We start from the raw sequence: 104,906 nt of genomic DNA, 5'->3' as shown, positions 1-104,906 counted from the left end.
CTGGCCTAGGTGCGGCAAAACTGCGAGGCGCACAAAATCGCTAACCGCCGCGCGCCGATAGTCGCTGCGCTCGGCGTAGAACAGGTCCTGACCGTCCTCGGACACCATGCCGATCGAGATCAGCTCGCAGTCGAAGAGGTCGGTGAACTCTGTGTCGAGGAAGATCAGCATGGGTTCGTACTCAGAACAAGCGCCATCTGACCACCCACCCAGCTACCCAGTTTGACTGCGTACAAATGCAGGTGCGTGTCGCCGAGCACGAAGACCATCGACCATTGCGCCTCGGGCGGCGTCCGGCGTGGGTCGTTGTCGTCTCGAAACGCCGCGCGAACGCCATGCCGCGGCAGAACTTGTTCCACAAAACCGGCGAGCAGGGCCGAGTCGAACCGCGGCGCTCGGATGGTCACCGAGCGGGCGTCGTCGTCGATCACCGCCTGCACAGGCAAGTTGGCGAGACAAGAGCCCATGTGTTTCATGTAGCTGTCAATAATCCGCATCAGATCCTCCAAAGCGGCTGTTGCGTTGCTCGTCGAGCTCCCCGGGCCGAATTACTGTCCCGTCCAGTGCAGTAATGCCGCGCAAGCCCACGCCCACAGGTCGATAGGGCACAGATTGGGGCATCAGTGAGGAGTAGGGCAGTGAGTCGTGCTGGTGGCCATGCACATGCAGGGCGACGCCCAGGCTTGCCGCTAATTCGTCGAGCGCGGGCCATCCGTGTGGGTGCCATCCTGGTGCCTCATGGGTGACCAGTACGTCGGCGGATGCGACCGCCAGCGTCTCTAGTTCGTCCGGGAAGATCGTTGAGCGCTGGCGCAGCGGCAATCCGCCACGCCAGCGGTTGCCTTTGCCGCAGCGCGCCAGATATTCGCTGGCTGACGGCCATGTGGGATCGAGCGGTGGTGCCCAAACGCCGCCCCGAAAGACGCCGCCCAGACCCGCGATACGTACGCCTGCGACGGTCGCAACCCGGCCGTGCAAATTGCGATCGGCGAGTTCACTCCCAAACAAATTGTCGTAGCTCGCTTCGCTGTCGGTGTCATGGTTTCCGTGGATCCACCACACTTCCGTGAGATCCAGGATCGACGCGAGTTCGCGTTCGAGCGGTTGTGACGCCTCGATGTCGCCGAGCAGGACGATGGCATTCGGCTGGCGCAGCTGGACAGCTCGCACGATGTGGGTGAACTGGCCATGAGGGTCGCCGCAGAACCAGATTGCTGGACTCATTGCACGCTCTGCAACGCTTGACCCATGAGTCCGCAAAGGACGCGCCAGCAGCGCTCGCGTTCGCTCGCTGGCGCGCCTTCGTCCGCCAAAACAGCACAGCCCGGAAGTCGCGCAAACGCTTGCACGTCCTCAATCCACCGAGGGTCGATGCCACGATCCCGCGCGCGATCCGCCTCGTCGGCCGTGGTCACGAGGACAAGTCCTGCACGCACGGCGTCGGTGCATTCCGTCAAAAAGCTCGCCATCACGGCACCTTCCGAAACTCGCTGGGTTGCATTCTTTGGACGGCTTGCCGGAGCGCAGGTGGCGTGTCGTCGGGCAGCCAGCGCGATGCGACTTTGCGTAGCGCGGGAGGCTCGCAGGCGCGCGGGTGGGTTTGGATATGTTCGGCAATGTCAGCGCCTTCGGCTTCTCCGAGCGCTTGGCGCTGCGCGAGGGCCAGAATGTCGACTCGCAGTTGTGTGAGGGCGTCCAGCACGCCGTCAAGGACCCTACCGAATTGGGCGGGCGAGGGCGTGATTCGCTCATCGGTGGAGAGCTTGCGCCAGATCGCCGGGGCATGTTCGAGCAGGAATGCGATGGCAAACAGGGGTTTCAGGCCCTCCACGGGGCCACCCAAGGCATCGCTTAGCCTTACCAGGGCCTCAGCCGGTGTTTGGGCGGGTACGTCGCAGCGGAAAATGCGTTCGTTGATCGATGCACGGAATTTGCGCTCCAGCGCGGCCGTGCTCAGACCGCCGCACGCTTCCGGCGTCGGCAACGCACAGAGCTTGCGCTCAAGATCCTCCCAGCGCTTTGTGTTTCTCGCCTCCGCGCGCCTGATCGCGCGGTCGCTCAGTGCCATTGGCATGTTTTCGGTCTCCGGCTGAGGTGCTCGATGACGGCACGCTCGAGGGCTCTCCTCGCCTGGCGAGGCGGCAGTTCGCTGAGCTGGCGGGCGAGCGCGGGTGCGATATGCGGCGGAAGCCATCCGTCAAGCTGCCGTTCGGCAAGCAGGCGTGCGTATGCCGACTGGATGATGATGGCCCCTTCGGCGCGCGTTGGCTTGCGAACCTCGAACACCTGGGCGCGCGAGAGGATCGGATGCGGGATCGTGTCGAGGTGGTTGGCGGTGGCGACCCAATTGACTGCGGACAGATCAAGCTCGATCCACGGCGCGGATTGATCTGACCATTGGCGGGCGGTACGCGGTTCCCACAGGTGGAGCAGAGGCGCCAGCGGATCGTCCGTGCGGCTGTCGGTTCGGGCCTTGTCGAGTTCGTCGAGGGCGACCAGCGGATTGGCCACCGGGTTGGCAGCTACAAACTCGAATAGTCGGCCAGGTGCCGAGTTCGACCAGTGGGTCGATGAACCGGCCAAGTCCGAACTGTGTTGCGCGCAGGCCATGTCGATCACGAGTGGCGTTGGGAGCGCCAACACGTGCGCGAGACTCAATGCGAAGTCTGTCTTCCCGACGCCGGGAGGACCGACCAGGATCAGACGCTGCCCAGTGATGGGCCGCCCGATCGCGCCATTCAAAATCGCCTCGCGCTGCAGGTGGTCAATGGCTGCCGCGAAGTTCGGGTGAGACTGGCGCAGGCAGTCCAGTTCAGCGGTGGCATCGCCCCCGCAGGGGCCGCCCAGTTCGCGCATGATCCCCGCTTGCTCGATGGTCTTCTGAATCGCGCGCGTCCGTTCGGCCTCTTCGAGACGGTGCTGGGTGTGGTCAGCACGCGAATTGGCGATCTGCCGCACCAGTTGGAACATGGGTTTCGCAGACAACACGCGCGCCGGCTCGTCCTGCTCGCGGGTGCTATCTTGGACTTCGGTTTCCGCGCGGCGCTCCCAGAGCCAGCGACGCACTTCGTGGATGTCGGCCATCTCACGAGTCCTCCTGAGCGCGCTCGCGCATCAAGGCTCGCCAGCCTTCGGCGAGCGCCATGGCGTCAATGAGCGCGTGGTGACGCATGTTTGCATGGGCGCGCCACACGCGGTCCTGGGCGTCGGAAAAGGCTGACTGTGACGCCAGCGGTCCGGCATCGACGACGGCTGCGATTGACGGGTGACGCTGACCCAACAGATCGTCGAGCAGCGTCAGATCACCGACGAAATCAATCACAAGCATCACGTGCCCCAGCGAGGAGAGCCAGTCATTGAGGGCGCTCGCGACGACCTCCGCCGGTCCTTCCACTGTTGGCGGAATGAGCCCTAGCAGCGGCAGCACGTCGGCGCGTACGAAGTCGGAGCAAGCGGCGATCGGGACTCCGGTCAACTCAGCGTAGAACTTGTCGCCAGCCTCGGTCACTAGCCCAATGCTCAGCAATTGCGGGGAGGTAAGAGACGTGAATTCGGTGTCGATGAATACGAGCACGGGCTTCTCCTGAGTAGGTGCCCGTAAAGGCTATGCACCGATCTCACGAGTCGCCAGCGGTATTTGCTGATTGCGGGAATTGCGATCCACAGAATCTGTGGACAGGGCTGGGGCTGGCGCGGCCTTGGTCGCTCCGAAGAAGGTCTATTGCGTAGCGCCAAAGATTCGTGCCCCCTGAAGCTCGTCGAGGAGCGTGCTCACTCTGGGCGATGCCCCTTATCAAGTGCGTTCGAGGTTTTGAACAAGACCTATCGGTACGACGACACCAGGCATATCTAGGTCGCTGGAATTGATTGCGGAAAATCTTGTTTGACCCTGTTTGGACCGTGCCTGCAGACTTCGATGGTAGCGCTACCATCTGATGGGCCGTCGTAGGGAGTTTATGGCTGTCACGTGATGGAGGAGCGGAAATCAAGCCAAATCGGAGAGCTGTATGGATACGGAATACAAAGGGGTCATCGCGAGACAAATGGATTGGCAGGGTCTTCGCTCCGCCAACGGATGTGGGCACGGCGTGGATCAAGGGGGCTTGAGGGTAAGGCCGATGGCCTTGTGCGTTGCGCTCGCGCTGGCTACGCCCGGCGCCGTGATCGCTGCTGAGCCGCAGGCGACTGACAAGGATGGCGAGAGCCTGCCAACAATCACGGTGACCGCGACGCGTCGCCCTGAAGCCTTGCAGAAGGTGCCGGTTGCAGTGACCGTCCTCGACGGCCAGAAGTTGGCGGAAGAGAACCGCAACAACATCGCCGCGATCGCGCAGGAGGTGCCGAGCGTCAACTTCCGGACCAACGGTTCGTCGAAGGATACGTCGGTGTTCGTGCGCGGGGTTGGCACGATTTCGACCTCGCCGGGCGTGGAGCCGACGGTCTCGACCGTTCTCGACGGCGTGGTGCTCGCGCGCCCCGGTCAGGCGACGCTGGATCTGCTGGACGTCGAACGCGTGGAAATTCTGCGCGGCCCGCAGGGAACCTTGTTTGGCAAGAACGCTTCAGCCGGCGTGGTGAATATCGTCACCCGTGCGCCGGGCGCGGAACGCGAGGCCTTTGTCGAGGGAGCGTGGTACAGCGGAGGAAACGAGAAGCGCCTGCGCGCTGGCGTCTCGGGCGGTGTCAATGAACAACTGCGCGGTTCGTTCAACGCATCGTGGGCGGATTACGACGGCAACGTCACCAACGTTGCCAATGGCAAGACCCGAAACGGTTATGACCGCACTGGCCTGCGTGCAAGGGTGGACTACGATGCCACGCCCGATCTGAAGTTGAGCCTGATCGGGGACTATTCGAAGGGCACCGATACCACCGTGCAGGGCGTGATCACCAGCCTGCAGACGACCGCGTATCCGTCGGGTGCATTGAGCGCGCCGAACACAAAGTTTGGCGCTGCGCTGCTGCCCGTTGTGCCGAAGTCCGACAATCGCGAGGTCAACAACAACGTCGATACCCGCGCCGAAGAGCGCAACTACGGGCTCTCGGCACAGATCGACTGGAAGCTGGCGGGACACACGCTGACGTCCATCACTGCATGGCGTGGGTGGGAGAACACTCAGTACCAGGATCTGGATCGCCTGTCGGCGCCCGCCGCCGGCTTGCCGCAGCAGGATGACAAGGGTGTGCTGGATTTCAACCAGTACTCGCAGGAGTTCCGCATCACATCGCCGCGTGGCCAGTTCCTCGAATATGTGGGCGGCTTGTTCTTCCTGCGTGCCGAGTCGGACGAGACCTACCGTCGCGATGTCACTGCGATCGCGCCAGCACCGTCCGGCTACGGCGAGGCGAAGTACAGCACCCGGTCCGATAGCGCGTCGGCCTACGGTGAGGCCACCTTCAACTTCACTGAAGCGCTGCGCGGTATCGCAGGCCTGCGCTGGACGCATGACAGTCTGAGCTATGAGCACGAGCGGGTGCGCAATCCGGCCGGTGCAGCGCTCGCAGGCGTTGGCGCCAGCCAGGGGCTGACGGTGGGCGAGACCAGCGCATCGGCGTTCAGCGGCCGAATCGGCCCGCAGTTCGATATCGCCAAGGGTGTCACGAGCTACGCGACGTATTCGCGCGGCTACAAGGGGCCGGCGTTCAACGTCTTCTTCAACTTCGTCAATCCGCGCGACACGCTGGCGCTCAAGCCGGAGACATCGGATTCGTTCGAGCTGGGTTTGAAGACGACTTCTTTCGATAACCGACTGCGCATCAACGCGGCGGCGTTCTACACGAAGTACGACAACTTCCAGGCCAACTTCGCCGACGTCCTCAACGGCACGATCGTGACACGCCTGATCAACGCCGGTGAGGTCTCGACCAAGGGCCTTGAAGTCGACTTCTCCGCGCGCCCGCTGACGCAGCTGACGATCAGCGGGGCAGTGGCGCGCATCAACGCCCGGATCGACAACTTCAATTGCCCGGTGGGCGCTCCGACCAGTTGCGATGTGAATGGCAAACCGTTGCCGTTCTCGCCGGACTGGAAGGCGAACATCCAGGGCACGTGGCGCGAGCCGCTCAAGTCGGGCCGCTTCGTCGACATCAGCAGCGACTACAGCTGGCAGTCGGAGACCCAGTACAGCATTTCCCAGTTCGCCGACACGATCCAGCCGTCCTATGGCATCTGGAATGCGAGTGTTGCGCTGGTCGATGCGGCGAACGGCTGGCGTGCAGCCCTGCTGGTGAAGAACATCGCCAACCAGAGCTATGCGACCAACCTGTCGCACGACGCCGGGGTGCTTAACCGCTGGGTGCCGCGTGATGACCAGCGCTACTTCGGCGTCCAGTTCCGCAAGGACTTCTTCTGATCGTTTGACGCCGGCCGGCGGTGCCTGAATGGCGCTGCCGGCCATTGCTGATCCATTCACATGCTTATGCAGCGTCTTACGCATAAGCACGGCAACAAAGTTTGGTTGGGGCAGATAGAGCGCCTGCCTAGAATCGCCGTGATCCCACATTCCAACGGGCCGCGCAATGCGTGGCTGAACGCGACCATGAGCCTTCGCAAACAGATATCCATGACGCTGCTCGTACTGAGCACGACCCTGCCGGCGGCCTGGGGTGCCGATGTGCAGTTACGGATCTTCGCCGGGGGCGCCAACCAGCGGCCCGATTTGATCCGTTCCCTGCTCGACGACTTCGAGCGCAAGAATCCCGGCATCAAGGTGCAGGTCGAAACCGGTGGCGCCACGTCGGAACTGCAGCGCCAGTATCTCGGTACGGTGCTCGGTGCGCGCGACAGCAGCATCGATGCCTTCGTGCTGGATGTGGTCAACCCGGCGCAGTTCGCCGCAGCGGGCTGGCTTGAACCGCTCGACGCGCACCTCGGTGCGGACAAAGCCAACACGCTGTCGCGCTATCTGCCGGCATACGCCAGCGCCAATTCAATTGGCGGCAAGGTGGTAGCGCTACCATACACGGCCGACGCGCTGTTTCTGTATTACCGCAAGGATCTCCTCGACAAGTACAAGCTGCCGGTGCCCAAGACCTGGGCGGAACTGACCGAAACCGCGCGCAAGGTGCAGCAGGGCGAGAAGTCCGCCAACCTGCAAGGCCTCAGCTTTCAGGGGGCGCCAATCGAAGGCGCGGTGTGCACTTTCCTGCTCCCGTACTGGAGCGAGGGCAAGGAACTCACTGATCGTGAGGGCCGCCTCACGCTCGATCAGGCTGCCGCAGTGCGTGGGCTGAAGGGCTGGTTGAACCAGGTCGATCAGGGTGTGACACGCCGCAACGTGGCCGAGATCAAGACCGGCGATACCGTCAATGAATTCAAGGCAGGGCAGGCGCTGTTCGCGCTGAACTGGGGCTTCGCCTGGGACCGCCTCCAGAGCGATGCGGACTCCGCGGTGAAGGGCAAGGTGGGCGTCGCGGTGCTGCCTTCAGTGGCCGGTGGGAAATCGGTCAGCTGCATCGGCGGCTGGCAGTGGGGCGTCTCGGCGTTCTCTCGCCACAAGGCCGAAACCGTGAAGCTGGTGCGCTACCTGACCGACAAGCAGGTGTCGCGCACGCTGGCGGTGGAGGGCGGCATCCTGCCGGTGTTCCCCGAGATCTACAAAGATCCCGAGGTGCTGCGCAAGGCGCCCTGGTTCAGTTTTGCCGGCGAGGTGGTGGAAACCGCCAGGGCCCGCCCGGTGCATGCACGCTACAGCGAAGTGTCGGATGCGCTGCGCACTGGCACCAGCGCGGCACTGGCGCGTTCCGTGACACCGGAACAGGCGGTGGCCGACATCGCAGGCCGCCTGCGGCGCATCTTCCGGTGAGGCTGTGGCTTTGAGTGGCGAACTGGTGGTGAAGCGCCCCGGCAGCGCAGGCGCGGTGCGCGCCCTTGCGGCGCAGGGGCGGGCCTGGCGCGCGCGTCTGGCAAACCCGAGCGAGCAGGCGCTCGCCTGGCTCCTCCTGGCGCCGGCCGCATTGCTGCTTCTGCTCATCGTAGCCTATCCGGTCGGCCGACTGGTGTGGAGCAGCCTGCATGACCTTAGGCTCTCCGCGCTTGATGTCGCGGTGCCCCCCTTCGTCGGCCTGCGCAATTTCGCCGATCTCGGCTCTGACCCGGCCTTCCTCGATGCGCTGTGGAACACCGCCAAGATGGTGCTCGTCACCGTGCCGGGGGCGCTGGTCGCCGGGCTGATTCTCGCGCTGCTGGCCAACATTGAATCGGGCTGGCGCTGGCTGGTACGCCTCGCGCTGCTGCTGCCCTGGGCGCTGCCGCTGTCCTTCACCGGGCTGATTGGCGCGTGGTTCTTCGACTATCAGCATGGCTTGATCAACGACCTGCTGCAGCGCTTTGGCGGTACGCCACGGCTCTGGCTCACAGACGCCTGGCTGGCGCAGGTCGCCGTGTGGGTGGTGATGATCTGGAAGTCGTCGTCCTTCATCGGACTGATCCTGCTCGCCGGCCTGCAGATGATTCCGCAGGAGCTGCACGACGCTGCGGCCCTGGACGGCGCCAACCGCCTGCAACGCTTCCGCCACATCACGCTGCCGCTGCTCGCGCCGTCGATCATGGTCGCACTGATCTTCCGCACGATCACCGCGCTGCAAACCTTCGACGTGCCCTACAGCATGACCCACGGCGGCCCCGGTTCGGCGACGCTGACCCTGGCGATGTACATCCACACGACGACCGTCGAGTACCTCGATGTCGGCTACGGCGCGGCGCTCGCACTGAGCCTGGCCGGGCTCTCGATGCTCACCACTTTCGTGTACTTGCGTTTCGTGCTGAGGGAGTCGGCATGAACGCTATCGCCCGCATTTCCTTTCCCACGCTGCGGCTGCTGGCAGTGGCGGTGGTCGCGGTCAACGGCATTTTTCCGGCGCTGTGGATGCTGCTCACTTCGCTCAAATCCGAAGTCGAGCTGGTGTCGGTGCCGATCACCTGGCTGCCGCGCGATGCGAGCCTCGCCAACTACCTGCGCGCCTTCACCGAACAACCGCTGCCCACCTTTCTGCTCAACAGCCTGGTGGTCAGCCTGCTCGCCACCGCAAGCACGCTGCTGGTGTCGTCGCTCGCGGCCTATGCACTGGCACGGCTGCGGCTGCGTGGCCGCACGCTGGTCCTGGGCGTGTTGCTGGGCGCGTCGATGTTTCCGCTGGTCACGCTGATGGTGCCGCTGTTCGAGACCATGCGTTCGCTGGGTCTGCTCAACAGTTATGCCGCGCTGATCCTGCCCTACACGGTGATGAACCTGCCGGTGTGCACGCTGGTACTGGTGAGTTTCTTCCAGAGCATTCCCGCGGACATCGAGAACGCCGCGATGCTCGATGGCTGTTCGCGCATCGGCGCGCTGTGGCATGTGGTGCTGCCGCTGTCGGCGCCTGGCGTGTTCACCGCCGGCATCCTCGCCTTCGTCAATGCCTGGGACGAGTTCCTCATGGCGCTCGCCTTCAACGCCACGCCGGCCATGCGCACGTTGCCGGTCGGCATCACGCTCTATCAGGGCGAATACAGCTTTCCCTGGCCAGTCATTTCGGCAGCGCTGGTCGTTGCCATCGTGCCCGTCGCCCTGTTGATCATCGTATTCCAGGGGCGGGTGGTCAGCGGGCTTTCCGCAGGAGGAATGAAGGGATGAATCATCGAGTGGGGGCAGGCGTGTACGACCTGCTGGACGATCCGCAGCAGCCGCGCGAACACTTGCGCCACCTCAGCACTGCTGTGGATGGCGGCTTCTCGGCTGCGGGCGAGAATCGGTTTCTCGCCGATGGCGAGGTGCCGATCGCGCTGACCGCACATCGGCTTGCGAACGCGGGCACCGTGTTCCGCTTGCGCTTTGGCACGGCAACCCGGCCCGACTACGGTCTCTTGCCGGGCCTGACCGCCGTCGAGCCGCTCCCGCTGGCCACGACCGGCGACGCATGGACGCTTGCGGCCGGCGATGTCAGCCTGACGCTGCATCGTGCTCCCTTGCGGATCACCGTCGCCCGTCGCGGCGAAGCGCTGCTCAGCTCGATTTTCGACGTGCTGCTCGACGAGCACCTGCTTGGCTGGGCGCGGCTGCCCGCGCTCGCTGCCGGCAAGGACCGCTGGCTGGCCTCGTTCGAACTCGGTGCCGACGAGCCGGTGTATGGCCTGGGCGAGAAGTTCGGCGCCCTCAACCGACGCGGCCAGTTGATCGTCGGCCGCAATGAAGATGCCCTGGGTGTTAACGCGGAGCAGTCCTACAAGAACGTGCCCTTTGCATGGAGCCCGCGCGGCTGGGGGCTGCTGGTGCATACGCCGGCGCCGGTGACGCATGGCGTGGGCTACGCGCCCTGGAGCCACCGCGGCTATGTGGTCGATGTGCCGGACGAAACGCTGGACCTGTTCTTCTTCGTCGCCGACACGCCGGCCGAGATCCTGCGCGATTACGCCGCGCTGACCGGTGCAGCCGCCAGCGTGCCGCTGTGGAGCCTCGGCACCTGGGTCAGCCGTGCCTACTACCGCACGCCGGAAGAGGCGCTGGATGTCGCACGCGAGTGGCGCCGGCGCGAGCTGCCCGGCGATGTGCTCACGCTCGATGGTCGCGCCTGCTGGGAAGTCGCCAAGCGCTTTTCCTTCCAGTGGGACGAAACCCGCTTCCCCGACCCGGCCGCCGCACTGGGTGCCCTGAAAGCCGAAGGTTTCCGGCTGTGCGTCTGGGAATACCCGCTGCTCTCGGTGCAGGGCCCGCTGTTCAACGATTTCGCTGCGCGCGGCTGGCTGCTGAAGGATCAGTCCGGCAAGGCCTATGAGTACCACTGGCCGGGCACCGAACTGGTCGGGCCGCTCGCCGCGCGCCGCGGCAAGTCGCCCTTCGGCCCGGTACTCACGCCGCTGCCGACCTCCGGGATCCTGGACTTCACGCAGCCCGAGGCCTACGCCTGGTGGCGCGACGCCCACAAGGCGCTGTTCGACATCGGGGTCGATACCCTGAAAGTGGACTTCGGCGAGCAGGTGCCGGACGACGCGGTGGCCAGCAATGGCGACAGCGGCCAGCGTTTGCACAACGTGTATGCGCTGCTCTACCAGCGCTGCGTGTTCGAAGCGAGCGAGAAGTTCCGCCCGGGCGATGCGGTGCTCTGGGGCCGGCCCGGCTTCATCGGCAGCCAGCGCTACCCGGTGCAGTGGGGCGGCGACCCGCAAAGCGATTGGGGCGGGCTGGCGGGCAGCGTGCGCGGCATGCTGAGCTACGGCCTCTCCGGCGTGCCCTACTACTCGAGCGACATTGGTGGCTTCTACGGGGCGCAGCCCACCGCTGAGCTGTACCTGCGCTGGGTCGCGCAAGGGGTGTTTTCGTCCCATTGCCGCTTCCATGGCATCGGTCCACGCGAGCCCTGGTACCTCGGCGAAGAAGTCAGCGCGCTGACGCGCCAGTGGCTGCAATTCCGCTACCGCCTGATTCCCTACATCGCTGGTGCGGTGGAGGAATCCATTGCCACCGGTTTGCCGGTGGCCCGCGCAATGGCGCTGGCCTTCCCTGACGACACGGTGGCGCGCCACTTCGACCTGCAATACCTGTTCGGCCCGGCTTTACTGGTGCGCCCGCTGGTCGAGGCCGGGGGCCGTGCCGAAGTGTGGTTGCCCAAGGGGAGCCGCTGGTTCGATCTGTGGAGCGACGCGGAGTACGAGGGCGGCCAGTTGATCGAGGTCGAAGCGGGCCTGGACCGCATCCCCGCTTTCGGCCGCGAAGGCCATGTGCTGCCGCTCGGCCCGGCCTTGCAACGCACCGACGAGATCGACCGCGCGCAGCCGCTCGATGAACTGTGGCTGTTCGGTAAGCCTGCTGTTGCGCCGCGGGTGTTGGGCGATGGGGTATCGCTGGCCGCGCCGGGCGTGCTGCAGTTGCGCAGCGATGCGCGACTGACGCTGCGCGGCTGGGGTACGCGCTGGCAGCAGATCGGCACGCGGGTGCGGGCAGTCGGGGAGGCCGGCGCATGAGCGCGTTTGCCCGTTACCCCAGCCTGGAAGGCCGCCGGGTGCTGATCACCGGCGGCGCGACCGGTATCGGTGCTGCGTTGGTGGAAGCCTTCGCCGGGCAGGGCGCGCAGGTCGGATTCCTCGACATCGATGCGGATGCCGGCGCAGCCCTGCAGGCCCGCTTGCCCGGAACCCGCTTCGCTGCCGCCGATGTGCGGGACATTCCCGCGCTGCAGTCAGCGATTGATCTGCTTGCGGAGCAACTGGGCGGCGTCGAGGTCCTCATCAACAACGCGGCGAACGACGCCCGCCACGCCTTCGACGAAGTCACGCCCGAGCTGTGGGACAACGCGCTGGCGGTGAATCTGCGCCACCACTTCTTCGCCGCGCAGCGCGTCGCACCGCTGCTGCGTGCGGCGGGAGGCGGCTCGATCATCAACCTTGGCTCGGTGTCGTGGATGCGCGGGCGGCCGGGCTTTGCCGGTTACTCGACCTCGAAGGCCGCGATCAACGGGCTCACTCGCACGCTGGCGCGCGAGCTGGGCGCCGACGGCATTCGCGTCAATGCGCTGGTGCCCGGCGCGATCCGCACCGAGCGGCAGGCGCGGCTGTGGCGCACGCCGGACGAGGACGCGAAATTCCTCGAACTGCAGGCGCTCAAGCTGCACCTGCAACCGGAGCACGTCGCGCGCATGGCGCTCTTCCTCGCGGCCGACGACAGCAACGGCTGCAGCGGCCAGAACTTCATCGTGGATGCCGGGCTCGTGTGAGCCGGGCGGCCGATCCATTTCAAAGCAGGGGAATCCAATGATTCATTTCGTGTTGCATGACGCCACCGATTCGGTGGCGGTGGTCGTGGTGGAAGGCGTTCAAGCCGGCCAGACGCTCAACGGCTGGGTGATGGACGAAGACCGCTTCGTTGAAGTTGTCGCCGAGCAGGACATCCCGATCGGCCACAAGGTCGCACTGCGCGACCACGCCGTCGGCGAACTGGCGATCAAGTACGGCATCTCGATCGGCAAGGTCGTTGCACCGATCCGCAAGGGCCAGCACGCCCACGTTCACAACATCAAGACCACCCGCTGGTAAGCCCGGAGCCGACCCGTCATGAGCATTGTTTCCAAAGACACCACCTTCCTCGGCTACCGTCGTGAAAACGGCCGTGTGGGCGTGCGCAACCACGTCATCGTGCTGCCGGTCGACGACCTTTCGAATGCTGCGGCCGAAGCGGTTGCACACAACATCAAGGGCGTGCTCGCGCTGCCGCACCCCTACGGCCGGCTGCAGTTCGGCGCCGACCTGGATCTGCACTTCCGCACCCTGATTGGCACCGGCGCCAACCCCAATGTGGCGGCGGTGATCGTGATCGGCATCGAAGAGGGCTGGGCCAAGAAGGTGGCCGACGGCATTGCCGAGACCGGCAAGCCCGTCAGCTATTTCGGTATCGAGCTGCATGGCGACCACGACACGATCGCGCGTGCCTCGCGCGTGGCGAAGGACTACCTGCAGTGGGCATCCGAGCTGCAACGCGAGCCCGCCAACATCACCGAGCTGTGGGTTTCCACCAAGTGCGGCGAGTCCGACACCACTTCGGGCTGCGGCGCCAACCCCACGGTCGGCAACGCCTTCGACAAGCTGCATGCGCTGGGCGCCACGCTGCTCTTTGGCGAGACCACCGAGCTGACCGGTGGTGAGCATGTGGTCGCCGCGCGTTGCAAGAACGACGAAGTGCGCGAGCGCTTCCAGTTCTTCTTCGACCGCTACCAGGCGCTGGTCGAACGCCACAAGACCAGCGACCTCTCCGAGTCACAGCCGACCAAGGGCAACATCGCCGGCGGCCTGACGACGATCGAGGAAAAGGCGCTGGGCAACATCCAGAAGATCGGCAAGCGCTGCACGGTGGATGGCGCGCTCGACAAGGCCGAGGTGCCGACCGGGCCGGGCCTGTGGTTCATGGATTCCTCGTCCGCTGCAGCCGAGATGGTCACGCTCTGCGCTGCCGCAGGCTATGCGGTGCACTTCTTCCCGACCGGGCAGGGCAACGTCATCGGCAACCCGATCCTTCCGGTGATCAAGATCTGCGCGAACCCGCGCACCGTGCGGACGATGAGCGAGCACATCGACGTCGACACCACCGGCCTGCTGCAGCGGGAAATCTCGCTCGACGAAGCCGGCGACAAGCTGCTGGAAAACCTGCTGCGCACCGCCAACGGCCGCCTTACCGCCGCCGAGGCGTTGGGCCACCGCGAGTTCGTGCTGACCCGTCTGTACGAGAGCGCGTGACATGACCCAGCGCATCCTGATCACCGAGTTCATGGACGAGGCCGCGGTTGCGCAACTCGCACGCGACTTCGAGGTGCACTACGACCCCACGCTGGTGGACCGGCCCGCCGAGTTGCTGGAACGTGCAGCCGGCGTTGCCGCGCTGATCGTGCGCAACCGCACCCAGGTGCGCGGTGAGTTGCTGGCCGCGCTCGGCGCCGCGAAAGTCATCGGCCGCCTGGGCGTGGGTTTGGACAACATCGACGTCGCGGCCGCGGAAGGGCGAGGACTCCGCGTGATCCCCGCGACCGGTGCCAACGCCCTGGCGGTGGCGGAGTACGTGATCGCCACCGCATTCCTGCTGCGCCGTGGTGCCTTCCTTTCAAGCACTGCGGTGGCGGCTGGCCAATGGCCGCGTGCGGCCTTGTCCGACGGCGGCGAACTCGGTGGCAGGACGCTGGGGCTCATCGGTTTCGGTTCGATCGGCCAACTCTCTGCCAGGCTTGCGCGTGGGCTCGGCCTCAAGGTGATCGCGCACGACCCGGCCATCTCCGACAGCGCCGAGCTGTGGGCACAGGCCGGCGTTGCGCCGCGCGCGCTGGACGCGCTGCTTGGTGAGGCCGACATCGTCAGCCTGCATCTGCCCTTGCTGCCGAGCACCCGAAACCTGATCGATGCCGCGCGCCTCGCGCAGTTCAATCCCGGCGCGATCCTGATCAACACCGCGCGTGGCGGCGTGGTCGACGAAGCTGCGCTGGCCGAAGCGCTGAAGGCAGGACGGCTCGGTGGCGCCGCCCTCGACGTGTTCGGCGAAGAACCGCTGCCAGCGGGTTCGCCGCTTGCAGATGCGCCGAACCTGATCCTCACGCCGCATATCGCCGGGGTGACCCGAGAGTCGAACACCCGCGTCAGCGCGCTGATTGCCGACGCGGTTGCGGCAGCGTTGCAGGAGGCTTCGAATGTCGCGGCTTGACGCACTGACGCTCGAATCGCTCGTTACCCGCGCGCTTGTGCGTGCAGGCGCCAGCGATGAGGCGGCGCGGGTGACCGCCACGTCGCTCGTTGCGGCCGAAGCGCAGGGGCTCGCGGGCCATGGTCTTTCGCGCGTGGCGCAATACGCGACCCACCTGCGCAACGGTCGCGTCTTTGGCGATGCGCAGCCGCGCATCGTTGCGTCGCGTGGCGGCGCCTTCCTTGTCGATGCGGGAGAGGGGCTCGCTTTTCCGGCCTGCGCGTTTGCGGTGAGCGAGGCCATTGCGCGCCTGCCTGAACAAGGCGTGGTGTTCGCCGGCGTGACCAATAGCCACCACTTTGGCGCGGCGGCCGGGCACCTCGAAGCGGCTGCTGCAGCGGGCTATGTCGGGCTTGCATTCAGCAATTCGCCGGCCGCCATTCCGGCCTGGGGTGGCAAACGCGCGCTTTACGGCACCAACCCGATCGCCGCGGTCTTTCCGCGTCGCGATGGGCCGCCTTTGGTGATCGATCTGAGTCTGTCAGAAGTCGCACGCGGCAAGCTCATGGTCGCCGCCAAGGAAGGGCGAGAGATTCCGCTCGGATGGGCCTACGACAGCGAGGGCCAGCCCACGACCGACCCGAAGAAGGGCCTTGCCGGCGCCATGGCACCGGCCGGTGGCGTGAAAGGTGCAGCCTTGGCTTTGGTCGTGGAGCTGCTGGTCACCGTGCTCACCGGGGCGGCGTTCGGCTTCGAGGCCGATTCGTTCTTCGTGGACGAAGGCAACCGCCCCCGCATCGGCCAGGCCTTCCTGCTGGTCGACCCGGGCGCGCTGGCGGGTAGCGACAGCTACTTCGCACGTATTGAAACCCTGATCTCCGCGATTCTCGCCGACGAAGGTGTGCGGCTGCCCGGTACGCGGCGTCAGCAGCTTGCCGCCGCGACCAGCGAGTCGGGTATCGAAGTCGCTGACGCGCAGCTTGCGCAACTTCGTCAGCTCGCCGGAGAGGCGTGATGGGTGCGCCACTCGCGCTTTCGCGCCCCGATCTGCTGCGGGAAGCGGCTCTGGTCGGTGGTCTCTGGCTGGACGCCACCGGTACGCGCGTCGACGTCGCCAATCCGGCGCAGGGCGGCCTGGTAGGGCGCGTACCACGCACCGGCGTGGCCGAGGCCCGCACTGCAATCGACGCTGCGGTTCAAGCCCAACCCGCCTGGGCGGCGCGCACCGCGAAGGAACGCGCGGCGGTGCTACGGCGCTGGCACGACCTGATCCTGCAACACCGCGAAGACCTCGCGCAGATCCTGACGGCCGAGCAGGGCAAACCGCTCGCCGAAGCGCGCGCTGAAGTAACCTTCGGCGCGAGTTTCCTCGAATGGTTTGCGGAGGAGGGGCGGCGCGCCTACGGCGAGACGATCCCCAGCCCTTCCGCCGATCGGCACCTGCTGACGATTCGACGCCCGGTGGGCGTGTGCGCGGCGATCACGCCGTGGAACTTCCCGAACGCGATGTTGGCACGCAAGGTGGCGCCGGCGCTGGCGGTCGGGTGCGCGATGGTGGTGAAACCCGCTGAACAGACGCCCTTTTCCGCGCTCGCGCTGGCGGTGTTGGCGATCGAGGCCGGTGTGCCGGCGGGCGTGCTCAGCGTGCTGACCAGCGACCGCAGCGGGGCCGCGGAAGTCGGTACCGAAGTCGCGACACACCCGGCGGTGCGCCTGCTGTCCTTCACCGGGTCGACCGCGGTCGGCAAGTTGCTCGCGCGCCAGAGTGCCGACACCGTGAAGAAGCTGGCACTGGAGCTGGGCGGCAACGCGCCCTTCATCGTCTTCGACGATGCGGATCTCGACGTGGCGCTGGATGCGCTGATGCTGGCCAAGTTCCGCAACGCGGGCCAGACCTGCGTCAGTGCCAACCGCATCCTGCTGCAGGCGGGTATTCACGACGCCTTCGTCGAGCGCCTCGCGGCCCGCATCGAAGCGCTGTGTGTCGGCGACGGGCGTGAGCCCGGCACCGACATCGGTCCGCTGATCGACGCCCGTGCCGTGCAGAAGGTCGGTGTGCACGTGGCCGATGCGCTGAACCAGGGGGCGACGCGGCGGGTGGGCCGCGATACGCACCCGCGCGGCGGCAATTTCTACAGCCCGACCTTGCTGACCGGCGTCACGCCGGCGATGCGGGTGTTCCGTGAAGAAACCTTCGGGCCGGTTGCGGCCGTGGGCCGCTTCGACACTGAGGCCGAGGCGGTTGCGCTGGCGAATTCAGGCGAGGCGGGGCTGGCGGGCTACTTCTTCACGCGCGACCTGAGCCGCACACTGCGCCTGGGCAACGCGCTTGACTACGGCATGCTTGGCATCAATACCGCGGCGATTTCGACGCCGGAAGCGCCGTTTGGCGGCGTCAAGGAGTCCGGCCTCGGGCGTGAAGGTGGCCATCAGGGCCTGGATGAATACCTCGAAAGCCGTTACCTCTGCATTGCGTAGAGCGGGGCACGTGCATCGCGCACTGCATCAGGCGACCTCAGGCCGCAGGGGCTTCGAGCTCCAGACCCACTTTCGGGTAAGCAGGCACGCCGAGTAGGTGCCCTTGAGCGTAACGTCCGCCGGCTTGCTGGATCGCCTCCAGTTGAGCCGGCGTCTCCACTCGCTGGAAGATCGGCCAGACGCCTTCGGAACGCGTTTCGCGTACCAGCGCGGACAAAGTTTCCGGCGATTCAACGCGGCGGGAATCTAGCTTCAGATAGTCGGGGCGCATGTGAGCCAGAATCTCGCTCGCTTGCTTGGCACTGGTAACGGAGATGGAGACCGCGAATCCGTTCAGCCGGTAGTTCGCCATGACATGGCACAGCAGGTCGACGGAGTCGGCGACGCGTTCCGGCGTCTCGATGATTAACGAACGCGGCGGAATACCGAGCGAATCGAGCACGCGACGGAACGCGCGCCCGTGGTCGTCGGCGACGGCGGAGAGCAGCCGATCATGCACATTCACGATCAATGGCCGGGTCCGTTCCGGGCCCGAGAAGTGATTGAGCACATGCACGGTGCGGCACAACCGATCGAGCTCGATCAGGCTTGTGTCCGATGCGGCTTGTGCGAAAACGCCCCATGGTGACAAGCCACGTTCTTCGCCGTGGCGAGATGAAATCAGGCCTTCCATCGCGAAAACGCTATGAGTCTGAAGATTCACGACAGGCTGGAAGACGCTCGTCAGCTCGCAGCGCTGGTAACACCCGAGAACCGGCCCGCCCGGCAATCGACGAAGGCGGGAATCGGGTCCGACGCTGCTGGCACTGAGTTCAGCAATGTAATTTTCGAGCTTCGCAGTCACGGGGCACCTGTATGCGCGGGGGCGCCTGAGCATCTCTGGCGCGTTCAACGGGTGCCGAATTTAGCCCGCCGTGAACCCGATCCCAACCAAGATTTCGGACTAAGCAATGTAGGGTTGCGTGGATGAGCTATTGATGCGCCGAAGGAATCGCTCTTAACTGGGCCAGCGCGCTGCGTGCGGCGCCCATCAGAAAGCCCATGTCCGAGGACACCGCGACGAAGTCGTAGCCGTAGGCGATCGCACGCTGAGCCAGTTCGACGGTAGGCGCCACGGTGCCGCAGGGGATTCCGATCGCGCGGCTGCGGCGGGCGATGCCTTGCAAGGCTTCTTGTACCTCGCCCGCGGCGATCTTGCCGATGTGGCCGAGGCTCGCCGCGAGGTCGCCTGGGCCGGCGAACAGCGCGTTGATGCCTTCGACTGCGGCGATGGCTTCGAGCTGGTCGATGGCGGCCTGGGTCTCGATCTGCGCGATCAGGGTGCGTTGTGTGTTGGCGTTCGCGAAGTAGTCGGCGTCCGTGGTGTAGCGGCTGGCGCGATGCATTGCGGCGACGCCGCGCTCGCCCTGCGGTGGGTAGAGGCTCGCATTTGCTGCAATGCGCGCCTCGTCGGCCGATTGAACGAAAGGCAGCATCAGGTTCTGGGCGCCGATATCCAGCGCGCGCTTGATCAGCAGCGGGTTGCTTTCGGCGAGACGTACGATGGCTTGCGCCGGCGTGGCGGCTATCGCGCGCAGGTGATCGATTGCCTGTGCGGGCTCCACCGGCACGTGTTCGAGATCTACGACCAGAAAGTCGAAGCCAGCCCAGCCCAGCGCTTCGGCAGTGTTGGGCGTGGCCGACATTAACCAGCTACCCCAGGCGGGTTCCTTGCGGGCGGCGAGCCAGTCGGTGAATGAGGTTTGCGTCGTCATGCGGGTCGCTCAGAAGATGTCCGGTTCGGGCGTATCGCCGGGCGCTGCCAGAAAGTCGAAGTCGCAGCCGGTATCAGCCTGGCCGACATGCTGCTGGTAGAGCGCGGTGTAACCGCGGGTGTAGCGCGGGGCAGGCGCTTGCCATGCCGCGCGGCGGCGGGCGAGTTCGGCGTCGCTGACCAGCAGTTCAATCCGGCGCGCCGGCACGTCGAGTTCGATCTCGTCGCCCGTCTGTACCAGCGCCAACGGCCCGCCGATGGCGGATTCCGGCGCCACATGCAGCACGCAGGTGCCGTAATGGGTGCCGCTCATGCGGGCGTCGGAGATGCGCACCATGTCGCGCACGCCGCGCGCCAGCAACTTCTTCGGAATCGGCAGGCCACCCCATTCCGGCATGCCGGGCGCGCCCACCGGGCCTGCGTTGCGCAGCACCAGCACGGTGTGTTCATCGACATTCAGATCGGGGTCGTTGATGCGCGCATTCATTTCGGCGCAAGAGTCGAATACGAGAGCGCGGCCTCGGTGCCGCAAGAGTTGCGGACTCGCCGCCGAGGGTTTGATTACCGCGCCGCTAGGGGCGAGGTTGCCACGCAGCACGGCAAGCGCCGGTTGCGCGGTGAGCGGGGCGTCCAGGGTGCGGATCACTGCGTGCTCGTCGACCGGATCGAGTTCGTCGAGCGCCGTCTGCCAGTCGCTTCCCGCCACCGTGCGGGTACTGCGGTCGAAATGTTCACCGAGTTTGCGGATCACCGAGGGCAACCCGCCGGCATAGTAGAAGTCTTCCATCAGGTACTCGCCGGCCGGGAAGAGGTTGGCGAGTACCGGTACGCGACCTGCGGCGGCGTCGAGCGCATCGAGGTCAAGCGCAACCCCGGCGCGGCGCGCCAGCGCGATCAGGTGGATGGCAGCATTCGTCGAGCCGCCCAGCGCCATGAAGACCGATGTGGCATTGGCGAAGGCGCGTTCGGTGGCGATGTGCGAGGGGCGCAGGTCTTCCCACACCATCGCAACGATGCGGCTGCCGCAATCGGCTGCCATGCGCACATGGGCCGAATCGGCGGCGGGGATCGACGATGCACCGGGCAGCGTGAACCCCAGGGCATCGGCGAGCGAGGTCATCGTCGAGGCGGTGCCCATGGTGTTGCAGGTGCCGACCGAGCGGGTCATGCGTGACTCAAGCCGTATCCATTCGCGCGGCGCCACTTCGCCGGCAGAGTATTCGTCCCAGAACTTGCGGGTGTGGGTGCCGACACCGACGCGCTCGCCCTTGTAGCGGTCGTTCAGGGTCGGGCCCGCTGGGCAGAAGATCACCGGCAGGTCCACCGACAGGGCGCCCATCAGCAGGCCGGGTGTGGTTTTGTCGCAACCGCCCAGCAGCACTGCACCATCGACCGGGTGCGAACGCAGCAGTTCTTCCACCTCCATCGCGAGGAAGTTGCGATACAGCATGGTGGTCGGCTTGACGAAGATCTCGCCCAGCGAGAGCGCGGGCAGTTCGACCGGATAACCGCCTGCTGCGATGATGGCGCGCGCAACGGTGGCCGCACGCTCGGGAAGATGTGAGTGGCAGGTGGACAGATCGCTCCAGGTGTTGATGATCGCGATCAGCGGCTTGCCGAGAAAGTCTTCCCGTCGGGCGCCGATCTGCTGCATCCGTTGGCGGTGTGCGAAGCCACGCATGCTGTCGCTGGCGAACCAGCGCGCGCTGCGTAGATCGGACGGCGATAGGGTTTTTTCGGCGCTCACGCGATGGATTCCTGGAGTCAGAAGGAGGAGGTACAGCGGATCGGCAGGCTGCGATCTAACTACGATTTGCCTGCGATGGTAGCGCTACCAAATGCGATCGGGATGGTAGGATTCAGGCTGCTTGCCTGTCAAACATGCAAATCGAAAACCCATATACGCAAATGCTCGGATAGAGGCTGCGCATGTCACGAAAGTCCACCGACAGCAGTACGGAAGCAGCGAATGCCGATACCTCCACCAAGCGCCGGCGCCGCGGCAGCGGACGGGCGACGCTGGGTGATGTGGCGCGGCTGGCAAACGCCGCGCCGATCACCGTATCGCGCTATGTCGCGAACAAGGAGAGTGTTTCGCGCGAACTCGGCGAACGCATCGAGGCCGCCATCGTCAAGCTCGACTATGTGCCCAACCGCATCGCACAAGGTCTCGCCAGCGCGAGTTCGCCGATCGTGGCCGCGATCGTGCCGAGCATCATGCATTCGATCTTCGCCACGACGCTGGATGTGCTCTCGAAGCGTTTGCAGGCGCACGGTTACCAGCTGCTGCTCGGCAACACTTCGTATTCCCGCGAGCAGGAAGAGGCGCTGATCCGCACCTTCCTGCACTGGTCCCCGGCTGCCTTGGTGGTTGTCGGCCATTCGCGCAGCGCGGCGGCCCAGGCATTGCTTGAACGCTGCCCTGTGCCGGTGGTGGAAACCTGGGATCTCGATCCGTCTGCGCCACTCATGCAGGTGGGTTTCTCGCAAATCGATGCCGCGCGCGACATGGCTTTGCATTTGCGCAATCGTGGCTATCGGCGGATTGCCTATGTGAATAACGGGCTCGCGGACGATGTGCGCTCCCGTGTGCGCGAACGCGGTTGCCGCGAGGCGCTCGACGCCCACGGGCAGGAAACTATTGTCACGATCGCGACCGGAGAATCTCCGTTGCAGGCCGGGCGCGATGCCCTGGTTCATCTGCTGCGTATGTCGCCGAGGCCGGATGCCATCTTCTTCGCCAACGACAACCTCGCGGCCGGTGCGCTCCTCGAGGCGCAGCGCCGAGGCTTGCGCGTGCCCGAAGACGTCGCGATTGCCGGATTCGGCGACTTTCCGATCGCTGCGATGCTGACCCCGTCACTGACGACAATTGCCCCTCCGGTGGACGTGATTGGCGAGGCCACCGCCAATTTGCTGTTGGCCCGCTTTGGACATATCCATCCTGGCGAAATGCCGGGGAGCGTCATTGACGTTGGCTACCAGTTGCTGGCGCGCGAGAGCACATGAAGATCGAATGCCTTGTCGATGCGCGCGCCGGTGTGGGCGAGTGCCCACTTTGGTCGCCACGGGACAACTGCCTTTGGTGGATAGATAGCCCGGGCCGTCGCATACATCGCTATGACCCCGCCACCGCTCGGAACGACAGTTTCGCGCTGCCGGATGAACCCGGTTGCATCGCGCTCGCCGGGCACCGACTGCTTGTCGCAATGCGCCATGGGGTTGCCTTGTTTGATCCGCTCAGTGGCGATTTGGAGCCTGTAGCCGGCATCGACTACGACCCGGCAACGACGCGATTCAACGACGGGCGTTGCGATCGAAAGGGGCGTTTCTGGGTGGGCTCGATGTTTGAGCCGCGCACCGCTCCCGATGCTTGGCTGTACCGGCTGGATCGTGGTGCCGTCTTGCGTGTCGTTTCGGGCATTACTGTTGCCAACGGACTCGCATTTGCGCCCGATGGCCGCACGCTCTACCGGTCGGACTCGCCTGCGCGCACTGTTTTCCGCCATGCCTATGATCCAGAGACAGGCGAGTTGGGGCCCGCAGAGATCTTTCAGCGGTTTGGACCCGATGAGGGGCGCCCGGATGGCGCCGCGGTTGACCGCGATGGCTGCTACTGGATCGCCCTCTACGATGGCGGTGCAATCATGCAGATCGCGCCGGACGGCAAGCGCTTGAGAACCATCCCCGTGCCTGTCCGTTGTCCGACGATGGTCGCTTTTGGCGGGCCAGCGCTGGATCGACTCTACGTCACCAGCGCCAGCGCGGGCCGCAGCGAAGCGGAACTTTCGGCGCATCCGCTCTCGGGCGGACTGTTTTCGTTCGATCCGGGGACGAACGGTTTGGCTGAGGTCGATTGCCGCCTTGATTAGCCGCGGCGTGCGTGGCGGCTCAGCGGCCTCAATACCCGATGCGGGAGCGGCGCGTCGGTCGCTGATTGCCTGCGATGGCTGATGCGGGCGCAACTCGAGTACGTTGGAGCGTTCCCGTTTCAGTTCATGGCGATCGAATCATGCCCGGCAGGCCCCCCCGGCGTGCTGGGCATGCCGGGCCAACGAAGCGCAGAAATCAGAAGCTGAATCGCACCCGCCCGTAGTAGTACGCGCCATTCATGCCAATCGGCGAGAGCACGTCGTAGGGAAGGTTGCCGAAGTAGCTGATGTCGTCGATCGAACGGCTCGGGTAGGCATCCGTCAGGTTGGTGCCGCCCAGGGCGAGCGCGAGGCCGCCGGCGAACTTGTACTCGACCTCGGCATCCACCTGGTACTGCGCGTCGTAGGTTTGAGTTGGTGTGTAGCCGTCGCCAAAGTCGAACACGCGTGTGGTGGTGCCGTGGCGTGTCAGGCGGGCGAGCAGGGCCCAGTGCGAGTCGGTCCAGGTGGTCGTATAGACCTCGCGGCGATGCGGTGCCGCGCTGGTAAGGGTGTTCTTCTCCTCGGTGCCGATCAGTACGTTGCCCACGCCCAACGCCGCGAGTTTCGCCGGTGTATCGGCGATGCGCGTGAGTTCGGTTTTCGAGTAGGAGGCCGCAACGTTGAAATTGAACTGCCCGCCAACCAGGGGCGTTTTCCAGCTTGCAACCAGATCGGCGCCGCGTGTGCGGGTATCTACCGCGTTGGTAAAGAAGTTCACGCCGTCCAGGCCTGTTACGCCGAAGGTCGCAAGCAGGTAGTCGTTGACCGCGTCGCCCGAGATGCGCTCCGACAAGGTGATGCGGTCCTTTACCTTGATCTGATAGAAGTCGAGCGACAGGTCGAAGCCTTTGGCTGGCTGGGCGGTAAAGCCGAAGCTGACGTTCTGCGATTTCTCTGCCTTCAGGTCCTCGGCGCCAAGTGCTTGGGCAATCGGGTTGCTGACCGGCAGCGTGCGTACCTGCGACAGCGCGCCGCCGTCACCGCGATCAGTCACCGTGAAGCTGAAGCCGGACTGCGCGAGCGAAGGTGCGCGGAAGTTATTCGAAAGCGAGCCGCGCAACGCATAACCCGGCAGCACCTCGTAACGCGCGCTGAGCTTTCCGGTGATTGCGTCGCCAAAGTCGCTGTAGTGGTCGTAACGCGCGGCGACGTTGACGAAGAGCTTGCGCGTCAACTCGCCCGAAAGGTCGGCATACACGCCGAGGATGTTGCGCGATGTGCTCACCGCGTCGCCGTTCTGTAATCCCGGCCCGGCCTGCGCGCCGCCAGGCGCGTCGACAATCGGGCCGACCGCGTAGGAGGCGGCATCGCCGGCCTGGGTTTCGAAGGACTCCCGGCGCGCCTCGGCACCCAGCGCAAGGGTAGCGGGGGCACTGAAGCCGGGCAGGGCGACTTCACGGGTGGCGTCGAAGTTCGCGCTCAACTGGTTGAACTGGAAGTCACCAAGGTGGAAACGTGTCGGGCTGTCAGTACCGAGCGATGCGTTGAGCGAATTGCGCACGCCGTATTCAAAGGCGTTCTGCCCCCAGTTCAGGCTCGCGTCGAAGTCCCAGTCAGCGGCCAGCTTGCCGCGCGCGCCGGCTACCAGCGATAGATCCTGGTTGATACCGGTCGTTTGCGGGCGGTAGCCGCTCGGGTAGATCGAAGGAACGTTTGCGCTGCTGTCCGGGTAGCGGAAGAAGGCCGCGCCGGATGAGTCGGCGTGCGTGTAGGTGCCGAAGGCATAGCCGGTCAGATCACCCGCGAAGGGCAACTCCGAGTTGAACCACAGATTGGTCCGTTCGCTCTCGCCGTCGCCGGGTGCGTAGTTGCGCTGGCCCTGCAGCGCGAGGTTGGGTGGTGTCTGGTTCTCGAAAAACGGAATCTGGTCAGCGCCGGCGCGGTTGGTTGCGCCGCGTTTGGCATACTCGATCCCCGCGCGCGCGAAACCGCCGTTGTTACCCACGCGAAGGCCGTACTTGGCCTGCAATTGCTGCGTGCGGCCGTCGGTGAGGGTTTCCTGAGTCGGCTCGAAGTCGGTGTGGTGTGCGCCGTAAGAAGCTTCGACTTCGCCGCCGGTAGACGCGTTGTCGAGGATGACGTTGATGACGCCAGCGATCGCGTCGGAGCCGTACTGCGCGCCCGCGCCATCGCGCAGCACTTCAACGCGGCGCACCGCGTTGATCGGTATCGAATTGAAGTCAACCGGGTTGGTGCCCTTGCCGATCTTCGATTCGAGGTTAACGACGGCGGTTGTGTGACGGCGCTTTCCGTTGACCAACACCAGCACCTGATCCGGGCTCATGCCGCGCAATTGTGCCGCGCGCACATGGTCGGCACCGCCGGAGTTCGACTGGTGCGGGAAGTTGAACGAGGGCAGCAGTGCGGATAGCGCATCGCCCAGATCACCGCCTGCGGGCGCAGCGCGCCGCAAGTCTTCCTGCGTCAGCACATCCACCGGTACCGGTGTCGTCAATTCGGTCCGAGAACGCGAACGGGAGCCGGTGACGACGATCGAATCGATGGTGGCCGTGGCCTCGTCGCTGGCGGCGAGTGTCGCGTCAGTGGCGCCAAGGGCGAGGGCGGCGGTTCCTGCGGATAGCAGGCGGGCGATGCGGTGCTGAGTCATTGTGGTCGTTGCCAAACGATGCGTTTGCGCAGAGTGGTCGGAAGCCCCGACCATATCGTTCGAGCGAAAAACCAGAAATACGCTTTACTGCTATGCAAATGAAGGATTGGCGTTTGAGCATTGCAGCCGCTTCGGCCATGCTTCGCCCCGCCCATACCCCTCCTTGCTTTGCCGACGAAGAAGCTGATGACCGCCACGCCCGCCTCAACGCCATCCGGTTCCACCACTGTTGCAGTGCCGCTACGTCGACTCGGGGTTCGACATGCCATGTCGGTGTGCGTCGGCATGGTGATCGGCGCCGGCATCTTCAAGACCTCGCCTAACGTTGCAGCCAGCCTGGCCACCGATAGCCATCTCTACATCGCCTGGGCGGTGGGCGGAGTACTGTCGCTGATAGGTGCGCTGTGCTTTGCAGAAATGGCGGCGGCCTTCCCTGATGCTGGGGGCGACTACCACTTCCTGCGGCGCGCCTACGGCCAGCGACTTGGCTTCCTGTTCGCGTGGTCGCGTTTCTCGGTGATCCACACCGGTTCGATGGCCTTGCTGGCCTTCGTGTTCGGCGATTACCTCGCGCAACTCGTCGCGCTGGGGCCTTACGGTAGCGCCTTGTTTGCGGCCCTTGTGATCGCGCTGCTCACCGGGTTGAACCTCAGGGGCGTGCAGATTGGTATCGGCACGCAAGTCGGGCTGATGTTGTTGGTCCTGTTCGGACTGTGTTGCGTAGGGCTTGCTGGCGCATGGTTGTCGCTTGGCAATTTGCCGGCGCACGGGCCAGCACAGCATGTCGTCAAAGGGACGACCGACCTCGGCGTGGCGATGGTGTTCGTCTTTCTCGCTTACGGAGGCTGGAGCGACGCGGCCACGCTATCCGCCGAGATGCGCGACGAGCGGCGCGGCATCGTGTGGGCGCTGCTCGGCGGCCTGCTGGTCGTCGCCGCTCTCTACCTCTTGGCCAACTGGGCGTTCGTGCGCGGGCTCGGCATGGATGGCCTGGCGAAGAGCGCGGCACCCGCGGCCGACCTGATGCGCCACGCGTTCGGGCGTTGGGGCGAGGTGCTGATCGTGGGCGTTGTCGCGATTACGTCGATCTCGGTGATGAATGCGATCCTGATCGCCGGGGCGCGCACAACCTATGCGGCAGCGCGTGACATGCCCGGCCTGGAAGTGCTCGGTGCCTGGGACGAAAGCCGCGGCGGCCCGCGACGTGCCATCCTCGCGATGGGGGTGGTGGCGCTCGGGCTGGTGCTGTTCGGCACGCTCACGCGTGGCGGCTTCGAGACGATGGTGGACTACCTCTCGCCGGTATATTGGTTCTTCCTGCTGCTCAGTGGCGGCGCGGTGGTGGTGCTGCGCTGGCGTCACCCGGATGTGGAGCGCCCGTTTCGCGTGCCGCTGTTTCCGCTGTTGCCGATCATGTTCTGTGCCACCAGCGCCTACCTTCTGTATTCCAGCCTTGTCTATACGAAGGTGGGGGCGCTGGTGGGTGTTGCGGTGCTGGCGATCGGTGCTTTGTTGATTGCCGGCCTGTTTGCGCGCGCGGGCCGCATTGGGCCGGACTCTGCGGTGCGCACCTGAAGCCTGCGCGCACCGCGAACAGGGCCTACCAGGCAGCGATGGCGTTGCCCTTGAAGGTGGTCTTGATGAACTGCTTCACTTCGTCGGAGTGGTAGGCCTTCACCAGTTTGCCGACCCAGGGTTTTGTCTTGTCTTCGTCGCGTACCGCGATCAGGTTGGCGTAGGGGCCGTTCGCGCCTTCCAGCGCAATGGCGTCGCGGTTTGGTACCAGGCCGGCGGTTTCGGCGTAGTTGCCGTTGACCGCCGCCGCGTCGAGATCCTCAAGAGAGCGGGGCAGCTGTGCTGCGTCCAGTTCAACGATCTTGAGCTTCTTAGGGTTCTCGGCAATGTCCAGCGGTGTCGCCTTCAGGCCGGCTTCCAGTTTGAGTTTGAGCACGCCCTGCGCCTCAAGCAGCTTGAGCACGCGGCCGCCGTTGGTGGGGTCGTTCGGGATACCGACTCGCGCGCCTTCCTTCAGATCCTTGAGTGACTTCACCTTGCGCGAGTAGATCCCGATCGGGTAGGTCACGGTGTAGCCGACTGGCGCGAACTTGTAGCCGCGATCCTTGATCTGTTGTTGCAGGTAGGGCAGATGCTGGTAGCTGTTGGCGTCCAGATCGCCAGCGGCGAGTGCCGCGTTGGGCTGCACATAGTCGGTGAACTCGACGATCTGAATCTTCAGGCCATCGCGTTCGGCGACCTTCTTCACCACCTCGAAGATTTGCGCGTGGGGCCCCGCTGTGACGCCGATCTTCAGGGGTTTCTCGTCTGCCTGGGCACCGAAGGCCAGGGGGGTGAGTACGAGACTGGCGAGCAGCGATTGGATCAGCTTGCGACGATTCATCGGATTCTCCACGAGGTTGAAAACGGGGTCAGCGACTGCTGCTGGCCGGTGCAGCGCGGTGCGAAATCCTCAGCACCAGCCGGTCACCGGCGGTCTGCACGATCTGGACGAAGGCGATCAGCACCAGCACGACGAGCGCCATCACTTCTGGCAGGAAGCGTTGATAGCCATAGCGGATGCCAAGATCGCCGAGTCCGCCACCGCCCACCGCGCCGGCCATCGCCGAGTAGCCGACCAGACTGACGAAGGTGACGGTGAGCGCGGCAACGATGCCGGGCAGGGCCTCGGGCAGCAGCACCTTGCGTACGATCTGCCAGCGGTTCGCGCCCATCGCCTGAGCTGCCTCGACGAGGCCGGTATCGACTTCACGCAATGCGGTTTCGACCAGGCGTGCGATGAACGGAATCGCGGCAATCGTCAGCGGCACCACGGCGGCTGCGGTGCCGATCGAGCTACCAGTGAGCAGGCGGGTGAAGGGAATCACGGCGACCAGCAGGATGATGAAGGGCGTTGAACGTACCGCGTTGACGATCAGCCCCAGCAGACGGTTGAACGCCGGGCGCGGCAGGATGCCGTGCGCCTCTGTAACGTGCAGCGCGATGCCCAGCGGTACGCCGAACAGCGCGCCGACGCTGCCGGCGACGCCGACCATCAGCAGGGTTTCGAGGAAAGACGTGACCAGCAGGGAAATCAACTCATAGGACATGGTTGAGCTCCTCAATGCGTACATCGTGCCCACGCAGCAAATCCAGCGTGCCGCGGATCGCCTCTTCGCTGGCTCGCGCGAGCAGGGTCAGCGACGCGAAGGCCTGGCCCTGAATTTCGTCGATCTGGCCATGCAGGATGTTGAAGTCGACGCCGAAGCGTTTCACCGCGTCGGATAGCAGCGGGCGGTCGACATCGTCGCCGGCGAAGGAGAGCCGAAGCAGTCGTTCCGGCGCGGCGCCGTCCGTGCGGCTGGCGATGCGGCGGCGCACGCGGTCCAGCACGGTTGGCGGCAGCTCATGCGCGATCACGTCGCCGATCAGCGTGCGCGTGAGGTCGGTTTGCGGGGAGCGGAACACATCCAGCACTCGCCCCGTTTCGATGATCCGACCAGCGTCCATGACCGCCACGCGATCGCAGATCTGTTTCACGACTTGCATCTCGTGCGTGATCAGCACAATGGTGAGGCCCAACTCGCGGTTGATGCGCTTGAGCAGATCGAGGATCGCGCGGGTGGTTTCCGGATCGAGCGCGGACGTGGCCTCGTCCGACAGCAGCACCTTGGGGTTGTTGGCCAGCGCTCGTGCGATACCGACACGCTGCTTCTGCCCGCCGCTGAGCTGATGCGGATAACGCTCCGCCTCATCGGCGAGGCCCACCAGTGCGAGCAGATTGTTCACCTCGCTGGCGATCACCTTGGGCGAGAGGCCCACGAGTTCCAGCGGCAGCGCAACGTTGCCATACACCGTACGTGATGCGAGCAGGTTGAAGTGCTGGAAGATCATGCCGATCTGCCGTCGTGCGCGCAGCAGCGCATCTTCGTCGAGATCGAACAGGTTGCGGCCGTCGACGCGGATCTGCCCCTGTTCGGGCCGCGTCAGCAGATTGAGCGTGCGGACCAGCGTGCTCTTGCCTGCGCCGCTGCGGCCGATGATGCCGAAGATCTCGCCTTGCGCGATCTGCAGCGAGACGTCGTCTACCGCGCGTACGGTGCCACCGGCAGGCGTGCGGAATGAATGGGATACATGGGAGAGCTCGATCATGGGAATCCGGAGAAAGCGCGGGCTCAATGGCCCGCGTGATGCCAGGGCGCGAGTCGCCTTGAGAGCGCGCGCAAACCGACTTCGAGCGCCAGTGCGATCAGCGCAATCACGATGATCCCGAGAATCACCACGTCGGTGACGAGGAACTGGGCGGCGGACTGCACCATGAAGCCAAGCCCTCGGGTGGCAGCCACCAGTTCGGCCGCGACCAGCGTGGACCAGCCGGTGCCGAGTCCGATACGGATACCGGTGAGGATGTCGGGCAGCGCGCTGGGCAGCACTACGTAGCGGATCAACTGCACACGTGTTGCGCCGAGCGATTGCGCGGCGCGCAGACGGTGGCTGGATACACTGCGGACGCCGCCGGCGGTGGCAATGGCGATTGGCGCGAAGATCGCCAGCGAAATCAGAAGGATCTTCGAGAACTCACCGATACCGAACCAGATCACGATCAGGGGCAGGTAGGCGAGCGGCGGCACGGGCCGGTACAACTCGATCAGCGGGTCGAGTACACCGCTGGCGACGCGGCTCAGACCGATGGCGATGCCGATCGGCACTGCGAGCAGAACCGCCGCTAGCAGCGCGATCAACACACGGCTGAGGCTCGCCCCAAGGTGTTGCCACAGCGTGGCGTCCATGAAACCGGTGGTTGCCAGCGTCCACAGCTTGCCCAGCACGGCCTGCGGCGACGGCAGGAACAGCGCGTCGATCAAGCCGATTGTGGTGATCGCCCACCACAGCGCGAGCAGGGTGGCGAGCGTGATGCCGCTGATTGCGCGCGCCGACAAAGGTCGCGGGCCCGCGGCTGACTCCGGCCCCAATGTTTGCGCCTCGACGTAGCCGGCGGTGAACTCGATCGGGCTCATTGCAGCACTGCCTCACGCTGGTTGAAGACGCGTTCACGCAGGTATTCGCGGGTGGCGATGAACTCGGGGTCGGCCTTGATGCGGCGCGCCGGTTCGCCGGCCGCGTAGCGTTTGCCGAACTCCAGCGGAATCCGTTCGACGATGCGGCCGGGGCGTGGCGACAGCAAGACCAGCTCGGTGGAGAGAAACACGGCTTCTTCAAGATCGTGCGTGATCAGGAAGATCTGCTTGCCGCTGCGCTGCCACACTCGCAGCAGCAGCTCCTGCATCTGTTCGCGAGTGAATGCGTCGAGCGCCGCGAAGGGTTCATCGAGCAGCAGGATGCGTGGATCGGCGGCAAGCCCGCGTGCGAGGCCGACGCGCTGCTTCATGCCGCCGGACAGTTGCCACACGCGGTGGTGTTCGAAGCCGGCAAGATCCACCCACTGCAGGATCTTCTGCGCGACGGCTTCGCGTTCGATACGCGGTTGGCCGCTCAGCTGCAGGCCGAAGCCGACGTTTTCGATCACGCTTTGCCAAGGGAGCAGCGTGTCGTCCTGAAACACGACGCCGCGCTCGGCGGACGGGCCGCGTACAGCGCGGCCGTCGAGCAGTATCTGACCGCGGGTCGGTTGCAGGAAGCCCGCGATCAGGTTAAGCAGCGTCGTCTTGCCACAGCCGGATGGACCGAGCGCCACGACCAGTTCGCCGGGGCCGATGCTCAGCGATACGTCGTGCAGGGCCGCCTCCCCCGGCGCACTGCCGGGGTAGGCGACGCTGACGCGATCGACGATCAGGTGCGACACGGTACGGGCCTACTTCGCTGCGGTCTTGACGAAACCGGCAGAGACATAGGGCGCGTAGTCGCCCTTCACCGCGTCGACCTTGCCCTGCTCTTTGAGGAAGGCCGAGGTATCGGAAACTGCCTTGACGGTTGGGCTGCCCAGCAACGCAATTTGCTCCTTGCCGAGCGGGAATACGTTGCCCTCAAGCAGACCGGCGATATCGCCGGGCTTCGCGCCGGTGATGCGTGCCGTCTTTTCGATATTCGCTGCGTTGGCAACCCAGGCTTTCGGGTTGGAGCGGTAAGCCGCGTACGCCTCAAGCGTGACCTTGGCGAATTGCTGTACGAACTGCGGGTTCTTCTCGGCAAAGTCCTTCCGCACGATCCAGGCGTCGAAGGTCGGTGCGCCCCACTTGGCGACATCGGCAGAGGTCGCGAGGATCTTGCCGGACTCCTTGGCCTTGCCCAGCGCCGGGTCCCAGACATAGGCGGCGTCAATGTCACCACGCTGCCACGCGGCAATGATCTCGGGTGGGCGCAGGTTGATGATCTGCACCTTACCGGCATCGATCTTCCAATGCTTCAGCGCAGCGAGCAGGCTGTAATGCGTGGTCGAGACAAACGGAACGGCGACTTTCTTGCCGACCAGGTCGGCCGGCTTTTCGATCTTGCTGCCGTTGCGCACTACCAGCGCTTCGGCGCTGCCGAGCTGTGCGGCGACAAGGAAAGTCACCACCGGCAGACCTTTGCTCGCTGCCGCCGCGAGCGGGCTGGAGCCGACGTAGCCGACCTGGATGTCGCCGGAGGCCACGGCGGTGATGACTTCGGCGCCGGAATCGAACTTGCGCCAGTTGATCTTTGCCCCCGTCGCCTTCTCATAGAGCCCATCGGCTTGGGCCACTTTCGACGGGTCAACCGAAGTCTGGTAAGCAACGCTGACTTCGTCCCCGGCGTGCGCGGGCGTGTGGAATCCGACAAGTGCTATGAGGGTGGTGGCTACCCGGTTGGCAAGGCGCATGGTGAGTTCCTTTCAGTGAAGCGAACGCGTGTCCGTTCAGGTGATCTTGTGCCTCAGTGCGTTCGAGGGGAACAAAGAGAATCGGATATGCAATCCCGTTTGGCGGATCTATGCATTTGATCCGCTTTACGTTGGCGACTCCTTGCCGAGCACCTTGCGCAATACACCCACGATCTCGTCGATATGTGCCGGCTCGGCAACCAGTGCGGGCGCGATGATTGCGGTGTCGCCGGTGGTCTTGATATGCAGGCCGGCGTCGAACAAGGCCTTCTGGATGCGGTAGCCGCGCTGGCCGGGCGCACCATCAGGCGCCAGTTCGACACCCGCGAGCAGCCCAGTGCTTCTGATGTCGCTGACAACCGGCAATTCGCGCAACGCATGGATCCGGTCGAGGAAGTAGGGCGCCAGGGCCTCGCCGCGTTCGAACACCGCGTCGCGGGCATAGACATCAAGCGTTGCGATGCTGGCCGCGGCGGCCACCGGATGACCGCCGGAGGTGTAGCCGTGGAAGAACTCGATCCCGTCGCTAGGGGCCGCGTCGATGATGCTGTCGTGGATCGCGCGATCCACCGCGACCGCGCCCATCGGGATCGCACCGTTCGTGATGGCCTTGGCGGAGGTCAGGATGTCCGGCCGCACGCCGAAGGTCTGCGACGCAAAGGCTTTGCCGGTGCGCCCGAAGCCGGTGATGACTTCGTCGAATACCAGCACAATGCCGTGCGCGGAAGTGATCTCGCGCAACCGCTGCAGGTAACCCTGGGGTGGGGGCAGTACGCCGGTGGAGCCGGCGACCGGCTCCACGAACACCGCTGCGATGTTCTCGGCGCCGTGCGTGCCGATGATGCGCAGCAGGTCGTCGGCCAGCTCCGCACCTTGTTCGGGCGATCCGCGTGTAAAGCGGTTCTGCGGCAGCCAGGTGTGGCGCAGCAAGGGCACGTTGGGTAACGCGCTGGCGAAGCTGCGTCTGTTGTTGCCGATGCCAGCAAGGCTGACGCCGCCCAGATTGACACCGTGATAAGCACGCTCGCGCGAGACGAACAGCGTGCGCCGTGCGTCGCCGCGCGAACGGTGGTACTGCAGCGCGATCTTGATCGCGGTATCGACAGCCTCTGAACCGGAATTGACAAAGAACACACGGTCGAGCCCGGCCGGCAGGATCTGCGTGAGCTTCTCCGCCGCGACGAAGGCGGGCGGGTTGCCGCGATAGAAGCTGGGTGCGAAATCAAGCGTGTCGAGCTGTTCGCGTACCGCCTCGGTGATCTCGGGCCGGCCGTGGCCCGCCGCGACTGCGAACAGGCCCGACGAACCGTCAATGATCGGGCGTCCGGCTGGATCAAAATAGTAGAGCCCCTTTGCCCGCGCGAGGATCTTCGGATCGCGTTTGAAGTCGCGGTTTGGCGTGAAGGGTAGCCAGTTGAAGTCGAGATTCGGTGTTCCGCTCATTGCACGTCTCCGTGGTCTTCCCGAACCAGCGCTGCACCGCGTTCGCCCACCATCACCGTCGGGATGTGGGTGTTGCCGGAGGGGATCGTGGGCATGATCGAGGCGTCGATCATGCGCAGGCCGTCAATGCCGCGAACGCGCAGCCGGCTGTCGACCACCGACGCGGCGTCGCTGCCCATGCGGCAGGTGCCGACGGGGTGGAAGATCGTTGCGCCGTAGTCGCGTGCGAACTCGAGCAGGTCTTCATCGCGCTCGCCGTAGTCGGCGCCAGGGCGGTATTCGTCGATCAGATAGGGTTGCAGCGCCTCGCTGCGCGCCAGCGTGCGGGCCAGACGAACCGCGCGAGTGACGACTTCGCGATCGTGTTCGGTGCTCAGGTAGTTCGGCTGGATTGCTGGGGCGTCTAGCGACGAAGCGCTTCGGGCAAGCACGGTACCGCGCGAACTTGGGCGCAGCTGGCAAACCGAGAAGGTCGTGCCCGACCAGGGATGCGGCTGTGCGCCTGCGAGATCGGCAGACAGGGTGCCAAAGTGAAACTGCACGTCGGGCCGCTGGGCGCCGGGTTGCACACGCGCGAACAGTGCGCCCTGGTTGATGCCGATCGAAAGCGGGCCGGAGCGTTTCAATAGCCACTGCAAACCGATCCGCGCCTTGCCCCAGGGCGTGCGCAGATCATCGTTCGTGGTGATCGGTTTGCTGACCTTGTACATCAGGCGGATCTGCAGGTGATCCTGCAGGTTGCGTCCGACTTCGGGCAGTGCGTGCCGAAGTGGCACGCCGATCTCCGCGAGGTGCGCCGGGTCGCCGATGCCGGAGACCTGCAGCAGTTGCGGGCTCTGTACCGCGCCGGCCGAGACGATGACCTCCCGCCGCGCCAGCGCCTGCCGTGGTCGTCCCTTGTGCAGGTAGTGCACGCCACTGGCGCGGTTGCCTTCGAACAGGATGCGTGTTGTGTGTGCCTCGGTGACGATATGCAGGTTGGCGCGCGTGCGTGCCGGTTTCAGATATGCAACGGCCGCCGAGCAGCGCAACCCCTTGCGTGTGGTGAGCTGGAAGTAGCCCACGCCGTCCTGTTTCGCACCATTGAAGTCGGCGTTGGAGGCGATGCCGATCTCGTTTGCGCCGCGGATCACCGCGTCCATTAATTCGTGGTTTTGCGGTACGTCGGAGATCGACAAGGGGCCGTTGTCGCCGTGATGCTCGGAGGCGCCACGAACGTTGTTCTCCAGCCGGATGAAGTGCGGCTTTACATCGTCCCAGCCCCAGCCGGGGTTCCCCAGGTCTCGCCAGTGGTCGTAGTCGGCGTGGTGGCCGCGGATGTTGAGCAGGCCGTTGATCGCGCTGCTGCCGCCCAGGGTTCTGCCCCGCGGCCAGTAGATCTGGCGGTTCTTGAGTTCGGGTTCGGGCTCGGTCTTGAATTGCCAATTCACCTTCGGGTGAAACATGGTCTTGCCGTAGCCGATCGGAAGGTGAATCCACGGTAGCCAGTCTCGCGGGCCTGCCTCGAGCAGCAGCACGCTGAAGCGTCCGCTTTCGCTCAGTCGGTTGGCGACTACGCAACCGGCTGAACCGGCACCCACTACCACAAAGTCATATTCGGCTTGCGCCACGATGCATCCCTCACATGAAGAGGGGCATTGGAAGCCCGCGTCGCGCGCTTACGAACGAAGAAGTTTTGCTAAAGGTCTTCGATTCGAATCGAAATCGATAGCACTAGATCGTATTTCCGTTGGGGTACTTCGGCGCCCGAGAATGCGTTCGTCTGCGGCGCGTGCCGCTCGAAATACGAATAGGAAGATCAGATGAGAAGACTCAATTTCGGACGTTCGGCCGTCAGTGCGATTGTGGCGACGCTGGCCATGTTCACGCTGGGCACCAGTTGGGCCGCTGACGGCGACGTGGTCCGTATCGGGTACCAGAAGTCCTCTACGCTCACCTTGATCGCCAAGACGCGCGGCACGCTGGAGAAGGCGCTCGCGCCGCTGGGCGTGAAAGTGCAATGGCTTGAATTCACGTCCGGCACGCCGCTCCTCGAAGCGGTGAACCTTGGCAGCATCGACATCTCGGCGGACGTTGCGGATACGGTGCCGATCTTCGCGCAGGCAGCTGGCGCGAAGATCACCTATCTCGCACTGGAGACGCCTTCGCCGGAGGCGCAAGCGATCGTCGTGCCAAAGAACTCGCCGATCAAGACGGTGGCGGATCTGAAAGGCAAGCGTGTGGCGGTGACCAAGGGCGCCGGCGCACATCTGCTGCTGACCAAAGCGCTCACCAACGCCGGCCTGAGCCTCAAGGATGTCGATCTCACCTTCCTGCAGCCGCCGGATGCGCGCCCGGCCTTTGAGCGCGGCTCGGTGGATGCGTGGGCGCTGTGGGACCCGTTCCTCTCCGAACTGCAGAAGACGGACATTCGCGTTGTCACCGATGGCAAGGGCATCACGCCGTATCAACGCTTCTACCTGGCGTCGTCTGCTTACGCGGCCAAGCGGCCCGATGTCTTGCGCGCCTTCTTCAACGAAGTCGCCGACACAGGCCGTTGGGCAAAACAGAACCCGAAAGCGGCGTCAGAGGTGCTTGCACCGGTAGTCGGTACCGACGTACCCACGCTTGAGCGCGTGATCAATCGTCGTAGCCTCGACGTGCGCCTGGTGCAGGCTTCCGTGTTCGAAGAGCAACAGAAGATTGCCGACACCTTCCTGAGTCTGGGTGTGCTGCCGGCGGCGGTGGTCGCAAAGAACGCATCAGTCTGGTCTCCGAAGTAAATCGCTTTGTACGGCGCGGCTGGCGACATCGTCCGGCCGCCTTCTCGTTTCTGCCGGAATGCCCGCAGTGTTGCCTGTTCTGGATGCCGCCGCCGTGCGGCAAGCGCTGCGCTCGCGCAGCGAAATCGCCTTGCTTGACGTTCGCGAAGAGGCGCTGCACGCCGAATCGCATCCGCTGTTCGCGGCGAACATGCCCTTGTCCCGCCTGGAGCTGGATGCGTGGTCGCGTCCGCCGCGCAGCGACGTACCCATCGTCGTGATGGACTCGGGCGAGGGCCTCGCCGAACGGGCCGTAGCACGCCTGACGGCGTTGGGCTATACGAAGGTGCATCTACTTGAAGGCGGGCTCATCGGCTGGGCAGCTTCGGGCGGTGAGCTGTTCTCCGATGTGAATGTGCCGAGCAAGGCGTTCGGCGAACTGGTCGAGGCGGTTCGACACACGCCTTCGCTACCGGCTGACGCCGTGAAGCGCTTGATCGACGAGGGCGCGGATGTCGCAATCGTCGACGCCCGTCGTTTCGACGAATACCGGACGATGAGCATTCCCTCTGCCACCAGCGTGCCCGGCGGTGAATTGGCTTTACGGATCCGCGATATCGCACCGGATCCCGATACGCAGGTCATCGTGAATTGTGCAGGGCGCACGCGCAGCATCATCGGCGCGCAGTCCCTGATCAACGCGGGTATTCCAAACCGCGTGTTTGCCCTAAGGAACGGCACGATTGGCTGGACGCTGGCCGGGTATGCCCTCTCCAGCGGCGCGACCGCACGCCACGGTGAGGTCAGCGAGAATCATCGTGAGCTCGCCGCGCGGGCTGCCCGGGCGCTGGCCGATCGCGCAGGCGTCGAACGCCTGAGCTGGGAAGCTTTGCGTGACCTGGAGGCGGACACCATGCGCACGCTGTATCGCTTTGATGTCCGCACGCCTGAGGAGTTCGCTCTCGCACACGCGGCCGGCTTTATCTCAGCACCTGGCGGCCAACTCGTGCAGGAGACGGAGATGTTCGCCCCGGTTCGCGGTGCGAGAGTCGTGCTGGCCGACGACGATGGCGTGCGCGCCAGCATGACCGGACACTGGCTCGCACAGATGGGCTGGCAGGTCTTCGTGCTGCCGCCACTCGGGCCGGCCGAGCTTTCGGAGCAGGGGGCGCCGATATCGCTGGCCCCGCACGCGCCAGCCGTTCCCGGTGTCAGCGTCGCGGAGGCACAACGCCTACTGGCCAGCGGCACGGCGCTCGCGCTTGATGTCGGGCCGAGCGCGCGCTACGTGAAGCGACATGTTGACGGCGCCTGGTTCATTCTTCGCGCCCGCCTGGCTGACGATCTGCATCGATTGCCAATCGCCCAGCACTACATCGTCACCGCGGATGAGGTCGAGCTCGCTGCCTGGGCGGCGGCGGATCTGCGGGCGCTGGTGGATGCGACGGTGCACGTCCTTGCGGGCGGCAACGTCGCGTGGTTTGCGGCAGGGGGTGCGGAAGGCGCTGGCGATGCACGCCTTGCCTCGCCACGCATCGATCGCTATCGACGCCCGTACGAGGGAACCGACAACCCGGCGTCGGCGATGCAGGCCTACCTGGATTGGGAGTACGGACTCGTCGCGCAGCTTGAGCGAGACGCCACGCACGGCTTCCGTGTGATCTGAACAATCGTGTTGCACCCGCTTGGAGAACGCTTTTCCTGTGCAGGCAGGTTTGCTTATGAAATCTTCTAAGTTCGGTCGCGGCCGGCGCGTCGATAGACTCGGTTCCATCATCTCCCCGAGCAAGGACCTCTGAAATGAAAGCTCTCGTCAAGATCTTCGGTCTCTCCCTCGCACTTGCTGCAGCGAGCGTTTCCGCCACTGCACATGCCGATCAACTCGACGACATCAAGAAGAAGGGTGAGTTGGTTGTCGGCGTGCTGGGTACTGACGAGCCGAACAGCTTCATCGACCCCAAGACGCGCGAGATTGTTGGCTATGAAGTTGACCTGGCGCGGGCGATTGCCAAGAAGCTGGGTGTGAAGCTGACGCTCAAGCAGCTCGCCGTTGCGGCGCGTATCCCCGAACTGCAGCAGGGGCATGTCGACATCCTGGCCGCATCGCTGACGCATAACAAGGAACGTGAAGCGGTGATCGACTTCTCGCTGACGACTTTTGTGACCGGTCAGAAAGTACTGGTGCGCAAGGACAGCGGCATCACGCAACTGTCTCAGCTTAGCGGCAAGAAGCTCGTGACGATCAAGGGCGGTACTCAGGAACCGAATATCCGCAAGGCTGTGCAGAATGTGGACGTCGTCACCTTCGAAACTGGCCCGCAGGCCTTCCAGGCACTGCAGCAAGGCAAGGGCATCGGTTTCGTGAATGACGAAGTGTCGATCCTGTCGGATTTCAGCAAGCTCGGCGCGGCGCAGAAGGACTACACCATCGTGCCGCAGAGCATCAGCGTCGAGCCGCTGGCGCTGGGCATCAAGAAGGGTGAAAAGAATCTCAAGGCTGCGATTGACGGCACCCTGACCGAACTCGAAAAGTCGGGTGAGGCCGAGAAGCTCTTCTTCAAGTGGTACGGCCCCTCGTCGCGCATCAAGTTCCCGAGCCGCTCGTTCAAGATCGACTCCGACAAAGTCTCCGCCTAAGTCTCCTGTGGTAACTGGCCCCGCCGGATCTTCTGGCGGGGCCTTTCATTTCTCATGACCGAACTCGACTTCGCAGTGATCTTCAGCGGCCAGTTCCAGGGTTGGCTGCTCAAGGGCTTCCTGCTCTCGTTGGCCTTGACGGGGCTCACGCTTGTGTTCGCGTTGCCTTTGGCCGCGCTCGTTGCGCTGCTGCGAATGGCGCCCTCGCGTTTCGTGCGCGCGGCGGGTTTCGTGTATGTCGAGGGCGTTCGCAGCGTGCCCTTGCTGGTGCACATGCTGTGGTGGTACTTCGGTGCGCCCGAGCTGTTGCCGGGCCCAGCCAAGCAGTGGCTCTACGCGCACGACGCCGAAGCACTTTGTGCGTTGATCGCGCTGGTGGTCTACACAACGGCCTTCATGGCAGAGGACATCCGTAGCGGCATCCGTGCGGTGCCGGTGACCCAGCTCGAAGCCGGGCGCGCGCTGGGCTTGAGCTTCCTCGCGACGATGCGCCGCATCGTGTTGCCGCAGGCGCTGCGTATCACCGTGCCGCCGCTGATCTCGCAGACGCTGAGCTTGTGGAAGAACACCAGCATCGCTACCGTGATCGGTGTCGCCGAATTGATGTATCAGGCGCAGCGCGTCGAGACCGCCAGCTTCCGCGGCTTCGAGACCTTTGCCGCCTGCACGGCGGCCTACCTCACGATCTCGCTGTTGATCACCGCGCTCGCCGCGATCTACCACCACCGCTATCCGGCGCGCACGGCATGATCGATTTGCTCGATACCTACTGGCTGTACTTCCTGATCGGTCAGTATCCGAACGGGCCGCTGGGCGGTCTGGTGCTCACTTTGCTGCTTGGGGGCGCGGCCTTGCTGCTCGCCTTCCCGGTGGGCGTGGTGCTGGGGATTGCGCGGCTCAGCCCGTGGCGCGCGGTGCGCTGGCCGGTGAGCGCCCTGGTGTTCGTGGTGCGTGGCACGCCGCTGTTGATGGTGGTGTTCTGGGCCTACTTCTTCCTGCCGACCGTGACAGGGCATAAGACGAGCCAGTTCGCGACGATGCTCGCCGCGCTGGTGATCTTCGACGGCGCCTACATCGCCGAGATCGTGCGTGCCGGTATCCAGAGCATTCCGAAGGGGCAGCTGGAATGCGCTCGTTCGCTGGGGCTCAGTTACCCGGCGGCCTTGCGGCGGGTGATCTTGCCCCAAGCGTTTCGCAACATGCTGCCTTCGCTGGTGAACCAGTTCATCTCCACGATCAAGGAAACCTCGCTGGGCTACATCATCGGGCTCAACGAGGTGTCGTTCATCGCCTCGCAAATCAACTCGCTGGTGCTGACGCACCCCACCGAGATCTACCTGATCCTCGGGCTGACCTACTTCACGCTGTGCTTCGGCCTTTCGCGGTTGGCGTACCGGCTGGAGCGGCGGCTTGGCCGCAAGCCCGATCCACTCCCGGCGTAATCCATGATTGAGTTCCAACAGGTCAACAAGTGGTACGGCAAGTACCACGCGCTCGTCGATGTCACCGAGACGATCGCGCGCGGCGAGGTGCTGGTTGTGTGCGGGCCATCGGGCTCGGGCAAGTCCACGCTGATTCGCACCATCAACCGTCTGGAAGAGATCCAGAGTGGCCACATCCTGCTCGATGGCAAGGACATCCATGGTCCGGGCGTGGACGTCAACGCCCTCCGCTCTGGCATCGGATTCGTCTTCCAGCAGTTCAACCTGTTTCCGCATTTGAGCGTGCTCGAGAACTGCACGCTTGCGCCAGTGCATCTGGGCCGTCTGACGGTCGCCGAGGCGCGTGAGAAGGCGCTTGCGCTGCTCGACCGTGTCGGCCTCGCCGGCAAGGCCAATGTGCATCCGGCGCAGCTCTCCGGTGGTCAGCAACAACGGGTTGCGATTGCGCGTGCGCTGGTCATGAATCCGCCTCTGATGCTGTTCGACGAGCCCACCAGCGCGCTGGACCCCGAGATGGTCGGTGAGGTGCTCCTCGTGATGCGCGACCTCGCGCGCGACGGCATGACAATGGTGTGCGTCACGCACGAGATGGGGTTTGCGCGCGAAGTGGCGGACCGGGTCCTGTTCATGGATCACGGAAAAGTGCTCGAGCGCGGCACGCCGGATGACTTCTTCAACCGGCCACAGCACCCGCGCGCGCAGAAGTTTCTCTCCGACATCCGCACGCCGTTCAGCTGACGCAGGGCGTTGTCGCCGGCCGGCGTGCCGGCCTCAGCCTTGGCAAGTACTACACGGTTATCAGTCCTTGGCGTCTTCGGGCTTGAAGCCCCTGCGCGGGTTGAGCAGAAGCACCAGTATTGAGGCGGCCGCAACCGCAACCGAAAGCCACAACGTAAAAGGCGCTACCGCGACGCGCTGCGGATAGAGCGCGAGCACTGCGCCGAGCCCCACGGCGTTACCCCCGGCGACCAGCACCGCCGCAGCGTAATCGTGGTAGCGGCGTGCCTTGTTGGCCCCCTGCGCCCATCGTCCGTGCGTGTTGTAACTGGGCAGGGAATCGTGGGCGTCATCGAGCTGCTCAAGCGCCGACAGGAACTGCCTGAGGTTCGTGATGGCGCGCTCGGCTTTGTAGTTCAGGAAGGTGAGACACACCGAGGCCACCGGGAATCCGAGCAGCAGCCACTCGGCAGGCACGGTGCCGTGGCCGGAGCTTGAGCGAAGCGCAACCAGCGCGGCGAGCAGGCTCACGATCAGGGTGACGTACAGGGCAAGCGCTTGTTGCCGTTGCGTGATGCGGGCGTTTACTTCCTGGCTCGCGGCGATAAAGCGATAGTTGGCGTCGACGCTCGATCTGGTACCCATGGTCTTCAGGCCCGCACCTCATCGAGCAGCTTCAGGCGCTGGATCTTCCCGGAAGGGCCTTTGGGCAACGCGCTGAGAATGTGGATCGTCCGCGGTGTCTTGAAGGCGCCAAGCGCCCGGGTGCAGTGGGCGAGCAGGCTCGCTTCGTCGCAGCTTGCGCCGGGATGGAGGACGACGCCTGCCACGATGTCTTGTCCGTAGACCTTGTCTGGAATGCCCGTCGCAGCGGCTTCCAGCACCGCCGGGTGCGCGAGCAGGGCTTCGTCGATCTCGCGCGGGGCGATGTTCTCGCCGCCCTTGATGATGATCTCCTTCAGCCGCCCGGTGACGGTGTAGAAGCCGTCAGCGTCGCGACGTCCGAGGTCGCCAGTGCGCAGCCAGCCATCGGAAGTGAGCGCGGCAGCCGTGGCATCCGGGTCCTTGTAGTAGCCCGCCATCACGTTGGCGCCGCGGATCTGGATCTCGCCTTCAATGCCGTCGGGTGCGGCGTCGGCGCTGCCCGGTGGCACGACCCGCGCTTCGCAGCCCCAGGGCAGACCTGGGCTGCCAGTCTTGCGCAGGCTCGCCTCGAACGGATTGCTGAAACAGGGTGCGGCAGTCTCGGTCAGACCCATCGTCTCGATGACGCCGATGCCGAAACGCGCTTCGAAGGCGCGCAGCAGTTCAGGCGCCAGCGGCGCGGACGCAGACCGGGCGAAGCGCAGCGCGCGAAGGCTTGCTGGATCGAGTGAGGTGTCAGCCGCCAGTAGGTAGGCGATCATGGTCGGCACCAGATTGATCCAGGTGCAGTTGTGTTCAATCGTCTGAGCCCAGAACTGGCTGGCACTGAATCGGGGCGGCATGACGAGGCTGCCGCCGTGGTACAGCGGTGCGAGCACGGTCACGATCTGCGCGTTGATGTGGTAGAGCGGCAGCACGGCGAGCACCCGGTCGTGCTGGCTGAGGCAGTGCGCGTCGCTGACGTTGCGCGCGCCGGCCAGCACATTGCGTTGCGATAGAACGACACCCTTCGGCCGTCCGGTGGTGCCGGAGGTGTACATCAGCAGGGCGGGGCGATCCGACGTGGGTTCGGGGCTCGGCCATCCATGTTCAGCGGATTCATCGACGAAGGCTGGGTCTTCCGGATCGACAACGAAGACCGTCGGTGCTTTCGCGATGCCGTCGATGGCGGCTTGCAGCGTGGGCAGATGACTGGGTGAGACGAACACCACTCGGCATTCCGAATGCTGTATCACGTACCCAAGCTGGGTCGGTTGAGCGAGCAGACTCAGCGGGGTCGCGACGTAGCCGCCTGCCATGCAACCCAGCAGCAGGCGTACGCTCTGCGCACCATTGGGTAGTAGCCAGGCGACATGCTGGCCGGGTCTGATGCCACGCGCTTCGAGCCACCATGCGAGGCCACGAGCACGCGCAGCGAGCTGGGCGTAATCGAGTGACGAAGCGCTCTGTGGCGAGAGCAGGAACGGCCGTTCGGGTTGTGCTGCGGCTTGGCGTTCGAGCAGGGCGCGCACGGATGCTGGGCGGACGCTCATTTTGCGAAGCGCTCCCAGTAGTCACCCAGCAGCTGCTCTTCCGTCGGGATCTGTTCCGCAATCGGCCGCACGATTCGCGTCAGGTTGAGGAAGTGGCGGTAGTTCAGGTTGTCCGAAAATCCGTTTCCGCCCCAGGTGCCGCACCCCATCGAGAGCGAGAATGGCAGGCCATTGTTGAAGGCGCCGCCCACGGCGTAGCTATGCACCTGATCGACGATCACCCTGCAGACCGGGAGCCGTAGCCCCAGCTGCAGCGCCTCGTCAGGCGAAGCGCCATGGACGCCGACAGAGTGGCCCTTGCCCTGGTAGTCGTAGATGGCTTGCACCTGCGTCAGTGCGGCATTGAAGTCAGCAACCCGGTAGAGCGCCAGAACCGGCGAGAGCTTTTCGCCCGAGAACGGATGCGCAGCACCGACGCCCTGCGGTGATACGAGCAGGACGTGCGCATTCAGCACCGCCCCACGCGTCAATCCGGCGAGCGCGGCGATGCGGGCCGCAGGCTGCGCGATGAAGGCGCCGGCGAGCTTTCCGCCGGGGAACATTGCGTGCTGCAACTGCTGCGCTTCGTCGTGCGTCAGCAGCACCGCGCCCCGACGCTCAAGTTCTGCGAGCAGTGCTGGCCACGCGTCGCCGACCACCACCAAGCTGTTCTCGGAGGAGCAACTCGTCGCGTTATCGAAGGTCTTGGACGTAACGATGCGCGCCGCGGCCAGCGCAAGGTCGGCGGCCGGCAGCACGATGCCTGCCACGTTTCCGGCGCCGACACCCAACGCGGGCGTGCCGCTTTCATACGCTGCCCGCACGTTCGCCGATGAACCTGTGGCGACGACAAGGTCCGCAGCGCGCATCAGCTCGTGCAGGGCCGCACGTCCACCCGCGGGCGACAGCACTTGTACGAGATCGAGCGGCGCGCCGATCTTGCGCAATTCGGCATGGACAAACTCGACCAGCAACGTGGCGGTTTTCAGCCCTTTGGGCGAGGGCGCAAGCACGACGGCGTTGCGCGTCTTCAACGCATTGATCAGCTTGTTGGCCGGCGTCGCGGCAGGGTTTGTAGACGGCGTGATCGCCGCCACCACGCCAACCGGGCGTGCGATCGTCGTAAGGCCGCGCGCGCTGTCTTCCTCGATGATGCCGACTGACTTTGCTCCATGCAGGTCGCGTAACAGCCCAAGTGTCTTGCGGTAGTTCTTCTGCACTTTGTCGTCGACCGCGCCGAGGCCGGTACTCGCTACCGCCAGCTCCGCAAGTCGGCGGTTTCTTTCGGGCTCGACGATCGCCCATGCAGCCGCGGCAACGGCGTCGTCTGCCTGTTGCTGAGTCCACGTGTTTGCAATGAGCTGGGCGCCGCGGGCGCGCGAAATCAGATCGGCTACGGAAGTGGTTTGGGACACAGGGAATTCGCTGGAGAGGTGAGCCGCGATTAGTAACGCGATCACCGTGCAGCACAAAGTCGAGTTCCTGCTTTGCTTTGCGTGCTTCTGGATATGCGCCTGCGCCATAACCAATGCGGGATATGTTCGAAGCGGCGCGCGAGTGCGAACCGATAATTACCCCAACGCCGCAATGGCTTTTGTCCCCCCAAGAATCAGTCAATCAACACGGAACCCGAACATGTCCCGACTCGCCGCCGAGAATCCGAAACTGCGCATCACGCCTTCCGAAGCATTTGTCGAAACCCTGGTCGCGAACGGCGTGAAGGATGTGTTCGGCATTGTTGGCTCGGCTTACATGGATGCGCACGATTTGTTCCCGCTTGCCGGTATCCGCTTCATTTCGACCGCGCATGAGCAGAACGCTGCGCACATGGCCGATGGCTATGCCCGCGCGAGTGGCAAGACCGGCGTGTGTATCGCGCAGAACGGCCCCGGCATCACCAATTTCGTTACCGGCGTGGCGGCCGCCTACTGGCTGCATACCCCTGTGGTCGTGATCACGCCCGAAGCGGCATCCACGACCGCGGGCCACGGTGGTTTTCAGGAAACGGAGCAGCTGCCGATCTTCTCGAAAATCACGAAGTGGCAAGTGCAGGTGAACGCGCCGGCGCGCATCGCGGAACTGACGAACCGCGCTTTTCACTACGCGCAGCTCGAGCGCGGGCCAACCCAGTTGAACATTCCGCGCGACCATTTCTCCGGCGAGATCGAGACGGTGATTCCGCAACCGCTTCCGATCGAACGGCCGGCGGGCGGACCGGATTCGCTGCGCGAGGCGGCACGGCTTCTGGCTGAGGCGAAGAACCCGGTGATCCTCGCGGGTGGCGGCGTGAATGCATCGCGTGGCCGTGCCGAACTCATCGCGCTGGCTGAATACCTGAGTGCGCCGGTGGTCAGCTCCTATCTGCATAACGACAGCTTCCCGGCCAGCCACGAACTGGCCGCGGGGCCGCTTGGTTACCAAGGCTCGAAGGCGGCGATGCGGCTCATCAGCAAGGCCGACGTGGTGCTTGCGTTGGGCACGCGCCTGGGCCCGTTCGGGACGCTGCCGCAGTACGACTTTGACTACTGGCCCAAGAACGCGCGGGTGATCCAGATCGATGTGGATTCGCGCGTGCTGGGGCTGGTGAAGCCCGTGGATCTGGCAATTCAAGGCGATGCACGGCGCGCTGCCGCGAGCATTCTCGAGAACCTGCTTGCGATCAGTGGGCGCCGCGAACGCAATGGCGAACGCATCGCAGCGGTTCGTCGCGAGCGCGAAGCGTGGAACGAAGAACTCGCGCAGCGTGCTGGCCCGAACGAGCCCGGCCGCGTTGACCCGCGCCGGGCGCTCGCGGCACTTGCGAAGGCGCGGCCGAAGAACGCGATCGTTACCACTGACATTGGCAACGTGTCGTCCGTATCGAACAGTTACCTGCAGTTCGAGGAGCCAGACTCCTTCTTCGCCGCAGGCGCCTTCGGCAATTGCGGCTATGCCTACCCGACCGCGCTCGGCGCCAAGGTCGCCGCACCCGATCGGCCGGTGATTGCCTACGTGGGTGATGGCGCCTGGGGTATGAGCCTTGCCGAGGTGCTGACCGCTGTGCGTGAAGACATACCGGTTGTCGCGGTGGTGTTCAACAATGGCCAGTGGGGCGCGGAGAAGAAGAACCAGATCGACTACTTCAATAACCGCTTCCTCGCGACAGAGCTGGTCAACCCGAACTTCGCCGAAGTTGCCAAGGCAATGGGGGCCAACGGCATCACCGTCGAGCGTGAAGAAGACGTTGGCCCGGCGCTGACGGCCGCACTTGAATCGAAGCGGCCCACGGTGATAAATCTGTTGCTGACGCAAGCGCTCAGCGAGCCTTTCCGCCGGGATGCCTTCAAGCCGCCGCGTCGCTTGCTGGAGAAGTACAAACCGTATAGCGCCGTTTGACGTAGCAAGGGCGCAGCGCCGTGCCGAAGCTCAATGCATGTGCGCTGCTTGCCGGGATATCGAGTGTCTTATCCACGGAAACTGTGTGGATCCTTGTGGATAAGTGGTGTTTGAAACACGCAAGTGCTTGATCGAAAACGGGCGTGTTTCCGTTGCTCGTTTTGATGGCAGTGGTGGCCTGTTAGGCCCCGCGATTCCGCAGTAGTGCGCTTGCGCAGCTTCGCTCACAAGGCGAACGCAGCGCATGAGCAATGAGCCCCAGCAGGGAGCAGGCAATGATTGAACTTGAAGGCGTCTCAAGCAGCGCGAGTGCGCGCGAGGCACGACATCTGGTGCTGTCCGAGATCACGTTGCGGATCAACTCCGGGCAGATCTTTGGCATTGTCGACCGCGACGGGGCGAGTGCAGCCGCACTTGCGCGTCTGCTGAGCTTTGTCGAGTTGCCCACAAGTGGCAACGTCTATGTCTTTGGCGAGGAAGTCACTGCGCGCGGCCAGGCCAATCTGCGGCGTCTGCGGCGGTTGGTGGGGGTGGTCTTGTGTCGCGCAGATTGGCTTCACGCGCAAACTGCCGCCGAGAGCATTGCGTGGCCGTTGCGCATGGCCGGCTGGCACGATGCGGATGTGCGCCTGCGTGTGCAGGAAGTGTTGCAGCAGCTGGGCCTTGAGGCCGAGGCCGACACCTTGTCCAGCGCGCTGTCGCCAGCTTCCCAATGCGCCGTTGCGGTCGGGCGCGCAATTGCAGGCCGGCCGAAATTCCTGCTGTGCAACGACATCACCGTGGGGCTGGATTCGGCCGGCAGGCACCAAGTGCTGTCGTTGATCGACGATATCAACCGTGAGCTCGGCCTGACCGTGTTGCTGATGACACGCGAAATCGGCGTGCTGCGCAGGGTTTGCGACCAGGTTGCGGTGCTTGAAGGCGGCGAGGTTGTCGAGTGCGGCGCGGCGGCCGATGTGTTCCTGCATCCGCGCCACGCGGTCACCCGCGCACTGCTGAGCGAGAGCGCGCGGCGCGACATACGAAAGCTCGCTGTCGACCCGCGCACGCAGGGCAGTCGTGTTGTGCGGCTGACCTTCACCGGCCAGATGAGTTTCGGCTCGCATTTGCCGGATCTCGCACGCGATGCGGGCGAGGGCTTTTCCATCCTAGGGGGCCGGATCGACCGTATCCGCCGCACCCCTTACGGCGAGTTGATGCTTGCTTACAGCGGCGACAACGTCGATCGCGCTGTAGAGCTTCTCGCCAAGCGCGGTGCGAGCAATATCGAAGTACTGCATCACTAGGCACCCAAGCTTCGCACGCGAGCAGGCCTACACCGCGCCTCGGTGTGGGCCTTTGCATTTCCGGACTGCCCAAGTGCTGTTGCCATGTACGCAGCGGTGTACCCGACGGTGCACCGCGCTGCCTTGCAGGTGAGGGCGAAACCCGCTTGTCGCAGCGTGAGCAGATGTGCAATGGCATGGCATGTACCCTGCTAATCAGGCTTTGACATTTGCGCGACGCCACATCTTTGAAGACGCGCCAGAAAAGGAAAAGCCCGATGCCCCAAGGTTCTCCAGCTTCACCGAATGACGTAACGGACGCCGCGCCAGTGCTGGTTGGGCTTCGTGCGCTGTACGCCCGATACCTGCTCGCCGCATCAGTCACCAGCGTCGCCGCCGTGGCGCTCGCAGGGCCTAGTGTGTATCCCACCGGCACGACGCGCTACGACCCGGAGCGCGCATACAACTCGTTTGTCTTGTTTGCCGGTGGGGATAACGTCGCCCGCCTGATCGACCTGAACGGCAACACCGTGCGCACCTGGAAAGACGCTGGCGGCCACAGCACCTTGATCAACCCCGCCCTGAACGGTGGCCACCAGGGTCATGTGTTCGTGACCCTCGAAACCACCGAAGGGCAAGGCACGGACCTCGTGCCGGGTCGCACGACGGGCCGGATCTCAAAGACCATCGGTGAGCTCGATTGGGACGGCAAGGTGGTGTGGCAGTTCGGCGAGAAGGCGCCGGGGGGGCGTGCGCAGCAGCATCACGACTGGGCGCGGCTGCCCAACGGCAATACGGTGGTGCTGGCGAATCTGGTGCACCCGGTGTCCGGTTTCCGCTTGCCCCAGATTCTCGACGACGTGATCTACGAGGTGAACGCAGAAGGTGATGTCGTCTGGAAGTGGGTGGCCTCGGAGCATCTCGATGAATTCGGCTTCACCGCAGAACAGTTGAAGCTGGTGCGTAACGCGGAATCCGCCGACTACCTTCACTTCAACAACCTCAAGCCGGTCGGCCCCAACAAGTGGTTCGCGGCGGGCGACAAACGCTTCGCACCGGAGAACCTTATTGTCGATTCGCGCGAGGCGAACTTTATTGCGATCATCGACCGCCATAGCGGCAAGGTCGTCTGGCGCCTTGGGCCCAACTACCCGGCGATACCGCGTGGCGTGGCAGCACGCAAAGTGCCGCGCCCGGTCGACCAGATCAGCGGCCAGCACGACGCGCACATCATCCCCGACGGCTTGCCGGGCGCTGGCAACCTGCTGGTGTTCGACAACCAGGGGGAGGCCGGTTATCCGCGCGCACCGCTGCAGATCACCGGCGGATCTCGCGTGCTGGAGATCGACCCGATCAAGCGAGAGATCGTCTGGCAATACACCGCCGAAGATTCCGGCATGCCCGGCTGGGCCTTCCGCAGCACGCACATCAGCGCTGCGCGGCGGCTGCCCAACGGCAATACCTTCATCGACGAAGGCCAGAGTGGCCGGCTGTTCCAGGTCACCCGCGAGGGCGAGATCGTGTGGGAGTACATCAACGCCTTCCCACGCGTGACCAAGGACGCGAGCAGCGGCAAACAAAGCGTCAACTACCAGCTCTATCGTGCCCAGCCGGTGCCCTACGACTGGGTGCCGGCCGGCACCGCGCGCGCCGAGAAGGCTGTACCCGCGCCCAAAGCAGGCGAGTTGCGCGTCTCTTCCTTGCCCTGAATTTCATCGCAGTACGACGAACCCTGGCGCGTTACCCGCGCCGGGGGCAACACATGGCAGCGGGCTTATGCACCCGTTGCATTACCCAACCCAAGAGTGAATCCGTTTCTGGAGGTCTCCATGTTTCAAGTCAAGCTCTCTCACACTGCGATAGCGATTGCACTCGCGGCCGGCACATCGCTGGCCAACGCCGCCTCGCTGCAGGAAGCCGCCGACGTGCTCGGCGTGGCCTCGACCAAGTCGATCGAGTTCTCGGCGACGGGCCACTGGTTCCAGTTTGGTCAGGCGCCGGCACCCAAGCTGGCGTGGCCGCAATTCGATGTGAGCAGCTACAACGCCGGCATCAACTTCGACACCGCATCGGCCCGCGTGCAGATCGTACGCAAGCAGGCGATCGAACCTGGCCGTGACCGGCCTGCGCCGGTGGAGCAGCGGCCAGACCAGTATGTGAGCGGACAGTACGCCTGGAACCTCGCGCCGGCACCCAACGCACAGCCGGGCGCAGCGCCGGTCGCGCAAGCGCAGCTCACCGCCGTGGAGGAACGCCAGGCCGAGATCTGGTCGACGCCGCAGGGCTTCGTCAAAGCTGCACTGGCGAACAATGCCAAATCCAGGCCGGTGAAGGGTGGGCTCGAGGTCGCCTTCACCGTGGCAGGCAAGTACCGCTACGTCGGCAACATTAATGCCAGGAATCAGGTGGAGCGCGTGCGCACCTGGATCGATACACCTGTCTTGGGCGATACCTTGGTTGATACCCGCTACAGCGACTACCGCGACTTCGGTGGCGTGCAGTTCCCGGCGCGCATCGTGCGCGAGCAGGGCGGGCACCCGGTCTTGGCGCTGGGCGTCAGCACGGTGAAGCTGAACCCGGCGGTGGAAGTTTCTGCGCCTGAGGACGTGAAGACTGCCAAGTCGACGATCGGCAACGTCACCGTCAGCAAGCTGGCCGACGGCGTGTACTACCTCACCGGCGCCAGCCATCACAGCGTGGCGATCGAACAGCGCGATCACATCGTGCTGGTGGAAGGCCCGCAGAGCGAAGAGCGCTCACTCGCGGTGATCGCCAAGGTCAAGGAAACGATCCCGAACAAACCGATCAAGTACCTGGTGAACACCCACGCCCACTTCGATCACTCCGGCGGCCTGCGCACCTTCGTCGACGAGGGCGCCACCATCGTCACCCACAAGGCCAACGAGGCCTTCTACAAGTCCGCCTGGGCCGCGCCGCGCACCCTCAACCCCGATCGGCTCGCCCTCTCGAAGAAGCCTGCAAAGTTCGAAACCTTCACCGGCAAGCATGTGCTGAGCGACGGCGCGCGCAAGATCGAGATCTATCCGCTTTCGGGCAACAGCCACAACGACGCCTTTGCCCTGGTCTATCTGCCGGCCGAGAAAGTGCTGATCGAGGCCGATGCCTATACCCCGACCGCCGCAAACGCGCCGCTGCCCACGTCGGTGAATCCGTATTCCGCCAACCTCTACACCAATATCGAGCGATACAAGCTCAACGTCGAACAGATCGCAGCGCTGCACGGCCCTCGGGTCGTCAACCTCAACGACCTGCGCGCCGCGATCGGCCAGCAGTCCGCCAGCAACTAATCGCATCACCACAGAGCCCATGAGCGCGTGAGCCAACACGCGCGAAGTACGGCGGGGGCCGGTGAGAGCCGGCTCCGCTCAACCGGTCCCCGCTGGTGCTTCATTCTCGGTGGAACTGTTCGCGCACTGCCTGCGGTGCGACAAGGGCGGCGCCGAAGAGTGGATTGTGGTCTCTGCAACTTAGCCGACGCGCGGCCCCAATTCGGCCTGAGCGGACGTTCATGTGATCGTGCTCCGTGACCACCCGAACGTCAGCTTTGAAATCTCTTGGGTGTGCGGATTCGACCCATTGGAGACATTCGACCTGTTGCGCCGCCAGAGGCGGGAAACTGGGCGCAGCGGTCATTCATGACCTGATGCGGGCTACTGCTGCTCGGCCTTTGCGGACGGTCAGAGCCCTCGTATCGAATGGCTGCAAAGAGCTCTTCTGCTGTCACTCGGAAGGGTTTCCTGTTGAGATAGGTACCGTCGGCCGTTAGTTTGTGCAACAAAGCGGTATTAGTCTTGATTTCGACCGTCTGCTGGCAAACCGCTTGTTGATGCTGCCGTGCGCCTTAGTGTCCACACCGAGAATCTAGGCTATGACTGAGGCCGCATCACTAGGGCATTCTCGCAGCGGCGCACGTTCAGATAAACGATATCCCCACTTTTCAGCGAGAGATCTTCCGGCACGGACAACACGCGGCGGCGTTCCATCCGGTTGCTGCGGTAGCTGATGGCAGCCATTTTTGTATCCGCTGGATAAGGTGTTCCGCTCTCGCTTCGGCAGTCATAACCGCTGTATTGAGGCAGGCTTTCAGCTGTTGAAACAGCAACGACCGAGCCTGGGCGCCAGCCATCGTTCAGGGCGTAAGGGCCAGGGTCCAGAAATGAACATGCGATCGTGTCCCGGCACGAGCAGGACAAGGGCGATGGGCCAGAGTGTTTTGCAGGGGATCATGTTTGAGCTTTCTCAATGAATGCGCGGCGCAAGCCAGGCGCCGCACGCGGCTAAGGGTTTATTTGAGCGTGAAGCGTGCGCTGGCCATTGCTTTGCCCGGCAAGCTGATCTGGGCTGCAGCTTTGGTGCCGGCAGCCACCTTGAAGCTGCCTTTGGCTTCGAGCTTGTCGCCGGCGGGTTTGAGTTCGATTTCCTGCTTGTCGGTGCCAGACAGCAGGATGACGCGTGCGCTGGCGCCGTCGACCTTCACAGGCTTGCCGTGGTCGCTGACGTAGATGTGCAGCGTGTCAGCCTTGGCGACCAGTTCGTATTGCACTTCCTTGACTTCGGTGACGATGCCGCCGTGCGCGGGCTTGTGGTCGCCGCTGGCGAGGCCGACGGGGGCTGCCAGCAGGGCTGCGCTGCTGAGGAGGGCGATGAGAGCGTGTTTCATGGTGCGTCCTTTCAGAGGATGAAGATAAGCGGGGCACGGGCGTGCCCCGCTTGTTGCCGCATCAGCGGTGTTCGGGGGTGGCTGTGTCGGTGGATTCGCCATCCCGTCCATGCGCCAGCCGGTACAGCACGGGCAGCACAAGCAACGTGAGCAAGGTCGAAGAAAGGATTCCGCCGATGACCACGGTGGCCAGCGGGCGCTGCACTTCGGCACCCGTGCCCATGGCGATGGCCATCGGCACGAAGCCCAGCGAGGCGACGAGTGCGGTCATCAGCACCGGCCGCAGCCGCGTCAAGGCGCCTTCGAAGATGGCTTCATCCAATGACTTGCCTTCCTCGCGCAGGTTGCGGATGAAGGCCAGCATGACAAGGCCATTGAGCACGGCCACGCCGCACAAGGCGATGAAGCCCACGGCCGCCGAGATCGATAGCGGGATGCCACGTGCCCACAGCGCGACGATGCCGCCGGTGAGTGCGAACGGGATGCCGGTGAAGACGATCAGGCCGTCCTTGAAGTTGCCAAACATGGCGAACAGCAGCGTGAACACCAGCAGCAGCGAGACCGGCACGACGATCTGCAGGCGTTTGGTGGCCGACTGCAGGTTCTCGAACTGGCCGCCCCAGGTGGTCCAGTAGCCGGCAGGAATCTTCACCTGCGCATTCAATGTCTGCTCGGCTTCGCTGACAAACGAACCGAGGTCGCGCCCGCGCACGTTGGCGCTGACGACGATGCGGCGCTTGCCGTCCTCGCGACTGACCTGGTTGGGGCCGGGGGCGAGTTCGAGCGTGGCGACCTCGCTCAGCGGGATGAAGCGCAAGCTGCTGCCTTCACCCTTGGGCAGGGCCACCGGCAAGCGCTTGAGTGCTTCCAGATCGCTGCGCAAGGCCTCGGGCAGGCGCACCAGCACGTCGAAACGGCGGTCACCCTCGAAGATGGTGCCGGCCTCCTGCCCGCCAATCGCGGTGGCGACGACTTGCTGAACATCGGCCACGTTAAGGCCGTAGCGCGCGGTTTTCTCGCGGTCGATGTTCACGGTCAGCATTGGCAGGCCGGTGGTCTGCTCCACCTTCACGTCCTGCGCGCCAGAGACGTTGCCCAGCACACCAGCGATGCGTTCGGCCGTGCTGTTGAGTACGGCCATGTCGTCACCAAACACCTTCACCGCCACGTCGCTGCGCACGCCCGAGATCAACTCGTTGAAGCGCATCTGGATGGGCTGCGTGAACTCGTAGTTGTTGCCGGGCACCTTGGCCAGCGCTGCCTGCATGGCTTCAACCAGATCCTCCTTGCTGCGCGAGGGGTCGGGCCACTCAGACTGCGGCTTGAGCATCACAAAGTTGTCCGCCACGTTGGGGGGCATCGGGTCGGTAGCCACCTCGGGGGTGCCGATCTTGGCGAACACCCGATCTACCTCGGGGAAGCTCTTGATGCTGCGCTCCACGTCCGCCTGCATGGCGACCGACTGCGACAGGCTGGTGCCCGGTATGCGCATGGCGTGCAGCGCGATGTCTCCCTCGTTGAGGCTGGGGATGAACTCGCTGCCCATGCGCAGGGTGAGCAGGCCGGAGAGCAGCACCATCACGAAGGCTGCCACGAGCACCACGGGCTTGTTGGCCATGACTCGCTGAAGCACCGGGGCGTAGGCCCGCTTGGCGGCAAGCATCAGCGCGCTCTCCTTCTCTGCCACCTTGTTGCCGATGAACAGCGCCACGGCGGCGGGGATGAAGGTTACGGACAGGATCATGGCGCCGAGCAGCGCGATGACGACCGTGAAGGCCATCGGGTGGAACATCTTGCCTTCCACGCCGGTGAGCGCAAAGATCGGCAGGTACACGATCATGATGATGAGCTGGCCGAAGAGCAGTGGCCGGCGCGCTTCTTTCGATGCAGCGAACACTTCGTGGAAGCGCTCGCTGAGCGTCAGCGGCCTGCCGTGGTGTGCTTGCGCGTGAGAGAGACGACGCACGCAGTTCTCAACGATCACCACCGCGCCGTCGATGATGATGCCGAAGTCCAGCGCGCCCAGACTCATGAGGTTGGCGCTGACCTTTTGCGACACCATGCCGCTGAAGGTGAACAGCATGGCCAGCGGAATCACCAGTGCGGTGATGAGCGCGGCGCGGATGTTGCCGAGGAACAGGAACAGGATGACGATCACCAGCACGGCGCCTTCGAGCAGGTTCTTCTTCACTGTCTCGATGGCCTTGTCGACCAGCACCGTGCGGTCGTACACCGTAATGGCTTCGACACCCGCCGGCAGGTTGCGATTGATGTCGGCCATCCTGGCATCGACGGCACGCGACACCTTGCGGCTGTTCTCACCGAGCAGCATGAACACCGTACCCAGCACGACCTCACGGCCATTTTCGGTCGCCGCACCCGTGCGCAACTCGCGGCCGAAGTCCACCTCCGCGACATCACGCACGCGCACCGGCACGCCATCGGCACTACCCAGCACGACGTTGCGCAAGTCCTCCAGGCCACCCAGCTGGCCGGGCGCGCGGATCAGATATTGCTCGCCGCGCTTCTCGATGTAGCCCGCACCCACGTTGGCGTTGTTGCGTTCAAGTGCAAGCACGATGTCCTGCAAGGTCAGGCCGTGCGCGGCCAGGCGTTGCGGGTTGGGCGCGACCTGGAACTCCTTGGCATGCCCGCCGATGGTGTTGATTTCGGTGACGCCGGGCACATTGCGCAGCTGCGGCTTGATGATCCAGTCCTGTATTTCGCGCAGATCGGTGGGCGTGTAAGGCTGGCCATCGGGCTTGCGTGCGCCGTCCTTGGCCTCCACCGTCCACATGTAGATTTCACCCAGCCCTGTCGAGATCGGCCCCATGGTCGGCGTAAGGCCGGTGGGCAACTTCTCGCGTGCTTCCTGGATGCGTTCATTGACCAGTTGCCGCGCGAAGTAGATGTCGGTGCCGTCCTCAAAAATCACCGTTACCTGCGACAGACCGTAGCGCGACAGCGAACGCGTCTGCTGCAGGCGAGGCAAACCGGCCATCACCGTTTCGATGGGGAAGGTGACGCGCTGCTCGGCCTCCAGCGGCGAGTAGCCGGCGGCTTCGGTGTTGATCTGTACCTGTACGTTGGTGATGTCGGGCACTGCGTCGATGGGCAGGCGCTGGTAGTTGTAGATGCCCAGTGCGGCCATGGCGATCACGGCGAGGATGACGAACCATCGTTGCTCGATGGCGAAGCGGATGAGGCGTTCAAACATTTCTCATCCCCCGATCAATGCTCATGCGCAGCGCTGGATTTGCCCAGCTCTGCCTTGAGTACGAAGCTGCCCGTGGCCGCGTAGCGCGCCCCGGCCTTGAGCCCCTTGATGACCTCGACCCGTTTGCCATCACTGCGGCCAAGCTGAACCGGCTGCGCGAGGAAGCCATCTTCTGTGCGCAGAAAGACGGTGGGCTTTTCATCAATGCTCTGTACCGCCTCGGCAGCAATGCTGACGGGAACCGGCGTTTCGCTGGAGGTCAGTTCGATATTGACGAACAGGCCCGGTCGCCATGCGCCCTGCGGATTGGGCAGGGTGACGCGCGCCGTCGCGGTGCGCGTCTGCTCGCCGATGAGGGCGCCGACGTAGGACACCGTGCCGGTGGCCTGCGACTCGAAGGCCGTGGCGCTGATCTTCACCTTGTCGCCCACGCGCACCAGGTTCATGTCCTTGGCCGGGATGCTGATTTCGGCCCACACGCGCGACAGGTCAGACAGCGTGAACAGCTGGGCGTCTTCCTTGACCGATTCGCCCATCGTGACGTGCTTCTCGACCACCGTGCCATCGAAAGGTGCACGCAGCTCGAAGCGGCTCAGGTTGTTGCTGGCGAGCACACCCGCCCCCAGCGCGGCCAGCTTCTGCTGCGCATTGGCGGTGGCGATTTCAGCTTCGCGCAGTGCCTGTTCGGCCTGCAGATAATCCTGCTGCGCCGTGATCTTTTCTTCCCACAGCTTCTTCTCGCGCTCGTACGTCGCCTTGGCCAGGTTCAAACGCTTCTGCGTGGCCAGCTGCTCGCTGCGCAACTCCGACACCGCCGTGCTGGCAATCACGGCCAGCAGTTGGCCCTTGCTGACGCGCTGGCCCAGATCGGCATGCACGCTCTCAACCACGCCTTGCACGCGTGGCACCACGTGCGCCGTGCGATCCTGGTTGAAGCGGATTTCGCCCGGCAGTTGCAGCGCGTTGCTGATGCTGGCAGGCGCTGCGGTATCGATGCTCACCCCGGCAGATTTGATCTGCGCTTCGCTCATCGGGATGCGCCCCTCGGCCTTGCTGAAGGTGAAGAGGTAGGGTTCCTTCAGAGTCTGTGCTTCGATGGTCGCCTCAAAGGCGTGCGGCTCGGCAATCGTCTGCACGCTGCGCAGACCATCCTTGTCGGCCGCAAAGGTAATCTCCTCCTTGTCACCGCCCGGTCGCGCAAGGCTCACCGCGAGCTTGGCCGTCGTTGCGGGCAAGGGCTTGTCTTTCTCGAAGAACCACACGCGCAGGCGCGCTTCGCCGCCTTCTTCGACCAGGGCCACTTCGAGCGCGAAGTCACCCTCGCTCATCAGCTCGCCGCCATGCGGCCCCTTGGGCGCTTCGGCATGCTCGGCGTGCCCTTCTTCGCCATGGCCGCCCTCTTCATGTCCATGCCCGTCGCCAGCCTTCTTCGCGGGCGTTGCCAGAATCAGCACGGCGCCGATCACGGCAATCGCAAGCAGCGCAAGAATCATCAGCCATTGGCGCTTGCCGAGGCTCTGTGTATTCAGATTGAATTTCATGTCGGATATTCCTTTTGGGGTATCTCTATCCAGGCGCTCAACGCGCACTTGTCGGTGTGGTGAGACTGTCGGCCGCGTCACCGAGCAGGCGCGCAATTTCGCTGGCGGCCTTGTGGGTATCGAGCCAGGCGCGCAGTTGCTGCGTTTTCATCTGGGAAAGGCTGCGCTGCGCGTCCAGCAAATCGATGAAACCGAACTTGCCCAGCTCATAGCCTCGCGTCGTGACCTCCAGCGCATTCTTTGCGGCCGGCACCACCTCGCGCGCCAGCCCGTCGGCTTCCAGACGGCTGGCCGTGAGGCGACTGCGCGCCTGCAGCAGCTCACTGGCGAGGCTGTTGCGTGTGGCCTGCAACGCGTCCTGCGCCTGGGCGCTGCGCGCCAGCGTTTCACGCACATTGCCGCGATTGCTGTCGAACAGCGGCAAGGGCAGGCTGATGCCCAGAATGGTCTGGTTGCGCCCCAGCTCGTTGTCGCGTTTGACGCCCACGCCCAGCGTCACGTCCGGGTAACGGCGGCTGCGCTCCAGATCTGCCTGCGCCTGGCTGCGAGCGGCTTCGTGGCTGGCAACACGCATCGCGGGCGTCTCATCCAGGCGTCCCAGCAAGGCATCCATCGTGGGGACGCCCGGCAAGTCATCGAGCCGCCCGTCGACGCGCGCGAAGTCCGCCTGTGGCTGCCCCCAAAAGGCCGCCAGACGATTGCGCGCACTGGCCAGCGCAGATTCCGCCTGCGCCTGCGCCAGTCGGGCATTGAGCTCTTCGAGCCGTGCCTTGGTCTCTTCTTGCGGCGAAGCGCTACCCGCCTGCACGCGCCGCGCCGCCGCCTGCCTGGCGCGTTGCGCGAGCTGCGTGGCCTCTTCTGCCAGGCGCAGCCCCTCCTGCGCGGCCAATACTTCGCGCCAGGCGTCCTGCGCCTGGGCGCGCACTTCGGCACGCTTGGCCGCCAGCTGCGCTTGAGCGACATCGCGCCCACGCTCCGCCGCGCTGATGCGCGCGGAACGCTTGCCGCCCAGCTCCAGCGGCTGGCTCAGCATGACGGTGTTGGTGCGTGTCTCCTTGCGCGTGTCCTCCATCTCGTAGGACAAGGATGGATTGGGTCGCGCGCCACCTTGTTCGATAGCGCCCTCGGCCGCCTCGATCTCGCGTTCGGCACCGCGCAGACCGGGGTGGTTCGCCAGCGCACGCTCCACGGCCTGGGCGAGCGTGAGAGGGACGGTGGCTGATGTCAGGATTGAAGCCTGTGGGTTGACCGGTGCAACGGACTGGGCCAAAGCCCCGTCCGGCCTCACGAATGCGGCAAGGGTGCCGACAAGGCACATGGCAATACCGCGCTGAAATAGGCGCATGAAAACTCCTGCTGAAGAGGAATGAAACGAGCGCTGGCTGCGTGTGCAGCTCAGGCGATTACGAAGTGCGGGAGGGAGAGGCTCGCCAGATCAGGCGAGCGAGGGCCAGTTGGGCCGTTCGGGGCGGGCCGTGATATCGGACAGACCCAGGCGCTGGGTCGAGAGAATGGGCGACGCCTTGGCATCGGCCAGACCCAGCCTGGTTTGCGTTTTGAGGAAGGAGCAGTGCCCGAGGTGGCAGAGTCCGCAATCGTTGTCCACAGCCTTGCCAGCAGGCGAGTTCTGATCCGGCTCACCATCTGCTTTACCACCATCATGCTGATGACTGTGATGCCCGAAGTGCCCGGTCGCCGCATCGGCTTCGTGCGTGCAATAGGCACTGGCTGCCGCCCAGACGGACTGCAGCGGCACGATCAGCATAATGAGGATCAAAACCAAGCGTTTCATGAAACGGAAAAGCAAACCAAAAGCGATGGACAGGGGATTTCTACGGTGCCGTGCGCACGATAGCGGAAGACAGTTAAGGCAACAACTACTCCTTGCACAGGGTCTTTGACGCAGGCGACAGCCTTGAGGTCTGTTGCCTTCTGCATCGCTCATAACGGGTAACTTGCAGCAATTTCCTCGCGCAGCTGGAAGCTCAAGCCATCCTGACCGAAGTTACGCAGAGGTTTACCGTTGATGAAGAAAGTCGGCGTCTGGCGCACGTTGAGCGCCACGATATCCGCAGTGTCCTGCTGCAGCCTTGCGGCAATTTCAGGGCGTTCCATGTCGCGCCGCGCACGTTCGGTATCGAGGCCGGTGCTTGCGAGCGCGTCCCACACCTTTTGCGGCTGCGGGCGTCCATGTTCCGCCCACATCGGCTGCGCGCTGAGCGTTGCTTCCAGTGTCTTCAGGTAGATCTCCTGGCCTTGCAGGCGAGCAGCCTCAAGTACCTTTACGACGTAGTCAGAACCTTCGTGAAAAGCCGCATAGCGCAGGGTCAGCCGGACTTTGCCGGAGTGTTCGCCAAGCAGACGCTTCACATGCGGATAGAAGGCCCGGCAGGCTTCGCAAGCCGGGTCGAAGAATTCGGTGATTTCAACCTTTGCGTCAGGATTGCCCATCGAAGGAGTGCCCACGCGTTTGAATGGCGAATCGACCGACTGCGCTGCCGTGGTCACTTCAGCGTTCTGCCGGGCCGTGTAGAAGTAGGCGCCGGCGACAAATGCGGCGATCAGGGTCGCAGCTGTGCCGATGACGATGAGAGAGCGTTTCATTGTTTGATGCCTTTCCGCACTGCCCACAGCAGCGCAATGATGAGAGTGAAAGCGAGAAGGGACAGCAGGGGAATGGTGACGAAGCTGAACAGTTCCAGCTTCACGTCGGCGCACGACAGACCTTGTGTGCAGGGCTGCAAACTCTTTGGGATGAAGCCCATGTAGAGCAGGCAGTGATAAAGCGCGAAGCCCCAGCCTGTGACGGCGAGCGGCAGGGCATAGCGGACGCTGCGTGGATCAAATGGCAACAGGCCGGCACCGAGAACAAAAACCAGCGGGAACATGAAGATGCGTTGATACCAGCACAACACACAGGGTGTGCGCTGCATTACTTCGCTGAAAAACAGGGCACCCAGGGTTGCCACGCTGGCCATCAGCCAGGCGGCAAACAGCAGGTTCCAGTGAAAGGGTCTGGAGATGGGTTCCATCTCATCGGCTGTGCTCAAGATTGCTCCATTTTGTTCAGGAAGGCGCGCTCGGCAATCGCGTTGGACGACAGCGCTTCCATGGCGTGCTTGATATCTGCAGAGAGTGACAGACCGAGGCCGTGCTCGATCAGCTCAACTAACCGCGCATGGTTGCGCAGCATCGCGCGCACGTAGCTTTGTTCGTTATCCGGTGCAATGGCCAGCTGACGTACCGGCGGGATTTGCTCGGGAATACGTTTCCCCAATTGCTGCAGGCGCGAACGGTTTTTTTTTGACTTCTTTGTCTGCAAACTTCCGCAGTGCCGGGCTGCGCCCCTGAAACTGCTCCGAAGTGGTGATGGCATGCTGCAAGGTCAGCGCGACGGCCTTGATCAGATCAGCTTCCGCACGCAAGGACACCGGCTCCTCCAGCACGTCGCGTGCTACGCTCAGTGGCATGCTGGCCAGCAGGCAGAGGCTGACGAAAAGCCAGGAAAGATGTCTGCTCATGCAGGCCTCCCGTCACGCGCTTGTGCAGACCGGCTCTGGCGCCTGAGACCCAGCAACATCACCAGCACACCGATGTTGATCGCAATGTCGGCAAAGTTGAACGCGGGCCAGTGCATGCCTTGCCAGTGAAAATCGAGAAAGTCCGTCACCGCGCCACGCAAGACACGATCCACCACATTGCCCAGCGCTCCGCCAATGATCATGGCGTAGGCGAAACATTCCATGCGACTCGTCTTGCTTTGCCGGATCTCACGCGCCATCCAGACGCTCAATGCGATGCCCAGCACCGAAAACGCATAGCGTTGCCAGCCTCCTGCATCGGCAAGGAAGCTGAACGCTGCACCGGGGTTAAGCACGTGTACGAGATTGAAAAAGCTGGTTAGCGGAATGCGCTCGCCCAGCATCAGACTGGATGCGATCAAAGCCTTGCTGAGCTGATCGGCAAGCAGAGCCATACCCGCCAAGGCTAACCACGGCCACGTCGTGCGCGGCATGCGTGCATTGTGCGCAGTACATTCTTTGCGTATCGCAGCGGCCAAGACCTGCGACAGATTCTCTCTACGGTTCATTCCCACCTCTTGCACGCAGCGCGCGCGCAGATGAATGCAGACCCTCCAGCACCAGGCTGAAGGCCGACTTTTCAAGGGGCGCTACGAGAAGGAACCGTGCGCCCGCTTCAGGCGAGCGCGAACCACTTGGGCCGTTCAGGCCGCGTGGCAGGAGAAAGGAGGCTGGGGAAGTGCGCCAACGCAATGGGCAATGGCCCTGCTGCCGCAAAGCCCTGCACATACGAGCCGGATAAGGCCAAGGAATGGCCGGCATGGCAGGGGGAGCAATCTCCGTCGTGAGAGACGGTGTTCTTGCTATCAGGACTGGATGAATCCGACGCTTGCTTCAGCAGGCAGTCGTCGGCGCAGTGCGCAACACTGCTTGTCACCTCGGACTGACAATAGATGTCCGCCGCTGCCCAGACGGATTGCAGCGGCAACAACATCACGAAGAGGATCAGCAGAAAGCGCTTCATCGGGGGCGGAGCCTACAGAAACATTTGGCGAGCATCAAGCGCGCACATGCACACGCTCAACCCAGGTGCGTATGTCGTTCATGTCGGGCCTCAGTCTCCATGGCCGCCAGGCCCTGCAGGATGCCGCAGGCCTCGACTGCCAGCTCTCCCACGCAACGTTGACGTAAAGCGCTGAGCTGTTCCTTGAGCTGCGCCAGCTCGCGGATGCGTGCATCCACGTGGGCGATGTGCTGGTCAAATACGGCATTGACCGCACCACAGCCTTCGGCAGGCCGATCAGCCAGTGCCAGCAGATTGCGAATCTCATCGTGGCTCATGTCCAGTGCGCGGCAATTACGGATGAAGCGCAGGCGTTCGACATGCAGCGGTCCAAATAGTCGGAAGTTGCCTTGCGTGCGCGCAGGAGCGGGCAGCAGATTTTCACGTTCGTAGTAGCGCACGGTTTCGACCGTGCATTGCGCAAGCAGCGCCAGTTCGCCGATTTTCATGCTGTACTCCAGAAAGAGCTTGACTCTATAGTAGCTTCAGATTGTGCAATACACCTATACGAGCTCTGGAGTACAGCATGTCTACACACCTTCAACACGATAGCCATAGGCACCCGCACGACAGCGAGCACGACAGCGAGCACGACAGCGAGCACGCCAGTGACGCCTGCTGTGCCCCCGCTAAACCGCCCGTGAGCAGCACTTGTTCAAGCAAATGCTGTGGCGGCGCTCAGGCTTCGTTTTCAAGCGTATTGACCGAACCCGTAGTCCACGCAGACGGCACCCGGACCCCCATCCGCATCATGCAAATGGATTGCCCTACCGAAGAAGGGCTGCTGCGCAAGAAACTGGGCGGCATGGCCGGTGTAGCAGGCATGGAGTTCAACCTGATGCAGCGGGTGCTGACCGTCACCCATACCCCGGCTGTGCTGGACGAGATTCTGGTGGCCATCCGCTCATTGGGATTCACGCCGGAACTGGCCAATGGCCCGGAGACTGCTGCCTCGCCGGAAGAGCCAGTTCGGCCATGGTGGCCACTGCTGCTGGCGGGCATGGCGGCGATGGGTTCGGAGGCCGCACACTGGGCCGGCTTGCCGGTGTGGGTCGCAGCCTTGCTGTCCATCGTCGCGGTGCTGGCCTGCGGCACCACGACCTACAAGAAGGGCTGGATCGCCGTGCGCAACGGCAATCTCAACATCAACGCACTAATGAGCATCGCAGTGACCGGCGCCTTGCTGATCGGCCAGTGGCCGGAAGCCGCGATGGTGATGGTGTTGTTCACGATTGCCGAACTCATCGAGGCCAAATCGCTGGACCGGGCACGCAACGCCATTCAGGGGCTGCTCAAGCTGACGCCAGAGCAGGCAAGCGTGCAGCAGGCGGATGGCAGCTGGCAGGAACAGCCCGCCCGTGCGGTGCCGCTCGACGCCCGCGTACGAGTACGGCCCGGCGAACGCATCGCGCTTGATGGGCGCATCGTCAGCGGACGCTCGGCCATCAATCAGGCTCCGATTACCGGCGAGAGCTTGCCGGTGGAAAAGGCCGAAGGCGATCAGGTCTTCGCTGGCACCATCAACGAATCAGGCTCCTTCGAGTACCTCGTCACCGCAGTGGCGAACGACAGCACGCTGGCGCGCATCATCCACGCCATCGAGGCCGCACAAGGCGCGCGCGCACCGACGCAGCGCTTCGTCGACCAGTTCGCCCGCGTCTACACGCCTATCGTGTTTGCCATCGCGCTGGGAGTGGCGATTGCACCGCCGCTGTTCTTCGGCGGTGAATGGTTTGCATGGATCTACAAGGCCCTCGTGCTGCTGGTGATTGCCTGCCCTTGTGCGTTGGTGATTTCGACCCCTGTCACCATCGTCAGCGGCCTGGCCGCCGCTGCGCGCCATGGCATCCTGGTCAAAGGTGGTGTCTATCTCGAAGAAGGTCGCAAGCTCGCTTGGCTGGCGCTGGACAAGACCGGCACCCTCACGCACGGCAAACCGGCGCAGACGGACTTTGCTGCCCTCAATGATTCTGAGGCCACCACGGTACGTAGCCTGGCTGCGAGCCTGGCTGCGCGCTCGGACCACCCCGTCTCCCGCGCGCTCAGCGAAGCAGCAGGACGGGACGGCATTCCGCTCATGGAAGTCGAGGAGTTTGAAGCTTTGCCGGGGCGTGGCACGCAAGGCCTGATCGATGGCAAACGCTATTGCCTGGGCAACCATCGCCTGATTCATGAGCGAGGCCTGTGTTCCGATGCACTGGAAACCCGTCTGGGTGCTCTGGAAGAGCAAGGCAAAACCGTCATCCTGCTGGCGGACGAGCAGCGCGTGCATGGACTCTTCGCCGTTGCCGATACCGTCAAGGACAGCAGCCGTCAGGCCATCACGGAACTCCACGCCCTGGGCATCAAGACCCTGATGCTGACCGGCGACAACGCCCACACAGCGCGTGCCATCGCCCAGCAAGTCGGCATCGACGAAGCCCGTGGCGATCTGCTGCCGGAAGACAAACTCCGGCTGATTGAAGAACGCCTGTCGCAAGGCGCGGCAGTCGGCATGGTCGGCGATGGCATCAACGACGCCCCCGCGCTGGCCCGCGCCGATATCGGTTTTGCGATGGGAGCGGCAGGCACCGGCACCGCCATCGAGACGGCTGATGTCGCGCTTATGGACGACGACCTGCGCAAGTTGCCGCGCTTCGTGCGTCTGTCGCGCCACACCCACAATGTGCTGGTGCAGAACATCGCGCTGGCGCTGGGCATCAAGGCAGTGTTTCTCGTCCTCACTCTGACGGGCACCGGCACCATGTGGATGGCGGTGTTTGCCGATGTTGGGGCGAGCCTGCTGGTGGTAGCGAATGGCTTGCGATTGTTGCGCGCTTGAAGTGACTTTGTGATCTCAAACTGACGGAAACGGTTTCTTGCTCTTAGCTTTGATCCGTTGAGCCACAACGAACAGGGAGTGACAAGGAAAAACGCGTCGTGCCGCCGTTCGACCCGGCATCAACAGAGCCCCCGTGCGCACGAACGATTGATGTGGCAATTGCCAATCCCAATCCAACTCCTTCTGCTGGCGGGTCTACGTCACGTAGCCGTCAGCCATTTAGGGCGTCGCCAATGGCCGCTTTGGCCGAGGAGCTTCCGTCGGCCGTATGGCAGCTTTCAGCGTTGAGCTGCCTCGCGACGATCGGCTATCTGGCCAGGTCGAACTGCCGCATCTGGCCGTTAGGTGGAGAGGGGAGGGGCAGAGCCGCTGACCGCAACCGCTGCGAAGCAGCCTGTCGTCATTGATTGCTGCTGCAGGTGCCAGCAGTCATTCGACCTTTAGGGGAAGCTACGGTCCCCGGCGACGCTTGCCCGAAGTGCTTGACCCGCCCGAAACGTAATCCGACGGCTCGGGGGGACCACTACGGGCGCCCCCGTTTTGGGATTTCTCGAAGTGCGCGCGGGAACGGTGTGAGTGCTCAGACTCCCAAAGCCCCGTATCTCGACGCGACCACCGCGCGCAAGCACTTCGGATATCCCACTGAGCAGCGTTGCCACCGCTAGATCCACATCCTGTGGAGGCACGTCACGCAGGCGGGCCTGCAGCGCGTCAATCAACTCCGAACGCAGCATCGCAAACCAAGAAGGCAGGGGTTACGGGTTGAGCGGTCAGTGCGCAAAGGAAGGGGCACCGAGGCTACGAGCGGCACTTAGGCGCCCTCGGAAGCCACCTTGCGTCGGATGCGCAAGTCCTCTAACTGGCCACCGTTGGCTTGATGCGCAACCACCCAGGCAGGACGTCGACCGTGGCCGCTCCAGCGCTGCTTTGGATCTGCGGGGTTTTGATATCTGGCGCGCTTCTTGGCCTTCTTTTCTGTCAGCGTCGTCGCGGCGCCGTCGTGGGCGACCTTCCGCGCACGCTTGGGTGCCGGTTTGCGCCCGAGTAGATCGCCGACTTCAAGCCCGGCCTCCTTCGCGAGCTTCGCTACCGCCTTAAGCACCTTGCTCTTGGTGGCGTCCGTCCGCTTGGCGATCTCCTTTTCGATCGATTTGGCCAGGCGCGACAATTCCGCTGGGGTGAGCGTTGAGATGTCGATCATTTAGGTTTCGATTGCAGGCGTAATGGAGATTCAAGAGTCTAGCGTGAAACGCTATTCCGCTACAGGCGTCGGATGATGAGCTTGTCGCCGTGGCCCTTGGCTACCAGCGCGGTCGTGATGCCTACGCCGGACAAGGCCGTCGTGCACCTCTTCGAAGAGCAAACGAGCGGTTTGTTCGATCACGGCTAAAACGCCAGCGTGTTCGTGGCGAGTCGACAAGTGCTCAGGTAAGCGAGCCATAACAGTGCCCACCAATGCGTCGATTGAGGCGGGCTCGCCGCTATGGGCATGCTCGTTAAGGGTACATACCAACCAATATCGGTCAGCGTGAGCGAACCAGTCAGGCCACTGCATCATGAGTCGATGGTGATTGTTGTTGAAAAAGGCGAATCGGCTGACGGTACATCGGGGCACACCGGCGCGAGGCTTGTTCTGCGACTGCGTGCGAATCGTCACACTTGATCGTCGGGCTTCCTGTCGACTATGACACTACGGTATGCGTACACTTTGACGCCACGCAGATGAACGTCCCCAGCTACAACTTGTTGGTTTCTTGTGCGCTCCTCAGGAGGGAAGCCTTGCATGGCGAATCTGAATGTCCGCATATCAGCCATAAGCCATTTCGCTGCCGCCCGGCGTTGCCGCTGAAGATCATCGGAGTGTCGCCGAGTAAATGTCGGTCAGGGAGATGCGATGACGTCAGGTGAACAACCGTATTGGTTTCCTGCGAAGCGCTATGGATGGGGCTGGGGCCTCCCCCGCGCGTGGCAGGGTTGGGTCATTTTGCTTGGATACTTTGCCGCGGTGTTGGCGGGCTGCCTTTGGATCCTCCCCACCTATGGCGCACTAACCTTTGTGGCCTACACGGCGCTCCTAACTGCGGTTCTGCTTGCTGTGTGTTGGGCAAAGGGCGAGCGACCGCGTTGGCGTTGGGGCGAGGACTGAGGTGAGCCGTGGGCTGTTCGGAGCCTCTCGCTCGCCCTGATCGAAGCACAACGTATGATTTTGCGGAGAAGCGATGCCGAAAAAGCAAGGATCTCTCATAGGGCAATGGCGTGCGCTCGATGCTGCAGGCGTTCGCACGGCGGTGATTGTGATCGACGAGCCTGAAGGATTCGGCTTCGCCAAAGCGAAAGAAGACCCGTCTCCGCTGTCACTGCCGTTGTTGAGCAACCAGGGGGCAATCCTCCAACTGGTAGATCAGTTTCAATCCGCAATCGCCTGCTTTGTTGAGCTTAACCCTGGTGGCGGAACCAAGTGGACGCCGACCGATCGCCGGCTAAGGCGTTTGGTGAGTCAAACCAAGTCGCACACGGTTCCCAAGCAGCATTTCAGCGCGTTTGATGACACGACCCTCTACAACCTGCTGTGGGAACAGCATGGCGTGTCCCACCTCGTTGTCATGGGCCATTTCGGCGGCCAGTGCGTCAAGCAATCGATCTTTGGCGGTGCCCGAAGGCCATCCGGCCACGAGAGCACGATCATTCGTCCCGGCGCGATCGACTACGACTTCGAGGTCTATACGACGCAAAGACTGATAAACGGTTCGATCAGCGACTGGCCTGAACACCACAAGGTGTCCATCTTCGACCACATCTAATTGTGGCACGCGTCGTTCCTGCGCAACGCAGCGCCCCTGGAAACAGCGCTGCAGTAGCCATCCAACATGCGCGCCGTCAAACAAGGGCGCCGCTGTAGGCTTTCGGTTTGTGGCCGGCAAAGACGCCGGTTGCCGCTATGCCGCGGGCGGGCTTTCGTTCGATGTCCAGTGGCGCGAGGACAGTTCGATAGTCCAGCCCTTTGTTGCCCATCTCGCCGAGTAGTGCCGCGATGACGGCAATATGCGTGGGCATCCAACCAAGCTTTCGGCGGTTGTAAAGCGTATGCCGGTTCATGCCGAGCAACTCGGAAAAGGTCGAGATAGTCAGTCCGGCCTTTTCGAGATGCCGAAGGAATTCGTCGTAGGTCATTCGAGGATCTCCGGTGCTACCGGCGCCGGACTGACGCGGCGATATGATTGGCGATCGCTTCGACTTCATTGCGATTCAGCGGGGTGCCGCGGGCCCTCTCGGCATTCCGGATTACATAAAGCAGGAGGTCGGGCTTGTCCTCCTTGGCGTTGCTGTCACCCTTTACGAAAGCCATGTAGCCGTAGTCGAGGGAGCCATTCTGACGGGTGATCTCTACGAAGCTGCGCTTACCTTCGTAGTTTGCGATGACCACATCCGGGAACTGCTTAAGCCCCGGCATGTGAGGGCTCAGCAATCGAACCTGTCGATCGGAAGGGTCTGCATGCCTAAATTCCCAGAATTTCTGCACTTCTTGAGCAGCGGTCAGATCCCTATTGCCAGCTGGCGGTCCTGCACTCATGTCCTGAAAGAAGATCTCGATTTCTGGATGTTCCTTCAAGCGATACGTGACACCGATATCGCGGCGCAGGTTTCCGCCATCCGGGAGGAAGCCATAATGCAGACACAGACCGGGTTCGGCTGGGACTTCAAAGACTTTGCGGGACCGTACCGTCGCTGACACATGGCGCGCCCAGGGGGTGTAGGCGCCATCGTCGGTGGCTCGCTCACGCAAGCTGAAGAGTCGCCCGCCGCGACGCATCAGGTGATGCTTGCCGGGGCCAATCGCCCAAGTGTGTGTGTCCGGGAATTCGCTTTCGATCTGCTTCATATGGCTCGGATCTGCGACGCCGGTGGCGCGCTCTTCACGTATGTCTGCCGCGTAGCGGGCATCCATGTCCTTGGACGCTGCGGCAAAAACCGTCGCGTCGGCAAGCGGACCCGATTCGAGTTGAAAGCCTGCAATCTGCTTATCGCCCCACGTTTGCCCTTCAGGGAGCGCTTCACCAGGAAAGGTATATGGAATGTTGTACAAGCCGCCGGCCGACAAGAGGCTCTGGTAGTCAGGCATCGCCACGTCGACCTCGCCCGGAAGTTCTAGACTGAAACGACCGACGCACTCGCGCTGCCAAGTTCCAAGTGTTTCCTTGGCCTGCGCAAGAGCTGAATGAAAAAGGCTGACGGTCGCGATCAGTGCGAGGGCGAGTCGGTAAGTGCTCTGGGTCATGTGGCCTCTTCGGGAGCGTGTGCTTCATTTTGAGCGACTTCCGTCTTGCGATGGTCGGATGGCCGCAAAGGATCGCGAGCAGGTGTTTCGTTACGGACCATCAGATTCGTGTGGTAACCGACGTTATTGTTCTCGCTCTGTGTCCACTGGATAGGTAGAGATGTGATGAACCCTTGAACGGAGGCGAGGCCCGCGGCGCCGTCTCGGCTGAAGTGCGGTTCCTTCCAGAATTCGGTGTCGAACGGCATGCTGGCAGAAGCTCTTTCGGCGCCCTTCGTCGCGGCGCTGTTCCACTGCGACCAAATGGAACTCGGATCTCGGTTTTCCTTGTCGAATATCGACTTGTTGCGCGGAATCCAGGCGAATGCCGCCTCGTAACGACCTGTATTGGCCTTCGCAATGGATTGGATCGCCTGGGCGGTAGCGGGATCGGCCGGCCGATCCAAGAATGCGGCAAGACTCCCCGCGGACGTTGCGCCGCCGGTTGCTGGGCAGCTCGTGAGCTCCAAACCGAAGAGCTTGCGCCACACGGCCTTTCTCAAGTTCCGTGCGTGCTTGAGCGTGAGCACGGGTCGGCCGTTGCCGCACAGATCAACCAACTCATCTTCTGAATCGTGGATCAGCACTGCGATTTCGGAGTCACGGCTGCCCAGCAGGCTGCGGTCATTGATGTTGGCACTGCCATGCAGGACATAGCGGTCATCCACAATCATCAGTTTGGTATGGACGTAGATCTGTTCTGTAACGTATCGATCACCGAGCTTAGCCCAGTTGCGCAGGTTCAAGAGCGTCAGGTATTGCGTCCACTCACTCTCCTCGCGTTTGACCTCCCTCAGCGCGCACTTGACCTGATTGACCAGGCTGTTCGAACCGAACACCAGAGACTGCATGGTCCAGTGGATCTGCGTCATCGTGGGGCCCCCGTCGAGCAGGCCTTCGGGGTGCACAGGGAGCACCAGATAGACGTGGAACGGCTCCTTGTCGGGATCGATCACCGCGTTGTAAAGACGTTGGCCGAGCTTCTCGCAGACCGCATTGCGGATCGGGCCATCCGCATCGCCCGGCATGACGCGCGTGGCGCGGACGCTCCATGCGTTGTTGTCGTAGACGCGCTGCGCTGGCCCCGAGCGATCTTCCCGGGGGCGAGGGTTTGAGGTGCCAAACGCCGAGGTGAAGAACTGGTTCTCGATGTAGATGTAATGCTGGGACTGTTCAATCAACTGCAGCATCGCCCGCAGGATGTCGTCCTGTTTGCCGGCAGGAGCGCCCTTCTGGTTGGGAAACACGCCTTTGGCCACTTCAGGCTTCATGTTTGCAAACGGCAGGAACTCTGCGGCGCGAAGCTTGGCGGAAGCGCTGCGCAGTACCTGTACGGAGCAGCCGGACTTGCCGGGTAGCGGTGTGGTGGCCAGCGTAGGCACCGTTAGTTTGGTCGTGGCGCCTGCGTTCCAGCGCAGCACGAAGTTGGCTGCCAGATTGATCGCCGCCGGTCCCTCGATTTGCTGTTGGAGGTCTTGCCAGGGCATCCGCGGTTGGGTGTTCGGATCAAGCGACGCGCGGGGGGCGTCGCCCGCGAGCGCTTGCAGCCCACCATGCGCAATCTTCGTTCGCGTCTCCTTCCGATTGCCGCTCAGTGCGTCGTAGCCCCCGCTGAGCAGATCCGGGTCAACCTCGGGCGCCTTCATCGAGCCGCATGGTGGGACGCACGAGTTGTAGCGGTTCTGACCGTCACGCCCCTCTGCATCGGCCTGCAGGCAATAGGTCTCGTCATCGAAGCGGCCGTAGGCGATATCGATGCCGCCAACGAATGCGATCTTGCGGTCTACGACAACCTGCTTCTGGTGATGACTGAAGAACAGCGCGTCTTCGTCAGAGTGAGTCGGCGAGCGATGAACGAAGATGACCTGTTTGCCGACAATCGCGTTGATGTCCAGTAGGGCAAGCTCAGTCGGTTTCGCGTAGGTATTCACCGCCGAAGGGTTGTCCCAGGGCATCACATAGATTTTCGGCGCACCGTCCTTTTTCGCGAGTTCCAGCAGAACGTCATAGAGACGCAAATCACGCGTGAGCTGTGCGTCCCAGTTGATCTGCCAACCGGCGATCAACACTTCCGAAGTCGCGGCGCGCAACGCCTTGATCAGCGCCTCGAAATACGCCTTTCCCGATAGGAGTGGGGTGACCGTGTTACCGCCGACCGGATCAGAGAACACCTGGCTGTAGTGCACATCGATGTTGCTGGTGCCGTTCGCGTCACACGCATTGCCCTCCGCATCCACAATCTGGTGGAGCGTCCGGACGGGCTCAACGTAGGCGGGCGTGGGGGCGCGGAGGGCGGTCGTCGAATAGGACATGGCTTATTGCTTGGCGATGAGTCGGTAAAGAGCGTCTTGGGCGATGGAACCAACGTTGCGCCGTGCCCAGCGCTCATGACCCGATTCAGACGAGGACTCGTCGCCCACCTGGGCGCGACGATCGGTGTAGCCGAGCGCATCGAGTGCATGCTCGTTACGTTGGATGGCCGTCCAGTCCGGATCTTCACGGGTGAGACGAAGGTTGCGAACCTGCCCGGCAAAGCGGACCCAGATCTGGGAGGGCGCCTCGTCGTAGGCGGCCTTGAGGGCCTTGGCCTGCTCATCGGACAAAGCGAGTCGTCCGGTGCTGTCGGTGACGCCTTCCAGCATGACTTCCGAGGCGCGTCGAGCGCCGTTGGCATCAGTTGCTTGAACAATGCGCCACGCGACGTTCGGCAGTGGTTTGCCTGACGGGCCCGGTGTGTGGGTGAGCAGCATCGAGAAGCGTGCGGGCACATCGGGCAGCGCAACCGCCGGGAACTCCGGCAATTTCGCACTGACGTTTCCGCCTCCGCCAAAACTCTTCTGACTCGCATGCACCGTCAGCGTCCCCGGGCACTGCACCGTGATGTTGCCGCCTTCGATGGTGATCGCTGCGCCACCGGCGGTGGCGAGGTGGATCTTCTTGGCGGCGGCGAAATCGGCTGAGGCGTTTGCGGAGAGGATCTTCAGGTCGTCCTTGGCTGCGATCTGCAGGATGTCGCTGTGCGCTTCGAGGCGCAGCGGGCCGGCACCTGCGATCATCGACAGTCCCATGCCGCCTTCGCCTGCCTTCTCCGCGCCGGCAAGGATGCCGAGCGCCTGGCCCGTGTGCAGCCGCGTGTTGCCTTGCGTGACCCACTCCTGATTCGCACCGGTGGCGAAGAGCGCCGTTTCGTTGGCGGCGAGCGTGATGCTGTCGGCGGCGGTGAGGGCGAGGCCAGCTTTGGCGGAGACGGCGAGCAGTGCTGCCGCGCTGTGCGGCACGCCTTGCTTCTTGATCGGCAGCGCGGCATCCGTGTAGGCGGCGCCGAGGTCTTCCGGGGCTACGCAACCGGAGAGCGCTTCGGTAAGTGCGGCCGCGAGGGGCTTTTGCGGTGTCAGCGCGCAGGCGTTGGCTTTGCTGCCGCCCACATGGCTCGCGTAGGGCACCGTCTGGTGCGTCTTCGCAGCACCGTTCATCGCTTCGGCGAGCTTCTGTGCCTGACGCGCGAGCGCAACCCCGGCGGCGTTGTCGCCCGCGACATCCCCGCTGCGCTGCGCGTAGCTGGAGAGCAGGACGCCGCGTCCCCCGTTGATCGCGCCGAACGCGTCGGTGCGCAGCTCGAAACCCTTGCCGCGGAAGCTGCCGCGGTAGTTGTCGCTGGTGTGGATCAGGTGACCCAGTGCGAGGCTTGTTGCCTGCTGTGTGGTGCTGACTTGGGTGCGCAGTTGGTTGTCGGAGTCGTCGAACACCAGCTCGTTCCAGCCGCCCCCCCCCCAGGCACGGCTGCGGATACCGGAGAGCGCACCCGCGTTGCGGTGGTTCGCTTCCCCCGCCCCTGCGGCATGCCACAGCGGCGCATGACCGCCGGTGAGGTTGCCTTGTGCGCTCGCGGCGCGATCGTTGGCCAAGGTGAAGACATTGGGATCGGGCGCACTGGCGCGGCCCCCAGCGGATGTGGAACGCCCTCCGGGCGTGGGCGCCACCCCATTCTCGCCGCGGCCGTTGAAGGCCGCACCGACGCACACCGGCCGATCGATGTCGCCGTTCATGAAACTGATCAGAACTTCCTGACCGATGCGCGGGATGAAGCGGGTGCCGGCATTCGACCCGGCATGGCGAGTCACCACGCGTACCCAGCATGATGCGGGGTCATCCGGTTGCTGCCACAGAAAGCGCACACGGATGCGGCCCAGCGAATCGGTATGCACCTCCTGCGTACCGGAGGCGAGCTCTTCGCCGTTGGCGCCGACAACCACGGCGTGCTGCAGGCCGGATGCGGTGGGGCGCGGGTTCAGGCGGGCGCCGGTGTTGTCCGTGAGTTGCGGGCGCCAGGGCGTGACCGCACGCAGTGCTGCGAAATGACACGCGAAGCCGTGATGAGCAGCCGCGTCGATCAACTTCGGATCCAGCGTGATCGACACGACGCGCGGTTCATCAATACGATGGCTGTGATCGTCGCCCGCAGAGCACCCCGGCGCATCACCGAGCAGCGCTGCAACCGATTCGGCGAGTCCTACGGGCAGGTTGTTCTTGCCTGCACTTTCCACCGCAGTCAGCACAAAGCGGCGCTCATGGCTGCCGGATTGTGTGGCGGGCAGCAGCGTGGCGAGTTGATCCGACAGCCCTGCCTTCAGATCGAACCAGGTGCCGGGTCGCAGGCTACGCACCGAGGCGTGTCCAAGCCAGGTCTCGACGCGAGCTTCTACCGCTTCACGACTGAGCCGCACATAGCGTTCGGCAAGACCGCTGTTGGCAAACGCGTAGGTGCCTACGAAATCGTAGTCCTCCAATGCCGGGGCATTGGGCCCACCCATTGGTCGGGCGCTGGGCAAGGATGCGCTGATCGCGCTGTCGGCCTTGTAGTCGGTCGAGAGGAGCGTGGTGCTCGACGCGGCAAAGCGGCGCTGGCAACCGAAGGCGAGAATGCTGTCCTGTTCCTCGGGTGCGGCGGCACGGTGATAGCGCAGGCCCGCGCCGCCGATGGCGGATGCTGAGCAGCGGTCCTGCGGCAAGGCTGCGCTGTCGGCGAAGATCAGCATCTCGTGCAGCGCTTGCTGCGAGACGGTGGATTCACCGCTCACGGCCTCACGACCGCCCGCGTCTTCGTTCAACTCGCGGAAGCAATAACCCAGCCCCTCTTCGCACAGCAGTCGACTGATGAAGTCGAAGTCAGTTTCCCGGTATTGCACGCACAGCGAGCGCGGCGGCAGCTCTGCGATAAAGCCCGAGACTTCATCGGCAAGCCGCCACTGCGCAACGCTGGCGTAGGGCGCGAAAACCGCTTCGATGATCTCCAGCAACGACTGCTCGAGGAAGACCCGACTGTTTGCGCTGCGGGTGGCAAACCACAGCCACGGCGCCAGGGTCAGTCGATAGCGGGCGAGACCGCCGTTGGCGTGCAGTAGCGCCGCATCTTGCACGTAGCCAGAACGCTGAACACGGCTACCGTCGGCGAGGGTGATGCGAAGTGCGCCTTGTTTGTTGATCAGCCCCTCGACATCGAGCCCGGCATCGGTGCACAGCAAATCCACTTGCCAGGTGGAGAGCTCCGACAACGCCTCCCGCGCGCGAAACGTCTCCACGAGCCACGGCGTGGTATCCCCTTCGAGCGCAAACCCATACAGCCGCGATTCGGACGTAAAGAGGGAAGGGGAGAGCACTGCGGACAGCAAGGATGCGACCGACATGGCGGGAACACAGAGAACCGGGATGCCGGATGATGACATTGAAGAATACCAATGTCATGACACCTTGCGAGGTGATGTGATCTGGTTGGCATTGAAGCCCGCGTCTTCGACGTCGTAGGCTGGATCGGCAGGCTTGCTGGCACAGACTGTGTCAAGGGGCCGCGCGACGCGGCTCAAGGTTGGTCGTTGGTGCGCACGGCTTGTGGCGACAAGCGCCGACCGTGCGATCGTCAGTCGGTCTCATGTCGCTGCATGCGAACCAGTCGGGTGCCGGTCCTCGTGGCACCTCGGGAGCACCAGATACTGCGTGGGCGACAGATGCTCGGTGGCTTTGCGGTGCACACGTCGACGCTGCATGGTGCACCGATAGGACACCTACGGTGCACCCACGGTACACACAACGTGCACTATCGTAACGGCTGCAATTTTGGGCAACCATCGGTGCCCCAGGTGGGCCTCGCGGAACGGGCACACCACCCGACCGATCTTTGTCGGAACAATACGGAAAACCGGAGGCAAGACCGTCGGATGCTGACCCTGAATCGCCATTGCACATGGGGTCAGCACATTGTCGGAACAATACGAACTTCGGCCGTACGACGACCATTCTCGTGCGTGCCGCAACAGGCACATCGTGAGCATCGGAAGGTCGTTCTTCTTACGGCGGTTCTGCTCCGTGGAGTTCGATCCACGTTAGGTAGGTGCAAGTCGCGCCGTAACCAATGGCTTTGGTTGGGGGGCGTTGGTGCGAAGTGAAACCGGACCAAGTGTAGGAACAATACGGATTTGTGGCGGATACGGCCTCTTGGCGCCCACATCGGTAAATCCGAGCAGGCGGCGCGTTTGAGCACGTGGATCGAGGTCAGGATGGAGTGCGTGTCGATCGACGTTTAGGCGCCACGCCAGAAGCCCGAGACGCCGTCTTGTTGCACCGGCTCTAGCGAATGGGGTCAGCTCTAGATCGTGGTGCTACTCACCTGAGGGGGACGGTCCGCGAGGTTGATGCTTTAGGTGGGGGGGAAGCGGCCTCCTGCTCGTCCGTCGTGTCAGTCCGTCACTTGATCGAGGCAGGCGCGGATCTCGAGTATCGCCTCGGCCGCACCCAGCGGGATCTCGATGTCCTGTGCGCGGGCGACCTCGCTCTCTCTCTTGTTAATGCGGATCAGTGGGCCGAGCATTCGTTCGCCGATACGGCGGATCGAAGGAATCGCAGTGCCGGCCCCAAGCTCGATGGTGACCAGTCGTTCACTCTGTGTGAGCCACTGCTTGAAGCGCGCTTCCTGCATACGGCTTCGGTGGTCGAGCCAAGCCCAGTCAGAGAACATCAAGATGTTTGGGCGTGCGATTTCACCGCATTCGGGGCAGCGCGGTGGCGCATTGCGCAACGCGCACTCCGCCATATCTACCTGCGGCGGGAAATCATCGGCAGGCCATACCCGACTCGCACAGCCATTCACGCACTGCAGGTGATGGATCGAACCGTGGATTTCCCAGATCTGGTTGGCGGAAAAACCCGCTTTCTGGAACTGGCCATCGACGTTGCTGGTGACGACAAAGGTGGGCAGAGGGCGCGCTGCGCCAATCTCGCGCAGGACAGCAAAGCCTTCGTGCGGCACGGTGTCACGGTAGAGCGCAAGCCGGTGCCCATAAAAACCCCAGGCGAGCGTCGGGTCCGAGCGGAAATGGGACGGATTGGCGATATCGGAGAAGTGCAGTTTCCGACGCCCGAGCGCAGGATAGGCGTTCCAGAACCCTTCTGGACCACGAAAGTCGGGCAGTCCGGAATCCACGCCCATGCCAGCACCCGCCGTGATCAACAGGGCATCGGCGTTTTGGATCGCTTGCGCTGCGCGCACTAAGTTTTGCAGAAGATCGGTGGTCATAAGTTGGCTAGCAAAGCCGTTTAGTGAAGGGGCGGGCGAAGGCGGCGTGCGGCGTGTTGGCGTGCTGCGTTACAACCTGGGCGACATTCAGATCATTGGCTCGAATGCGCGGTCGTGGAAAATGCGTTTCATGCCCGTTTCGCCCAGCGCTACAAGGGCTTTGAGCACCAGGTGGTCGCCCGGGTTGTTGAGCAAGTCCTCGAGCGTGGCGAGGGGCGCCAAATGCACCGCCTGCGATTCCCAGCCCATGTCCGCCGGGGTGCCGCCGATTCGGCGCGCGACGTAATAGCGGTTGTGCGTTTTGCTGCGGGTCGTGTCGATCAGGTGGGCGACCAGTTCGATCTGAAGCCCGGACTCTTCAAAGCATTCCCGCACCGCGGTCTCGCGCAGCGCACTGCCGCGATCGACATGACCTTTGGGGAAGGTGGCGAGATTGCCGGCGAACTGATTGCTCGGCGCGACGATCCAAACTCGGCCGTCCGGCTCCAGTACCACCGCACCGGCCGCCGGAAGCTTGCCGATTGGCACCTCGAAGGTCGGCTCGGTAAAGCGCGCGGTGGCGACGTAGGCCCGCCACTGCGCTTCACTTAGCGGTACATCTTCCCATGAGCGGAACGCGATCCCGTTCAGATGCAGGGGCATTGGCCCGGCCGGCACTACGGTGGCGATCCGGTTTGCGTCATGCCAGTCGCTCAGGGGCGATGGCAGATGCGGCCGACGAATGTATACCGTTTCGCCGTCTTCGTTCTTGCAGGGGTGTTCGATGGGCATGTATGTCGCGACTAGGGCGTGGCCGGGGCGGGGGGCCGAAACAATGTGACGCAAAGGATTATCTGTGTCGAGCAGGCTCGCTGCGTGAGCCTGCGTTCAGGATCGGCGAAGCCGTCGGGTCGCATACTTGAGGGTGCTGACGAACTCAAGCGCCCTCGCTGAGCACTCAATGGGTGCCGCGGTTGTGGGCTTGGAATTGCGGCGGGCGTGAATCGCCGGGTGTTTCCTATACACCTTCGAAAGGCAGCTCAATCCTGCAAAGGTGCCGAATGCCCGACTGGGTCGCATCGGCCAGCACGGCCGTTGACGCGGATGAATCAAGTGGTTGGTTTCGTACTGAACCCCGACATCTACCCTTGGTTCTCTGTCAGCAGAATCTCGGGTAGCCAAACGGTTCAGGCGCATTAGGGATTCTGCGAGCAGCTCAATGAGACAATCCGCACCATGGCATCTACTCCCTACCGTCCGCCTGAGCACCAAGGTCTGTCCGTGCTTTATCTCTCGGATCAGCTGATCGTCGTCGACAAACCCAGTGGCTTACTGAGCGTGCCGGGGCGCCAACCCGGCAAGGAAGACTGCTTGTCGCGTCGGGTACAGGCCCAGTTTCCCGACGCGATGATCGTTCATCGCCTGGACATGGGCACCTCGGGCATCGTCGTCATGGCGCGCGGCGCCAGGGCGCAGCGGGAACTCAGTCGCCAGTTTCAGGAGCGCAGGGTGCGAAAGAACTATCAGGCCCTGGTCGATGGGCGCTGGAGGGCTGCCGCCACCGGTGAGATCGGGTTGCCCATTGGCGTTGATCAGGCAAACCCTCCCAAGCAGAAAGTCGAACACGCCACGGGCCGGCCGTGCCTAACGCGCTATTGCGTACTTGATAGCGATGCCGCGCCCGGGATTTCGCGCATCGCGCTGGAGCCCATCACCGGGCGTTTGCACCAGCTGCGGGTTCACATGGAAGCGATGGGGCATCCCATCATTGGCGACGATTTCTACGGCACTCCGGCATCCTGCGCAAAGGCTGAGCGTCTGATGTTGCACGCCTGCCAGATCGAATTCGAGCATCCCGAAACTGGGGCACTGCTGCGTGTTGAATGCCCGCCGCCCTTCTGATCGTAGCTGACCGTGGCACCGTTGGCTTCCAGGACGTTGGCTTTCCTCGGTAACGAAAGACGGGAGCTCGGCCTTAGCCGACCTTCATGTGCTCGTGCCCCGTGAGCAAGCGGACGTCGGCTTTGAAATCGCAGTGGCGCACGGATTCGACCCCACTCCGACAGGAATTCTCTCCATGCCAACGCCAGCATTGCGGTAAGAGCCGTCATGGGTCTATCAACGGTGTGAGATAACGTTGAACCCGCTACTGAAATCTGAGACGAAGCGAATTGGCAACCACCGAGACCGAGCTGGCAGACATCGCGACCGCCGCGATCAGCGGCGACAGCAGAATGCCGGCGACCGGGTACAGCACGCCGGCGGCGATCGGCACGCCCAGGCCGTTGTAGAGCAGCGAGAACAGCAGGTTCTGCCGCATATTGCGAACCGCGGCCTGAGATAGCTGGCGCGCACGCGCGATGGCGCGCAGGTCGCCCTTCACCAGTGTCACCTGCGCGCTGTTGATAGCGATGTCAGTGCCGGTGCCCATCGCGATGCCGACGTCGGCCGCGGCGAGCGCGGGCGCGTCGTTGATGCCGTCCCCGACCATCGCGACGCGGGCACCGCTGGCGCGCAGGCGACCCACCAGTTCATGCTTGAACTGCGGTGTCACTTCGCCGTGCACCTCGTCGATGCCAAGGCTCGCGGCCACGGCTCGCGCCGTCGTCAGGCCGTCACCGGTCGCCATGACGATGCGCAGGCCGTTGCCCTGCAGTGTCGTGATGGCTTCCTTTGCGCCGGGCTTGATCGGGTCGGCCACTGAGATGAGGCCGGCGAGCCGACCGTCAATACCGACGAACATCACACTCGCGCCACTGCCACGTACCGCCTCGGCCTCATGTTCGAGCGGCGTCGGGTCGATCCCCGAGTCGCTGAGATGGCGCGCGTTGCCGATGACAAGCTCGTGCGCTTCCACGGTGCCGCTGACGCCGATACCTGAGCCTGAATCGAAGCGCGACGCATCGGCCAGTGCGAGGCCGCGGTCGCGGGCGGCAGCAACGATAGCCGCGGCGAGAGGGTGCTCCGCGGCCTGATCGAGGCTTGCCGCCAGCCGCAAGACTTCGCGATCAGAAAAGCTGCCATGCGCGAGCACATGTTGAAACTGCGGGCGGCCGAGCGTCAGCGTGCCGGTTTTGTCGACAACCAGCACATCCACCGTGCGCAGCGTCTCGATCGCCTCGGCGTCGCGGAACAGCACGCCGCTCGTGGCCGCGCGGCCGGTCGCGACCATTACCGACATCGGCGTCGCGAGGCCCAGCGCACACGGGCAGGCGATGATCAGCACGGCGACGGCATTGAGGATCGCATAGACGCCGCGCGGCTCGGGGCCGAACAGGAACCAGACGGCAAACGTCAGCACGGAGGTCGCCAGCACCGCGAGCACGAATTTCGCCGCGACGCGGTCGGCGATGCGTTGCATCGGCGCCTTGCTGCGCTGGGCGCGCGCGACCATGTCGACGATCTGCGCGAGCACCGTGTCGCGCCCGACCTTGGTGGCCTCGATGACCAATGCGCCGCTCGTATTCACGGTGGCACCGATCACCGCGTCGCCCTTGGTCTTGGAGACCGGCACCGGCTCGCCCGTGAGCATCGATTCGTCGATGGCGGAGTGGCCGTCGAGCACGCGTCCGTCCACCGGGACCTTCTCGCCTGGGCGCACGCGTAGTCGATCGCCGACAACGACCTCGGCAAGTGGTACATCGGCCTCAGAGCCATCGGCGGCGATGCGCCGCGCAGTCTTGGGCGCGAGGCCCAGCAGCGCGCGGATCGCGGCCGAGGTCTGGCTGCGTGCCTGCTGTTCGAGCACTTGGCCGAGCAGGGTCAGCGACACGATCACCGCCGCCGCCTCGAAGTACAGGGCGACATGCCCGCCTTCGCGGAAGCTCTCCGGGAAGAGCGCGGGGAACAGCACCGCAACGACCGAGTACGCATAAGCCGCGAGTACGCCGATGCCGATCAGGGTCCACATGTTCGGGCTGCGCTGCCGTATCGAGGCGACGCAGCGAACGAAGAACGGCCAGGCCGCCCATAGCACGACCGGCGTGGCCAGCACAAATTCGAGCCAGCCCATCACCGACGAGTCGGCCAGCATGCGACCGGCCGGCAGCATGGCTACGGCCAACAGCACAATGCTCAGGGGCAGCGTTGTCCAGAAGCGGCGGCGAAAGTCGCGCAGCTCGTGGTCGTCCTCGGCCTCGCCGGTCGGCAGTTCAGGTTCCAGCGCCATGCCGCACTTGGGGCACGTGCCAGGGTGGTCCTGACGCACTTCGGGGTGCATCGGGCAGACGTAGAAGGTGGCTGCCGCATTGGCGGGCGACTTTGGCGCAGGCCGGGCCGAGGGTTCGGCCTGCGCGGCGTAGCGAGTGGGGTCGGCTCGGAACTTCTCCAAGCAATGCGTGCTGCAGAAGGGATAGGTCCGGCCCTCGAATTCAAGCGTTGCCTTGGCGCTATCGAGCGTCACTGGCATGCCACATACCGGGTCGACGAGGCCAGTCGCAGTGGCGGCCGCTTCGCTCGGGTGGGCGTGATGTTCGCGCGGTTTGTTATTGTGACCCGCGTATTGGCCGACGTGGCTATGTTCGGCGTGTCCGGAGTGCTCATGTGGGTGGTTCATTACGATCCTCCGTGTGGTGGCCGGATGCCTGAGTTTGACCGCGTGGTTGCCGTCACATAGCTAGACGAGGAATCCAGGCGGGTGTGCTGGCACTGTAGGCATCCCAAAGTGCACCAAAGTGCTGCCGCGCTTCGTGCTCCTCATCGCGTGCCAGGCGCACGAAGCGCCATACGAGCAGCGGGAACATCAGCAGCGTCAGCAGAGTTGGCCACTGCAGCAGGAAGCCCGCCATGATGACGATGAAGCCGAGGTACTGTGGGTGGCGGCAGCGGGCGTAGAGGCCTTCCTGCGCGATTTCCCCGGCGCGTTGCGCGCGGTACAGCACTGGCCAGGCCGACGACAGCATGAACATGCCGACCACGATGGCGACCATGCTCGCGATGTGAATGACATTGAAGTGCGGATCCCCTTTAAGTCCCAGCACCGACCACCACAGGTGGCCTGCTTCGTGCGAGAGCGGATTGAGACCGGGATAACGGCTCTGCAGCCAGCCCGCCAGCAGGTACATCGTCAGCGGCACGCCGTACATTTCGACGAACAGCGCGACAACGAAGGCGGAGAAACTCCCGAGCGTGCGCCAGTCGGTGCGCGTCTGCGGTTTGAAGAAGCTATAGGCGAAGGTGACGAAGAGGACGATATTGAGGATCACGAGCCCCCACAGCCCGTAGTCGGACGCGTTGGTGGTGCTCATGATTCACCTCCTTGCGGCGGATCCTTCGGCGGCTGTTTCTGCTCAGCTGCGCCATGGCCATGGTGATGACCGCCATGCATGAACAGGTGCATCAGCGGACACAGCAGGATCACGAGATAGGGCAGTGCGCCCAGAACGTGCGCGCGGTGTTCGAAGATCAAGGCGGCGAGCGCCAAGCCGACGAAAGCGACGGCGACCATGCGTGCGCGCTGTGCGAGGCGGTGCTCGCCATTGCCGGACGGCGCAGACTCGTTGTCGTGGCGATCATTGTGCTGGGTGTTCATGGCCTTCCTCCTCACACTTGACTGAGTACGTTCCCCCTCGCCTTCACGTGGGGGAACGCGCCGCTCAGCGCCAGGTTCGCGTTACCACTTTGGGCCCTCGCCGTGATAGAGCTCATTCATATAGGCACGCTCGGCCGCCGTCGCACGGCGCCAATCGAAGCCAATCTTGCCGGCGGACGCGTTGGCCGAGGACTTGCTCTGCACGACCGCCGTCTTGTCCGCCTTCTCTTCGGTCAGTCCGTCGCCGCGCACATGGCTGACGACGCCGCGTTCGTCCTTCACCTGATGGAAGGTCTCGCCTGCCTGTGCGGAGGAAGCGATTCCCAAGCCCAGCGTGGCGGTGAGCAGTACGGTTGCGATGGGGGTGTTCATGGTGTTTCTCCTTCTTGCCCGGGGGCACTCAAGACGGGCGTCGGGTGGCGCCCTTTGTGAGTGCCATCTTGCGCATTCGATCCCGTCGAGGGCATGACTGCGGGATTACATCTTTGACAGCTGGATTCAACCGTGCGTGGCGGCGACCTTCCGACGTTGCTCGGCTTACAAATTCGTAATCTGGCGGACAGCGCGTTGACGGAATCAAAGGCGCAGAGTGCTCAGCCATGGAGTCGCGAAGTTATGCGCGGCTCATTCAACGGGAGCAGAGCCAAATGAAAACCCTCTTGATGCTTGTCGCAGCCGCCCTCTGGTCGCTGACCGCCGTAGCCGCCGATCAGAAACCCGCCGCCGAGCAGTCGCCTCCGGCTGCGGCGCACGCTACTGAAGGCCACAGTCACACCAAGGAACGTTCGGCGCAGGCAACCAAAGACCCGGCCGCCAAGCCACTCTCGGAAGAGGAAAAGAAAAAGATGCACATGCACGCACGCGACGCCAAGTAGGGCGCCGCTGCATTGAGCTGACGTCGCCTGACGATCGCCCGCCAAGGAGTGGACGATCGGTCATTGCAAGCGAACCTGAAGAGTTCGTCGGTGCGCGTCATAACACAGAGAGAAACCGCCGGTGCGACGCCTAAGCGTGAGCCCTGTGGTCCCAACAGATAGGTCGTGTCGTGAAACTGAGCGCATTCAGGCGCTGCGCGGTGTATGGCAGTGCCTTCGTTGTCATTGCTGCGGCTGCCGCACGCGCTGCGCCGTCTTCCGAACCTTGGGTGGCGGTTGAGCACTCGTCCGTACTGGAAACCTATCAAAGGTTCCAGGACGAGCCCGTGCGATCGTGGCCCGCCTCAAATCAGGCGGTAGGAGAAGCGGGCGGATGGCGGATGCTAGCCAAGGAACGCTCGATCGAACCTGCCACGGTGCCACCCAGCGAGAGACCGAGCGCGGCACACGAGTCCTCACATGACGCGCCCGAAGCGGAGAAACGCCGGTGAAGCGGCTTTTTGTCATTCCGCTGCGCCGTGGCGCCCTGTTGACGTTGGCTGTTGCGCTTGTCGGATGTGCGTCATTCGACCCAGCGAGTGTCGTCGGCGAGATCAATCGTGAGGCGGCACCGTTCACCGGCGGTGCGCTGCAGTTGGTTCAGACCGCAGAGCAGCGCGCCCAACGTGAAGCGGCGGTGGCGCGTGTGTTGGAGCACGACTTGTCGCCGGACGACGCGATTCGTGTCGCGATGCTCAACAGTCCTTCGATTCAGGCAGTGCTTGCGCAAGGCTGGAACGATGGCGCCCAGGCTGCGCAGGCCTCACGCCTGCCAAACCCACGCTTTACGTTTGAACACCTGACGGTCGGCAACGAGCTTGAGATCGGAAGACTGCTGTCGTTCGGAGTCCTGGACCTGTTGCTCTACCCGCAGCGGTACGGCGTCGCGTTGTCCCGGATGGAGGAGGTGCGGCAGAAGATCGCGGCCGATGTCGTGGACCAGGCCAGTGCAGTGCGACGTGCATGGGTCGACGCCGTGGCCGCGCGCCAAATCGAGGAACTTGCCCGCAGGGTCGTGGATTCGGCTGCCGCCAGTGCAGAACTCGCGCGTCGCATGCAGGCGGCGGGCAACTTCACACGGCTGCAGCGCATGGCGCACCAGTCGTACTACGCAGAGGCCACGGCGCGTCTGGCTACGGCACAGCATGAGCGCATCGCAGCGCGCGAAGCCTTGGCGAGGCTGTTGGGGCTGAGCCCGCATCAAGCGACGTTGCTTCGGCTACCTGAGCGGCTGCCAGACCTTCCGACTGCGCCAATCGCGCCGGCGTTGGTCACCCAAAAGGCGCTCAACGAGCGCATTGATGTCAGGTTGGCCCAAGCGGATCTGCAGGCGAGCGCGCGCACCGAAGGGGTCGCGCTGGCGACGAGTGTGACGGACATCGAACTGGGATTGCGCCGCGACACGGTGTTCGACGACCAGGCCGCCACGCAGGCGCGGCATCAGGGCTATGAGATTGACGTCACGCTTCCACTCTTCGATCTGGGCGACCAGAAAAGGGCCGCGGCCGGTGCGCGCACGCTGGCGGCCCAAGCGCGCCTGCTCGCCGCCACGCGGGCTGCCAATACCTCTTTGCGTACGGCTTACTCGGCGTATCGCACCGCGTTGGACGTTGCGCGCCAGTACAACGATGAAATCTTGCCGCTGAGGCGCGCGATGTCCGACGAACAGCAGCTTCGCTACAACGGCATGCTCATCGGTGTCTTCGACTTGCTTGCCGATGCCCGAGAGCAGGCGCAGGTGGCGACAGCCGCAATTAACGCCCAACGCGTCTTCTGGCTGAGCGAAGCCGACCTTCAGGCCAACATTGTCGGACGTCCGGTGGGTGGAGCCCTGCCCAATGGGGCGGTTGCAGAAGCCCGCTCCGATGGTCCGGTCCACTGAATGCATCACGAGAGTACTCACCGATCATGAGCAGTCGTCGCAGTTTTCTCCTCAATGGGCTACTGACTGGCGGTGCGGTCGCATCAGCCTCGGTCTCGTCAGCCGCGCTCGCCGCCATTCCGGAGGCGATCAGCCAAGCGTCGAGCGACACCATGCCGCCGCTCACGCCGTCGAGCGGCCGACCCTATAACCCCGTAGTCACCCTCAATGGCTGGACCTTGCCGTGGCGGATGCGCAATGGGGTCAAGGAATTCCATTTGGTCGCCGAGCCGGTGGTTCGCGAGCTCGCGCCTGGGTTCGTCGGGCATCTGTGGGGCTACAACGGCCAGTCGCCGGGGCCCACCATTGAAGTGGTCGAGGGCGATCGGGTCAGGATCTATGTCACCAACCGCCTGCCCGAGCACACGACGATTCACTGGCATGGACAGCGCCTGCCCAACGGCATGGACGGTGTCGGCGGGCTCACGCAACCGCAAATCGCGCCGGGCAAAACCTTCGTCTACGAGTTCGTCGCGCGTCGCCCAGGTACGTTCATGTACCACCCGCATGCGGACGAAATGACGCAGATGGCGATGGGCATGATGGGTTTCTGGGTGACGCATCCGAAAGGGGCACATCCGCTGATCGATGAGGTGGATCGAGACTTCTGCTTCTTGCTCAATGCCTACGACATCGATCCCGGCAGCTACACGCCCAAGATCATGACGATGCTGGACTTCAACATCTGGAGCTGGAACAGCCGCGTGTTTCCAGGCATTGCGCCGCTGGTCGCGCGCAAAGGGGATCGGGTCCGCATCCGCATCGGCAATCTGACGATGACCAATCACCCGATCCATCTGCACGGACATGAGTTCGTCGTCAGCGGTACCGATGGCGGTCCGACACCTCGAGGTGCGCGCTGGCCGGAAGTGACGACCGATGTGGCCGTCGGTCAGATGCGACAGGTGGATTTCATCGCGGATGAGGAAGGCGACTGGGCGATTCACTGCCACAAGAGCCATCACACGATGAACGCGATGGGACACGACGTGCCGACGCTCATCGGTGTCGATCATCGCAATCTCGCGGGTCGCATCGCGCGGGTGCTGCCGGACTACATGGCGATGGGCGAGCGTGGCATGGCCGACATGGCGGAGATGGAGATGCCCTTGCCGGACAACACGGCGCCGATGATGACAGGGCAGGGGCCGTTCGGGCCAGTGGAGATGGGGGGCATGTTCTCCGTCCTCAAGGTTCGCGCCAAGCAGCGGCGCGGCGACTACGCCGATCCGGGCTGGTTCGTCCACCCACAGAACACCGTCGCGCGCGAAGTCGTGGCGACGGCTGAGTCAGCTTATCGCAAGAGCGATCCGGGGACGTCGTCCATGGCGCGTCAGGCTGCGCCGGCCAACGCGGTCGAAGTTCAAGTGCGCAAACCCGGCGCGCACACACACTAGAACGCATCACCGTGGAGCAACATTCGATGAAAATTTCTTCCTCCCTCCTTACCCTCGGCGCAGTACTGGTTGTCGCGGGCGCCGCCAACCTCGCCTTCGCAAACGGCACGCATGAGGGTGGGCACGAGCATGGCGGTCACGAGCACGCCGACGGCGAGCATCAGGCGATCGGTCAACCGGGCGTTGCATCGGCCGTCAAGCGCACGATCGCGGTTACGATGAGCGACGACATGCGTTTCACGCCGAGCAATTTCAGTGTCAAGCGGGGCGAGACCGTCCGATTCGTCATCAAGAACGTTGGCCAGGTCAAACACGAGTTCGTGCTGGGCACCGAGGCGGAGTTGAAGGAGCACTACGAGATGATGAAGAAGTTCCCGACCATGGAGCATTCGGATCCCAGCATGGTGACGGTCGCACCCGGCAAGACCGAAGAGATCGTCTGGAACTTCTCGCGTGCCGGTCGTGTTGAAATTGGTTGCCTGCAACCGGGTCATTTCGACGCAGGCATGCGCGGGGCCGTGTCGGTGCTCGGGGGCAAGAAATGAAGAACGTCGGTCTGGCGCACGCCACTCGGCTGTCGCTGTGGGCGATCATGAGCGTTGCCAGTGCTGCAGCGGGCGCGGCGGAGCCGGTATCGGTCCAATGGACGCCGGACGGGCGCTTTGAGCATCAAGCGACGATCGCGCCGAAGCAGTTTCTGGAGGTGTGCGACACCATTGCCAGTGGCGCCCGTGTGGCCTGGAAATTTTCGTCCGATGCGGCGCTCGACTTCAACGTTCACTTCCATGAAGGAACGGCAGTCCGGTACCCCGTGAAGATCGATGCCGTCCGGTCTGAGGCTGGCGTCTTCAAACCCAAAAAGACGGCTGACTATTGCTGGATGTGGACCAACCGGGGCGCCCAGTCGGCGTCGATCACGTTGACGCTCGAACAACGCCGTTAGTGGATCGCAGGGGTGAAAAAAAGGGGCCGGTGCTGGGAGGAGAGCGTCCAGCACCGGAAAGACACGCGCTGGGAAACGACGAGCGCGCGGATGAGGAGCGGGTTTTCGTTATTTGTCCGCGGACTGGGTCGCAAGTTGGCGGTGCAGTTGTGCCAAGGCCGTCTTGTCCGCCGCGATCGCGTCGTAGCCTTTCGCGGCTTGCTCGCAATGCTGTGCGTAGCTCTGGCCAAAACCGTTGCGATACGAGTTCGCTTGTCCATACGTCTTGGCGAGCGAGCGATGTGATGCCGCCGCTTGTTTGGCCTCAGCGGCTTCCGCGTCGTAGATGGCCACGATCGCTTGGTGGTCCTTAGCCGTTTTTGCACTGGCCACTTTCTCTGCGAACGCCGGCGTCAGGCTCGTGGGCGGGCTGAGGCTGGCGCACCCGGTCAGCAGTGCGGCCGCCAACATGAGCGGAATGACGATGCTCTTTTTCATGATGTCTATCCTTCTGGGCTGTAGATAGATATCGCGGGAAGCGGGGTCCGGAGTGTCGTCGCCGCGCCCCTCTCTTCCCGCGCAAACTGTCAGTGGCTCTGGCGCTGCGCTTCGGCGTGGTCTTTTCCCTCGCCCATCACATCGTTGTGCGTCTTTGCCTGACGTGCGGTCTTGCTGTCAGTGCTGCCCGCGCGCACGTCTTCGACGGCGGCGTCCGAGTGGCTCATGCCCTTGGCCATGTTCTTTTCATGCGCGCCGGTCGACTTACCCTTCTGGGCGGGGTGTTTGGCGCTCTGCTGCGCTGTGCTCACGCTCTTGCCTTGCTGCAGCGACTTGGCCATGTCATCCGAATCATTGGCCGCCTGGGCGAGCCCCGTAGCGAGCACCGTCGAGAGTGCGATCGCCGTTGCTGCAAATCCAAATCGAACGTTCATTGTCATTCTCCTCAGTGAAGTGAAGTTGCGTCAGCGAGCGCTCATCGGACTCAAGCTATTGCTTCCAATTGAATGCCGCCTCGCCGAGTTGTCTGTGGGCCGATTTGTCAGGTCCACGATGCGTAGCGTGCGCTGCGAAGTCCGTCAGGCCGCTTGCAGGGGCATTACACTTTTGCAAGCTTTCGGGCAGACCCACGGGGCTACTCCGATACGGCGATCAGGACCTTGACCTTCGCCTCACGCTTAGTGGCGTTGATTTGCGCAAGGGTAAAGTCACCGACGTGCGTGAATTGCCAGGTGAAACTGGCCTGACCGTTGGCACCGACGCTGACGCGACCGGGCGCGGAGTGTTTCATGTCGACGTAATTGCGCATCATGGCCGCGTGCGAAGCGGCCATCGCTTGGGTACCCAACATCACCAGGGCCGGTTGCGAGCTCGGGTTGCGCAACGTGAAGCGCACGATGTCACCACGATGCAAGGCGAGCCGCTGCATCGGTGTTCTGTCATCTGCTGACAGCACAAGCTCCAAGGCCTGTTGCGCAGCGCTGTCGTCGGGCAATGGAATGCCTGCTTCGCTGGCGCCCTTGTTCAATTTCATCTGTGCATGCTCACCGGGCGTTCCGGGGTCGCCGTGGATGTCTCCGCCTCCAGCCAATGCACTGCCGACACCCAGGGTCACCAGCCAAGCCGTGGCCCGGGCAATTCTCGCGATCTTCATCGAAGTCCTCCTTGTTCTGGCTCCGGCCGAACTGGCGCCGAACGCGCCCGACCTCAAACCATTCAAGCACGGCATGCGCTGCGAGGACGTTGCATGACACGAATGTAATCAAGCTGTCAGGCGTGCGTTAGGACTGCGTCATCTCGCTGCTCCGCCGACTGAGATGCATGGAAGAAGTAATGGCCCGGTCATGTTGTTGACGGTGACCGCGGTCTAAGTTCCCCCCTCCGAAAGGGTGCCTCGCGAAGCGTTCGCCAGTCGCCCGAAGTTCACATTGACGAGGAGAAGAACGTGAAGAGACTGACTCAGGTGTTTGTCCTGATGGCTTTGGCGGGCGCACTCGCCGCCTGTGCCACGAACGCGCGCACGGATCGGGAGTCGCAATACCCGACGAGTCGCGGCGGGCATTCGCACTTGGCTTAACGCGCCTTCACTCTCATGACTATCTGAGGCTCGGGGGGCACGTGTCGGCAGCACATGGCTCGAGCGCAAGCGCGCCGCCAGTCGCTGTTAGCGGCGGGGGGGCGCCCACAGCCGCTGTCCCGCTGCAACAACTCCCGCTTGCCCGTCTCAATTCCTCCGGCGCAGTACAGGCTGGAGGGCATTTTCACGAGCAAATGCTCTCGGTGCTGGCGCGCCGCCAGGCTGTCATCGCATCCAATATCGCCAACGCCGACACACCCAACTACTTGGCGCGAGACATTGACCTTCCGTCGGTGGCGCTCGCCTTACACAACGCAGGCGCTACGTTGTCGCTCGGGCGTACGCACGCAGCACATCAAGTCCTGCTCCCGCCGACGCCCGCGGAACCGCTGCTCTATGCCGTTCCGCTGCAGGGCGCCGTCGACGGCAACAGCGTTGAGATGGACATCGAGCGCGCCAAGTTTGCCGAGAACGCGGTGCGCTACGAATTTGCGGTCGGGCAGGTGTCTGGGCACTACAAGATGATGAAGGAACTCCTGGATTCGATTCGTTGATCCGACTTTGTATGAGATGTGTTCGGCGGTGTCGGGCCAAGCGCTGACACAGGGGCCGTCCTTCCAGCGTTGGGCGCATGACATTCGGGCGTCGCAAATGTAATGACTGGGTCACGCCTGAGTAAGGCGCAATGCCGAGAATGAGTCTCGCCGCAGCCGATGATGTTGTCAGACCCGGCGGGTGGCGCGACGCGCCACCGATAGCGCCGTGGCAATGAACTCGATACCTCGACGTTTGTTTGTGTTCTGTCGAGGGTGTCGAGCGCGGTCTCGTTGATGCAATCACCAGGAGGTCATCATGATAAAATCAGCTTTGCTCGTCGCTCTCGCAACCGCCGTCGTCTCCACTGCCGCGCTGGCGGTGAACGAGCCGAAGGAGTCGTACGAACTCAAGGACGGTTCGACGGTGTATGTGTTCGCCAACGGCAAGATGGGCATGGCCGACAAGAACGGCCGAGTGAACGCCATGAAGGAAGGGGAGGTAATGGAACTCAAGGATGGGCGAAAGCTCATCATGAAAGACAACGAGCTCTTCTTGACCAACGACTTTGTGCATCGCGATCACAAGAACTGAACGCGACCCACTAACGAACCTTGGAGACTGACATGAGTACCCAAAAGAACGCAGTTGCAACGTCTGCAGAGGAATCCCCAGCGACCCCGCCCACACGTGAGCAGATCGCCGCGCGCGCCTACGCAATCGCGGAACAGCAGGGCTTCCCGTGCGGCTGCGAATTGGCGCACTGGTTGCAGGCAGAAACCGAGCTGTGCTCGGGCGAGGAGCATGCCTGCTGCGCTGGCGCCGAACCTGCGACGGACGCACCGGCTACCTGACGACCAGAGTCCATCGCGTGGCCGGGTGTGCGGGCGGCGTCTGACGACCCTCACTCGGCCCCCGTCTCACGACGGCAACGACGGCCTTGCGCCGACCGTCTCGCGCGCCGTTTCGATCACGTTCAAACCTCGCTGACCATGTGCATACGCTACGCCAACCACGATCTGGAGCATTGCCTGTGCGGCAAGTTCGGCTGGCCCGGCGTACATGCGACCGTCACTGTGTGGTTCTGCTGTCGGCTGCTGCCCACTCATTGGCCGTCGGTGACGCCACCTCGACGCACCGAGAACGCGGTTGCTCAGCCCAATACGCCTGAGTGTGCAGCGTGACGGACGATACGGAATTCGATGCAGAGCGACGCGCTGACGACAGCACGGGGCTGTTAGCGAGCTTCCGGCATCGCGCAGCGTTGATGACGCTCACTGCTGTTGCCGCCGCCGGGATGGCGGCAGTCCCCCTCGGACAGTGGCAGATCGAACGCGACGCGTCTGAGCGCGCGTCGGAGGCCGTCGCCCGAATGTCGGCCCGGCTGCCCAGAATCGGGGCGCCGCAAGGCCCCGACGCCGCTGACCTGACGGCCACGCTGCAGACCGAGCATCTTGTTGGCTTCGAACTTGTCGAAGCGGGCACTGGAAAAACGCTCCTGACGAGTATGCGCGGTGCTCACAGTGGCCCCGACATGAGCGAGGCGCGCGCTGTGCGACGCAGTGTATTGGATCCCGCTGGCCGACAACTGGTCTTGATCGGTTACTACCATGTGCCATCGGCATTGGCGCGAGTGACGTCACTCGGCGCTCTCTGGGCGATGACATCCGCCATGGTTGGCGCGCTGATCGCCAGTGTCTTAGGTTACCTGTCGTTTCGCCGCTCGCTCTCGGAGATCGCGTCGCTTGGAGATCAGCTCCTGGAATCGAATCTGACCCTTCTGCGTACCTTGGGTAGCGCGGTCGCGCATCGCGACGCCGATACCGACAGTCACAACTACCGGGTCGCACTGAACGCGCTACGCCTTGGCGTCCTGATCGGGCTATCGGACCGCGAGCTTCGTGCGCTGACTATCGGTGCCTTCCTGCACGATATCGGCAAGCTCGCGATCCCGGATGCCGTGCTACGCAAACCGGGTCCGCTCGATCGCCTGGAGCGCAAAGTGATGCAAACGCATGTCCACGTCGGTGCGCAGATCGCCGCCGGCGCCACCTGGTTGGCTGAGGCGCGCTGTGTGATCCTGCATCATCACGAGCGTTTTGACGGCACGGGATACCCGTTCGGTCTGCAGGGCACGCAGATTCCACGTATCGCGCGAGTCTTCGCCGTCATCGATGTTTTCGACGCGCTGACCGCCTCTCGTCCCTATAAGGACGCCTACAGCGTTGCCTGTGCCAGCGAGCTGATTCAAGCGGCCAGCGGCGCCCACTTTGATCCGGATGTGTGCGCCGTATTCCTAAGGCATATCGATCAATTCGTGGTGGAGCAAGCGACCGAAAATGCCAACGACCTTCGCAACCGGCTCGATGTGACGGTGCGCCGGCTCTTCAAAGATGTTCGCCCGCGTCACACAGATCTCACGACTTCGGTCGGTGGCATCAAGGGTGACGCGCCGGCGATCGTTGTCTGAGCGGGGGCTGACCGGTGCGACGCACGTCATGCATCTGGCGTTGGATTGGCCGAACGACGGCGTACCGCGGCCTGCCAGAGCGGCCGGCTCCGAGCATGGGGCCCGCTACGGTGGGCTTGGTGTGCCTGCTGGTGACAGGCTGTGGTGCCGCGGCTCGCGTTGATTCCTATCGCGAAGCCGGATGGCGCGCCGGGACGGTGGTGAGCGTTGGACCGGACGCGAGTGCCGCCGTCACGCGTCGTGACCGCTGCGACATGCCGTCGACGACTCAGTCTGTCACACAGGCGGTTGTCGTGGTGGCTTACCGGTCGGCCATTGGCCATCGGAACCGGGTGCTGCGGGTGCCGTCCGACGCGGCGATTGCCGTTGGCGATCGCCTCTACATCCATGAGCGCCTGTGTGATGCATTTTCGATCGAGACACCGTCCACCCCGTAAGCGCTACGGTTGCTTGCGCTCGCCCCTGTTCCGCGATTGACGCATCCTGTCCGCGTCGATCTGCGAGTGCCTTACCCTATCCTTGCGGGACGGCGTCCGTTGGCGTCTAGTTCGATCGTGTCGTAGTCGGCAGCGCCACAGAGAATTTTGTCAGGCGTCCGTCCGACTGCGCGACGACAGAACCGCCATGCGCGTGAATGATCGACTGCGTGATGGCTAAGCCGAGCCCGGCCCCCTCGCTGTCGCGCGTTCGGGCTGGATCGGCGCGATAGAAGCGTTCGAAGACACGGGGGAGCACCTCAGGCGGGATCGTGTCCCCCTCATTGCAGACCTCGATTTGGACGCTGTCTGAACGATGCGAAATTCCGATCTCCACGGCGGACTCTGCATTCGCGTGCCGGATAGCATTTGAGACCAGATTGGCCAACGCTCGGCGCAGCATGGCGCGGTCTCCGATGACCAGGGCCTCGCCGGAACACACCAGCTTGATTCCGCGTTCGCTCGCGATCGGCTCAAAGTACTCGCAGAGCGCGCGCACCTCTTCGCCCATTGCCACCTCTTCCGTGTTGGGTATCAGTAGCCCGTTGTCCGACTTGGCGAGAAACAGCATATCGGTGACCATGCGTGCGAGTCGTTCGACCTCCTCCAGATTCGAAAACAAGGTCTCGCGATACTGCTCCGCGCTACGCTCGCGCGAGAGTGCCACTTGCGTCTGGGTGACGAGGTTCGTGAGCGGCGTGCGCAATTCGTGCGCGAGATCGGACGAGAACTCCCTCAAGCGCACGAAGGACTCCTGCAGGCGTGCCAGCATCGAATTGAAGGCTTCAACCAGCTCGAACAGTTCCTTGGGCACGCGCTCCATATGCAAGCGCTCGTCGAGTCGATCGGCCGAGATGGTCTGGGCGCGACGTGCCACGTCCCGGATTGGCCGAAGCGCGCGACGCGTTACGCCCCAGCTGAGGAGGCTGACCGCAAGAATGCAGATGCCAAGGGTCGTGGCCAAACTCGACCGAAACGCCGCAAGAAACTGCTCGTGGTGGTCAATGCCGAGCGCAATCGTGACGACCAGCGGGGCGCTATCAGGTCTGGACGTGTCAGCACTCGCGGCAAAGCCACGCATCTGGCCTTGCTCATCGTCCCATTTCTCAGGTCGCGGTGATTGCGTCGGCGAACTGACGACAAGACCGGGGTGGACGTCTTTCTCTCCAAGGGTCGAAAAGAGCACGCGACCATCCATGTTACGTACGCTGACTTCCAGACCGTGATGACCGACCATCGCGTCGCCCAGTCGTTCGTCGAGCGACGCGAGATCCGCCTCCGTGCGGACCTTCTTGATCGCGTGTCGGACCAGATCAAGCTTGCCGGTCATCACCTCCATATCTTGTTCGACAAAGTGTCGCTCGACGCTCGCTTCGATCAACCCGCCCGCGACGACAAATACCGCAGCGGCGGATAGGGAGAACAGGATCGCAAGGCGGGTGCCCAGCGACACGGGGCGCGCCCGGCTCACTGCGGATCCTCCAGTACGTAGCCCATGCCCCGCACGGTTCGGATGAGCTTCACGTCGAAACCGTCGTCCACCTTGGCGCGCAGGCGGCGCACGGCCACCTCGACCACGTTGGTGTCGCTGTCGAAGTTCATGTCCCAGACCTGCGAAGCGATCAGTGATCGCGGCAGGACTTCGCCTTGGCGGCGCAGCAACAGTTCCAGGAGACCGAATTCCTTCGCGGTGAGATCAATCCGCCGTCCAGCGCGCATCACGCGGCGCCGAATCAGATCCAGCTCCAGATCTGCGATCCTCAAGTTCTCCGCTTCACGCGGTTTCCCTCGCCGCAGAAGCGAACGTACCCGTGCCAACAACTCTGCGAAGGCAAACGGCTTCACCAGGTAGTCGTCCGCACCTGACTCAAGGCCGCGTACGCGGTCTTCAACCTTGTCGCGCGCTGTGAGACACAGGACCGGGGTCTGTTTTCCCGCACGGCGCAGGGTTTGCAGAATCTGCCAGCCGTCCAGACTCGGCAACATGACGTCAAGAATGATGAGGTCGTAGTCTTCGGTGAGGCCTTGGTGCAGGCCGTCCATGCCATCGCGAACCAGGTCGGCGACAAAGCCCGCTTCGCTCAGGCCTTGTTTGAGGTAGTCGCCGGTCTTCGCTTCGTCTTCAACAATGAGGATCTTCATACCGCCGCTCCACGTAGAACGTGTGGCATTCTCACCCATCAGTGCCCACGGTTAACGGGATTACAAAGATGTAATCGGGGCGTTAGCTGGCTGTCGGCATTGGTGATCGCGAGCGGGCTGCTCGCGCGCCACGTGTTTTGACTCAAATCAATAGGTACCGGGCACTTCATCAAGATTACAAAGATGTAATCCGTGCGTCAGCTGGCCGTTCCCTTTGGCCGGTCATAGTTGCGTCCAACTGCCGCAACGGTTGCTGGCGAAGGCTCGATCAACCGCAGGCGCGCACAACACCTGATGTGCATCACGAGGAGATTTCGACATGCGATTTGCCTTGCTTTTGTCCGCTGCCCTGTTGTCTCAAGGTGCGCTTGCTGCGATGCCTGAGGTCGAAGTCTTCAAGAGTCCGTATTGCGGATGCTGCTCGAAGTGGACCGAGCACCTGCGTGCATCGGGCTTCGCCGTCAAGGAGACGCTTACCGAGAATGTGCCGGCTGCACGCAAGCGCTTGGGCATGCCGGACCGTTTTGGATCCTGCCACACGGCGAAGGTGGGGCGTTACGTGATCGAGGGCCATGTACCGGCTGCCGACATCAAGATGCTGCTGCGCAAGAACCCCAAGGCGATTGGATTGGCGGCGCCGGGAATGCCGCAAGCCTCGCCCGGCATGGACATGCCGAACGCGAAACCCTTTGACGTGCTACTGATCGACGCCAACGGACGTGAATCCGTGTTTTCCACCTTCACCCCCAAAAACGGAGTTTGACCCATGAACAAGCTGCTCCCCCTAATGCTGACCGTGCTTCTCGGAGTGTCGCCGCTGGCCGTACAGGCTGCCGACGACCACGCCGATCATATGAAGGCCGGCTCGTCGATGGCCATGCAGGAGATGAGCGAAGGCGTCGTCAAGAAGGTTGATGCGCAGGCCGGCAAGATCACCATTCAGCACGGCCCGCTAAAGAACCTCGACATGCCCGCCATGACGATGGTCTTCAAGGTCAAGGACGCAGGAATGCTCAGTTCGGTTAAGGCCGGCGACAACATTCGCTTCGTCGCGGAAAGCCTGCCTGCTGGCCTGACGGTGACCTCAATCGAGAAGAAGTAAGCGTCGCCGATCCTGAGCGGCGCGACATTTGCGAGAACGCAGAAGTGGTGCGCGCCTCAGTGGCGGGGAAATCCAGCCGACGGCATGCTCCAGAACCGTCGTCGGTTGCTTCCCTTGACAGATCGTGACGCGGGTTTGCTGGCGCCGATGGGGCACGTGGCTTGAATCGCCGAGTGTTCCCAGGGTGCAAGCCGCTGCTTTGACTAATCGGGCAAATATCCATGAGAAGAATGCCGAAACGAACCTCTTTGTGTCTTTTCTTGGCGCTTGCCTTTGGTAGCGCGCTGCCAGCAACCAACTACGCCGCGGGAACGGTCGAACAGAGCACGCCTGTGATCGGTCGCAACGTGGGCGAACTTCTGGATTTTGCCAAAGCTCGCAGTCCTTCCTGGCGCGCGGCGCAGGCCGAAGCGCAGGCTGCCGCCGAACGCGTGCAGCCGGCCGGCGCTTTGCCCGACCCGATGTTCAAGGTCGAGCTCATGGATATCACCAACATGGGCGAGACGGGTGTTCAGCTCTCCCCGGCCAAGGTGGGCAGCACGCAATACACGTTGAGCCAACAGATCCCCTTTTGGGGCAAACGCGATCTGCGCCGCGGTCAGGCTGAAGCGGAAGCGCGTGCCGCGACGCGTACCGCGGATGGCATGTGGCTGGAACTCGCGACCGAAGTCAAACGAACCTACGCCCAGTACTGGCTCACGGATCGTAACCTGCGCCTGACGGGCGAGATTCAAGCGTTGCTGGGCAAGATGGAGCGGGTTGCCCGCACGCGCTATGCGTCGGGGCTCGCAGCGCAGCAGGACGTCATCCGTGCGCAGGTCGAGCTGACGATGGTCCGACAGGAACTCGTGAGCCTTGAGAGCGAGCAGCAGGGCATGAAGGCGATGCTCAATGGCTTGATCGGGCGTGATGCGATGGCGCCACTCGCGCAACCGGATTTGCGCGCCGCACCTGCGGCGGAACGCACACAGCTGACGGCGCTCTTCGATCGCCTGGCCGCACAGAACCCGGCGCTTGCCGCCGAACGCGAGCGCGTGAATGCGGCCGAGCAGGGGCGCGCACTTGCGGCGAAGAACTGGTACCCCGATTTGAACTTTGGCGTCACGCCGGTGCAGCGCGGCAACCAGGTCAACGAGTGGCAGTTGATGTTCGAAGTCAACATCCCGCTGCAGTTCGAATCGCGCCGCAGCCAGGAGCGCGAGGCCGATCGCATGCTCCAGGCCGCGCGCAGCCGCGTCGAAGCGGCCAACAGCAAGTTGGCGGGCGAGCTTGGCGGGGCCGTCGCGGCGCTCAATGCCGCGCGGCGCACCGAACACCTCATTGGTGACACGCTGCTTGCACAGAGTGAAGCGACCTTCGAAGCCGCTCTGGCGGGTTATGAGACCGGGCGGGTGGACTTCGCCACGCTGCTCGATGCGCAGCGTGCGATCCGCAAAGCGAAACAAGACCTCTACAAGGCACAGGCTGAGCAGCAGCTCCGCTTGGCCGACATCGAACGGATTGTGGGAGACGAACTTTGAAAGCGACGCATGCATATGGGCTGACCTTCGCAGCGGCAGCCTTCGCCCTCGCGGGTGGGTATTGGCTAGGCGCCAAGGCGCCCCAGCACGGAGAACACGGCGCTTCGCCTGCGGCGCAGGGCGCGAGCAAGAAGATTCTCTACTACCGCAATCCGATGGGCCTGCCCGACACCTCGCCGGTGCCAAAGAAAGACCCGATGGGGATGGACTACATCCCGGTGTTCGAGGGCGGTGAGGATGCCGACGCCGGTTCGCCGAACGCGCTCAAGATCAGCGTGGAGAAGGTGCAGAAATTGGGTGTGCGCTCAGAACCCGCGCAGATGCGAGTGCTCGCAAAAACGGTGCGAGCGCTCGGGCGTGTTGAAGTCGATGAACGGCGCTTGGTTGCGGTGGCGCCCAAGTTCGAGGGCTGGATCGACAAGCTGCATGTGAATACCACCGGTCAGGTGGTGTCGCGGGGCCAGGCGCTCTTCGAGGTCTACAGCCCTGAACTGGTGTCGGCGCAGCGCGAGTATGCGATTGCGGCGGGGGGCGCAGCGCGATTGCAAAGCGGAGACACTGACGCACACGGTTCCATGACTGAGCTGGCCAACGCGGCGCTCGCGCGCTTGCGCAACTGGGATATCTCCGACGCACAGCTCAAGGAATTGGCATCGGGTGCGAACACGGCGCGGCGCACCCTGACCTTCCGTTCCCCCGCGAACGGTGTGGTGATGGAGAAGAAGGCCGTGCAAGGCATGCGCTTCGAGCCGGGCGAGAGCCTATATCAGATCGCCGACCTCTCATCGGTATGGGTCGTCGCCGACGTCTACGAGCAGGATGTCGGCCGCGTCAGCGTGGGCCAACCCGTCAAGGTGTCGGCCACGGCCTATCCGGGCAAATCGTTTGAGGGCACGGTGAGCTATGTGTACCCCACGCTCAATGCCGACACGCGCACCGTGCCGGTACGGATTGAGCTCGCGAACCCGAAGGGGCTGCTGAAGCCCGGCCTGTTCGCCGCCGCGGAGCTGCAGAGTGGGCAAGCGACCAAGGTGCTGACGGTGCCCAGCTCGGCCATCATCGACAGCGGCACACGTCAGGTCGCGCTGGTGCAACTGGGAGAAGGGCGTTTCGAGCCACGCACCGTCAAGCTCGGGGCCAAGGCTGACACCTTCGTTGAGGTCACGGAAGGCATCAAGGAAGGCGAATCCGTGGTTGTCGCGGCGAACTTCCTCATCGATGCCGAGAGCAATCTCAAAGCGGCCGTGGGTGGTTTCGGTCATGCGGCCCACGGTGGCACAGTTAAGCAATCCGATCCAGCCCAGGCGAAGGCAGGTGCCGTTGTTGGTCACGCGGGTGAAGGTACCCTGGATGCGGTCGCAGCCGACAAGTCGACGATCACGCTGTCGCACGGCCCGATTGCGAGTCTGAAATGGCCAGCGATGACGATGGACTTCGGACTGGCCAATCCGGCATTGCTGAAGGGCTTGGCGCCCGGCGCGAAAGTGAAGTTCGAAATGGTCGAACGCAAGCCCGGCGAGTGGGTCATTACTTCGCTCAGTGCGGCGTCGGCACCTTCCGCCGCAGCACCTAACAATGCGCACGCGGGGCACTGAGCATGCTGAACGCCATCATTGATTGGTCGGCACGCAACCGCTTCCTGGTGCTGCTCGCAACGCTGTTTATTGTGATCGCAGGCGTCTGGGCGGTGATGCGCACGCCGCTTGACGCCCTACCTGACCTCTCTGACGTGCAGGTCATCGTCTACACCGAGTATTCCGGTCAGGCACCACAAGTCGTCGAAGACCAGGTGACCTATCCGCTGACCTCGGCGATGTTGTCAGTGCCCAAATCCAAGGTCGTACGGGGTTTCTCCTTCTTCGGCGCCTCCTTCGTCTACGTGATCTTCGAGGACGGCACGGATATCTATTGGGCGCGCTCGCGGGTGCTGGAGTACCTGAACTCTGCGGCCGGGCGGCTGCCAGCGGGCGTGGCGCCCCAGCTCGGGCCGGATGCGACGGGCGTGGGCTGGGTCTACGAGTACGCGCTGCAGGCCAAGGACAAGTCGCTCGCCGAACTGCGTACGTTGCAGGACTGGTACCTGCGCTACCAGCTGAGCAAGGCGCACGGTGTCGCCGAGGTCGCCTCGATCGGCGGCTTCGTGCAGCAATACCAGATCAGCGTCGATCCGGTGAAGCTGCGTGCCTACGGCATCCCCTTGGCGACGATCGTCGACGTCGTGCGCAGCTCCAACCGCGACGTCGGCGGGCGCGTGGTAGAGATGGCCGAGACCGAATACATGGTGCGCGGCCGCGGCTACTTGAAGGGTATCGACGACATCGCCAATCTGGTGGTGAAGGCCGAACGCGGTGTGCCGGTGCGCATCGCCGATATCGCGCGCGTCGAACTGGTGCCTGATGAACGGCGCGGCCTCACCGAGCTCAACGGCGAGGGCGAGGTGGTGTCGGGGATCGCGATGGCGCGCTTCGGGCAGAACGCGCTGGAAGTCATCCACAACCTCAAGGAAAAGGTCGGGGAGATTTCCTCAGGCTTGCCCGAGGGCGTCTCGCTGCAGACGGTGTATGACCGCTCCGAACTGATCCACCGCGCGATCGACACCCTCAAGGGCACGCTGCTAGAAGAATCCATCATCGTCGCCGTGGTGTGCATCGTGTTCCTGCTGCACGTGCGCAGTGCGCTGGTGGCGATCCTGATGCTACCGGTCGGCGTGCTGATCGCGTTTATCGCGATGCATGCGCTGGGCATGAACTCGAACATCATGAGCCTGGGTGGCATCGCGATCGCGATCGGCGCCATGATCGACGCCGCGATCGTGATGATCGAGAACGCCCACAAGCATCTTGAACGATTGGAGCCCGGTGGCTCACGCGTCGAGGCGATGATCGATGCGTGCAAGGAAGTCGGCCCGTCGCTGTTTTTCTCGCTGCTGATCATCACGGTGTCCTTCCTGCCGGTTTTCACGCTCGAATCGCAGGAAGGGCGTCTGTTCTCGCCGCTGGCTTACACCAAGACCTTCGCGATGGCCGGTGCCGCGCTGCTCTCGGTCACACTCGTGCCGGTGTTGATGATGCTGTTCGTTCGCGGACGTATCCTGCCCGAGTCGAAAAACCCGGTGAACCGCTTCCTGATCTGGTGCTACCGACCCATGATCACCGGCGTCATGCGCTGGAAGAAAACGACGATCGCGGTCGCGCTGCTGGCGCTCGGCATCAGTCTCTGGCCGGCCTCCAAGCTTGGCAGCGAGTTCATGCCGACACTCAACGAGGGCACGCTGTTCTACATGCCCGCCTCGCTGCCGGCGATGTCGATCACCAAGGCCGCTGAGTTGCTGCAGACGCAGAACAAGATCATCAAAAGCTTCCCCGAGGTTGAATCAGTCTTCGGCAAGGCCGGGCGTGCGAACACCGCGACCGACCCGGCGCCGACCGAGATGTTCGAGACGGTGATCAACCTAAAGCCGGAATCCGAGTGGCGGCCGGGCATGACGATCGACAAGCTCACCGCCGAGATGGACAAGGCGCTGCAGTTCCCCGGTGTGTCGAACGCCTGGACGATGCCAATCAAGGCGCGCATCGACATGCTCTCAACCGGCATCCGCACGCCGATCGGCATCAAGGTCTTCGGCAAGGATCTGGTCGAAATGGAACGGCTTGCCAAGGAGATCGAGGCCGTCGTCAAGCAGGTGCCGGGTACGACCAGCGCGTTTGCCGAGCGGATCACCGGTGGCTACTACCTCGATATCGAACCCGACCGCGAGGCGCTTGCGCGCTACGGCCTGGGTGTCGGCGAGATGCAGGAAGTGGTGTCGACGGCGCTGGGCGGCGAAATGGTCACGACAACCGTTGAGGGGCGTGAGCGCTTCGGTGTCGCGGTGCGCTACCCACGCGAACTGCGCGATAGCCCCGAGAAGATCGCCGAGCAAGTGCTGGTCCCCACGATGAGCGGGGCGATGGTGCCGCTCGGGCAGGTCGCGCATGTCGGCATCAAAAAAGGCGCGCCGAGCATCCGCACCGAGAACGCGCTGCTGTCGGCCTACATCTACGTCGATATCCGCGATCGGGATATCGGTTCCTATGTGAAGGAGGCGCAGAAGGCCGTCAGCGACAAGGTCAAGTTCCCGCCGGGCTACTACGCGACCTGGAGCGGCCAGTTCGAGTCGATGCAGCGTGCCGCCGAGAAGATGAAGGTGGTGCTGCCGGTCACGCTGCTGATCATCTTCCTGCTGCTGTACCTGAATTTCAAACGCCTGACCGAGACCTTCATCGTGATGCTGTCGGTGCCCTTCGCCCTGATCGGCGGGGTGTGGCTGATGTGGGCGCTGGGTTACAACCTGTCGGTCGCGGTCGCCGTCGGCTTCATCGCGCTGGGCGGTGTGGCTGCCGAAACCGGTGTGGTCATGCTGATCTACCTTGACCAGGCTTGGCGCGAGATCAAGGCACACCGCGAAGCCGAGGGTCGTAGCGTTTCAGCGGCTGACCTCTACGCCGCCATCATGGAAGGTGCGGTCGAACGGGTACGACCGAAGATGATGACGGTCGTTGCGATCATGGCGGGCCTGTTGCCGATCATGTGGAGCAAGGGGACTGGTTCCGAAGTAATGAGCCGCATCGCCGCGCCGATGGTGGGCGGCATGGTGTCCTCGACGATCCTGACGCTGATCGTGATCCCGGCCGTCTATGGCTTGATCATGGAATACCGGCTGCGGCGGGAGACAGCGCGCGGCACAACCCGGGCAATCGCCCAGGCATGATCCCCAGGCGCGTGAAAGCGTGGATGGCGCGGTTCTCGGTCTGGATGGCCGAGAACCGCGAGCGACATCAGCAAGCGAAGGTCGGGTGCTGTAACCGGGCCCCCGGCCCAAGCAGGTCGTCCCGACAAAACAGATAAGGCTTGCGGTCCTCGGGCTCGGTTCATCAAAACGGCGCCCGTGTGATCGGGCGCCAAGTCGCCTCAGGGACCCGAGCCGGGGGTAGATGCGGGCCTTCCTCGAATGCGAGCTGCGTCACGAGCCCGGGTGGGTGAAGCGATCTGATCTGGTCGCCCCCACGGAAACGACGGCGCGCGTATCGTCGCAGCCTCAGGACGGCGCCGTGCCGCCCGATTCGCCATATACGGAGCCGCATCCGCTGCGGACTGAGGACGATGCACGACAAACTCTCATTGCTCATCGAGCGTTGGCAACAAGATCCGCACAGCACTTACAACAGCTGGTTTCTCTGGGAAGAACGACTTAAGAACTTCCGCTCGATCCGACGTGGCATCGCCGAAGTCGTGCAGGAGATCGAGGCGGGTCGGTTCGGGAATGCCTACCGCGGCTCCGCGCTGGAGACCGTTGTGGGCTCGGTCGCCGAACAGCGACAGATCTTCAAAGGCGCCGACCATGCCTTCCTATGGAAACCCAAGCTGCGCATTCCCGACATCTATGAGAACGCCGCAAACCAGAAGGCTTTCGGCCGGCTGCTGCACACGTGCAACTGCTGCAATACGGCCGAGGCGGTGCTGGAGGCGATCCGCAAGATCGACGCGCTGAAGATCAAGGGCCTCGGGCCTGCTGTTGCGAATCTCTTGTACTTCATCCATCCGACGCTGGTGCTGCCGTTCAACACGGCAATCGTGCGCGGCTACAACGCGGTGACCGGCGGTAACGTCAAACTGGGACGGTGGGACCACTACCTGACAATGCGTGATGGGGCGATTCGTCTGAATGGGGCACATCGCTCGCAGTTGTCGAACGACTTGGGGGCCGTTGCAGGACTGCTGTTCGACGTGGGTAGCGGCCGCCTCACGGCACCGCCCCTTGCCGACGATGAAGCACCGCTTCGCGCCTGGAGGGCCGATCTCGACCGGGTTCGTGAAGAATCCGCGGCCATGCAGAAGGTGTGGGCCGCCGAGCGGGAGAGCGACACCACCCATACGCAGATCCAGGGAGGGCTTCGCGATTTGGGTCATGCGCTGGGATTTGACGTCTGGATCGCAGCGAATGATCGTGGCCGAGCCTACGCCGATGGCGTGCTGGGCGCCGACTGTCTGACTGAGCTGCCGCCCGGCTTTGATGGTGGGGCAGAAGCGGTTCGCTTGATCGACGTAGTGTGGTTTGAGCGAGCCAGTGCCCGGGTCGCAGCGGCCTTCGAAGTTGAGCATTCGACGTCGATCTACTCCGGCATCGTTCGTATGCTTGACCTCGCCTTGGGAACCGAACTCGGCGCCTCAAGCGTGCTGTTTCTAGTGGCGCCGAACAGCCGGCGCGACGAAGTGCGCCAACAACTGAATCGGCCGGCCTTCTCGCGCGTTGCCGAACTCGGGATTCGCTACCTTTCCTACTCCGAGTTGCAGCAACATCGTGGGGCAATTGCCCGTTTCGGTACCGGACTGGGGCCTATGCTCCAGATCTCGGAGCAGTTGTAGCGCTCTCCGTACGCAAGCGACGAGGTGGAGCGATCGGGATGAGGTCGTCCGATCGAAGCGCTGATCTTGCGCTTTGCTGATGCGCGCATCGCCAACAGCTCCAGAGCGGATCGCACAACATGTCGGTCGGGGGCGGGCCGTTGATCGGCCCGCCTTGCACCAAGGCTTAGCCCGTTGCGCGAGCCCATGTGGAGACGCTCACAACGATTCGTGTGGGGGGTGGCCTGAATCGCCCCGGGTTTTGAGGAGGCTCCCACTCTTGAGAAGATGGAGCCATGAAGAATTCCCCGAAGTTTTCCCCTGAGGTGCGTGAGCGCGCGGTGCGCATGGTGCAAGAGCAC

Annotated in this window: 94 protein-coding genes and 1 pseudogene; 43 read left to right on the top strand and 52 right to left on the bottom strand. The window is 63.6% G+C overall.

Annotated features, from left to right (window positions below):
* Nucleotides 1–164: 164 nt before the first annotated feature.
* From ACE3P0_RS12210 to ACE3P0_RS12190, 5 genes are all read right to left on the bottom strand, one after another.
* Nucleotides 165–497, bottom strand: a complete 333-nt coding sequence (locus tag ACE3P0_RS12210; protein ID WP_374402908.1) for a hypothetical protein — start codon at nucleotides 495–497, stop codon at nucleotides 165–167.
* Nucleotides 484–1,224 (bottom strand): metallophosphoesterase, encoded by a 741-nt coding sequence (locus tag ACE3P0_RS12205; RefSeq protein WP_374402907.1) that lies wholly within the window; start codon nucleotides 1,222–1,224, stop codon nucleotides 484–486. Before ACE3P0_RS12205 ends, ACE3P0_RS12210 begins: the two co-directional genes overlap by 14 nt.
* Before the next feature lie 244 nt (nucleotides 1,225–1,468).
* Entirely contained in the window at nucleotides 1,469–2,074 is a 606-nt protein-coding gene (locus tag ACE3P0_RS12200; protein WP_374402905.1) for a hypothetical protein, read from the bottom strand.
* A complete protein-coding gene (locus ACE3P0_RS12195) occupies nucleotides 2,059–3,084 on the bottom strand; it encodes an AAA family ATPase (RefSeq protein ID WP_374402904.1) in 1,026 nt (341 codons plus the stop codon). Before ACE3P0_RS12195 ends, ACE3P0_RS12200 begins: the two co-directional genes overlap by 16 nt.
* A 1-nt stretch (nucleotide 3,085) precedes the next feature.
* On the bottom strand, nucleotides 3,086–3,574 hold the full coding sequence (locus ACE3P0_RS12190) for a hypothetical protein (RefSeq protein WP_374402903.1): 489 nt from the start codon (nucleotides 3,572–3,574) through the stop codon (nucleotides 3,086–3,088).
* A gap of 544 nt (nucleotides 3,575–4,118) precedes the next feature.
* Here ACE3P0_RS12190 and ACE3P0_RS12185 point away from each other — a divergent pair.
* The 11 genes from ACE3P0_RS12185 to ACE3P0_RS12135 all read left to right on the top strand — a co-directional run bounded on the left by ACE3P0_RS12185 (nucleotide 4,119) and on the right by ACE3P0_RS12135 (nucleotide 17,609).
* Complete coding sequence (locus ACE3P0_RS12185) at nucleotides 4,119–6,353, top strand: TonB-dependent receptor (RefSeq protein WP_374402902.1); 2,235 nt, start codon at nucleotides 4,119–4,121, stop codon at nucleotides 6,351–6,353.
* A gap of 186 nt (nucleotides 6,354–6,539) precedes the next feature.
* Entirely contained in the window at nucleotides 6,540–7,805 is a 1,266-nt protein-coding gene (locus ACE3P0_RS12180; protein ID WP_374402901.1) for an ABC transporter substrate-binding protein, read from the top strand.
* 10 nt (nucleotides 7,806–7,815) lie between these two features.
* Nucleotides 7,816–8,781 (top strand): carbohydrate ABC transporter permease, encoded by a 966-nt coding sequence (locus tag ACE3P0_RS12175; protein WP_374402900.1) that lies wholly within the window; start codon nucleotides 7,816–7,818, stop codon nucleotides 8,779–8,781.
* The gene (locus ACE3P0_RS12170) at nucleotides 8,778–9,614 is read left to right on the top strand and encodes a carbohydrate ABC transporter permease (RefSeq protein ID WP_374402899.1); all 837 of its coding nucleotides are present in this window, start codon (nucleotides 8,778–8,780) and stop codon (nucleotides 9,612–9,614) included. Before ACE3P0_RS12175 ends, ACE3P0_RS12170 begins: the two co-directional genes overlap by 4 nt.
* A complete protein-coding gene (locus ACE3P0_RS12165) occupies nucleotides 9,611–11,938 on the top strand; it encodes an alpha-xylosidase (protein ID WP_374402898.1) in 2,328 nt (775 codons plus the stop codon). Before ACE3P0_RS12170 ends, ACE3P0_RS12165 begins: the two co-directional genes overlap by 4 nt.
* Nucleotides 11,935–12,687: an SDR family NAD(P)-dependent oxidoreductase gene (locus ACE3P0_RS12160; RefSeq protein ID WP_374402897.1), complete on the top strand. Its 753-nt coding sequence runs from the start codon at nucleotides 11,935–11,937 to the stop codon at nucleotides 12,685–12,687. Before ACE3P0_RS12165 ends, ACE3P0_RS12160 begins: the two co-directional genes overlap by 4 nt.
* 37 nt (nucleotides 12,688–12,724) lie before the next feature.
* Nucleotides 12,725–13,006: a UxaA family hydrolase gene (locus ACE3P0_RS12155; protein WP_374402896.1), complete on the top strand. Its 282-nt coding sequence runs from the start codon at nucleotides 12,725–12,727 to the stop codon at nucleotides 13,004–13,006.
* 18 nt (nucleotides 13,007–13,024) lie between these two features.
* Nucleotides 13,025–14,200, top strand: coding sequence for a UxaA family hydrolase (locus ACE3P0_RS12150; protein WP_374402895.1), 1,176 nt, complete (start codon nucleotides 13,025–13,027; stop codon nucleotides 14,198–14,200).
* A gap of 1 nt (nucleotide 14,201) precedes the next feature.
* Nucleotides 14,202–15,152, top strand: coding sequence for a hydroxyacid dehydrogenase (locus tag ACE3P0_RS12145; RefSeq protein ID WP_374402894.1), 951 nt, complete (start codon nucleotides 14,202–14,204; stop codon nucleotides 15,150–15,152).
* A complete protein-coding gene (locus ACE3P0_RS12140; protein WP_374402893.1) occupies nucleotides 15,139–16,146 on the top strand; it encodes an Ldh family oxidoreductase in 1,008 nt (335 codons plus the stop codon). Before ACE3P0_RS12145 ends, ACE3P0_RS12140 begins: the two co-directional genes overlap by 14 nt.
* Nucleotides 16,146–17,609, top strand: a complete 1,464-nt coding sequence (locus ACE3P0_RS12135; RefSeq protein WP_374402892.1) for an NAD-dependent succinate-semialdehyde dehydrogenase — start codon at nucleotides 16,146–16,148, stop codon at nucleotides 17,607–17,609. Before ACE3P0_RS12140 ends, ACE3P0_RS12135 begins: the two co-directional genes overlap by 1 nt.
* A 37-nt stretch (nucleotides 17,610–17,646) precedes the next feature.
* On the opposite strand, the gene ACE3P0_RS12130 is transcribed toward ACE3P0_RS12135, so the two are convergent.
* From ACE3P0_RS12130 to araD, 3 genes are all read right to left on the bottom strand, one after another.
* Nucleotides 17,647–18,453: an EAL domain-containing protein gene (locus tag ACE3P0_RS12130; RefSeq protein WP_374402891.1), complete on the bottom strand. Its 807-nt coding sequence runs from the start codon at nucleotides 18,451–18,453 to the stop codon at nucleotides 17,647–17,649.
* Between the two features lie 127 nt (nucleotides 18,454–18,580).
* The gene (locus tag ACE3P0_RS12125) at nucleotides 18,581–19,363 is read right to left on the bottom strand and encodes an HpcH/HpaI aldolase/citrate lyase family protein (RefSeq protein WP_374402890.1); all 783 of its coding nucleotides are present in this window, start codon (nucleotides 19,361–19,363) and stop codon (nucleotides 18,581–18,583) included.
* Between the two features lie 9 nt (nucleotides 19,364–19,372).
* Complete coding sequence (araD, locus tag ACE3P0_RS12120; protein WP_374402889.1) at nucleotides 19,373–21,109, bottom strand: L-arabinonate dehydratase; 1,737 nt, start codon at nucleotides 21,107–21,109, stop codon at nucleotides 19,373–19,375.
* A 182-nt stretch (nucleotides 21,110–21,291) separates the two neighbouring features.
* Between araD and ACE3P0_RS12115 the strand changes: the two genes are divergently transcribed.
* Together ACE3P0_RS12115 and ACE3P0_RS12110 are read left to right on the top strand one after the other, a co-directional pair.
* Nucleotides 21,292–22,371 carry a LacI family DNA-binding transcriptional regulator gene (locus ACE3P0_RS12115; RefSeq protein ID WP_374402888.1) on the top strand — a complete coding sequence of 360 codons (1,080 nt, stop codon included), beginning with the start codon at nucleotides 21,292–21,294 and terminating at the stop codon, nucleotides 22,369–22,371.
* Nucleotides 22,368–23,234, top strand: a complete 867-nt coding sequence (locus ACE3P0_RS12110; protein ID WP_374402887.1) for an SMP-30/gluconolactonase/LRE family protein — start codon at nucleotides 22,368–22,370, stop codon at nucleotides 23,232–23,234. Before ACE3P0_RS12115 ends, ACE3P0_RS12110 begins: the two co-directional genes overlap by 4 nt.
* Nucleotides 23,235–23,430: 196 nt before the next feature.
* Here the strand turns inward: ACE3P0_RS12110 and ACE3P0_RS12105 are convergent, their stop codons facing one another.
* Nucleotides 23,431–25,884: a TonB-dependent receptor plug domain-containing protein gene (locus tag ACE3P0_RS12105; RefSeq protein ID WP_374402886.1), complete on the bottom strand. Its 2,454-nt coding sequence runs from the start codon at nucleotides 25,882–25,884 to the stop codon at nucleotides 23,431–23,433.
* Nucleotides 25,885–26,070: 186 nt separating this feature from the next.
* Here ACE3P0_RS12105 and ACE3P0_RS12100 point away from each other — a divergent pair, with 186 nt between their 5' ends.
* Nucleotides 26,071–27,459, top strand: coding sequence for an APC family permease (locus ACE3P0_RS12100; protein WP_374402885.1), 1,389 nt, complete (start codon nucleotides 26,071–26,073; stop codon nucleotides 27,457–27,459).
* 25 nt (nucleotides 27,460–27,484) lie between these two features.
* Here the strand turns inward: ACE3P0_RS12100 and ACE3P0_RS12095 are convergent, their stop codons facing one another.
* The 8 genes from ACE3P0_RS12095 to ACE3P0_RS12060 form a co-directional block, all read right to left on the bottom strand.
* Nucleotides 27,485–28,282, bottom strand: coding sequence for a MetQ/NlpA family ABC transporter substrate-binding protein (locus ACE3P0_RS12095; protein WP_374402884.1), 798 nt, complete (start codon nucleotides 28,280–28,282; stop codon nucleotides 27,485–27,487).
* Nucleotides 28,283–28,310: 28 nt separating this feature from the next.
* Entirely contained in the window at nucleotides 28,311–28,988 is a 678-nt protein-coding gene (locus ACE3P0_RS12090; RefSeq protein WP_374402883.1) for a methionine ABC transporter permease, read from the bottom strand.
* Nucleotides 28,978–30,030, bottom strand: a complete 1,053-nt coding sequence (locus ACE3P0_RS12085; protein WP_374402881.1) for a methionine ABC transporter ATP-binding protein — start codon at nucleotides 30,028–30,030, stop codon at nucleotides 28,978–28,980. The genes ACE3P0_RS12090 and ACE3P0_RS12085 overlap by 11 nt, the downstream gene beginning before the upstream one ends.
* A gap of 23 nt (nucleotides 30,031–30,053) precedes the next feature.
* Entirely contained in the window at nucleotides 30,054–30,896 is an 843-nt protein-coding gene (gene tauC, locus ACE3P0_RS12080) for a taurine ABC transporter permease TauC (protein WP_374402880.1), read from the bottom strand.
* The gene (tauB, locus tag ACE3P0_RS12075; RefSeq protein WP_374402879.1) at nucleotides 30,893–31,681 is read right to left on the bottom strand and encodes a taurine ABC transporter ATP-binding subunit; all 789 of its coding nucleotides are present in this window, start codon (nucleotides 31,679–31,681) and stop codon (nucleotides 30,893–30,895) included. The genes tauC and tauB overlap by 4 nt, the downstream gene beginning before the upstream one ends.
* 9 nt (nucleotides 31,682–31,690) lie before the next feature.
* Nucleotides 31,691–32,677: a taurine ABC transporter substrate-binding protein gene (gene tauA / locus ACE3P0_RS12070; RefSeq protein ID WP_374402878.1), complete on the bottom strand. Its 987-nt coding sequence runs from the start codon at nucleotides 32,675–32,677 to the stop codon at nucleotides 31,691–31,693.
* A gap of 126 nt (nucleotides 32,678–32,803) precedes the next feature.
* Nucleotides 32,804–34,120, bottom strand: a complete 1,317-nt coding sequence (locus tag ACE3P0_RS12065) for an aminotransferase class III-fold pyridoxal phosphate-dependent enzyme (RefSeq protein WP_374402877.1) — start codon at nucleotides 34,118–34,120, stop codon at nucleotides 32,804–32,806.
* A complete protein-coding gene (locus ACE3P0_RS12060) occupies nucleotides 34,117–35,730 on the bottom strand; it encodes a GMC family oxidoreductase (protein ID WP_374402876.1) in 1,614 nt (537 codons plus the stop codon). Before ACE3P0_RS12060 ends, ACE3P0_RS12065 begins: the two co-directional genes overlap by 4 nt.
* Nucleotides 35,731–35,922: 192 nt before the next feature.
* Between ACE3P0_RS12060 and ACE3P0_RS12055 the strand changes: the two genes are divergently transcribed.
* From ACE3P0_RS12055 to ACE3P0_RS12030, 6 genes are all read left to right on the top strand, one after another.
* Nucleotides 35,923–36,882 (top strand): aliphatic sulfonate ABC transporter substrate-binding protein, encoded by a 960-nt coding sequence (locus ACE3P0_RS12055; RefSeq protein ID WP_374402875.1) that lies wholly within the window; start codon nucleotides 35,923–35,925, stop codon nucleotides 36,880–36,882.
* Between the two features lie 58 nt (nucleotides 36,883–36,940).
* Nucleotides 36,941–38,527 carry a rhodanese-like domain-containing protein gene (locus ACE3P0_RS12050; RefSeq protein WP_374402874.1) on the top strand — a complete coding sequence of 529 codons (1,587 nt, stop codon included), beginning with the start codon at nucleotides 36,941–36,943 and terminating at the stop codon, nucleotides 38,525–38,527.
* A gap of 134 nt (nucleotides 38,528–38,661) precedes the next feature.
* Complete coding sequence (locus ACE3P0_RS12045; protein ID WP_374402873.1) at nucleotides 38,662–39,498, top strand: ABC transporter substrate-binding protein; 837 nt, start codon at nucleotides 38,662–38,664, stop codon at nucleotides 39,496–39,498.
* Nucleotides 39,499–39,552: 54 nt separating this feature from the next.
* A complete protein-coding gene (locus ACE3P0_RS12040; RefSeq protein ID WP_374402871.1) occupies nucleotides 39,553–40,248 on the top strand; it encodes an amino acid ABC transporter permease in 696 nt (231 codons plus the stop codon).
* Nucleotides 40,245–40,940: an amino acid ABC transporter permease gene (locus ACE3P0_RS12035; protein ID WP_374402870.1), complete on the top strand. Its 696-nt coding sequence runs from the start codon at nucleotides 40,245–40,247 to the stop codon at nucleotides 40,938–40,940. The genes ACE3P0_RS12040 and ACE3P0_RS12035 overlap by 4 nt, the downstream gene beginning before the upstream one ends.
* Before the next feature lie 3 nt (nucleotides 40,941–40,943).
* Nucleotides 40,944–41,678: an amino acid ABC transporter ATP-binding protein gene (locus ACE3P0_RS12030; protein WP_374402869.1), complete on the top strand. Its 735-nt coding sequence runs from the start codon at nucleotides 40,944–40,946 to the stop codon at nucleotides 41,676–41,678.
* Between the two features lie 60 nt (nucleotides 41,679–41,738).
* Here ACE3P0_RS12030 and ACE3P0_RS12025 read toward each other — a convergent pair whose 3' ends face one another.
* Genes ACE3P0_RS12025 through ACE3P0_RS12015 form a run of 3 tightly spaced genes read right to left on the bottom strand, consistent with a single transcriptional unit; the run spans nucleotide 41,739 to nucleotide 45,228 of the window.
* Entirely contained in the window at nucleotides 41,739–42,302 is a 564-nt protein-coding gene (locus ACE3P0_RS12025) for a hypothetical protein (RefSeq protein WP_374402867.1), read from the bottom strand.
* Nucleotides 42,303–42,307: 5 nt separating this feature from the next.
* Nucleotides 42,308–43,834 carry an AMP-binding protein gene (locus ACE3P0_RS12020; protein ID WP_374402866.1) on the bottom strand — a complete coding sequence of 509 codons (1,527 nt, stop codon included), beginning with the start codon at nucleotides 43,832–43,834 and terminating at the stop codon, nucleotides 42,308–42,310.
* Nucleotides 43,831–45,228: an aldehyde dehydrogenase family protein gene (locus tag ACE3P0_RS12015; protein WP_374402865.1), complete on the bottom strand. Its 1,398-nt coding sequence runs from the start codon at nucleotides 45,226–45,228 to the stop codon at nucleotides 43,831–43,833. Before ACE3P0_RS12015 ends, ACE3P0_RS12020 begins: the two co-directional genes overlap by 4 nt.
* Before the next feature lie 220 nt (nucleotides 45,229–45,448).
* On the opposite strand from ACE3P0_RS12015, the gene xsc reads away from it, so the two are divergent.
* The 4 genes from xsc to ACE3P0_RS11995 all read left to right on the top strand — a co-directional run bounded on the left by xsc (nucleotide 45,449) and on the right by ACE3P0_RS11995 (nucleotide 51,761).
* Nucleotides 45,449–47,188 carry a sulfoacetaldehyde acetyltransferase gene (gene xsc, locus ACE3P0_RS12010; protein WP_374402864.1) on the top strand — a complete coding sequence of 580 codons (1,740 nt, stop codon included), beginning with the start codon at nucleotides 45,449–45,451 and terminating at the stop codon, nucleotides 47,186–47,188.
* 275 nt (nucleotides 47,189–47,463) lie between these two features.
* Nucleotides 47,464–48,474: an NIL domain-containing protein gene (locus tag ACE3P0_RS12005; RefSeq protein WP_374402862.1), complete on the top strand. Its 1,011-nt coding sequence runs from the start codon at nucleotides 47,464–47,466 to the stop codon at nucleotides 48,472–48,474.
* A gap of 257 nt (nucleotides 48,475–48,731) precedes the next feature.
* Nucleotides 48,732–50,162, top strand: coding sequence for an aryl-sulfate sulfotransferase (locus tag ACE3P0_RS12000; RefSeq protein ID WP_374402861.1), 1,431 nt, complete (start codon nucleotides 48,732–48,734; stop codon nucleotides 50,160–50,162).
* A gap of 120 nt (nucleotides 50,163–50,282) precedes the next feature.
* The gene (locus ACE3P0_RS11995; RefSeq protein WP_374402860.1) at nucleotides 50,283–51,761 is read left to right on the top strand and encodes an MBL fold metallo-hydrolase; all 1,479 of its coding nucleotides are present in this window, start codon (nucleotides 50,283–50,285) and stop codon (nucleotides 51,759–51,761) included.
* 579 nt (nucleotides 51,762–52,340) lie between these two features.
* Here ACE3P0_RS11995 and ACE3P0_RS11990 read toward each other — a convergent pair.
* From ACE3P0_RS11990 to cadR, 13 genes are all read right to left on the bottom strand, one after another.
* Nucleotides 52,341–52,487 carry a hypothetical protein gene (locus ACE3P0_RS11990; protein WP_374402859.1) on the bottom strand — a complete coding sequence of 49 codons (147 nt, stop codon included), beginning with the start codon at nucleotides 52,485–52,487 and terminating at the stop codon, nucleotides 52,341–52,343.
* A 272-nt stretch (nucleotides 52,488–52,759) separates the two neighbouring features.
* Nucleotides 52,760–53,134, bottom strand: coding sequence for a hypothetical protein (locus ACE3P0_RS11985; protein ID WP_374402858.1), 375 nt, complete (start codon nucleotides 53,132–53,134; stop codon nucleotides 52,760–52,762).
* 61 nt (nucleotides 53,135–53,195) lie between these two features.
* Nucleotides 53,196–56,351, bottom strand: a complete 3,156-nt coding sequence (locus ACE3P0_RS11980; RefSeq protein WP_374402856.1) for an efflux RND transporter permease subunit — start codon at nucleotides 56,349–56,351, stop codon at nucleotides 53,196–53,198.
* Between the two features lie 14 nt (nucleotides 56,352–56,365).
* The gene (locus tag ACE3P0_RS11975) at nucleotides 56,366–57,892 is read right to left on the bottom strand and encodes an efflux RND transporter periplasmic adaptor subunit (protein ID WP_374402855.1); all 1,527 of its coding nucleotides are present in this window, start codon (nucleotides 57,890–57,892) and stop codon (nucleotides 56,366–56,368) included.
* Between the two features lie 37 nt (nucleotides 57,893–57,929).
* A complete protein-coding gene (locus tag ACE3P0_RS11970; RefSeq protein WP_374402854.1) occupies nucleotides 57,930–59,237 on the bottom strand; it encodes a TolC family protein in 1,308 nt (435 codons plus the stop codon).
* A 90-nt stretch (nucleotides 59,238–59,327) separates the two neighbouring features.
* Nucleotides 59,328–59,684 carry a cation efflux protein, CzcI family gene (gene czcI / locus ACE3P0_RS11965; protein ID WP_374402853.1) on the bottom strand — a complete coding sequence of 119 codons (357 nt, stop codon included), beginning with the start codon at nucleotides 59,682–59,684 and terminating at the stop codon, nucleotides 59,328–59,330.
* A gap of 149 nt (nucleotides 59,685–59,833) precedes the next feature.
* Nucleotides 59,834–60,496: a DsbA family protein gene (locus ACE3P0_RS11960; RefSeq protein ID WP_374402852.1), complete on the bottom strand. Its 663-nt coding sequence runs from the start codon at nucleotides 60,494–60,496 to the stop codon at nucleotides 59,834–59,836.
* Nucleotides 60,493–60,942 carry a disulfide bond formation protein B gene (locus tag ACE3P0_RS11955; RefSeq protein WP_374402851.1) on the bottom strand — a complete coding sequence of 150 codons (450 nt, stop codon included), beginning with the start codon at nucleotides 60,940–60,942 and terminating at the stop codon, nucleotides 60,493–60,495. Before ACE3P0_RS11955 ends, ACE3P0_RS11960 begins: the two co-directional genes overlap by 4 nt.
* Nucleotides 60,939–61,094, bottom strand: coding sequence for a hypothetical protein (locus ACE3P0_RS11950; protein WP_374402850.1), 156 nt, complete (start codon nucleotides 61,092–61,094; stop codon nucleotides 60,939–60,941). The genes ACE3P0_RS11955 and ACE3P0_RS11950 overlap by 4 nt, the downstream gene beginning before the upstream one ends.
* 13 nt (nucleotides 61,095–61,107) lie before the next feature.
* On the bottom strand, nucleotides 61,108–61,413 hold the full coding sequence (locus ACE3P0_RS11945) for a hypothetical protein (RefSeq protein WP_374402849.1): 306 nt from the start codon (nucleotides 61,411–61,413) through the stop codon (nucleotides 61,108–61,110).
* Nucleotides 61,410–61,982 carry a signal peptidase II gene (gene lspA / locus ACE3P0_RS11940; RefSeq protein WP_374402847.1) on the bottom strand — a complete coding sequence of 191 codons (573 nt, stop codon included), beginning with the start codon at nucleotides 61,980–61,982 and terminating at the stop codon, nucleotides 61,410–61,412. The genes ACE3P0_RS11945 and lspA overlap by 4 nt, the downstream gene beginning before the upstream one ends.
* Nucleotides 61,983–62,089: 107 nt before the next feature.
* Nucleotides 62,090–62,437, bottom strand: coding sequence for a hypothetical protein (locus ACE3P0_RS11935; RefSeq protein WP_374402846.1), 348 nt, complete (start codon nucleotides 62,435–62,437; stop codon nucleotides 62,090–62,092).
* A gap of 56 nt (nucleotides 62,438–62,493) precedes the next feature.
* A complete protein-coding gene (gene cadR, locus ACE3P0_RS11930; protein WP_374402845.1) occupies nucleotides 62,494–62,925 on the bottom strand; it encodes a Cd(II)/Pb(II)-responsive transcriptional regulator in 432 nt (143 codons plus the stop codon).
* A 302-nt stretch (nucleotides 62,926–63,227) separates the two neighbouring features.
* Here cadR and ACE3P0_RS11925 point away from each other — a divergent pair, with 302 nt between their 5' ends.
* Nucleotides 63,228–65,297 (top strand): heavy metal translocating P-type ATPase, encoded by a 2,070-nt coding sequence (locus tag ACE3P0_RS11925; RefSeq protein WP_374402844.1) that lies wholly within the window; start codon nucleotides 63,228–63,230, stop codon nucleotides 65,295–65,297.
* Nucleotides 65,298–65,340: 43 nt separating this feature from the next.
* Here ACE3P0_RS11925 and ACE3P0_RS11920 read toward each other — a convergent pair.
* The 3 genes and pseudogenes from ACE3P0_RS11920 to ACE3P0_RS11910 all read right to left on the bottom strand — a co-directional run.
* Nucleotides 65,341–65,472, bottom strand: a pseudogene (locus ACE3P0_RS11920) (sensor histidine kinase); the annotation flags it as partial.
* 265 nt (nucleotides 65,473–65,737) lie between these two features.
* Complete coding sequence (locus ACE3P0_RS11915; protein ID WP_374402843.1) at nucleotides 65,738–66,031, bottom strand: HU family DNA-binding protein; 294 nt, start codon at nucleotides 66,029–66,031, stop codon at nucleotides 65,738–65,740.
* A 77-nt stretch (nucleotides 66,032–66,108) separates the two neighbouring features.
* Nucleotides 66,109–66,498: an H-NS family nucleoid-associated regulatory protein gene (locus ACE3P0_RS11910; RefSeq protein ID WP_374402842.1), complete on the bottom strand. Its 390-nt coding sequence runs from the start codon at nucleotides 66,496–66,498 to the stop codon at nucleotides 66,109–66,111.
* Between the two features lie 1,018 nt (nucleotides 66,499–67,516).
* Between ACE3P0_RS11910 and ACE3P0_RS11905 the strand changes: the two genes are divergently transcribed.
* Entirely contained in the window at nucleotides 67,517–68,098 is a 582-nt protein-coding gene (locus ACE3P0_RS11905; protein WP_374402841.1) for a hypothetical protein, read from the top strand.
* 76 nt (nucleotides 68,099–68,174) lie between these two features.
* Here the strand turns inward: ACE3P0_RS11905 and ACE3P0_RS11900 are convergent, their stop codons facing one another.
* From ACE3P0_RS11900 to ACE3P0_RS11875, 6 genes are all read right to left on the bottom strand, one after another.
* On the bottom strand, nucleotides 68,175–68,468 hold the full coding sequence (locus tag ACE3P0_RS11900) for an XRE family transcriptional regulator (RefSeq protein ID WP_374402840.1): 294 nt from the start codon (nucleotides 68,466–68,468) through the stop codon (nucleotides 68,175–68,177).
* A 16-nt stretch (nucleotides 68,469–68,484) separates the two neighbouring features.
* Nucleotides 68,485–69,573 carry a T6SS immunity protein Tli4 family protein gene (locus ACE3P0_RS11895; RefSeq protein WP_374402838.1) on the bottom strand — a complete coding sequence of 363 codons (1,089 nt, stop codon included), beginning with the start codon at nucleotides 69,571–69,573 and terminating at the stop codon, nucleotides 68,485–68,487.
* Nucleotides 69,570–71,924 (bottom strand): phospholipase D-like domain-containing protein, encoded by a 2,355-nt coding sequence (locus tag ACE3P0_RS11890; RefSeq protein ID WP_374402837.1) that lies wholly within the window; start codon nucleotides 71,922–71,924, stop codon nucleotides 69,570–69,572. Before ACE3P0_RS11890 ends, ACE3P0_RS11895 begins: the two co-directional genes overlap by 4 nt.
* A gap of 3 nt (nucleotides 71,925–71,927) precedes the next feature.
* Nucleotides 71,928–75,296: a type VI secretion system Vgr family protein gene (locus tag ACE3P0_RS11885; protein WP_374402836.1), complete on the bottom strand. Its 3,369-nt coding sequence runs from the start codon at nucleotides 75,294–75,296 to the stop codon at nucleotides 71,928–71,930.
* Between the two features lie 1,046 nt (nucleotides 75,297–76,342).
* Nucleotides 76,343–77,179 carry an NAD-dependent deacetylase gene (locus ACE3P0_RS11880; protein WP_374402835.1) on the bottom strand — a complete coding sequence of 279 codons (837 nt, stop codon included), beginning with the start codon at nucleotides 77,177–77,179 and terminating at the stop codon, nucleotides 76,343–76,345.
* 87 nt (nucleotides 77,180–77,266) lie between these two features.
* Nucleotides 77,267–77,950 (bottom strand): NUDIX hydrolase, encoded by a 684-nt coding sequence (locus ACE3P0_RS11875; protein ID WP_374402834.1) that lies wholly within the window; start codon nucleotides 77,948–77,950, stop codon nucleotides 77,267–77,269.
* 489 nt (nucleotides 77,951–78,439) lie between these two features.
* Here ACE3P0_RS11875 and ACE3P0_RS11870 point away from each other — a divergent pair, with 489 nt between their 5' ends.
* Entirely contained in the window at nucleotides 78,440–79,060 is a 621-nt protein-coding gene (locus tag ACE3P0_RS11870; RefSeq protein WP_374402833.1) for an RluA family pseudouridine synthase, read from the top strand.
* Between the two features lie 244 nt (nucleotides 79,061–79,304).
* Here ACE3P0_RS11870 and ACE3P0_RS11865 read toward each other — a convergent pair whose 3' ends face one another.
* From ACE3P0_RS11865 to ACE3P0_RS11850, 4 genes are all read right to left on the bottom strand, one after another.
* On the bottom strand, nucleotides 79,305–81,713 hold the full coding sequence (locus tag ACE3P0_RS11865) for a heavy metal translocating P-type ATPase (protein WP_374402832.1): 2,409 nt from the start codon (nucleotides 81,711–81,713) through the stop codon (nucleotides 79,305–79,307).
* A 52-nt stretch (nucleotides 81,714–81,765) separates the two neighbouring features.
* On the bottom strand, nucleotides 81,766–82,404 hold the full coding sequence (locus tag ACE3P0_RS11860) for an isoprenylcysteine carboxylmethyltransferase family protein (RefSeq protein WP_374402831.1): 639 nt from the start codon (nucleotides 82,402–82,404) through the stop codon (nucleotides 81,766–81,768).
* Nucleotides 82,401–82,688, bottom strand: coding sequence for a DUF2933 domain-containing protein (locus ACE3P0_RS11855; protein ID WP_374402830.1), 288 nt, complete (start codon nucleotides 82,686–82,688; stop codon nucleotides 82,401–82,403). The genes ACE3P0_RS11860 and ACE3P0_RS11855 overlap by 4 nt, the downstream gene beginning before the upstream one ends.
* Nucleotides 82,689–82,769: 81 nt before the next feature.
* Nucleotides 82,770–83,060, bottom strand: a complete 291-nt coding sequence (locus tag ACE3P0_RS11850; protein WP_374402829.1) for a hypothetical protein — start codon at nucleotides 83,058–83,060, stop codon at nucleotides 82,770–82,772.
* 227 nt (nucleotides 83,061–83,287) lie between these two features.
* Between ACE3P0_RS11850 and ACE3P0_RS11845 the strand changes: the two genes are divergently transcribed.
* Nucleotides 83,288–83,563 carry a hypothetical protein gene (locus ACE3P0_RS11845; protein ID WP_374402828.1) on the top strand — a complete coding sequence of 92 codons (276 nt, stop codon included), beginning with the start codon at nucleotides 83,288–83,290 and terminating at the stop codon, nucleotides 83,561–83,563.
* Between the two features lie 562 nt (nucleotides 83,564–84,125).
* Here ACE3P0_RS11845 and ACE3P0_RS11840 read toward each other — a convergent pair.
* Nucleotides 84,126–84,260, bottom strand: a complete 135-nt coding sequence (locus tag ACE3P0_RS11840) for a hypothetical protein (RefSeq protein ID WP_374402827.1) — start codon at nucleotides 84,258–84,260, stop codon at nucleotides 84,126–84,128.
* 3 nt (nucleotides 84,261–84,263) lie between these two features.
* Between ACE3P0_RS11840 and ACE3P0_RS11835 the strand changes: the two genes are divergently transcribed.
* Genes ACE3P0_RS11835 through ACE3P0_RS11820 form a run of 4 tightly spaced genes read left to right on the top strand, consistent with a single transcriptional unit; the run spans nucleotide 84,264 to nucleotide 87,863 of the window.
* Nucleotides 84,264–85,484, top strand: a complete 1,221-nt coding sequence (locus ACE3P0_RS11835) for a TolC family protein (RefSeq protein WP_374402826.1) — start codon at nucleotides 84,264–84,266, stop codon at nucleotides 85,482–85,484.
* 26 nt (nucleotides 85,485–85,510) lie between these two features.
* Entirely contained in the window at nucleotides 85,511–86,920 is a 1,410-nt protein-coding gene (locus ACE3P0_RS11830) for a multicopper oxidase family protein (protein WP_374402825.1), read from the top strand.
* Nucleotides 86,921–86,946: 26 nt separating this feature from the next.
* Nucleotides 86,947–87,465, top strand: coding sequence for a plastocyanin/azurin family copper-binding protein (locus ACE3P0_RS11825; protein WP_374402824.1), 519 nt, complete (start codon nucleotides 86,947–86,949; stop codon nucleotides 87,463–87,465).
* Complete coding sequence (locus tag ACE3P0_RS11820; protein WP_374402823.1) at nucleotides 87,462–87,863, top strand: hypothetical protein; 402 nt, start codon at nucleotides 87,462–87,464, stop codon at nucleotides 87,861–87,863. Before ACE3P0_RS11825 ends, ACE3P0_RS11820 begins: the two co-directional genes overlap by 4 nt.
* Before the next feature lie 108 nt (nucleotides 87,864–87,971).
* Here ACE3P0_RS11820 and ACE3P0_RS11815 read toward each other — a convergent pair whose 3' ends face one another.
* From ACE3P0_RS11815 to ACE3P0_RS11805, 3 genes are all read right to left on the bottom strand, one after another.
* Nucleotides 87,972–88,340, bottom strand: a complete 369-nt coding sequence (locus ACE3P0_RS11815; protein ID WP_374402822.1) for a hypothetical protein — start codon at nucleotides 88,338–88,340, stop codon at nucleotides 87,972–87,974.
* Nucleotides 88,341–88,429: 89 nt separating this feature from the next.
* Nucleotides 88,430–88,774 (bottom strand): hypothetical protein, encoded by a 345-nt coding sequence (locus tag ACE3P0_RS11810; RefSeq protein ID WP_374402821.1) that lies wholly within the window; start codon nucleotides 88,772–88,774, stop codon nucleotides 88,430–88,432.
* A gap of 200 nt (nucleotides 88,775–88,974) precedes the next feature.
* A complete protein-coding gene (locus tag ACE3P0_RS11805) occupies nucleotides 88,975–89,493 on the bottom strand; it encodes a hypothetical protein (RefSeq protein WP_374402820.1) in 519 nt (172 codons plus the stop codon).
* Between the two features lie 545 nt (nucleotides 89,494–90,038).
* Between ACE3P0_RS11805 and flgB the strand changes: the two genes are divergently transcribed.
* The 5 genes from flgB to ACE3P0_RS11780 all read left to right on the top strand — a co-directional run bounded on the left by flgB (nucleotide 90,039) and on the right by ACE3P0_RS11780 (nucleotide 93,357).
* Nucleotides 90,039–90,470: a flagellar basal body rod protein FlgB gene (gene flgB / locus ACE3P0_RS11800; protein WP_374402910.1), complete on the top strand. Its 432-nt coding sequence runs from the start codon at nucleotides 90,039–90,041 to the stop codon at nucleotides 90,468–90,470.
* 298 nt (nucleotides 90,471–90,768) lie between these two features.
* Nucleotides 90,769–91,044, top strand: a complete 276-nt coding sequence (locus ACE3P0_RS11795) for a CopK family periplasmic copper-binding protein (protein ID WP_374402819.1) — start codon at nucleotides 90,769–90,771, stop codon at nucleotides 91,042–91,044.
* Nucleotides 91,045–91,076: 32 nt separating this feature from the next.
* Nucleotides 91,077–91,304 carry a DUF2934 domain-containing protein gene (locus ACE3P0_RS11790; RefSeq protein WP_374402818.1) on the top strand — a complete coding sequence of 76 codons (228 nt, stop codon included), beginning with the start codon at nucleotides 91,077–91,079 and terminating at the stop codon, nucleotides 91,302–91,304.
* A gap of 326 nt (nucleotides 91,305–91,630) precedes the next feature.
* Complete coding sequence (locus ACE3P0_RS11785; protein WP_374402817.1) at nucleotides 91,631–92,920, top strand: HD-GYP domain-containing protein; 1,290 nt, start codon at nucleotides 91,631–91,633, stop codon at nucleotides 92,918–92,920.
* 95 nt (nucleotides 92,921–93,015) lie between these two features.
* On the top strand, nucleotides 93,016–93,357 hold the full coding sequence (locus ACE3P0_RS11780; protein ID WP_374402816.1) for a hypothetical protein: 342 nt from the start codon (nucleotides 93,016–93,018) through the stop codon (nucleotides 93,355–93,357).
* A gap of 106 nt (nucleotides 93,358–93,463) precedes the next feature.
* On the opposite strand, the gene ACE3P0_RS11775 is transcribed toward ACE3P0_RS11780, so the two are convergent.
* Nucleotides 93,464–94,849: a heavy metal sensor histidine kinase gene (locus ACE3P0_RS11775; protein ID WP_374402815.1), complete on the bottom strand. Its 1,386-nt coding sequence runs from the start codon at nucleotides 94,847–94,849 to the stop codon at nucleotides 93,464–93,466.
* Between the two features lie 14 nt (nucleotides 94,850–94,863).
* Nucleotides 94,864–95,538 carry a heavy metal response regulator transcription factor gene (locus ACE3P0_RS11770; protein ID WP_374402909.1) on the bottom strand — a complete coding sequence of 225 codons (675 nt, stop codon included), beginning with the start codon at nucleotides 95,536–95,538 and terminating at the stop codon, nucleotides 94,864–94,866.
* Between the two features lie 319 nt (nucleotides 95,539–95,857).
* Here ACE3P0_RS11770 and ACE3P0_RS11765 point away from each other — a divergent pair, with 319 nt between their 5' ends.
* From ACE3P0_RS11765 to ACE3P0_RS11740, 6 genes are all read left to right on the top strand, one after another.
* A complete protein-coding gene (locus ACE3P0_RS11765; RefSeq protein ID WP_374402814.1) occupies nucleotides 95,858–96,301 on the top strand; it encodes a DUF411 domain-containing protein in 444 nt (147 codons plus the stop codon).
* Between the two features lie 3 nt (nucleotides 96,302–96,304).
* Entirely contained in the window at nucleotides 96,305–96,640 is a 336-nt protein-coding gene (locus ACE3P0_RS11760) for a copper-binding protein (protein WP_374402813.1), read from the top strand.
* Between the two features lie 260 nt (nucleotides 96,641–96,900).
* The gene (locus ACE3P0_RS11755) at nucleotides 96,901–98,160 is read left to right on the top strand and encodes a TolC family protein (protein WP_374402812.1); all 1,260 of its coding nucleotides are present in this window, start codon (nucleotides 96,901–96,903) and stop codon (nucleotides 98,158–98,160) included.
* The gene (locus tag ACE3P0_RS11750) at nucleotides 98,157–99,755 is read left to right on the top strand and encodes an efflux RND transporter periplasmic adaptor subunit (protein ID WP_374402811.1); all 1,599 of its coding nucleotides are present in this window, start codon (nucleotides 98,157–98,159) and stop codon (nucleotides 99,753–99,755) included. The genes ACE3P0_RS11755 and ACE3P0_RS11750 overlap by 4 nt, the downstream gene beginning before the upstream one ends.
* A 2-nt stretch (nucleotides 99,756–99,757) precedes the next feature.
* Nucleotides 99,758–102,910 carry an efflux RND transporter permease subunit gene (locus ACE3P0_RS11745; RefSeq protein WP_374402810.1) on the top strand — a complete coding sequence of 1,051 codons (3,153 nt, stop codon included), beginning with the start codon at nucleotides 99,758–99,760 and terminating at the stop codon, nucleotides 102,908–102,910.
* 392 nt (nucleotides 102,911–103,302) lie between these two features.
* Nucleotides 103,303–104,565: a type II restriction endonuclease gene (locus ACE3P0_RS11740; protein WP_374402809.1), complete on the top strand. Its 1,263-nt coding sequence runs from the start codon at nucleotides 103,303–103,305 to the stop codon at nucleotides 104,563–104,565.
* Nucleotides 104,566–104,906: the final 341 nt, after the last annotated feature.

It is taken from the genome of Niveibacterium sp., assembly GCF_041909475.1.
Classification (GTDB): domain Bacteria; phylum Pseudomonadota; class Gammaproteobacteria; order Burkholderiales; family Rhodocyclaceae; genus Niveibacterium.
This window is presented reverse-complemented; position numbering and strand designations above follow the sequence as displayed.

Bases quoted from the DNA above. Each gene is read 5' to 3' on its own strand.
- ACE3P0_RS12210 (WP_374402908.1), bottom strand. From the start codon at position 497: ATGCGGATTATTGACAGCTACATGAAACACATGGGCTCTTGTCTCGCC.
- ACE3P0_RS12205 (WP_374402907.1), bottom strand. From the start codon at position 1,224: ATGAGTCCAGCAATCTGGTTCTGCGGCGACCCTCATGGCCAGTTCACC.
- ACE3P0_RS12200 (WP_374402905.1), bottom strand. From the start codon at position 2,074: ATGCCAATGGCACTGAGCGACCGCGCGATCAGGCGCGCGGAGGCGAGA.
- ACE3P0_RS12195 (WP_374402904.1), bottom strand. From the start codon at position 3,084: ATGGCCGACATCCACGAAGTGCGTCGCTGGCTCTGGGAGCGCCGCGCG.
- ACE3P0_RS12185 (WP_374402902.1), top strand. From the start codon at position 4,119: ATGGCCTTGTGCGTTGCGCTCGCGCTGGCTACGCCCGGCGCCGTGATC.
- ACE3P0_RS12180 (WP_374402901.1), top strand. From the start codon at position 6,540: ATGAGCCTTCGCAAACAGATATCCATGACGCTGCTCGTACTGAGCACG.
- ACE3P0_RS12170 (WP_374402899.1), top strand. From the start codon at position 8,778: ATGAACGCTATCGCCCGCATTTCCTTTCCCACGCTGCGGCTGCTGGCA.
- ACE3P0_RS12165 (WP_374402898.1), top strand. From the start codon at position 9,611: ATGAATCATCGAGTGGGGGCAGGCGTGTACGACCTGCTGGACGATCCG.
- ACE3P0_RS12160 (WP_374402897.1), top strand. From the start codon at position 11,935: ATGAGCGCGTTTGCCCGTTACCCCAGCCTGGAAGGCCGCCGGGTGCTG.
- ACE3P0_RS12155 (WP_374402896.1), top strand. From the start codon at position 12,725: ATGATTCATTTCGTGTTGCATGACGCCACCGATTCGGTGGCGGTGGTC.
- ACE3P0_RS12150 (WP_374402895.1), top strand. From the start codon at position 13,025: ATGAGCATTGTTTCCAAAGACACCACCTTCCTCGGCTACCGTCGTGAA.
- ACE3P0_RS12145 (WP_374402894.1), top strand. From the start codon at position 14,202: ATGACCCAGCGCATCCTGATCACCGAGTTCATGGACGAGGCCGCGGTT.
- ACE3P0_RS12140 (WP_374402893.1), top strand. From the start codon at position 15,139: ATGTCGCGGCTTGACGCACTGACGCTCGAATCGCTCGTTACCCGCGCG.
- ACE3P0_RS12135 (WP_374402892.1), top strand. From the start codon at position 16,146: ATGGGTGCGCCACTCGCGCTTTCGCGCCCCGATCTGCTGCGGGAAGCG.
- ACE3P0_RS12125 (WP_374402890.1), bottom strand. From the start codon at position 19,363: ATGACGACGCAAACCTCATTCACCGACTGGCTCGCCGCCCGCAAGGAA.
- ACE3P0_RS12115 (WP_374402888.1), top strand. From the start codon at position 21,292: ATGTCACGAAAGTCCACCGACAGCAGTACGGAAGCAGCGAATGCCGAT.
- ACE3P0_RS12110 (WP_374402887.1), top strand. From the start codon at position 22,368: ATGAAGATCGAATGCCTTGTCGATGCGCGCGCCGGTGTGGGCGAGTGC.
- ACE3P0_RS12105 (WP_374402886.1), bottom strand. From the start codon at position 25,884: ATGACTCAGCACCGCATCGCCCGCCTGCTATCCGCAGGAACCGCCGCC.
- ACE3P0_RS12100 (WP_374402885.1), top strand. From the start codon at position 26,071: ATGACCGCCACGCCCGCCTCAACGCCATCCGGTTCCACCACTGTTGCA.
- ACE3P0_RS12095 (WP_374402884.1), bottom strand. From the start codon at position 28,282: ATGAATCGTCGCAAGCTGATCCAATCGCTGCTCGCCAGTCTCGTACTC.
- ACE3P0_RS12090 (WP_374402883.1), bottom strand. From the start codon at position 28,988: ATGTCCTATGAGTTGATTTCCCTGCTGGTCACGTCTTTCCTCGAAACC.
- ACE3P0_RS12085 (WP_374402881.1), bottom strand. From the start codon at position 30,030: ATGATCGAGCTCTCCCATGTATCCCATTCATTCCGCACGCCTGCCGGT.
- tauC (WP_374402880.1), bottom strand. From the start codon at position 30,896: ATGAGCCCGATCGAGTTCACCGCCGGCTACGTCGAGGCGCAAACATTG.
- tauA (WP_374402878.1), bottom strand. From the start codon at position 32,677: ATGCGCCTTGCCAACCGGGTAGCCACCACCCTCATAGCACTTGTCGGA.
- ACE3P0_RS12065 (WP_374402877.1), bottom strand. From the start codon at position 34,120: ATGAGCGGAACACCGAATCTCGACTTCAACTGGCTACCCTTCACGCCA.
- ACE3P0_RS12055 (WP_374402875.1), top strand. From the start codon at position 35,923: ATGAGAAGACTCAATTTCGGACGTTCGGCCGTCAGTGCGATTGTGGCG.
- ACE3P0_RS12050 (WP_374402874.1), top strand. From the start codon at position 36,941: ATGCCCGCAGTGTTGCCTGTTCTGGATGCCGCCGCCGTGCGGCAAGCG.
- ACE3P0_RS12045 (WP_374402873.1), top strand. From the start codon at position 38,662: ATGAAAGCTCTCGTCAAGATCTTCGGTCTCTCCCTCGCACTTGCTGCA.
- ACE3P0_RS12040 (WP_374402871.1), top strand. From the start codon at position 39,553: ATGACCGAACTCGACTTCGCAGTGATCTTCAGCGGCCAGTTCCAGGGT.
- ACE3P0_RS12035 (WP_374402870.1), top strand. From the start codon at position 40,245: ATGATCGATTTGCTCGATACCTACTGGCTGTACTTCCTGATCGGTCAG.
- ACE3P0_RS12030 (WP_374402869.1), top strand. From the start codon at position 40,944: ATGATTGAGTTCCAACAGGTCAACAAGTGGTACGGCAAGTACCACGCG.
- ACE3P0_RS12025 (WP_374402867.1), bottom strand. From the start codon at position 42,302: ATGGGTACCAGATCGAGCGTCGACGCCAACTATCGCTTTATCGCCGCG.
- ACE3P0_RS12020 (WP_374402866.1), bottom strand. From the start codon at position 43,834: ATGAGCGTCCGCCCAGCATCCGTGCGCGCCCTGCTCGAACGCCAAGCC.
- xsc (WP_374402864.1), top strand. From the start codon at position 45,449: ATGTCCCGACTCGCCGCCGAGAATCCGAAACTGCGCATCACGCCTTCC.
- ACE3P0_RS12005 (WP_374402862.1), top strand. From the start codon at position 47,464: ATGATTGAACTTGAAGGCGTCTCAAGCAGCGCGAGTGCGCGCGAGGCA.
- ACE3P0_RS12000 (WP_374402861.1), top strand. From the start codon at position 48,732: ATGCCCCAAGGTTCTCCAGCTTCACCGAATGACGTAACGGACGCCGCG.
- ACE3P0_RS11995 (WP_374402860.1), top strand. From the start codon at position 50,283: ATGTTTCAAGTCAAGCTCTCTCACACTGCGATAGCGATTGCACTCGCG.
- ACE3P0_RS11990 (WP_374402859.1), bottom strand. From the start codon at position 52,487: ATGGCTGCCATCAGCTACCGCAGCAACCGGATGGAACGCCGCCGCGTG.
- ACE3P0_RS11985 (WP_374402858.1), bottom strand. From the start codon at position 53,134: ATGAAACACGCTCTCATCGCCCTCCTCAGCAGCGCAGCCCTGCTGGCA.
- ACE3P0_RS11980 (WP_374402856.1), bottom strand. From the start codon at position 56,351: ATGTTTGAACGCCTCATCCGCTTCGCCATCGAGCAACGATGGTTCGTC.
- ACE3P0_RS11975 (WP_374402855.1), bottom strand. From the start codon at position 57,892: ATGAAATTCAATCTGAATACACAGAGCCTCGGCAAGCGCCAATGGCTG.
- ACE3P0_RS11970 (WP_374402854.1), bottom strand. From the start codon at position 59,237: ATGCGCCTATTTCAGCGCGGTATTGCCATGTGCCTTGTCGGCACCCTT.
- czcI (WP_374402853.1), bottom strand. From the start codon at position 59,684: ATGAAACGCTTGGTTTTGATCCTCATTATGCTGATCGTGCCGCTGCAG.
- ACE3P0_RS11960 (WP_374402852.1), bottom strand. From the start codon at position 60,496: ATGAAACGCTCTCTCATCGTCATCGGCACAGCTGCGACCCTGATCGCC.
- ACE3P0_RS11945 (WP_374402849.1), bottom strand. From the start codon at position 61,413: ATGAGCAGACATCTTTCCTGGCTTTTCGTCAGCCTCTGCCTGCTGGCC.
- lspA (WP_374402847.1), bottom strand. From the start codon at position 61,982: ATGAACCGTAGAGAGAATCTGTCGCAGGTCTTGGCCGCTGCGATACGC.
- ACE3P0_RS11935 (WP_374402846.1), bottom strand. From the start codon at position 62,437: ATGAAGCGCTTTCTGCTGATCCTCTTCGTGATGTTGTTGCCGCTGCAA.
- cadR (WP_374402845.1), bottom strand. From the start codon at position 62,925: ATGAAAATCGGCGAACTGGCGCTGCTTGCGCAATGCACGGTCGAAACC.
- ACE3P0_RS11925 (WP_374402844.1), top strand. From the start codon at position 63,228: ATGCAAATGGATTGCCCTACCGAAGAAGGGCTGCTGCGCAAGAAACTG.
- ACE3P0_RS11915 (WP_374402843.1), bottom strand. From the start codon at position 66,031: ATGCTGCGTTCGGAGTTGATTGACGCGCTGCAGGCCCGCCTGCGTGAC.
- ACE3P0_RS11910 (WP_374402842.1), bottom strand. From the start codon at position 66,498: ATGATCGACATCTCAACGCTCACCCCAGCGGAATTGTCGCGCCTGGCC.
- ACE3P0_RS11905 (WP_374402841.1), top strand. From the start codon at position 67,517: ATGCCGAAAAAGCAAGGATCTCTCATAGGGCAATGGCGTGCGCTCGAT.
- ACE3P0_RS11900 (WP_374402840.1), bottom strand. From the start codon at position 68,468: ATGACCTACGACGAATTCCTTCGGCATCTCGAAAAGGCCGGACTGACT.
- ACE3P0_RS11895 (WP_374402838.1), bottom strand. From the start codon at position 69,573: ATGACCCAGAGCACTTACCGACTCGCCCTCGCACTGATCGCGACCGTC.
- ACE3P0_RS11890 (WP_374402837.1), bottom strand. From the start codon at position 71,924: ATGTCCTATTCGACGACCGCCCTCCGCGCCCCCACGCCCGCCTACGTT.
- ACE3P0_RS11885 (WP_374402836.1), bottom strand. From the start codon at position 75,296: ATGTCGGTCGCATCCTTGCTGTCCGCAGTGCTCTCCCCTTCCCTCTTT.
- ACE3P0_RS11880 (WP_374402835.1), bottom strand. From the start codon at position 77,179: ATGACCACCGATCTTCTGCAAAACTTAGTGCGCGCAGCGCAAGCGATC.
- ACE3P0_RS11875 (WP_374402834.1), bottom strand. From the start codon at position 77,950: ATGCCCATCGAACACCCCTGCAAGAACGAAGACGGCGAAACGGTATAC.
- ACE3P0_RS11865 (WP_374402832.1), bottom strand. From the start codon at position 81,713: ATGAACCACCCACATGAGCACTCCGGACACGCCGAACATAGCCACGTC.
- ACE3P0_RS11860 (WP_374402831.1), bottom strand. From the start codon at position 82,404: ATGAGCACCACCAACGCGTCCGACTACGGGCTGTGGGGGCTCGTGATC.
- ACE3P0_RS11855 (WP_374402830.1), bottom strand. From the start codon at position 82,688: ATGAACACCCAGCACAATGATCGCCACGACAACGAGTCTGCGCCGTCC.
- ACE3P0_RS11850 (WP_374402829.1), bottom strand. From the start codon at position 83,060: ATGAACACCCCCATCGCAACCGTACTGCTCACCGCCACGCTGGGCTTG.
- ACE3P0_RS11845 (WP_374402828.1), top strand. From the start codon at position 83,288: ATGGAGTCGCGAAGTTATGCGCGGCTCATTCAACGGGAGCAGAGCCAA.
- ACE3P0_RS11830 (WP_374402825.1), top strand. From the start codon at position 85,511: ATGAGCAGTCGTCGCAGTTTTCTCCTCAATGGGCTACTGACTGGCGGT.
- ACE3P0_RS11825 (WP_374402824.1), top strand. From the start codon at position 86,947: ATGAAAATTTCTTCCTCCCTCCTTACCCTCGGCGCAGTACTGGTTGTC.
- ACE3P0_RS11820 (WP_374402823.1), top strand. From the start codon at position 87,462: ATGAAGAACGTCGGTCTGGCGCACGCCACTCGGCTGTCGCTGTGGGCG.
- ACE3P0_RS11815 (WP_374402822.1), bottom strand. From the start codon at position 88,340: ATGAAAAAGAGCATCGTCATTCCGCTCATGTTGGCGGCCGCACTGCTG.
- ACE3P0_RS11810 (WP_374402821.1), bottom strand. From the start codon at position 88,774: ATGAACGTTCGATTTGGATTTGCAGCAACGGCGATCGCACTCTCGACG.
- ACE3P0_RS11805 (WP_374402820.1), bottom strand. From the start codon at position 89,493: ATGAAGATCGCGAGAATTGCCCGGGCCACGGCTTGGCTGGTGACCCTG.
- ACE3P0_RS11795 (WP_374402819.1), top strand. From the start codon at position 90,769: ATGATAAAATCAGCTTTGCTCGTCGCTCTCGCAACCGCCGTCGTCTCC.
- ACE3P0_RS11790 (WP_374402818.1), top strand. From the start codon at position 91,077: ATGAGTACCCAAAAGAACGCAGTTGCAACGTCTGCAGAGGAATCCCCA.
- ACE3P0_RS11780 (WP_374402816.1), top strand. From the start codon at position 93,016: ATGGGGCCCGCTACGGTGGGCTTGGTGTGCCTGCTGGTGACAGGCTGT.
- ACE3P0_RS11770 (WP_374402909.1), bottom strand. From the start codon at position 95,538: ATGAAGATCCTCATTGTTGAAGACGAAGCGAAGACCGGCGACTACCTC.
- ACE3P0_RS11765 (WP_374402814.1), top strand. From the start codon at position 95,858: ATGCGATTTGCCTTGCTTTTGTCCGCTGCCCTGTTGTCTCAAGGTGCG.
- ACE3P0_RS11760 (WP_374402813.1), top strand. From the start codon at position 96,305: ATGAACAAGCTGCTCCCCCTAATGCTGACCGTGCTTCTCGGAGTGTCG.
- ACE3P0_RS11745 (WP_374402810.1), top strand. From the start codon at position 99,758: ATGCTGAACGCCATCATTGATTGGTCGGCACGCAACCGCTTCCTGGTG.
- ACE3P0_RS11740 (WP_374402809.1), top strand. From the start codon at position 103,303: ATGCACGACAAACTCTCATTGCTCATCGAGCGTTGGCAACAAGATCCG.